Source organism: Armatimonadota bacterium (genome assembly GCA_013314775.1).
Classification (GTDB): Bacteria; Armatimonadota; Zipacnadia; order Zipacnadales; family JABUFB01; genus JABUFB01.
Genome location: JABUFB010000003.1, coordinates 173,015 through 288,357, shown reverse-complemented (window position 1 = coordinate 288,357; position 115,343 = coordinate 173,015). Strand labels below are relative to the sequence as shown.

The 115,343-nt window shown below is 64.0% G+C and carries 88 protein-coding genes and 1 tRNA gene (2 of these 89 running past the window's edge); 46 read left to right on the top strand and 43 right to left on the bottom strand.

The features are described from left to right. Positions 1–615, top strand: partial view of a Gfo/Idh/MocA family oxidoreductase gene (locus HPY44_03960; protein ID NSW55146.1) — the 3' portion only. It extends 426 nt beyond the left edge of the window; only the last 615 of its 1,041 coding nucleotides appear in the window; its start codon lies beyond the left edge, outside the window; the stop codon is at positions 613–615. A 253-nt stretch (positions 616–868) separates the two neighbouring features. Here the strand turns inward: HPY44_03960 and HPY44_03955 are convergent, their stop codons facing one another. From HPY44_03955 to HPY44_03945, 3 genes are all read right to left on the bottom strand, one after another. Then, entirely contained in the window at positions 869–4,855 is a 3,987-nt protein-coding gene (locus tag HPY44_03955) for a hypothetical protein (GenBank protein NSW55145.1), read from the bottom strand. Between the two features lie 45 nt (positions 4,856–4,900). Further along, positions 4,901–5,200 (bottom strand): hypothetical protein, encoded by a 300-nt coding sequence (locus HPY44_03950; GenBank protein NSW55144.1) that lies wholly within the window; start codon positions 5,198–5,200, stop codon positions 4,901–4,903. A 66-nt stretch (positions 5,201–5,266) separates the two neighbouring features. Beyond that, positions 5,267–5,638 (bottom strand): hypothetical protein, encoded by a 372-nt coding sequence (locus tag HPY44_03945; GenBank protein ID NSW55143.1) that lies wholly within the window; start codon positions 5,636–5,638, stop codon positions 5,267–5,269. Between the two features lie 111 nt (positions 5,639–5,749). Between HPY44_03945 and HPY44_03940 the strand changes: the two genes are divergently transcribed. The 4 genes from HPY44_03940 (at position 5,750) to HPY44_03925 (ending at position 10,010) form a co-directional block, all read left to right on the top strand. Then, positions 5,750–7,543, top strand: coding sequence for a DUF4838 domain-containing protein (locus HPY44_03940; GenBank protein NSW55142.1), 1,794 nt, complete (start codon positions 5,750–5,752; stop codon positions 7,541–7,543). Between the two features lie 61 nt (positions 7,544–7,604). Beyond that, positions 7,605–8,699: a hypothetical protein gene (locus HPY44_03935; GenBank protein NSW55141.1), complete on the top strand. Its 1,095-nt coding sequence runs from the start codon at positions 7,605–7,607 to the stop codon at positions 8,697–8,699. Positions 8,700–8,782: 83 nt separating this feature from the next. Further along, entirely contained in the window at positions 8,783–9,661 is an 879-nt protein-coding gene (locus HPY44_03930) for a hypothetical protein (GenBank protein ID NSW55140.1), read from the top strand. A 4-nt stretch (positions 9,662–9,665) separates the two neighbouring features. Then, the gene (locus HPY44_03925) at positions 9,666–10,010 is read left to right on the top strand and encodes a hypothetical protein (protein NSW55139.1); all 345 of its coding nucleotides are present in this window, start codon (positions 9,666–9,668) and stop codon (positions 10,008–10,010) included. On the opposite strand, the gene HPY44_03920 is transcribed toward HPY44_03925, so the two are convergent. From HPY44_03920 to HPY44_03910, 3 genes are read right to left on the bottom strand one after another with little or no spacing between them, the layout of a single operon-like run. After that, the gene (locus tag HPY44_03920) at positions 10,007–11,239 is read right to left on the bottom strand and encodes a hypothetical protein (GenBank protein ID NSW55138.1); all 1,233 of its coding nucleotides are present in this window, start codon (positions 11,237–11,239) and stop codon (positions 10,007–10,009) included. The two genes, HPY44_03925 and HPY44_03920, sit on opposite strands and share 4 nt — an antisense overlap. 17 nt (positions 11,240–11,256) lie before the next feature. Beyond that, on the bottom strand, positions 11,257–11,925 hold the full coding sequence (locus tag HPY44_03915) for a hypothetical protein (protein ID NSW55137.1): 669 nt from the start codon (positions 11,923–11,925) through the stop codon (positions 11,257–11,259). A 38-nt stretch (positions 11,926–11,963) separates the two neighbouring features. Then, positions 11,964–12,587 (bottom strand): prepilin-type N-terminal cleavage/methylation domain-containing protein, encoded by a 624-nt coding sequence (locus HPY44_03910; GenBank protein ID NSW55136.1) that lies wholly within the window; start codon positions 12,585–12,587, stop codon positions 11,964–11,966. Positions 12,588–13,121: 534 nt separating this feature from the next. On the opposite strand from HPY44_03910, the gene HPY44_03905 reads away from it, so the two are divergent. The 5 genes from HPY44_03905 to xth all read left to right on the top strand — a co-directional run bounded on the left by HPY44_03905 (position 13,122) and on the right by xth (position 19,117). Beyond that, complete coding sequence (locus tag HPY44_03905) at positions 13,122–13,970, top strand: sugar phosphate isomerase/epimerase (protein NSW55135.1); 849 nt, start codon at positions 13,122–13,124, stop codon at positions 13,968–13,970. A 32-nt stretch (positions 13,971–14,002) separates the two neighbouring features. Then, on the top strand, positions 14,003–14,818 hold the full coding sequence (locus tag HPY44_03900; protein ID NSW55134.1) for a class I fructose-bisphosphate aldolase family protein: 816 nt from the start codon (positions 14,003–14,005) through the stop codon (positions 14,816–14,818). Next, positions 14,815–15,807, top strand: coding sequence for a 3-dehydroquinate synthase II (locus HPY44_03895; GenBank protein ID NSW55133.1), 993 nt, complete (start codon positions 14,815–14,817; stop codon positions 15,805–15,807). The genes HPY44_03900 and HPY44_03895 overlap by 4 nt, the downstream gene beginning before the upstream one ends. 302 nt (positions 15,808–16,109) lie before the next feature. Continuing rightward, positions 16,110–18,269, top strand: a complete 2,160-nt coding sequence (locus HPY44_03890; GenBank protein NSW55132.1) for a copper-translocating P-type ATPase — start codon at positions 16,110–16,112, stop codon at positions 18,267–18,269. 74 nt (positions 18,270–18,343) lie between these two features. Then, a complete protein-coding gene (xth, locus tag HPY44_03885; protein ID NSW55131.1) occupies positions 18,344–19,117 on the top strand; it encodes an exodeoxyribonuclease III in 774 nt (257 codons plus the stop codon). A 166-nt stretch (positions 19,118–19,283) separates the two neighbouring features. On the opposite strand, the gene HPY44_03880 is transcribed toward xth, so the two are convergent. The 8 genes from HPY44_03880 to HPY44_03845 all read right to left on the bottom strand — a co-directional run bounded on the left by HPY44_03880 (position 19,284) and on the right by HPY44_03845 (position 27,891). Then, positions 19,284–20,192, bottom strand: a complete 909-nt coding sequence (locus tag HPY44_03880; GenBank protein NSW55130.1) for a CHAD domain-containing protein — start codon at positions 20,190–20,192, stop codon at positions 19,284–19,286. Positions 20,193–20,452: 260 nt separating this feature from the next. After that, positions 20,453–21,853 (bottom strand): hypothetical protein, encoded by a 1,401-nt coding sequence (locus HPY44_03875; GenBank protein ID NSW55129.1) that lies wholly within the window; start codon positions 21,851–21,853, stop codon positions 20,453–20,455. Positions 21,854–21,896: 43 nt separating this feature from the next. Further along, positions 21,897–23,006, bottom strand: coding sequence for a glycosyltransferase family 4 protein (locus HPY44_03870; protein NSW55128.1), 1,110 nt, complete (start codon positions 23,004–23,006; stop codon positions 21,897–21,899). Positions 23,007–23,306: 300 nt separating this feature from the next. Continuing rightward, the gene (mtaB, locus tag HPY44_03865; protein NSW55127.1) at positions 23,307–24,638 is read right to left on the bottom strand and encodes a tRNA (N(6)-L-threonylcarbamoyladenosine(37)-C(2))-methylthiotransferase MtaB; all 1,332 of its coding nucleotides are present in this window, start codon (positions 24,636–24,638) and stop codon (positions 23,307–23,309) included. Between the two features lie 12 nt (positions 24,639–24,650). Next, positions 24,651–25,607, bottom strand: a complete 957-nt coding sequence (locus HPY44_03860; GenBank protein ID NSW55126.1) for a formate/nitrite transporter family protein — start codon at positions 25,605–25,607, stop codon at positions 24,651–24,653. Between the two features lie 106 nt (positions 25,608–25,713). After that, positions 25,714–25,905, bottom strand: coding sequence for a 50S ribosomal protein L28 (locus HPY44_03855; GenBank protein ID NSW55125.1), 192 nt, complete (start codon positions 25,903–25,905; stop codon positions 25,714–25,716). A gap of 368 nt (positions 25,906–26,273) precedes the next feature. Beyond that, a complete protein-coding gene (locus HPY44_03850) occupies positions 26,274–26,891 on the bottom strand; it encodes a 3,4-dihydroxy-2-butanone-4-phosphate synthase (protein ID NSW55124.1) in 618 nt (205 codons plus the stop codon). After that, a complete protein-coding gene (locus HPY44_03845) occupies positions 26,869–27,891 on the bottom strand; it encodes a DMT family transporter (protein NSW55123.1) in 1,023 nt (340 codons plus the stop codon). Before HPY44_03845 ends, HPY44_03850 begins: the two co-directional genes overlap by 23 nt. 194 nt (positions 27,892–28,085) lie before the next feature. Between HPY44_03845 and HPY44_03840 the strand changes: the two genes are divergently transcribed. From HPY44_03840 to HPY44_03830, 3 genes are all read left to right on the top strand, one after another. Continuing rightward, positions 28,086–28,634, top strand: coding sequence for a MarR family transcriptional regulator (locus HPY44_03840; protein ID NSW55122.1), 549 nt, complete (start codon positions 28,086–28,088; stop codon positions 28,632–28,634). A gap of 426 nt (positions 28,635–29,060) precedes the next feature. After that, entirely contained in the window at positions 29,061–29,786 is a 726-nt protein-coding gene (locus tag HPY44_03835) for a 3D domain-containing protein (protein ID NSW55121.1), read from the top strand. A 217-nt stretch (positions 29,787–30,003) separates the two neighbouring features. Continuing rightward, positions 30,004–31,137: a copper amine oxidase N-terminal domain-containing protein gene (locus HPY44_03830; protein ID NSW55120.1), complete on the top strand. Its 1,134-nt coding sequence runs from the start codon at positions 30,004–30,006 to the stop codon at positions 31,135–31,137. Positions 31,138–31,454: 317 nt separating this feature from the next. On the opposite strand, the gene HPY44_03825 is transcribed toward HPY44_03830, so the two are convergent. From HPY44_03825 to HPY44_03815, 3 genes are all read right to left on the bottom strand, one after another. Beyond that, positions 31,455–33,416 carry a hypothetical protein gene (locus HPY44_03825; GenBank protein NSW55119.1) on the bottom strand — a complete coding sequence of 654 codons (1,962 nt, stop codon included), beginning with the start codon at positions 33,414–33,416 and terminating at the stop codon, positions 31,455–31,457. Between the two features lie 53 nt (positions 33,417–33,469). Then, on the bottom strand, positions 33,470–34,552 hold the full coding sequence (locus tag HPY44_03820; protein NSW55118.1) for a hypothetical protein: 1,083 nt from the start codon (positions 34,550–34,552) through the stop codon (positions 33,470–33,472). 316 nt (positions 34,553–34,868) lie between these two features. After that, positions 34,869–35,774 (bottom strand): Gfo/Idh/MocA family oxidoreductase, encoded by a 906-nt coding sequence (locus tag HPY44_03815; GenBank protein ID NSW55117.1) that lies wholly within the window; start codon positions 35,772–35,774, stop codon positions 34,869–34,871. A 230-nt stretch (positions 35,775–36,004) separates the two neighbouring features. Between HPY44_03815 and HPY44_03810 the strand changes: the two genes are divergently transcribed. Continuing rightward, entirely contained in the window at positions 36,005–38,917 is a 2,913-nt protein-coding gene (locus HPY44_03810) for a DUF4965 domain-containing protein (GenBank protein ID NSW55116.1), read from the top strand. Between the two features lie 119 nt (positions 38,918–39,036). Here HPY44_03810 and HPY44_03805 read toward each other — a convergent pair whose 3' ends face one another. Next, a complete protein-coding gene (locus tag HPY44_03805; GenBank protein NSW55115.1) occupies positions 39,037–39,882 on the bottom strand; it encodes a carbon-nitrogen hydrolase family protein in 846 nt (281 codons plus the stop codon). 147 nt (positions 39,883–40,029) lie between these two features. Between HPY44_03805 and HPY44_03800 the strand changes: the two genes are divergently transcribed. Next, positions 40,030–40,659 (top strand): CHAP domain-containing protein, encoded by a 630-nt coding sequence (locus HPY44_03800; GenBank protein NSW55114.1) that lies wholly within the window; start codon positions 40,030–40,032, stop codon positions 40,657–40,659. 160 nt (positions 40,660–40,819) lie between these two features. On the opposite strand, the gene HPY44_03795 is transcribed toward HPY44_03800, so the two are convergent. From HPY44_03795 to HPY44_03785, 3 genes are all read right to left on the bottom strand, one after another. Continuing rightward, the gene (locus HPY44_03795) at positions 40,820–42,445 is read right to left on the bottom strand and encodes a D-aminoacylase (GenBank protein ID NSW55113.1); all 1,626 of its coding nucleotides are present in this window, start codon (positions 42,443–42,445) and stop codon (positions 40,820–40,822) included. Beyond that, positions 42,427–43,134, bottom strand: a complete 708-nt coding sequence (locus tag HPY44_03790) for a cytidylate kinase-like family protein (GenBank protein NSW55112.1) — start codon at positions 43,132–43,134, stop codon at positions 42,427–42,429. The genes HPY44_03795 and HPY44_03790 overlap by 19 nt, the downstream gene beginning before the upstream one ends. 154 nt (positions 43,135–43,288) lie before the next feature. Beyond that, entirely contained in the window at positions 43,289–44,101 is an 813-nt protein-coding gene (locus HPY44_03785; protein NSW55111.1) for an SDR family oxidoreductase, read from the bottom strand. Between the two features lie 199 nt (positions 44,102–44,300). On the opposite strand from HPY44_03785, the gene HPY44_03780 reads away from it, so the two are divergent. The 3 genes from HPY44_03780 to HPY44_03770 all read left to right on the top strand — a co-directional run bounded on the left by HPY44_03780 (position 44,301) and on the right by HPY44_03770 (position 48,104). Then, positions 44,301–44,855: a macro domain-containing protein gene (locus HPY44_03780; GenBank protein NSW55110.1), complete on the top strand. Its 555-nt coding sequence runs from the start codon at positions 44,301–44,303 to the stop codon at positions 44,853–44,855. Between the two features lie 154 nt (positions 44,856–45,009). Continuing rightward, positions 45,010–47,313, top strand: a complete 2,304-nt coding sequence (locus HPY44_03775; GenBank protein NSW55109.1) for a hypothetical protein — start codon at positions 45,010–45,012, stop codon at positions 47,311–47,313. A gap of 173 nt (positions 47,314–47,486) precedes the next feature. Then, entirely contained in the window at positions 47,487–48,104 is a 618-nt protein-coding gene (locus tag HPY44_03770; protein NSW55108.1) for a hypothetical protein, read from the top strand. Positions 48,105–48,198: 94 nt separating this feature from the next. On the opposite strand, the gene HPY44_03765 is transcribed toward HPY44_03770, so the two are convergent. Then, the gene (locus HPY44_03765; GenBank protein ID NSW55107.1) at positions 48,199–48,516 is read right to left on the bottom strand and encodes a hypothetical protein; all 318 of its coding nucleotides are present in this window, start codon (positions 48,514–48,516) and stop codon (positions 48,199–48,201) included. 301 nt (positions 48,517–48,817) lie between these two features. Further along, complete coding sequence (locus tag HPY44_03760) at positions 48,818–50,155, bottom strand: ISNCY family transposase (protein ID NSW55106.1); 1,338 nt, start codon at positions 50,153–50,155, stop codon at positions 48,818–48,820. 234 nt (positions 50,156–50,389) lie between these two features. Between HPY44_03760 and rpsF the strand changes: the two genes are divergently transcribed. The 11 genes from rpsF to HPY44_03705 all read left to right on the top strand — a co-directional run bounded on the left by rpsF (position 50,390) and on the right by HPY44_03705 (position 67,103). Further along, the gene (gene rpsF / locus HPY44_03755; GenBank protein ID NSW55105.1) at positions 50,390–50,944 is read left to right on the top strand and encodes a 30S ribosomal protein S6; all 555 of its coding nucleotides are present in this window, start codon (positions 50,390–50,392) and stop codon (positions 50,942–50,944) included. Between the two features lie 54 nt (positions 50,945–50,998). Further along, positions 50,999–51,493 carry a single-stranded DNA-binding protein gene (locus HPY44_03750; protein ID NSW55104.1) on the top strand — a complete coding sequence of 165 codons (495 nt, stop codon included), beginning with the start codon at positions 50,999–51,001 and terminating at the stop codon, positions 51,491–51,493. A 39-nt stretch (positions 51,494–51,532) separates the two neighbouring features. Next, positions 51,533–52,510: an ROK family protein gene (locus HPY44_03745; protein ID NSW55103.1), complete on the top strand. Its 978-nt coding sequence runs from the start codon at positions 51,533–51,535 to the stop codon at positions 52,508–52,510. Positions 52,511–52,622: 112 nt separating this feature from the next. After that, positions 52,623–56,264 carry a transcription-repair coupling factor gene (gene mfd, locus HPY44_03740; protein ID NSW55102.1) on the top strand — a complete coding sequence of 1,214 codons (3,642 nt, stop codon included), beginning with the start codon at positions 52,623–52,625 and terminating at the stop codon, positions 56,262–56,264. A 23-nt stretch (positions 56,265–56,287) separates the two neighbouring features. After that, on the top strand, positions 56,288–57,799 hold the full coding sequence (locus HPY44_03735; GenBank protein NSW55101.1) for a hypothetical protein: 1,512 nt from the start codon (positions 56,288–56,290) through the stop codon (positions 57,797–57,799). Positions 57,800–57,847: 48 nt separating this feature from the next. Continuing rightward, entirely contained in the window at positions 57,848–59,800 is a 1,953-nt protein-coding gene (gene metG, locus HPY44_03730) for a methionine--tRNA ligase (GenBank protein ID NSW55100.1), read from the top strand. A 29-nt stretch (positions 59,801–59,829) separates the two neighbouring features. Continuing rightward, positions 59,830–61,236, top strand: a complete 1,407-nt coding sequence (locus HPY44_03725) for a GAF domain-containing protein (protein NSW55099.1) — start codon at positions 59,830–59,832, stop codon at positions 61,234–61,236. Positions 61,237–61,383: 147 nt separating this feature from the next. Beyond that, the gene (locus HPY44_03720; protein ID NSW55098.1) at positions 61,384–62,937 is read left to right on the top strand and encodes a transglutaminase domain-containing protein; all 1,554 of its coding nucleotides are present in this window, start codon (positions 61,384–61,386) and stop codon (positions 62,935–62,937) included. Beyond that, on the top strand, positions 62,924–63,742 hold the full coding sequence (locus tag HPY44_03715; protein ID NSW55097.1) for a sugar phosphate isomerase/epimerase: 819 nt from the start codon (positions 62,924–62,926) through the stop codon (positions 63,740–63,742). The genes HPY44_03720 and HPY44_03715 overlap by 14 nt, the downstream gene beginning before the upstream one ends. Positions 63,743–63,783: 41 nt before the next feature. Then, a complete protein-coding gene (locus HPY44_03710) occupies positions 63,784–65,112 on the top strand; it encodes a carboxypeptidase regulatory-like domain-containing protein (protein ID NSW55096.1) in 1,329 nt (442 codons plus the stop codon). A 65-nt stretch (positions 65,113–65,177) separates the two neighbouring features. After that, positions 65,178–67,103 carry an acetylxylan esterase gene (locus HPY44_03705; protein ID NSW55095.1) on the top strand — a complete coding sequence of 642 codons (1,926 nt, stop codon included), beginning with the start codon at positions 65,178–65,180 and terminating at the stop codon, positions 67,101–67,103. A 22-nt stretch (positions 67,104–67,125) separates the two neighbouring features. Here HPY44_03705 and HPY44_03700 read toward each other — a convergent pair whose 3' ends face one another. From HPY44_03700 to HPY44_03650, 11 genes are all read right to left on the bottom strand, one after another. Further along, positions 67,126–68,451: an amidohydrolase gene (locus HPY44_03700; protein NSW55094.1), complete on the bottom strand. Its 1,326-nt coding sequence runs from the start codon at positions 68,449–68,451 to the stop codon at positions 67,126–67,128. A 110-nt stretch (positions 68,452–68,561) separates the two neighbouring features. Continuing rightward, positions 68,562–71,093, bottom strand: a complete 2,532-nt coding sequence (locus HPY44_03695; GenBank protein ID NSW55093.1) for a tetratricopeptide repeat protein — start codon at positions 71,091–71,093, stop codon at positions 68,562–68,564. A gap of 207 nt (positions 71,094–71,300) precedes the next feature. Continuing rightward, positions 71,301–72,404, bottom strand: coding sequence for a Gfo/Idh/MocA family oxidoreductase (locus HPY44_03690; protein ID NSW55092.1), 1,104 nt, complete (start codon positions 72,402–72,404; stop codon positions 71,301–71,303). A 143-nt stretch (positions 72,405–72,547) separates the two neighbouring features. Further along, positions 72,548–73,282: a CAAX prenyl protease-related protein gene (locus tag HPY44_03685; protein NSW55091.1), complete on the bottom strand. Its 735-nt coding sequence runs from the start codon at positions 73,280–73,282 to the stop codon at positions 72,548–72,550. A 21-nt stretch (positions 73,283–73,303) separates the two neighbouring features. Beyond that, the gene (locus HPY44_03680) at positions 73,304–73,783 is read right to left on the bottom strand and encodes a DUF402 domain-containing protein (protein NSW55090.1); all 480 of its coding nucleotides are present in this window, start codon (positions 73,781–73,783) and stop codon (positions 73,304–73,306) included. 64 nt (positions 73,784–73,847) lie between these two features. After that, positions 73,848–75,200, bottom strand: coding sequence for a hypothetical protein (locus HPY44_03675; protein NSW55089.1), 1,353 nt, complete (start codon positions 75,198–75,200; stop codon positions 73,848–73,850). Beyond that, the gene (locus HPY44_03670; protein NSW55088.1) at positions 75,197–75,760 is read right to left on the bottom strand and encodes an HAD family hydrolase; all 564 of its coding nucleotides are present in this window, start codon (positions 75,758–75,760) and stop codon (positions 75,197–75,199) included. Before HPY44_03670 ends, HPY44_03675 begins: the two co-directional genes overlap by 4 nt. Positions 75,761–75,967: 207 nt before the next feature. Next, on the bottom strand, positions 75,968–78,880 hold the full coding sequence (locus HPY44_03665) for an alpha-mannosidase (protein ID NSW55087.1): 2,913 nt from the start codon (positions 78,878–78,880) through the stop codon (positions 75,968–75,970). Positions 78,881–78,950: 70 nt separating this feature from the next. After that, positions 78,951–79,760: a metallophosphoesterase gene (locus HPY44_03660; protein ID NSW55086.1), complete on the bottom strand. Its 810-nt coding sequence runs from the start codon at positions 79,758–79,760 to the stop codon at positions 78,951–78,953. Further along, a complete protein-coding gene (locus tag HPY44_03655) occupies positions 79,757–80,722 on the bottom strand; it encodes a hypothetical protein (protein ID NSW55085.1) in 966 nt (321 codons plus the stop codon). Before HPY44_03655 ends, HPY44_03660 begins: the two co-directional genes overlap by 4 nt. A gap of 295 nt (positions 80,723–81,017) precedes the next feature. Then, a complete protein-coding gene (locus HPY44_03650) occupies positions 81,018–81,452 on the bottom strand; it encodes an Hsp20/alpha crystallin family protein (protein NSW55084.1) in 435 nt (144 codons plus the stop codon). Between the two features lie 657 nt (positions 81,453–82,109). Here HPY44_03650 and HPY44_03645 point away from each other — a divergent pair. The 9 genes from HPY44_03645 (at position 82,110) to HPY44_03605 (ending at position 90,049) form a co-directional block, all read left to right on the top strand. After that, on the top strand, positions 82,110–83,291 hold the full coding sequence (locus tag HPY44_03645) for a CapA family protein (protein ID NSW55083.1): 1,182 nt from the start codon (positions 82,110–82,112) through the stop codon (positions 83,289–83,291). Between the two features lie 67 nt (positions 83,292–83,358). Continuing rightward, on the top strand, positions 83,359–84,258 hold the full coding sequence (locus HPY44_03640) for a peptidyl-prolyl cis-trans isomerase (GenBank protein NSW55082.1): 900 nt from the start codon (positions 83,359–83,361) through the stop codon (positions 84,256–84,258). Between the two features lie 105 nt (positions 84,259–84,363). Further along, positions 84,364–84,537 (top strand): hypothetical protein, encoded by a 174-nt coding sequence (locus HPY44_03635; protein NSW55081.1) that lies wholly within the window; start codon positions 84,364–84,366, stop codon positions 84,535–84,537. Between the two features lie 9 nt (positions 84,538–84,546). Further along, positions 84,547–84,622: transfer RNA gene (locus tag HPY44_03630), tRNA-Met, on the top strand. A 115-nt stretch (positions 84,623–84,737) separates the two neighbouring features. Further along, the gene (locus HPY44_03625; GenBank protein ID NSW55080.1) at positions 84,738–85,178 is read left to right on the top strand and encodes a biotin carboxyl carrier domain-containing protein; all 441 of its coding nucleotides are present in this window, start codon (positions 84,738–84,740) and stop codon (positions 85,176–85,178) included. 136 nt (positions 85,179–85,314) lie between these two features. Continuing rightward, the gene (locus tag HPY44_03620; protein NSW55079.1) at positions 85,315–86,607 is read left to right on the top strand and encodes a homoserine dehydrogenase; all 1,293 of its coding nucleotides are present in this window, start codon (positions 85,315–85,317) and stop codon (positions 86,605–86,607) included. Between the two features lie 128 nt (positions 86,608–86,735). Continuing rightward, positions 86,736–88,016, top strand: coding sequence for a glucuronate isomerase (locus HPY44_03615; GenBank protein ID NSW55078.1), 1,281 nt, complete (start codon positions 86,736–86,738; stop codon positions 88,014–88,016). Positions 88,017–88,220: 204 nt separating this feature from the next. Then, positions 88,221–88,994: a sugar phosphate isomerase/epimerase gene (locus HPY44_03610; GenBank protein NSW55077.1), complete on the top strand. Its 774-nt coding sequence runs from the start codon at positions 88,221–88,223 to the stop codon at positions 88,992–88,994. 83 nt (positions 88,995–89,077) lie between these two features. Further along, positions 89,078–90,049: an aldo/keto reductase family protein gene (locus HPY44_03605; GenBank protein NSW55076.1), complete on the top strand. Its 972-nt coding sequence runs from the start codon at positions 89,078–89,080 to the stop codon at positions 90,047–90,049. A gap of 86 nt (positions 90,050–90,135) precedes the next feature. Here HPY44_03605 and HPY44_03600 read toward each other — a convergent pair whose 3' ends face one another. The 5 genes from HPY44_03600 to HPY44_03580 all read right to left on the bottom strand — a co-directional run bounded on the left by HPY44_03600 (position 90,136) and on the right by HPY44_03580 (position 95,725). Then, positions 90,136–90,990, bottom strand: coding sequence for a DUF1559 domain-containing protein (locus HPY44_03600; protein ID NSW55075.1), 855 nt, complete (start codon positions 90,988–90,990; stop codon positions 90,136–90,138). A 16-nt stretch (positions 90,991–91,006) separates the two neighbouring features. Next, positions 91,007–91,693: a DUF1559 domain-containing protein gene (locus HPY44_03595; protein NSW55074.1), complete on the bottom strand. Its 687-nt coding sequence runs from the start codon at positions 91,691–91,693 to the stop codon at positions 91,007–91,009. 127 nt (positions 91,694–91,820) lie between these two features. Further along, positions 91,821–92,390 carry a hypothetical protein gene (locus HPY44_03590; GenBank protein ID NSW55073.1) on the bottom strand — a complete coding sequence of 190 codons (570 nt, stop codon included), beginning with the start codon at positions 92,388–92,390 and terminating at the stop codon, positions 91,821–91,823. A 61-nt stretch (positions 92,391–92,451) separates the two neighbouring features. Then, positions 92,452–94,170, bottom strand: a complete 1,719-nt coding sequence (locus HPY44_03585; protein ID NSW55072.1) for a hypothetical protein — start codon at positions 94,168–94,170, stop codon at positions 92,452–92,454. Positions 94,171–94,186: 16 nt separating this feature from the next. Further along, positions 94,187–95,725, bottom strand: a complete 1,539-nt coding sequence (locus HPY44_03580) for an AAC(3) family N-acetyltransferase (GenBank protein NSW55071.1) — start codon at positions 95,723–95,725, stop codon at positions 94,187–94,189. Between the two features lie 100 nt (positions 95,726–95,825). On the opposite strand from HPY44_03580, the gene HPY44_03575 reads away from it, so the two are divergent. Then, entirely contained in the window at positions 95,826–96,746 is a 921-nt protein-coding gene (locus HPY44_03575; protein NSW55070.1) for a phosphatase PAP2 family protein, read from the top strand. Positions 96,747–96,787: 41 nt separating this feature from the next. Here the strand turns inward: HPY44_03575 and HPY44_03570 are convergent, their stop codons facing one another. Both HPY44_03570 and HPY44_03565 read right to left on the bottom strand, forming a co-directional pair. Next, positions 96,788–101,440, bottom strand: a complete 4,653-nt coding sequence (locus HPY44_03570) for a hypothetical protein (GenBank protein NSW55069.1) — start codon at positions 101,438–101,440, stop codon at positions 96,788–96,790. A gap of 36 nt (positions 101,441–101,476) precedes the next feature. Next, positions 101,477–103,708 carry a hypothetical protein gene (locus tag HPY44_03565; protein ID NSW55068.1) on the bottom strand — a complete coding sequence of 744 codons (2,232 nt, stop codon included), beginning with the start codon at positions 103,706–103,708 and terminating at the stop codon, positions 101,477–101,479. A gap of 130 nt (positions 103,709–103,838) precedes the next feature. On the opposite strand from HPY44_03565, the gene HPY44_03560 reads away from it, so the two are divergent. From HPY44_03560 to HPY44_03550, 3 genes are all read left to right on the top strand, one after another. Then, a complete protein-coding gene (locus HPY44_03560; protein ID NSW55067.1) occupies positions 103,839–105,344 on the top strand; it encodes a hypothetical protein in 1,506 nt (501 codons plus the stop codon). 1,429 nt (positions 105,345–106,773) lie between these two features. Further along, entirely contained in the window at positions 106,774–107,538 is a 765-nt protein-coding gene (locus HPY44_03555) for a 4Fe-4S binding protein (GenBank protein NSW55066.1), read from the top strand. Positions 107,539–107,616: 78 nt separating this feature from the next. Beyond that, a complete protein-coding gene (locus HPY44_03550) occupies positions 107,617–107,970 on the top strand; it encodes a cupin domain-containing protein (GenBank protein ID NSW55065.1) in 354 nt (117 codons plus the stop codon). Between the two features lie 84 nt (positions 107,971–108,054). On the opposite strand, the gene HPY44_03545 is transcribed toward HPY44_03550, so the two are convergent. Continuing rightward, positions 108,055–108,732 (bottom strand): DUF1559 domain-containing protein, encoded by a 678-nt coding sequence (locus HPY44_03545; GenBank protein NSW55064.1) that lies wholly within the window; start codon positions 108,730–108,732, stop codon positions 108,055–108,057. A gap of 225 nt (positions 108,733–108,957) precedes the next feature. On the opposite strand from HPY44_03545, the gene HPY44_03540 reads away from it, so the two are divergent. The 4 genes from HPY44_03540 to HPY44_03525 all read left to right on the top strand — a co-directional run bounded on the left by HPY44_03540 (position 108,958) and on the right by HPY44_03525 (position 113,671). Then, the gene (locus tag HPY44_03540; protein NSW55063.1) at positions 108,958–109,761 is read left to right on the top strand and encodes a sugar phosphate isomerase/epimerase; all 804 of its coding nucleotides are present in this window, start codon (positions 108,958–108,960) and stop codon (positions 109,759–109,761) included. A gap of 100 nt (positions 109,762–109,861) precedes the next feature. Continuing rightward, positions 109,862–110,863 carry a zinc-binding dehydrogenase gene (locus HPY44_03535; protein NSW55062.1) on the top strand — a complete coding sequence of 334 codons (1,002 nt, stop codon included), beginning with the start codon at positions 109,862–109,864 and terminating at the stop codon, positions 110,861–110,863. A gap of 129 nt (positions 110,864–110,992) precedes the next feature. Continuing rightward, entirely contained in the window at positions 110,993–111,970 is a 978-nt protein-coding gene (locus tag HPY44_03530; protein ID NSW55061.1) for an alcohol dehydrogenase catalytic domain-containing protein, read from the top strand. 33 nt (positions 111,971–112,003) lie between these two features. After that, positions 112,004–113,671, top strand: coding sequence for a hypothetical protein (locus HPY44_03525; protein NSW55060.1), 1,668 nt, complete (start codon positions 112,004–112,006; stop codon positions 113,669–113,671). Between the two features lie 16 nt (positions 113,672–113,687). Here HPY44_03525 and HPY44_03520 read toward each other — a convergent pair whose 3' ends face one another. Further along, positions 113,688–115,343 carry the 3' portion of a hypothetical protein gene (locus HPY44_03520; GenBank protein NSW55059.1) on the bottom strand. Its footprint extends 633 nt past the window's final position, so the window shows 1,656 of its 2,289 coding nt (coding positions 634–2,289); its start codon lies off the right edge, out of view — the gene reads right to left on this strand; its stop codon occupies positions 113,688–113,690.

Below are 115,343 nucleotides of genomic sequence, written 5' to 3'. Positions count from 1 at the left end.
CGCTTCGGCAAGCTGCTCGAGGGCGACGCTTATATGAAGTGGTACCGGTCCACCGAGTACTACCTTTCCGCCGACTGGCGCAGCAAGCGGGATCAAGGCGCCGGGGTCACCATCCAGCACGCCTTCCATTATATCGACCTGCTGCACCACCTGCTGGGACCGGTGTCTGAAGTTGAGGCGCGAATGACCAATCTCGCACACCCTGAGGTGCAACTGGAAGACACCCTGAACGCCTTCCTGCGGTTCCGCAATGGCGCGCAAGGGATCGTCCAGGCCAGCACCGCTCTGTGGCCGGGGACGGACATCCGGATCGAGGTCAACGGTGAAGATGGCACGGCGATCATGCAGGGAGAGCGCGTGGTTACCTGGAAGTTCAGGCAAGAGCAACCGGGCGACGAAGACATGGTGCAGATCGGCGATCCGAACCAGTCCACAGCAGCCGGTGGCGCGGCGGACTTCGCCTTCACCGAGCACAAGTACATGGTGGAGGACATGATCAACGCCATCCGCACCGGCGGCAAGCCGCGAGTGACCCTGGAAAGCGCCCGGCATACGCTTGAGATAGCGCTTGCGATGTACGAAAGCGCCGACAAGGGCGTGCCGGTGACGCTGTAGGCGGACAGCAGACGGCGTCGGGCAGGGCGAAAGTGGAAAGCAGCGTCTGCGAGACGGGCGTCACAGCACCTGTCGACGGACAGCAAGAGACCCTTCGAAAAGCGCGGCACGAGCCCAACCCCGCACACGGCAGAGGCGGCTCGGGCCGTCGAACGGAGAAAGCAAACGGCGTCGCGGGTGCAGTGCACCTGCGGCGCCGTTCCGTGTTCTGTGCGCGATGATTGGGTCAGCCGTCGATGGTCAGCGCCCGCCTCTACTCCCCGCGTATCCAGTCGATCCGCGCCGTGCCCTCTGCGTTGCCGCCGGTTGGGTCCAGGCGGATGCTGGTGATGGTCCCCTTCCAAAGCTCATGTGTCCCCACGGGGACCGAATACTCGTGGAACTCGCCGTCCGGAACCGTATCGAACTTCAGGGACTTTGGCTCGTCCAGCGCCGGGGAATCCGCCGTAGTCCAGAATAGCTGCGCTCCCGCACCGGCTTCGGGAGGCAGCGCCATGCGGATGCGTACCTGCTTGACGCTCGACGCCGGGACCTCGCAGTTGCTGCGGATCAGGTAGGGGTCCGGGCCGGTCATGGTGGCCTCCAGAACTCCGGCCACGATCTTGAAAGGCGCCAGGTCGTTGGTCGGGCGCCAGCCGTCGTCGGTCTCGGTGAACTCGAACTTGAGCGACGTCGCCAGGGGTGCGGTGAAGCTGCCCGCGCGGAAGGTGGCGTTGATCAGCTCGACCTTGTGCTCGCCGGTGCCGGGCAGGCGGATCTCCAGCATGGCCGGGGCCTGGGAGTAACGCCAGGAGTTCTCGGGCTGGGTCTCAAACCCCGAAGTGTTTTCGGGTATGGTTACCCCATTCACACGCACCTGTCCGGGCTTGGTCACATTGCAGACCAGGGCATAACCGGTCTGCGGAGCCGGGAAGGCCACCCGGAAGGACACGGACCCCGCGGTGTGCTGGGCGTCGGTGACGCGACCCGTGGCGCTGATGCGGATGTGGTCGAAAGCCACTCGGGCCAGGGCCGTGTGCGGGGTTGGTTCGAGGCCCATGATCCGGTAGACGTTCTTGAGGATGAGGCGGGGCGCGAACACCCAGCCTGACTTGTTCTTCGTAATGGCGTGCATACTGTCGGGCCAGAGGGCCAGGTCCTTACCCTCGGTGGACTGCTGGTACATGGCACTGATGGTGATGCCCTCAGCAATGCGTTTCCAGTCCGCAGACTGGTCATACTCGGCCAGTTCCAGGATGGCGTAGGCGTACCGCAGGCCGTTCCATTGTACCGGGTTGCCAAACCAGCTCCACTGGTTCCACGATGCCCCAAAGACCGGGATCGATGCGTAGCGCAGGAACTCGAAGCCTTCCACGTCCCACAGGTAGACGAAGGGCAGGCCGGTCCACGCCCAGTAGACGGCTTTTTCCAGGTATTCCCGGTCGCCGGTGATACGGTAGCCTTCCAGGTAGGCCTCGCAGGCATCGGAGGAGGCGAGTATGTCGGGCGTGTGCACCGGCACTTCCCACACTTGAGCGGCGCGGGGCACCTCGAACTGGTTCATGAACGCCAGAGCCTTGAGGCCGGCGTCCCTTGCGGCCTTGTCCCCGGTGATTCGTGCGAAGCGCAGGATCGTCCACGCATTATGGGCGCAAGTGCCGATCTCCGCGGCGTTGTCCGGGCCGAGTTCGGCGTAGTCCATCCCCTTGAAAAGCCCGGCCGTCTCGACGCGGGCGCGGAAGCGCCAGGAGCCGTCAGGCAGCTGGGCGCGGATGAGTCCCGAGACTTCGCCGGCGAGGGCCGTCACGGAATTGGTGGCGCCGGCGAACTGCAGGCCGAGGTCATCGGCCTGTGGCGTGTACCCGCTCAGTTCCACGACCCGGTCATAGCGCTCCCGGACCTGCTCGCGTGTGGGGCCGGGCGGGCACAGATCCAGGCACATGCGCATGTCATACAGGTTCGCGCTGGACCAGGCGGCGTTGTGCCACATGGCGGGCCCACCCAGGGAGGGCCACCATTTCTCGGTCTCCTCGTCCCACAGGCTCGTGAGGTACGCGGCCATGGAGAAGCAAATCTCGTCGGTCCACGTCTTGCCGTGAGGGAGCGGGTTGGGTTTGGGCACGCCATGCTTGCCAATCCAGTCGCGGACCGCGATGAGGCTGGTCTCGCCCGGTCGATTGGCCAGCAAGGTGACGGTGGCGCCCAGTTGCATGACCTCGCCCGCAGCCAGTTCCAGCGGGGTGTGGGCAGTGCGCCGGTTGCGGTGGATGTACTCCGGCATGGAGGGCGCAAATACACCCATGAGAGTGCTTGCGCGGCCATTGAACCGATCGGGCGATGCGAAGGCGGCGCTGGGTCGATTGAGATCGCGCACATACGGGGCGAGATGATCCCAGCTCAGGGCGACCGTGGCATCCCCCGTCTGCGGCAAGGACAGTCGCGCGCACATCATGGGGAAGGTGATCATATGCGGGTGGGGCACGTAGCGCACCTGGTCCTCATGCCCGGCGACGATGTCGAGGGTGCTGGAGGAGTGTTCTCCCTCCACCAGCCACTCCAGGCCGGGGAAGATGGCGTCGAGGCGTCGCGTGCCGGCCGGCGCGCCCTCACCCGCATAGATCATGGGGCCATCCAGGGCAAGGACCTTCGCCGGACGGTCGCAGGTGGCGTGAAGCTGGAAGTCGATGTCGTCCGAGTTCGGGGAGAGCGTGACGGTCTGGGTGATGACCCAGTTCGCGCCATTGGCGTCCTGCAGCTTTGCGGCGAGTTCCAGACGGCGGTCCAGCATCTCGGGCGCCACGGCCGCGGGGCTGGGAATGTCCCGGATTTCGCTGGCATAGACAAGGTGCTCGATGGGCTTGCCATCAGGCGTCTCCACCACAAGACGGCTCATGCGCGGGATCATGGCCACGGTCTGCCAGCCGCCCGCCATCATGCGCTGGATGTGGCCGATCCCGTAGCCGAAGTCGGCTCTCGGAAAGCAGATCTTCACGCGGTCGTTGTAGATGGAGGCGGTGCCCTCCATGAGCAGCACGCCCCAGCCAGGTGGTGCTGTCTCCGGTTCAGAGAGTTCGGGACCCACCACCACCGTGCAGGATGTCCGGACGCCCGGAGTATTGTCGGCGTCGGCAACAGCGCGCAGAGGGGCTTCGGGTGTCTGTCGGTCCGAGGTCACGTTCCAGCGGACCTCGACCTCAGAGCCGGGGCGGATGAACTCCAGCCGCCGGCGGCGCTGGGCCGGGTCGGTAGAGAGCGGTACGCCCGGCCGCAGCTCGGCCCTGACATTGCGCACCATGGCGTGACCGGTGTTGCGCAGGGTCAGAATCGCCGTGGCGGGCCTGCCCGGGGTGAAGATGAAGGGGTCGGCGGTGAGATCGGCGATCTCGAGCACAGGCTCATAGCGGATACGCTCGCGCGCCGACAGTTCGCCGGCCTTGAGGAGCAGGCCCACTTCGCCGCGGTTGCCCCTCCTGCCCCGGACTTTCCACGCGATGTCCGCCGTCTGGTCGGGCGCGAGGTTCTGGACGGCGCGGTTCGGGCCGCCTTCGGCGCGCAGGCCCTCGGCCAATTCAATGGATGCCAGACCGATCCCCAGGAGTTCGTCTCCGGCGTTCTCCACGGTGGCTTTGATGGTGCAATGGTCGCCCTCGAGGCCGGGCGTCTCGACGATGCCCACTTTCTTGAAGCGCGGGATAGGCCCGACGCTTTCCACCCAGCGTACGTCGTCCAGAAGCAGCCTGCCCTGCTTGCCGCTGATGCGCGGGGAGATGTGGACCCACTTCACCTTGGGCTGGGAGGTGAAGTCGTACTTGAGCACGCCCTCATGCCACTGACCGTCGCCCACATGATTTTCGGGGACCTGATAGGTGGCCCGCTGAGACCCGGTGTTTTCGAAAGGATCGGCGCTCATGGGGATGACGTAGATGATGAGGGTACCCGGGCCACTACTGGAGTCCGCGCGGTACCAGAAACGGATGCCGCCTTTGAGTTGGGACAACATGGCGCCCTGCTTGCCGTCATTGGGCAACCAGCGCCGGTTCAGCCCGCACTCGCCGGGACTTCCCTCACGGTCCATGACCACAGCGTACCGCCCGGAGTGGGCGTCTTCCGCAACCTGCACATTGCCGAGGAACTCCCAGTCCACAGGTACGCCCTGCTGGTCCAGTTGCTCGAACCCGCCGTTGGTGACAGGGTTGTCCTGGGCAAGGAGGGGCAAGCCGGCGACGAAGAGCAGGCCAGCAAGGAGAATCGGTGTGCGCATGGTAGGCACCTCCAGGGGGAGACAGTTGGTTTCGGGGCGCTGCAGCTACTCGAGCGGGTCTTGGTCGCTCACAGGCTCTTGCCCGAACATGCTGCCCGGGTGTGCGAAGACCAGCCCGGTAGCGAGCATGACAGCGGCGAGGAGCATCCCGACGACGGACAGTATATCGCCGAAGTCGAGGCTGTCGGACCTCTGCGGGATGGCCAGGACGGCCGCCACTAGAAGAGCGCCGATGCCGATGAGTCTGCGGCCTTTGCGCTCGCGTCCACGTTTCGACTTGCTCAGGAACAGGAACGTGTACCCAGCCAGAATGAGCCAGATGAGAATCGTGATAGCATTGGTCATCGTCGCGCCTCGAAGGGTGCTGATTTGGATGTCTGGGCACCCCGACGCGGGTTCTGTGCGGGCCCCTCAGTCCCGCCCAGGACCGGCGTTTTCATCGGGTGTTGGATCGCCGGGAGCGTCCACAACGGCAGACTGCCCGTCGGCTTCATCCGGCGGCGTGCCGAAGGATGATCTCAGACCGCCCGCCGGGTATGACAGAATCAGCCCCGCGAGCAGGAAGACTCCCGCCAGGGCGATGAGAGTCCCGGCCAGCAAGACCGGGGGAGCGAGGGGACCTGTGGTGGGCAGCCCGGTGCTCACGGCCATGAGCAGGGCGCCGACGCCCACGAATACGCGCCCCACCTGCTCTCGCCGGCTGACGGCGCGAACAGCAAGCCAGAATCCGAACAATGCGCACGTGATCCAGGCCACGAGGCCCAGTAATGCTGGAGCGGGCAAAATGAACGCCCCCCTTGAAGGCGTACAGGCTCAGTACAGACAATTTATTCGCGATGAGTGTAACATTTCCTCCCGCGGCGGGAGAACCCGCGTCGCGTTCCGGAGGGCAGGATGATGACAGGACTGTGCTTTCAGATCGGCGGCCGTGGAGGCAGGATTGCTCTGCCGGCGGGGGCTTCGCAGGCCCTGGAGTTCGCGGCAGACCAGCTTTCGTACTACCTGGCGGTGGTCACCGGCACCCGGTATGCGCCCGGCGGAGAGACCGGCGAGTTCGCACTTGACCCTTCCCGCACAGACCTGGGGGAGAGCGGATATGAGATCGCGGTAGAGCCGGGCGGGGTCAGGCTTTCCGGAGCTGGCGACCTTGCGGTGCTCCATGCGGTGTACCACTTCCTGGAAGAGGGTGCCGGGTGCCGGTGGCTGTCGGTCTTCGAGGGCGGGGAGATCGTGCCCCGGCGAGAAGACCTGGCGGTTCCCTGCGGGGTCAGCCGGCACCGACCGGTTTTCCGTAACCGAGCTTTCACCAACTTCCCGGACATTGATGAGCGGACGGCAGAGATGGTGGACTGGATGTGCAAGAACCGGTTCGACCGGTTCATGATCTTCGCAAACGCCGAGAACTCCTTCCAACGGTACGAGAAGATCCTGCGCCCCCACCTGACACTGCGCGGGATGAAAGTGGAGATGGGGCACCACAGCTTCCGGTACTGGCTGCCGCCGGAAACGTACTTCGACGCCCACCCGGAGTGGTTCTCGCTGCTCGACGGCGAGCGCCGGCGGGATGCGCAGGTGTGCACCTCCAACCCGCGGGTGGCGGAGGTGATGGCGGAAAGGATCGGCGCGTTTCTCGACGAGAACCCGGAGATTGACCGAGTCGGCCTGTGGCCAAATGACTGCTACGGCTGGTGCCGGTGCACGGAATGCCAGACGCTGGAACCGCAGCGTCCAAGTCTTCTGTACCCGTCGGAACCGGCGCGGACAGACACGTACATCGCCTTCGTGAACCGGGTGGCAGGTCTGCTTGCCGAAACGCACCCGGACCGTAGGCTCAGCGCGCTGGCATATGTGAACTACGTGGAGCCGCCCAGCACCCAGGTGGCCGGGAATGTGGATGTGTGCTTCGCGGCGATGCACCGTTGCTTCAAGCACCCCTTCCAGGGTCACGCGGACTGCACCCGTAATAATGCCCGCTACGCGGCGCTTTTCGAGCAATGGCGAGGCAAGGTGCCGGGGCTGCTGACCATCTTCTGCTACCTCATGCAGATCGATATGTGCTCGGTTATCTACCCCATTGAACCCATGTTGGGGGGGAACTTCCGGTGGCTTGCCGAGCATGGATGCGACGGATATGTGATGGAGTTCAAACCCGAGGAATGGGGGCCTTACGGGGGCAATGCGCACCTCATCGCGCGGCTGTCGTGGGAGCCAGGGATGGATACGGAGCAATGGCTCGTGCGTTACTTCGCAGACAAGTACGGGCCCGCGGCGGAGGAGATGGGCCAGTTCCGGGCGAGCCTTGTGGAGCGGTTCGTTGAGCAGGGGCCATGCGTCTACCACTACGACCTGGGTTACACTCGGCGCGCTACCCCTGAACTTCTGCGGCCGGCCCTGGAGCATCTCGGGAGAGCCCGGGCGCTGGCGTCCATCGGGGAGATCCGGCACATCGAAGCGGTGGAGCGAGACCACGTAAGCGTCGGACTGCTGCTGCGGATGGGCGAGTGGCAACGGGTGCTGGAAGCTGCCCGGAGAGCGTCGGGCGACAAGCGGACGTCCCTGGTGGAGCGCGCCCAGAAATGCGCCGACGACTTGCTGGCCTGGGCTTGGAGGCATGAAAAAAGCGGCGCCGTATACCCGCCGTACCTGGAGAGGCGGGTGCGCACAATCATGGACGGCCTGTCGGCGTGAAGGACTGCGCCGCCGGGATCGCGAACCGTGGATGAACCACGCACGCAACGGAGGCATACCCATGCGCCTGACTGTAGTCGTGCTTACGCTGATTACGATCATGCCCGCCCTGCATGCCCAGGGGCCGCTGCTGGACCGGCTGCGGGTACATTCCACGGGACCGGTGACTGTCACCGTCCCTCTGGCCGACGCGCCGGAGGGATCGGTGTTCCTGGCGAATGACGGATCGTGGAAGAGCCTGCCGGTGGCCTACGAGGGTGGACGCGCCACGTTCTCGCTGCCCGATGAAGCCGCCGGGAACACCACGGTGATCCTGCGGGTGCCGCAGTGGCTGAACCTGAAGGACGCAGATGATCCGGTGATCGCTCGCCTGGAAGTGGACGGCGCGGATCTTGCGGTTGCGCCCGAGGTGGACCTGGGGAACCTGAGAGCAGCGCCCGGCGTGGTGAAAGTGGTGGTGGATGATGCCGGCAACCCGGTGGATGCGGGATCAGCGGCAGTTTCGCTCAACGGCGTCCCGCTGAGCCGGGAGCAGGTGCGGGTCTTGCCGCTGCCCGACACCCCCCACGCTCGGTTACTGGAGATCAGCCTGGGTGACCTGGAGCCGGAACGGTACACGCTGCGGTTGCGGGTGCCGGATGCTGCCGCGACGCCCCACTTCGCCGACCTCACCTTGCGCTTCAGTACCGCTCCGCTGGTGGTGGACGGGGGTTTCGAGAAGCTTACCGCCGAGGGCAATCCGGCGCACTGGATCACCGCGATGTGGTCGACGACCCCGGAGACGAAAGCGGAACTCAAGGTGGTTGAGGGCGGACATTCGGGGAAATACTGCGCGGAAATCAAGGGGATTGCCGGCGGGCTCAATCTCCTCTTCGGGCAAGAGGTCTTCCTGACCGGCGGCAGGACGTACAAGGTCAGCGGGTACTATAAGGCGGACACCCAGGGCGCATACACATCGCTGATTGCCGATGGAAAAGAGCAGAAAGAGCAGTATCTCAGTTCGCCGCGACTGGCACCGGTGGAGGACTGGACCCCCTTCGAGTGGCAGTTCAGCGTGAAGCCGGCGGAGAAGTTCACTCTCTACCTGCGCAACGGAGCGACGGGTTCTGTGTGGTGGGATGATGTGGTGCTGGAGGAGGTTGGTAAGGTACAATAGGCTCCGCTACCACAAACGGGGGGCAATACATGGCCCAGTATACGGCGGACGTCCTCAGCTTCTTCGAACTGATGGCGCGCAAGATGGCAGCAGAGGCCGATATGGCTGAGAAGTGGGTCCAAGATCGACATTGGCCCTCTGTTGGCATTTCCAGGGAAGCCACACTGCGGAGGTTCATCGCGAGCTATCTGCCGCAGCAGTGGAGGTGTGACACAGGCTTCGTGGTCGGTGTGAATGGGCGTGAACTCAGCAGGCAGTGCGATGTCATCATCCATGACCGGGCTTCCTATGCACCGCTGTATGTTGAAGACGACTTCGTTGTGGTGCGCCACGATGCTGTTGTCGCGGTTGTTGAGGTCAAGTCCAGGGTAAATGAGATGGTCTTCGGTGAGGCTCTGGACAACATCCGGGCCGCCAAGAGCCTCAACGATAGTATACGAGGCTTGGTCTTCGCGCTCAGCGGGCCCGAGAGGTTTGAAACCGTTGAGGATTGGCTGAGGCATGCGTCTGAGCAAGGCGTGCCGCCTCCCACGACAAGGAAGGTCAAGGACGATGCCACCGGAGAGGAGACGGAAGTGACCACCAAAGGCACGCCGCTCCCCGCGGAGCACCTGCCGGACTTCGTCCACTTTGCCAATGGTATGCAGGTCTGGCGGCCCGTGGTCGCCGGTCTCCCGCCGGACCTGGACCACACAAACCCAGCCTCACTCGGGGAGGCGCATCCCGCCCATCACGACACGCGTTCGGAGAGAACAGGGAACCAGAGCGAACAGGCCGCGGTTGAACTGTATGTTCGCAAGTTCACTGAGAGCAACTCTGGGGAGGCCCTGGCCTTCTTCTGGGACCAGCTTCTATCGTACTGTACATCGGGGGCGCAGCTTGGAATCCTCGAGTACCTCGGCCGGAAGCTACCGTCGGCAGAGGAAACGATTGCCTACAAGGCTACGGCAAAAGGAGGCTAACGCCATGGTGCAATCTGTTCCACCGAAGCTGCACTTTCAGAAGGCGGACCAGTTCGAGGACTTCCTCCGTGCTGCGGCCGGCAACGATGATGGTATCGGCAACGGACGACGAGTCGAGTTGCACGTCGAGGGCGGCACATACGCAAAGAAGCAGAACGGCATGACATGGGCGCAGCCCTTCACGCGCTTCGTGTGCGTTGCCTGGCGTCCCAGGGAGGGCGGCAGCGGCCCTTTTGACTTAGAAGAGGTCACGTGGACGATCTCCGTGGACGACAAAGAGGAAGAGTGGCTAGCCAAAATCAAGCAGGCTCTGGGAGCGCGTAATTTCGTTGTGGATGTGGTGCGTTAGGCGGTGTCGGCGCCCTGACCCTCTTCATACACCGCATCCAGCATGGCGGCGAGGTTCTGGGGTGGGGTGCGTGCCTGGATATTGTGGATAGCGTTGAACACGTAGCCGCCTGCTTCCCCGAAGATGCGACAGCGCTCGACCGCCTGCCGGGCCACTTCCTCCGGCGTGCCGTTGGGCAGCGTGCTCTGGGTGTTGACCCCGCCGCCCCAGAAGACCAGGCGGCCGCGGAACTGGTCGGCAAGCTCCTGCGCATCCATGTTCGCAGCGGTCACCTGCACGGGGTTGAAAATGTCGCAGCCCATCTCCACGAAAGTTTCCAGGATCGCTCGGTTCGACCCGCAGGAGTGATAGAAGGTCTTGGCGCTGGTGTGCTCGTGCACCCAGTCGTTGATCCGCTTGAACGCGGGGGCGAAGAGGTCGGCGAATAGTTCGGGGTGGAACAGCTCGCCCCTCTGAGTGCCGTAATCATGGCCGGAAATGAGCCAGGCCACACAGCGGTCGCCCACCGCCTGATGGTAACGCCGCGCGCTCTCGATGGCATTGTCGGCCTGTGCCTGGAGGACGTCGCGGCACCATTCGCGCTCGGTCGCAAGGGCGATCATCTGGTCGCCGAAGCTCAGGGGCAGACCGAGGCCACCGGCCCAGAACTCCCCAAGCAGCGCATAGTCGGTGGTGTCATACAGTTCGCGGCTGATGCGGGCGGCGAAGTCCAGTTCCTCATCGTCAAGGGGGCGCAGAGTGCGGGCGTACTCGGCCGGATCAGGCAGTGTGAGGCTGGCGCTCATGCCCGTGCCGCCGATCATGTCAAAGTAGTAGCCCTCGCGGGGCATGCGACCGGCGAAGGGACCTTGGGGATCGCCGAAGTTGCGAATGAGGATGTCTCCGCTGGGGTCGATGACGGGCTCGAAGCCCTGCGGGACCATCACCGGGGTGCCGTCCCACAGACGCCAGGGCTTCCAGGCATCCACCGCCAGTCCGAAGGCCGGGCGATACTGGGGCACGGGGGCCACGTCGATATGGAAGCGTTGGCGGAAGTCCTCTTCGACTTCCGCCAGCATCTGGAACATGTCATACACGCGCGGGGGCCGGTCTTCGAGGCCCGCGAAACGCCGGAGTTCCGCGTACGCGAAGACCGAGATACCGGTGACGCGTGAGCCGCCCACATCGATGGGGGTGCGATCCGGCCTGCGGTGGTTTATGGCGGCGAGAACTCGTTCCCGCGATGTCATCCGGCACTCCCTGACGGTCAGTGGTTGTGTCCGTCGCCCGCCCCTTCTCCGGACTGGAGATTGCTGAAAGCCCCGTCGCCGTGCTCTTCCTTGCCGTCCTCGAATCCCTCGTCCTCGAGACCTGGCAGCACTTCCTTGAACAGCTTCTCCGGGATCTGCGGCGCCTGGGTCACGGGCTCGGTATGACCGTCCGCGTACATAATGATGGCGGTCTTTCCGATATGGCGGAAGTCCAGGGCGTCGAGATTGGCCACAGAATTGCGGCCATATGCTTTGCTGTCAAAGAACAAGGGTGTCTTCGAGGCGTTGGCAATGGCTTCAGTAGACTGTTCGGGAAGCGCGGCGAAAAGAGAATAGCCCAAGGGTATGACGGGCAGCGGGTCCTTCGTCACGCTCGCGAGTTCCTCGCGCGAAGGCTTGGCCTCGGGGCAGACAAACTTGGCCGGGTTGTCGATGTAGTTCAGGGCATGCATGAGGTCGCACCAGTTTTCCGCCGGCGGGAAGGTGCCTGCCCAGTCGCCGCAATAAAGGCTGATGCTGGTGGTCATCTGCTTGAGATTTGCGGCGCATTCCTGCCTGGGTCCCTCGCGCAGGTCAGGGTATACGCCGAAAACCAGGAGGACGACGATGAAAGCGATGATGATCACGGAGGCGACGATTTCGGAAGTCTTCATCCTGCGTCTCACGAGAACCACTCCAATGTCAGGGCTGGAACCGGAGCGCGTCAGGGCGCGAAGGGGTTCCAGGTGCGCACGTTGTCCACCGACTGGACCGGCAGGCTCTTGACGTGTCCGTCCAGAAAGGCGAAATTGGCGCGTTCATTGTGCCGGGCCGCAATGCGACTCACCCGGTGGGACTGGTAGCTGGCGCCCATCGCGTCCTGGCGGGTGTCCATGTCGAAAAACTGGACGATGTCGCTGACCCGGGTGATGCTGGACATGGTCAGCACGAAGGGATAGGCGCCCCACGCGCTGTTGTAGGACAGCAGGTAGTTGATGCCGTAACTGTGCGGCTTACAGATGCTGTTGGCAGTGGCCCGTGGCTGATCATCGTCAGGACAGATCAGAATCTGGTCACTGTTCATGTACGGCTCCAGCAGGACGCACCAGGTAATTCCCTGGGTACCCGTCGACCTGGCCTGAGTGCGTGCCGGGACAAGAGTGCGGTCGTGGTCGTCGCTGTACATCTTCGCGGCCTTGTAAAGCTGGCTCAACCGGTTTACGCACGAGGCGTTCCGCGCGCCGGCCCGCGCCCGTGAGAAAACCGGGAACAGGATTGCGAAAAGCACAGCGAGGATGCCGATAACAACCAGCAACTCAATCAAGGTAAAACCATTTATCCCCCGCATTTGGTTCCCCCCGGAGCCCAAGGAGTGTGCGCGTCGATTCACGACGGCGCGGCTTACAGACAGTGTAATTCTCCGCCGTGGCGGGGTGTCCCTCTGCAGAGGAGAGAGTGAAGGCAGCGACTGGCTGCATCCCGGCGCGTCGTGCTGACGCGCTCTGCCCTTCGCTCCGTCGCGGCGACCGCAGTCGGTCGCTTCCCTTTGGATGATGGGGAGATGGCGAAGGCGGACGGCGGTCGCGGCACGTCACTGCAGTTGATCCTCGGAGGGCAGTAGCATCTGGTCATCAGCGTCGGGGGGGGGAGACGCTGGACACAAGGCCCCCGGCCTTCACCGGCTCACGCGGCCGGGAAGGAGCTGTCGCCCCCGCCGCGGGCCGGCGAGCAGCGGGTCTCCGCCTGCAGATGGCAATGCATAGGCCGGGGGGGATGGCTGCTGTGTCTCGGGCGCAGAATCCATCCTGCAATCGTGTAGCGGTGTGTTACAATGAATATCCCCGCGCGTTGAGGCGGAAAACTGCACCCATCGGAGGCAGGCATGAAGTTCGCGATCTGCAACGAAATCTTCTGGACGGAGGACAAAAGCAAGTGGACCCTGCGGCGCCAGTTCGAGGCCGCACGGTCCATGGGCTTTAGCGGGATAGAGATCTCCCCCTTCACTCTGAACTTCGACGCTCGACAGATCACCGACGAGCAGAAGCGGGAGATCGTCGATTGCGCGGGGGAGTTTGGTGTGGCAGTGGCGGGGATCCACTGGCTGCTGTCCCATACCGAAGGCTACCACGTTACCTCGCCGGACCCGGAGGTGCGCGAGCGCACCGCGCTATACATGGAGGACCTGGTGCGCCTGGGCATCGAGATCGGCGGGAGCATGATGGTGGTGGGGTCGCCGCTCCAGCGGGCGGTGAAGGATGGAGTGAGTTACGCGCAGGCCTGGGAGTGGTTTCGGGACTGCATGAAACGCTGCGGCGAAGTGGCGCTCGATGCCGACTTCAAAGTCTGTATTGAGCCCCTCGCGGTGGCGACCCAGAACAACTTCATCTACAAGGCCGACGAGGCGCGTAAGATGGCGCGAGAGATCAACCTGCCCACGGTGGGCGTGATCCTCGACACCTACAGCGGGTCGCAGGAAGAAGCGGACCTGCCACAGGAGATCCGCAATACCGCGGACCTCCTGTACCACTACCACTGCAATGACCTGAACAAACGGGCCCCGGGATGGGGCGATACGGATTTCGTGCCCATTATGAAGGCCCTGCTCGACATCGACTACCAGCGCTACTGCTCCATTGAGGTGTTCGATTTCTCGCTGGATGCTTACGAGCATTGCGAGAAGGGCCTGCGCACACTCGAGAGGGCGCTGGAACAGGCGAAAGCCGAGGCTTAGCAAGCAAACACAAACACTGGAGGACGGACGAAATGTCCCTTGGCAAGGCAATTCGGATCGAGCGCATCAGCAATCGGGCCAATGGTCGGGCGGTGCTGGTGCCCATGGACCACGGGGTGACGATGGGGCCGATTGAAGGTCTGATCGACATGCCCACCGCGGTGAACAATGCCGCTGTTGGCGGCGCGGACGCGGTGATCGGTCACGTAGGGCTGCCCGCGATGGGCCACCGGAGATACGGGCCGGACATCGGCCTGATCCTGCACCTTTCTGCCAGCACCGCTCTCGCCCCGGACCCGAACCGGAAGGTACTGGTGAGCAGCGTTGAGCGCGCCATCCGCTACGGTGCCGACGGGGTCTCCGTGCATGTGAATCTCGGCGCGGCGGATGAGAGTGAGATGCTGCGCGACCTGGGTCACGTTGCCACCACGTGCGAAGAATGGGGGATGCCGCTTCTGGCCATGGTTTACACGAGGGGGGCCAAGATCCAGAGCGAGTATGACGTCAAGGTGGTTGCCCACGCCGCGCGGGTTGCGGCGGAACTTGGCGCGGATATGGTGAAGGTCGCCTATACCGGCGATGTGGAGTCCTTCCGCACGGTGGTCGAGGGCTGCGGCGGGCACCGACCAGGCGGAATCAAGGTCCTCATCGCGGGTGGCGAGAAGATGGAGACCGACCGCGAGATCCTGGAGATGGTGGCCGGCTGCATTGAGGCGGGTGGCGCGGGCGTGTCCATCGGCCGCAACGCATTCCAGCATGCGCAGCCGGAGAAGATCGTAGCGGCAATCTGCGGCATCGTCCACAAAGACATGAGCGTGGACGAGGCCCTGGAGTTGCTGGGCGCATGAAGCAGGTCTGGGTGAAAGTCGACCCGTGGGACAAGGACCTGGTCTGCGCGGCTCTCGAGGCGGGCGCGGATGCGGTTGTGGTGCCCGAAGGGCGGTCGGAGGAGGTCCGACAACTGGGGCTTATCAAGACCGTGGCGGTCGACGGTGATCTGGTGCTGGGCCGGGACGTGATGGAGGTGGAGATCACTGGCAAGGCAGCCGAAGAGCTTGCCGCGGCGATGGGACAGGGAAGGCTGGTGATCGCGAAGACCACGGACTGGTCGGTGATCCCCTGGGAGAACCTGATCGCATCCGGGGCGCGGATCATCGCGCAGGTGGACTGCGCGGAGGACGCCTGCACCGCCGCGACCACCCTTGAGACCGGCACCGACGGCGTGCTGCTGGTGACTACCGACGCCTCGGAGATCAAGCGCGCGGTGTCGCTGCTCAAGAGCGAGGCCGAGCGCGTGCAACTGACGGAAGCCGAAGTGACCAGCGTGGTTCCGGTGGGCATGGGCGACCGAGTGTGCGTGGACACGTGCAGCAATATGGGCATCGGCGAGGGCATGCTGGTTGGCACCAGCAGCGCCGCCATGTTCCTGGTACACGCCGAAAGCGTGGAGAACCCGTATGTGGCCCCGAGGCCCTTCCGTGTCAACGCCGGACCGGTGCACGCATATGTTCAGGTGCCCGGCGAGAAGACCCGGTACCTGTCGGAGATCGCCAGCGGTGACCCGGCGCTCATTGTCCGGCATGATGGCACCACGCGGACGACAGTGGTCGGCAGGGCGAAGGTGGAGCGCAGACCGCTGCTGCTTGTAAAGGCGAAGGCCGGCGGGAGCGAAGTGTCTACGATCCTGCAGAATGCCGAGACGATCCGTCTGGTGACGCCCCAGGGCCAGCCCGTGAGTGTGGTGGAATTGCGGCCCGGCACCAAGGTGCTGGTGATGCTGGGCGAGGCGGGGCGGCATTTCGGGATGCAGATCCAGGAGACGATCCAGGAGAAGTAAGGGACGGTTCGTGAGATGCCGCACGGGGGACTTTCGGGTATGATCGCGGAAGTCCCCCGTGTGATTCCAGGGGTCGCTCGTGCAGTTCCACCAGGTCAAAGGCAAGACGGGTGAGCATTTCAGTCAACGGGGTGGCCATTCCGAGTCAACCGCGGGCCAGCCTGCCTGGCGTGCATTTGACGCCCGCGACGTTGCGGACTGGCCTGATCTGCCGGGTAGCGGGTGAGACAGTGTCGGTGGACAGCCGCGCCGCAGGGTATATTGGACAAATAAGTGGCGCAACGGCGTAAGGGGTGAGATGCATGGAAACTGCAAAGCTGCATATATCAGGAATGCACTGCGCGGCATGTGCGCGGAATGTTGAGAACGCTCTACGAAATGCAACCGGGGTCCATAAGGCATCGGTGAACTTCGCCGACGAATCGGCATCGGTGACCTTCAACCCGGAGGAGACAGGTCCCGACGACCTGGTCCAGGTTGTTGTGGACGCGGGTTACGGCGCGGCTCCCGAGGAGAGTCTGGACCGCCAGGCCGAGGCGCTGAAGCGGACGCGAGAGCAGGCCGTCCAGTTGATGCTGTTCATCTTCGGCGCGGTGATGTCCCTGGCGATCATGGGCCTGAGCATGTTCGCCGACTTCCCGGGACGCAACTGGGTGGTGCTGGCGCTGGCCACCGTGGTGCAGGGCGCGCTCGGGTGGCAGTTCTACGTGAACTCCCTGGCGGCGCTGCGGCGGCTCACCACGAACATGGATGTCCTCATTGCCCTGGGATCCTCAAGCGCCTACCTGTACAGCCTGTTCATGGTCCTGCACGGGGGCGGTGAGCATCTGTACTTCGACACTGCAGCGATGATCCTCACCTTCATCACCCTTGGGCGGTTCCTGGAGATCCGGTCCCGGGGGAAGACCTCGGAGGCCCTGGTGGCGCTGCTGGACCTTGCCCCGAAGACCGCGACGGTAATCCGCGAGGGCGAGGAGCTGACAGTGCCGGTGGCCGACTTGGAAGAGGGTGACGAGTTTCGGGTGCGCCCGGGGGAACAGATTGCCACAGACGGGGTAGTTGTCAGTGGCTCGTCGGCGGTGGATGAAGCGATCATCACGGGCGAGAGCGTGCCGGTTGCCAAGAGCGAGGGTGACGAGGTGATCGGGGCCAGCGTCAACCGCGAGGGGACCCTGGTGGTGCGCGCCACGAGGGTTGGACGGGACACGGCACTGCAGCAGATCGTGCGGCTGGTCAGGGATGCCCAGGGTTCGAAGCCGCCGATCCAGCGCCTGGCGGATAAGGTGTCATCCATCTTCGTGCCTTCCATCGTGGGGCTTGCGCTGGTGACCTTCCTGCTGTGGGGAGTGCTGGGACAGAGCGATGCGCCCTGGTCCCGGGCGCTGATCAATGCCACGGCGGTGCTGCTCATCGCCTGCCCGTGCGCCCTGGGTCTGGCGACGCCGACGGCGATCATGGTGGGTACGGGTCTGGGCGCGCGCCATGGGGTCCTCATCCGTGACGCGGCAGCAATCGAAGCCCTCGCGGCTGCGAAGACGATCCTGTTCGACAAGACCGGGACCCTCACCCGGGGCAAGCCGGAAGTGGTGCGAATTGCGCCGGCGGAGGGTATGGATGAGGATGAGGTGCTGCGAATTGCAGCGCGTGCGGAGCAGTCTTCGGAGCACCCGCTGGGCAGAGCGATTGTGGAAGCGTGGGAGGGGCAGCTTGCGCCGGTGGAAGAATTCGCGGCCATTCCCGGGCGCGGGGTGAAGTGCAAGGTCGACGGGAAGCCGGTACTCGTGGGTGCTCCGGCGCTGCTGGAGGCGGAAGGTCTCGACCTGGGGCCTTTCGCGGCGCTTCGACAGGAGTTGGCCGAGCAGGGCCAGACCATCTCGGCAGTTGCCGAGGGCGGCCGAGTCATCGGCCTTATCGGCCTGGCCGACAGCCTGCGTCCCGAGGCGGAAGAGGTGATCGCGCAGATCAAGAGCATGGGGATCGAGGTGGCCATGGTTACCGGCGATAGTGAGCAGACGGCGCAGGCGGTGGCAAGGCGCGTGGGGATCGAGCGTGTCTATGCAGGGGTTACCCCGGATCGCAAGGAAGAGACGGTTGCCCGAGAGATGGAGCGCACCGGCGGCGTTGTGGTAATGGTGGGTGACGGGATCAATGATGCCCCGGCGCTGGCTCGGGCCACGGTGGGGATTGCCATCGGGACCGGGGCGGATGTGGCCATGCAGGCGGGGCAGGTGACGCTGACCGGCGCGGACCTGAGAGGAGTGGTGCGAGCGCTTCGGCTGGGGAAGCTCACCTTGCGGCATGTGAAGCAGAATCTGGGCTTCGCCTTCGGCTACAATGTCGCCGCTGTGCCATTGGCGGCGCTGGGACATCTGAGTCCGGCAATTGCGGCTGGCGCGATGGCTGCTTCGTCGGTGTCGGTGGTGACCAATTCCCTCCGCCTGCGGGGCGCGTCATTGGATTGAGGCGCCTTTTCAGCGCACGGCACCGTGGAGTCCTGCGTGGCCCGCAAACGACAGTCGGTCAGGGGAGGACTATCGTGATCGTAGCAAGCTTCAACGTCAATGGGATCCGGGCGCGGTTGGATATCCTGCTTGACTGGCTGGCGACAGCGAAGCCCGACGTGGTCTGCCTGCAGGAAACGAAGGTGCAGGACGCCGACTTCCCCGCGGCGCCGCTGAATGAAGCGGGGTACCGGGTGGCCTGTCACGGGCAGAAGTCTTACAACGGGGTGGCGATTCTCTCCCGAGAGGCGCTGGAAGATGTACGGTTCGGGTTCAGCGACGGCAGCCATCGGGATGATGCTCGGCTCATTACGGCTCGGGTCGGGGAGGTCGCGATCATCAATACATACGTCCCCCAGGGGCAGGCAGTGGGTTCGGAGAAGTTTGCGTACAAGCTGGACTGGCTGCGCACGCTGCGGCGCGAACTGGATGGGCGCTGGAAGCCCGATGAGCCGGTGGTGTGGGTTGGCGACCTGAACGTGGCCAGGGATGACCGGGATGTGTACGACCCGGAAGCGCTGCGGGGAGAGGTCTGTTTTCATCCCGATGAGCAGGAAGCGCTGAACTTCGTGATGCAGTGGGGTATGGAGGACGTCTTCCGGCGGCATGTGGAGGAGGGCGGACATTTCAGCTTCTTCGACTATCGCATCCCGAACGGGTTCAAGCGCCGGATGGGCTGGCGGGTGGATCACGTGATGGCGAGCCCGGTGATGGCTGAGAGATCAACGCGAGCGTGGATCGATCTTGAGCCGAGGGCGCGGGAAAAGCCGTCCGATCACACGCCGATCTGTGCGGAGTTTGAGGAGTGAAACGGGGGCCTCACCCCCGGCGCGTCGTGAGCGACGCGCTTCCCCCTCTCCTTCGCAGACGGCGCTCAGGATGAGGGGGGACGACAGAGGCGAGGGCCGGGCCGGATGGGGCCCCTCCGGAAGGCGAAGGCGGACGACCGGGCACCGGCCATGGGGGATGGGCCGCTCAGCAGCAGGATTCGAGGGCTTTCTTCAGCTTGCCGATCCGTTTCTTGTCGCGGATCTCGTCCAGCAGGTCGATCATCTTCCCGTGGAGTTCGGCGCGGTCCTGCGCACACAGAGCGACGCCGGCATGGGCGGCCTCGTCGGATAGTGGGTTACCTCGCGCCTTTTCAAGATGATCGCGCATGACGTCGCGGTCGTGCACCTCGCCCATGATCTCCTGAAGTCTCGCGATGGGCTTGTACGCTCCCTGCGCCCGTGAATCGAGCAGCGGCAGACACAGTTCGAGAGCATAGCGTGCCTTCTTGAGGGCAATCCTCATGCGGTGCAATTCCGCCTGGTTCTCGATGGCCCGCGCCTCAGCTTCCAGGGCGAAAGCCTCGTCGATACGCCGCAAGATGGTCGCGCGGCACATGTCCACGAAGGGCATCTTCCACACGTCTGCCCGCTTCCTGCTGCGGTCCCGGGTGAGTTCGGCAAAGTCTTCCTCCAGATATGGCAGGGTCTCGTCGAGGACCGGAAGCAGCTTCTCGTTGGCTTCGGCGCGTCGCTGTGCCAACTGGTCGATGAGGGGCTGCAAGCCATCGAGGAGCCCCTCCTGGCGCTCACCCAACGCTTCGAGTTGCAGGCCCATCACATCGAACTCGCGCACTTTGCCCAGGGCGTCATTGAGGGCTGCCATGTGGGAGAGGTGACGGTCCATGCGGGTGCGGCCAAATGCGGGACGGAAAACGCGGGCTGCTTCACGCAGGCGTTTTGTGGCCACGCGCATGTCGTGGACGCCCTCGATGTCGGACTTGCGCACGGCCTTTTCGTGCTTGAGGATTTCCTTCACGCGTGGCGGGAAGAGGATCCGCATGGCTTCAGCGACGGTGGTCGTCGGTTTGAGGGTCTCGGGCTTTGCCTTTGGCATGGCGCATACCCCCGGGGCCTTCGGGAATCGAGAACACGCATGCCCGGCCGTTTCAGCCGGGCACACAGTCAGCACGGGTGCGGATCGTACAGCGGAAGATGACCTGCGCCTTGAGGACTATTATGGGGATAACACTTTCTTAATACAACAGGAACTTTTTGTGAACAAAAAGACACATATTGCCGGTTGAATGGGGAGAGTAACGAAATCGGGGAGCCTCCAGGCATGGAAGCTCCCCATCAGGCGCGTCCGTCGGGGCGTTACAGCTCCACGTAGTTGATGCCCAGGAGTTCGGCCAGCTTCGCGACGTGGGCCAGGTGCTCGCCGGGTGACATGGCCAGGTGGTGCGAGCCGCCTTCGTGCGCGTAAGCATCCAGGAACTCGGGCATGGATTCGTCGGGGCGGAAGCGGCCATGGGGGGTGTCGAACTCCGGCTTGTAGAAATCCAAGATCTCGCCCTCGAAGGCAATGAGCTTGGGCATGCCACCTTCACCAATGGTGAGATTGGCCATGGTAACCGGGCCGGGTTGGAAACCGAAGGCAAGGGATGTGGAGACCCCGCCGGAGCCCACCCACCCCTCGCGTCGGCAGAGCCTTGGGCGCATATCCTTGCGCGCCATGCGCGGGTTTGCTTCGGCGTAGTGGGCGAGGTAGATGGAGTCGCCTTCAAAGTCCATGGTGAACATTTCCGAGAAGGAGGCCTGCCCGCACAGGTGCTGCATAGCGACCACGGCGGAGGCAGACGTCACATCGCCCTCGCCGCCGAACCCGTAGCCTTCGGCCAGGAGCTTGCTCGCGGCGGCAAAGGGTAGAGCGCCGAACCTGGGATCGGCCGCGAGGGCCTCATAGTGGATGGCGACACCGTCGAGGCCGAGTTCGTCGAAGACTTTGCGCATGGCCCACTCGATGCGGGCAGATGCGAGATGCTCTTCGTCGGTGATTCCGGGGGCGATGTCGAAACGCTCCCTGTCCTCGCGGACGATTTCCTCCAGGGCGCTGAGCGGGGCCTGATCCTGGGCTTCGGCGAGGGCGTCCAGGCGCACACGGACCACGTGCGGGCCGACGAGAGCCATGAACTGGGTCTCGTCCACGCCGAAGTCGCCCATATCCTGGAAGGCGAACCCGACCTGGCCGATACGGGCCTTGCGCAGGGCGCGCCGGGCTTTTGCGGCGCGGGCCCAGCCGGCGACTTCGGCCAGGGTGACGGGGTCTTCGAAGTGCCCGGTGACCACGGCGTACTGCCTGCCCACGCGGTTGAGGGTATTCGCCAGGTCCTGGACGCCGTGCATGCCGTGATTCTCGATGACCTGGGTGTAGCTGAAATCGGGGCCAATGCCCTTGAGTTTCTGGGTGTTCCACATGACCACAGGGCCGGACCAGCGGAGCAAATCGGGCAGAGCGATGAGGCTGGGGGCGTAGGACAGGTGCAGGGTGATGACCAGGTCTACGTCCTCGGCGATGAACTCATCCACCGCCGCCGCAACGCCTTCGCGGGTATTCTGGATCCCCGCGTAGGTAACCTCGCCCATGCCCTCGAGCCGGGGGATCAGCTCCTCGCGGGCGAATTGCTCCTGCTTCGGGCGCAGGTCAGGCGCCGCCTTGTCGTACAGCTCCAACATAAGTCCGAGGACGCCAATGCGTGGGGCGGCGTGGTCAATCACGGGAGACCCTCCGGGGGTATGGATTGTGGAGTGTTCGGCCGGATCAGCGGCGCTTTCGCGGGGCTCTGTCGTCGATTATCCGGTAGTATAGCTGCTCCGTCTCGTCGACCATGCGCTCCAGGTCGAACATGGCGGCCACTCGTTCGCGCCCGGCTTGCCCCATGCGCCGACACAGGTCCCGGTCGGCGAGAAGGTAGTCTATTGCGTCAGCCAGGGCGCGGGCGTCTCCCGGAGGCACGAGCAGACCGGTGCGCCCCGGCTCGATGACCTCGTTGATGCCCGGGGCGTCGCTGCCGATCACAGGCTTACCCAGGGCGGATGCTTCCACAAGACACAGCCCCAGTCCTTCCTTGGCGATTGAAGGCAGCAGGACGATATCCATGGCCTGCATGAGGTCCACGGCATCCGGGCGGTATCCCATAAGACGCACGCGGTCGCCAATGCCAAGAGCGCGGGCGAGGTCGGCGAGTGCGTGCTGCATTTCGCCCTCGCCGAGGAGGTAGCACAAGAGATTCGGCCGTTTCTCGCGCAGAAGGGCCGCGGCCTCGACGACATAGCGCTGCCCTTTCTTCGGCGTGAGGTGCGCCGCCACACCCACCACGGGCTGACCGTCGCTGATGGACATGTCCCGGCGCACATCAGCTAGAGGTCGGAGGCGCTCCAGGCGGGACAGGTCGATCCCATTGTAGATGACCTGTATGCGCTCGGGAGCCAGCCCCTGGGAGACCAGGTGATCCTTGACGCCCTGGGAGCAGGCGGCAAGCATATCAGCCCGGCCATACCAGGTGCGGGTGTTGAGGGCGTGTACGTGGGCCAGGACAGGGACCCCAAGGGATTTGCCGGCCAGGCCGCCAAGCCAGGCAGCGCTTGACAAATGAGTGTGGATCACGTCCGCGCGGAACCTGCGGGCCAGGCGGACAAGGCGCGCCAGCGGCAGTGGGTTCAGCTTGCCATAAACCCCGGAGCTCTCACAGGCAAGGCCACGGTCGCGCAGGGCGTCGAGGAACTGAGGCTGGCCGTTGCAGGCGAAAACCACCTCATGCCCGCGTCGCTGGAGTCCATCGGCGAGAGTCACCGCGATACGCTCAGCGCCTGAGTAGCGATGAGGCGCGATGACCTGGAGGACTCTGAGAGGGCGTCGAGACTGATGCATCGGGCCGTCCGAAATGGAGTGCACTTGCGGAACTTTGTACTGTTTAACCACGTTTTGCCGGGTCTTGCAAGACGCGTTGCAGGGCGAACCCGACTGGGCGGCCCGCTCGTTACGGCGGATGGTGAACGGCAGCATCGGGGGAATGGTATCCCGGAGCGACCACCTGCGACCGCGGAAGGGCCCCTGCAATCGGTTCAGGGAAGGATATGGTTGCGACCCTTTGGGCACAGGCACTAGACGCGGTACGACTTGAGGTCCCATGCCCGTCCCCCCATACAGGAACGGCCGGCGGGGAGCAGTTCATCCCTCCGCGCAAATAGTGCCTTCGAGAACTTCGCCCCGGGAGGCGCCGATCCGGACAGGTACCGTCCGGCCCAGGAGGTCGCACGCACCCGGCGCGAACACCCGCAGGTAGTTGTCCGACAAGCCGTCCAGCCAGCCCTCGCGACCCTCGGCGGGGCGTTCGAAGATCACGTGGAGAACCTGACCGATCATGCCCGCGGCGAAGGCCGAGCGCTTGCGTTCGGAGAGTTCCCGCAGCAGGTGATTGCGGGCGAGTTTCACCTGCGGGTTCACCTGATCGGGCATGGTTGCCGCGGGCGTGTTCTTACGGGGCGAGTAAGTGAACACGTGCAGGTAGCCAAAGGGCAGGTCTTCGATGAAGCGACGGCAGGTCTCGAACTGTGCGTCGGTCTCGCCGGGGAAGCCGACGATCACGTCACTGCCAATGTTGACGCCCGGATCGGCCCCGTGAATCCGGGTGATCAGGTCCAGGAGCGTGTCGGGGCCGTAAGGGCGGTTCATGCGGCGCAATACCGTCTCGTCGCTATGCTGGATGGGTATGTGCAAGTGGCGACAGACTTTGGGGTGATGGGCGACCAGACGGATGAGCCGGTCCGGAACTTCCAGCGGCTCGATGGAACTCAGGCGCAGGCGGCGCATGTCGGGCAGATCGGCGAGTTGCTCGACGAGGCCGCAGAGATCGATACCGTCGGGCAGGTCCTGTCCGTACTGGCCGAGATGGGTGCCGATGAGCACGATCTCGGGGAAGCCTGCATCCACGAGACGGCGGGCCTGTTCCAGCACCTGCGCCAGGGGAACGCTGCGGCTGCGGCCCCGTGCGCGAGGGATGATACAGTAGGCGCAGGCGGCATTGCAGCCCTCCTGGACTTTGACGAAGGCCCGGGTGTGATCCGCGAACTCGTCCACCATCGTGCCGCGGTCGAAGCAGGGAACCGCGAGGGAAACATCGGTCGCCGGCCACGTGAGACTGCCGGCAGTGCGCGCGCGGATAGTGGCGGGAAGGTCGCCTTTGGCCTCGTTGCCCACGATCAGGTCGGCTTCGGGGATCGCCGCGAGGTCATCAGGGCTTACCTGGGCGTAACACCCGGTGACTGCGATGAATGCAGAGGGGTTGGTCTTGCGCGCGCGTCGGATGAGGCGGCGGCAGTCCCGGTCGGTCTTCGCAGTGACGGTGCAACTGTTGATGATGTAGATGTCGGCCCGGGCGTCGAAGGGGACGCAGATGGCGCCAAGGCGCACCAGCTCTTCGCGAATCTGCTCGCTCTCGAACTGGTTCAGCTTGCAGCCCAGGGTCTTCAACGCCACGGTAGGCGGGGTGTGCTGAGTCATGGGGGTTCCGGCTCAGGTCTCCGGGTCTCCGGGGGTCTCGTCGTTCAGCCGGGGCCGGCCCCGGCGTGTGCCGCGCAGACTGAGAGCCCGGGTTGCATCGCTGCGTGGCGCGCGCCTGCGAGGGCGAGACGTATCCCCGGAGGGCACAGCGGCGCGGGTGTATTTCGCCCAGTGCAAAGCACCCACCGCGAACCCGGCGCCCAGGAGCCCTCCTGTCGCGCCCGGAATGAAAACGCGGAAAATGAATGCGCCGAGGGTAATGGCTGTCCCCTCCGAGGGGACCGCTTTCCAGGACTGGATCGCGAGGCCCATGGGGACCAGGTAGAGATCGGAAACGCAGTGGGTAAAGCCGCAGGCTACAAGAATGATCGCAGGTATGGCGACGGCGATAGCCCGGTCAATCAAGGTCTGGGCGCCTGCCGCGAGCCAGAGCGCAACAGCGACGAGCACGCCCCCGAAAAGCCCGCGGATGAGCATAGAGATGAAGGGGAGCGCGCACTTCTGGCGGGCGATTGTGAGTGCGGTCTGGCCGACCTGTGCGTCTGCAAGAGCGTACTGGCCGGCGACGAACACCAGCCAGACCACGATGAGTGCACCGGCGATATTGCCGAGGATGGTGCTCAGGAGGCACAGAGCCAGGCGCTCGCTGGTCATCTCGGCCCGGAACCAGGCGAGAAAGGGCGCGGGCGTGCCGGCGAAGACGGCGCAGCGACCGATGCTCGCCAGGAAAAGCCCGGAGGCGAGCCCCAGGCCTGCGAGGACTGCGGCGATTCCATAGCCTCCGGGTGCGCCGGTCTGGATTGCCACCAGCAGGCTGGCGCCCAGCGCGACGCAGGCTCCGCCCAGAATGCCCATCACGAAAGGATGACTGCAAGAGAGCGGACCGGAGCTGGACAGTTCGCCGAAGGAGATGTTTCGGGCAGGCGTGAGAATCGGTTCACTCCGGGACTCAGGGCCTGACTCCGACATCTGCGCCACTCCCTCCGTACCCATGCACGAGACCGGTTACCGCCAGCACGACCAACAGCGGCCGGGGGGATACCCCGGCCGCGCGGACCTGCATTCTGTCGGCGCGTCAGACCGCCTTGCGCACCTTCCCTGCCTTGATACAGGAAGTGCAGACCTTCATGTGGGTGTTTCCCTGAGCGGTCTGAACGCGCACACGCTGGAGGTTGGGCATCCAGCGGCGCTTGGTGTGCCTGTAGGAGTTACTTACATTGCAGCCCACCGAGGGCTTCTTACCGCAGACTTCGCAGACCTTCGCCACGGCCATCTATCCCTTCCGCTGGTACGTTTCGGCAAGCCAACTGGTCAGTCGCGAGGGATTACCATATCACAAGAGACGCGCAGATGCAAGAAAAAGTGCGCTCCGACCAGCTTTGGCGGACAGGTCGGATCACCGGTGTGCGCGCCTTCCACACCACCCGGGCGGAGAGCGCAGCAGGCGCTATTCCAGGGGATGTCCGCGCCAACCGATCCTGTGTTGTGTGCCGCCCGCGCCGCGGGCTGTGAGGCAGAAGGCCCGCCGGTTCCGTGGGGCCCCGTCGGCTGAGAGGCGACCGCGTGCGGTCGCCGCGCACACCCCACGACTATCGGAAGTAACCGGCACCCACGTCAAAGCTCGCCCGTCCGGGGCTACTCGCTCTCGGCGGCGTCGAGGGCGTCGAGCAACTGGTCTGTGCTGGCGAGAGCAATGCCCAGGCGGGTGGCGAACTCGGCGATCTTCTCGCCCCGAGCCATGTGGCCTTCCGGGGTCATGACCTCGCACATACAGACCGCGGGGTACAGGCCGCACATTCTCGCGAGAGCGATGGCGCCCTCGGTGTGGCCGCCGCGTTTGCGCAAGCCTCCGGCGTTGGCGGCGAGGGGGAAGACGTGCCCGGGACGCATGAAATCCTCGGCGCGGGTGGAAGGGTCGATGATTGCCCGGATGGTTGCGGCGCGCTCGAAAGCGGAGACGCCAGTGGTGACCGCCGGCGTGTAATCCACGGGTTCGGTGAAGGCGGGCACGTTGTCGCCGCAGTAGCGAGGCTCCAGCATGCGAATGTCCAGTTCGCGCAGGCGCTCGGCGTTGATCGCAAGGGTCAGGAGGCCGCGCGCGTGGGTGAGCATGAAGTTGATCTTCTCGCCGGTTGCGAATTGAGCAGCGAGCAAGAGATCCGCCTCGCCCTCACGGTCGGGCCGGTCGAGGAGAGCGACGAAACCGCCTGTGCGGAAGCGCTCAAGCACCTCAGGAAGCGGCGTCAGCTGCATCGAGAACCTCTCTCCCATCAGTCGTTTCTGTCTCGGACGCCGGAGGAGTGCTTGCCGGACGTCGCGCGGCGAAGACCACGCCGACCAGGGTCGCCGCCGCGCCGATCCACTGCAGGAATGTGGGGTATTCGCCGCGGATGGCAATCGCAGCCACCAGACCCACCACGGGAACGCAGAACTGGAAAAGCATGGTGCGCGCTGAGCCCAGAGCACGAACTCCGCGGTACCAGACGGTGAAAGCATACGCGCCGGAAAACCAGGCGTAGTAGACCAGGCCGAACAGCACCCAGAAAGAATGGCTGAAGAGGCCGGATGCGCCGAGGTCCGCCACCAACTGAGGCGTGACCGTGAGGGCCTCGCGAAGGCCGATGGGGATGATGGCCAGGCCGCCCAGGGTCTGGCAGTAAGCAGTCACCTTCAGGGGCGAATACTTCGCGAGCAGGGGCCGGGCGAGTACAGCATACCAGGCCCACATGACCGCTGCCACCAGCATGACCAGGCAGCCCTTCACGTGGGTGGCATGCTCCGGCACGGCGGTGGCCGCCTGCCCGCCGTAGATGACGGCGAAGATGCCCAGGAAGCCAAGGGCGATCCCCGCCGCAAGCCTGCGGCTGATGCGTTCCCAGCCTAGCGCGGCGGCGGTGATTGCGGAGAAGATGGGGGCGGTGCTGATGAGCAGTGCGCTCTCGGCGGCAGTCGCCCAGCGGATCGCCAGAGCGAACAGAATCTGGTAGATGGTCACCATGAACAGCGAGAAGACAGCGAGATACGGGAGATCCCGCAGGGCGAAACGCATGTCGCGCTCGAAAAACCACAATGCCCCCAGCAGCACGACGATCATGAGCATGTAGCGCATGCTCAGCATGCCGAAGATGCTGTAGTCCTCGTACACCACTTTCAAAGCGACGAAATGCGTGCCCCAGATGAGGGGAACGGTGGCGAGGGTCAGGTAAGTTGAAAGCGACGGGTGACTCCCCGTCGCCGCGGATGGTGCGGACATGATCGGCTCCCGGATACCCCTGACTGCGCGGAGGATTATAGGTCCGCGCCCTCGGGAGTGTCAAATGCGCAGGCCCCGGTGGCAGGAGCGCCGGCGATTACTCGCCTCTGTCGGCGCGAATTGGCTTGATTCAGAGTGTGAAGGTATGTTACGCTTCCGCCATGACAGCAGCTAATCCTTCACTGGGGGCTCATATGTCCGACGATGCGAACAAGGCAGACAGGCTCTGCCGACTCTTCTGTAATGTAATCGATGAGATCATAACCGCCCGGGCGCTGGAAATCGCTGTGGGCAAGGAAATCTCTCGGGCCCAGTTCCAAGGGCTCCAGTTCATCTACCTTCACCCAAGGTGCTGCATCAAGGACCTGGCGGAGGGACTGGACGTCAGTCATCCCGCGGCCGTGAAGCTGGTGGAGCGGATGGAGGCGAAGGGCTATATTACCCGGTCCTCGTACCAACAGGACCGGCGCATCGTCCAGTTGCAGGCGAGCCCGGAGGGTGAAGCTATTTCCCGGCAGGTCATTGAGGCACGCAACCAGGCGATTGACAAGGTGCTGACGCGGATCGGCGCTCCGGCGTCGTGTGACCTGCTGCGTTGCCTTGAGAGATTCGTGATGGCGGCGCTGGAGGACCAGAAGGATATGGACGGCGTCTGCCTGCATTGTGGGGGTCTGCATGTTGACACATGCCCCGTCTGTCAGGCAGAATACGCTGTCACCGGCGAGATGCGCCGCGACAGTTGAGGGCTAACCAGTCCGGCCCGAATGGTCCGGGGGTGCCAGTCGGAGCCCCGCCTGGGGATCTCCGAAGTCCACTTTTTCGGTCAGATGAGACTTGGATTACGAAAGGATGTCTGCCTGAAACGATCGGCTGACAGTATTGGGGGACACTCGGCCGGCCCTTGCGCGCGACGATAGCGACAGGACCGGTGCGCGTCCAGCCGCGAGGTGACCGATCGAGCCGCCGTGAATCGCAGCGGTTGAAGTCACCACCTCTCCCTTGCTGCAAATCCACACTCTTCCCCTTTCATTCGTAGCCGTCCCTTAGCTTACCCTGGGACGCGGCAGACCGCCGCGAAATGCGGCTGTTTGCCGGGAATGGGAATTGCCGTGTGGGTGAGGGTAGAGGGCCTGCACACACCACAGACTGCGAGATAGGAGCCGTCCGTCATGTTGCGAACCACCAGGTACCTGTACCCTTGCGCCGCGCTTATCGCGGCGTGGACCTTGCTGACCGTACCCGCCTTCGCAGAAGATCTGCCCGTGGCCCGAGCGACGGGGATCGCGCCGCCATCGGGAATCGCCGCATCAGATAGCCCCCTCACATTCACTCCAAGCCTCGACTTCCCTGGGGGTCTCGACACGACCCACCCCCTGTATCCTGTGATTATAAAGACCTGGCGCGGGGATTTCGGCGAGCAGCCCGAATGGCGGCTGTCTCTGCTTTGCCAGGGCCTGAAGCATCAGCCCCGTAAGGCGCGCTGCACTGCATATTCCTCCAACTGCCCGGATGGTGGCGGACCCACGACGCGGTGGGGGACCCGGGTTCGCCGGGGCATCTGCGCTGCTGACCCGCGTTACTGGGGGCCGGGGAGCGTGATCTGGATGGGAGCACCGATCGAGGCCATTCTGATCGTGGAGGACACTGGCAGCGCGGTGAAGGGTCAGCACCGATTCGACATCAGCTTCGGTACGGATGCCGCCGCTGCCAGCCGTTTCGGGGTGCGGACCCTGGAGTACATCCCGCTGTATGTGGCGCCGGTGCAGCGCACGTGGTCCTCGAAACCACGTAACTGGACCCCGCCCGCGCCGCCGATCAGCCAGGTGCTTCGACCTGTCGCCCCTGCGCCGAAACCGGTGAAGGCGGAGCAGGGCCCGGTGGAGAAATGTGGCTGACTGACAGCTTTGCCGGTCCAGTGCGGACCGGTGTCGGGGAATGCGACGGAGTGGAAAGGTCGGCAGGCAGAGGGCGTAGGTTCGCCGATCGTCCCTCTTCGGCCGCGGCTGGAGGGTCCCGATAGCTTTGACATCCGTTTTCGGGCTGTGCTATACTCCATGCTTGTAGCCTTGGCCAATCCATCTCCCGTCCGGACCTCTCAGGAGGGCAGCGACCGTGCCAACGCGACTGCTACTTTGTCTGTGTGCCATCGGTCTTGTATTGCCGTGCTTGGGCGACACGAAAGTCCTCACCACGGGCAATGCGCTGGACGTGAGACTGGAGTGCGCCGAGCCGATCCTGCCCTCGTCGGCGGGGCCGGTTGTGCGCGGCTCCCTGCAGGTCAGCCCCCATCCGCTGAGGCCGGTCTGCGACAAGGTGCGGTTTTTCGTTGACGGCGAGTTGAGACTCGCCACGGACGCCGCGAGCCCGGCTCTGCTTCTGGACACGGCGAAGCTGAGCGACGGCGAGCATGTGCTGCGCATTGACGCTGAGAAGGCCGGCAAGCTGGTGATCAGCACCGGCCCGATCGCCGTCACCGTGGCCAATGACAAGGGCTCCGCGGTGCTCGCGGATGTGCTGGAGATGCCCGAACAGGGCTCACCGGCTTTCGCGAAGCTGCACCGGGTGCCCGTGACGCAGGAGGCTATCTGGTTCTCCGGCGAGGAAGCGGACCTCGAGCGCCACGGGTTCATCAGCGGTAAGCGGATGTACATCACCCTCAATGACCTGATCCGCCACATCGGCGGCCGGCAGGTCTGGGGGCCGAAGGCGAGTTACATCGAGGTCGAGCGCAATGATACGGTCATTCGCTTCGTCCCCGGCAGCAGCCAGGTGAAGGTGAACAACAATCCGGTTGACTTGGGCTCTCGGGTGATATTCCGCGATAGCCGGACCTGGGTTCCGCTGCGCAAGGTCTGCGAACTGTTCGGTGTGTACGTGGAATGGAGCGATGTGGAGAACCGGGCGTATGTTTACGCGCCGCAACCCACCTTCGGCGTCCAGCTTCGAGACTACCCGTGGACCAACCCCGTTACCGGCGCGCCGGAGGGCGTAACGGCCGGGGTGCTCACCTTCCGGAACGAGACCGACCTGCCGATTCACGTGCGGCTGCAGGGCAACGGTTTCCAGGCAGACTGGCACATTCGGGCGCACACTACGATCGGCCCGAATTTCGCTGCGCCGGGCACGTATAAGGTGACCCTGTGGGGCACCGTCGGCGAGGATTTCGAGGACTACATCACGGTGGCGGCGGGGACGCACGACACATATTACGTGACTTTGAACAGCATCACGCTGCAGTCGCGGTAGAGCGGGTCCGGCCAGAGAAACGATAGACGGTCCATTGACGCCGGCGTTTCGGCCAGAGTACACCTCGGATGAGGAGTACGGCCGGAGCGCCGGTTTTCGTTTCCTGAGCAGGTACTCTTTGTCCAGGCGTCGACACGGCGGCGTTGGAAGGGGCCTCGTGACGTGATCGGCAGGCTCACGGCTGTCAGCTAAGGGCTGCCGTCCCTGCGACCGGGAGATAGAGGCGCGACGGCTGAGAGAGGACGACAAGCGGGCCTGGCGTGGCGCGAGCCCTCGCCTGCACAAGATGGCGAAGGCGATCGGCGGTCTGGCCGCGTCTACGGCCAGGGGAAGAAGGGGGCCGGCAGGCGCCAGACGCTGGCGATGGTTGCCCAGATGACGGCCTGGGAGAACTCGCCGAGGATCAGCCCCAGGAACAGGGGCTTCAGGCGCATGTATACCTTCATCCCACCGTACTTCAGGATGTTGGTTTTCAGCATCCAGGCAATGAGGATCGGGCACCAGAAGACGATCATGCTCCACGAGCCGGAGAGGGCAAAGCCCAGGGGGGCGAAGGGCCACCAGGTGTACCGGGCGCGCATGATGCTGAGAAACACGGCCATGAGCACGCCTGAGCCGAAGAAGATGGGCAGGCGGGCGTCGTAGTTGCCTGCAGTCTCCATTGCCGGCTGGAAATGCTGGAAACCCCACAGCGCGTTGGCCCGGTAGCCGTAGCCGTAGAGTGTGACCGCGCCGCGCTGGTAGGGGATGAGAATGTGCAGGAAGCTTCCCCAGGTCAGGGCTACGGCGAGCGCGATGGCGATGGCGATGAACAGGTGCCGGCGGTCGAGTTTGATGAGGTCCGACATCTTCAGGCCATCGAGGAAGGTGCTGAGCAAATTGCCGCGCAGGTCGCGGGTGAAGGCGGCGTCGGCGAAGGACAGTGCAGTGAGGTTCTTCGGGCCAAGGGCGCTCAGGCGGGTAAAAAGCCGAACGAGGTCCACTGGGCGGAAGCTGGTCTCGGTCATGAGCATCCCGGCCTCATTGACGCTTCTGGCCATGACGATGACCACGACGAACACGAAGATGACAACCTCTACCACGGCCATCCACAGGCTCATCCCCAGTTTCGTGAACCAGTAGACCGCTACGGCCGAGCAGGTAAACAGACCAATGACCGAGACGCGGTGGGGCAGGAACTCGCGGCCCTCAAGCTCAGGGTTGGGCTTGCCGACGGTTGCGCGCCAGACGCCGGCCAGGTGGGGCTTCGCGGACTTGATGAAGTAGACCACGAGCACGAGATACGCGCCAAGGACCTGGTAGCCGTTCCACAGGGTGGTGGGGTACAGCGGCATGGCTTCGGGTGATGCGCCGAAAGCCGAGAACATGATGTTCTCCACCCGAAGGAACACGAAGAAGGACCACAGAGACAGAAGAATCTCGGCAGGCAGGAAGTAGCTGAACCCAACGGCGGCCATGGAGAAGTACGCGGTGGTGTAGCCCAGGTCGATCCAGGGCTTGCCCATGCTGTTGAAGGTCTGGTTCAGCCTGACCTCCAGCGGAATCGCGGGAATTGACGGGTAGATATTGTGGATGCCGTTGAGAGTGAAGATGAGGGTCGGGATGGCAAAGCCGATCCAGACCATGGGGTTGGCGAAGAAGGACTTGCCGTCGGATTCCCCGCGGGCAAGCTCAATGGGCAGGTTGACCAGAGGAAAGCTGAGCTTCTCGTTGTCGATCCATTGCCTGCGCAGGATCGAGGCGAGGAAAGCGTAAGACAAGAGCAGCGCGACGATGACCACCAGCCAGGCGAGGTAGGACTGGGTCCAGGCGCTCCAGGGGATAGGAACGCCGGGGCGCAGGCCTTCGTAGAACGCTCGAACCACGAAGTCCTGAGCCTCTCCCTCCACGTCCCAGGGCACGGCCCACTGGGGGACGTGGGGGAAGAAGGTCTCCTCCCAGTGATTGGCAGGGGTGGCGTAGTAATTGACCGCCACCATGGTGGAGAACCAGCGCTCCAGAACCCCGCGGGAAGTGGTGAGCGCGGCCACGAGGATCATCATGTAGATGATGATGATCTCCTGGGGACGCAATGCCAGCCTGCGGAAAACCAGTCTCACGCCACCGTTGACGATGACCACGAGAAGCAGCAGGCCAATGGCTGCCGGGGCGAACTGGCAGATGGCGATCTGGATGGTGGTCACCACCAGTTCGGCCCAGCAGACGATGAAACAGACGGCCACGGCCCCGATGAGGCCGATGATGATTGATCTCGTGGTGGCTGGGTGTCGCGTGTCCATGGACTGATTCCGGGTCAGTTATGACGGCGAAAGTGAATGTGGACCGAAGAGTATCAGGTGTTGTCGGCCAGCCACTTGAGGGTGGCCTCTCCCTCTTCGGGCGATGCAGCGCCCAGGACGTAGAAGACCTTGTTGGGCTCGAGTTCCTTGTGGAAGACCTTGATCTGCTCGGTGTTGCACGGAACCCACAGGCTCTTGCCCTTGGCCTGGATGTCCTTGAGCAGGTCCATCCACTCGATGAATTCCTTGTTGCGGGCGCCGGTGGTCCACTGAATGCAGTCCAGGCCGTCGATGGAGCACAGGTCGTCCAGGTGTACCAGACATTCGGGGCCGTCCAGGTGATAGACGGTATGCTCCAGGTATGCGGCCTCTTCCTCGAGAGCCGGCAGCGCCCAGCGTCTGAACTGCGACGGGCCGATCAATGCGGCGAAGTCGCACTGGATGGTGTTGGTTTTCACCGGGTGGTACGCCGGCACCCAGCCGCAGGTTCCGGTGGCGGCCATGTTACCCGCCTCGTACAGACCATCGTAGACGGGCTTATACAGGGCACGGACACTCTCCATTGCGCGGTCGATGGTCTCGGGGCAGTCGATGAGGTCCATGCAGAGCTTCTGGCCGCCGCGCATGGCCAGGAGGAGGTCCAGGTTACTGTGCAGGTCGAGGTGAGCGACCACCATCCTCCCGGCAAAAGCCTCACCAAGGGCCTTGCAGAAGTCGAGCATGCGCCGCCACCAGTAGTTGTCGGGGTCGAGGGTGATGGGCAGCGCAGTCTCCCAGTCGTCGATGCAGGGGACCGCCCAGCTTGTGCCCTCGGCGTCGCCGAACTCCAGGGGAGCACCCATCCAGGCGGCCATCATGTCCGGGCCGAAGCTGGGGGTATACGAGGGGATGGCCTCTCCGCCGTACCAGGTTGCCTCGCCGTTGGCCAGGATGGCCTCGATGATCGGGCCAAAGTCATCCCGCGCCCCGGACATGTAACGCGGCCAGGGCGGGGGCTGCATGCCGGGTTTGCGGGCGGTGATGCAGCAGCAGGGACGGTCGATGAGGTCCTGGTTCCAGAAGGCCAGCCAACGGCGGTTTGCGTCCTCGAAGTCGGGCTTGAACTCTAGGGGTGGCACTGAGGGCATGGGTTCCATTTGGCGGCTCCTGGATGGTATGGGTGGGAAAATCGGACGGACGGCCGGGCACAGGTCCTCGCCCAGACACGACAAACGGCAGACACACAGGATTGCCTGTCCCACTGGCGGCGAAGGTGGTTGGCATACGGCGGTGCGGGCAAGCCCGCTCCAGCAAGGGACTGGTACGCCTGCGACAGGCCGGCCGTGCTTCCCTCAGGATGATTGACCGACGGCCCCCGCTCCAATCCGGGGCACGTGACGGCGACGGCAAAGGGCGGGCAGGCGAGAAGCCTGCCCCACGCCGCGCAGAGCAGACAGTCCTTCAGGTCGTCGTCTATCGGTTCAGCTTGACCTTCGCGCCGTCCTTCGCCTGGGACTCCATGGCGGCTTCGATGAAGGCAACCAGTTCAAGGGTCTCCTGCAAGTCCACCGGCGGCACGCCGGTCTTGAACATCTCGACCATCTTCTTCAACAGCTCGCGGTAGATCATGCCGGCGTTGATGGACGTGGTCACGACCTGCTTCTCGCACCAGGCGGTGAAGCCGTAAGCGTGGGCTCCCGCGCGGGTGCCGCGTATGGTGCCGATGCGCCCGTCATCCCACACGCCGACGGTGACCTCGGCCCCCTCTTGCCAGATGGTGTGTACGTAGTCGCAGCCCGCGCCCATGAGGGTGAAGAGGGGCTCCACGGCGTGGATGCCGTAATGGAACAGGCCGGGGTTGCGGTCGTGCAGGCTCGCCGGGCTCCAGCAGTGGGCGCCAATGACCTTGCCATACTTGCCCTCGGCGTCTTCGAGGACCTCGACAACCTCCAGACCATAGCGCAGGCTGGAAGTGGAAAAGACAGGCACGTTGTTCTCCCGGGCCAGGCGCAGAATCTCCTTGGCGTCGGCGCTGGAGGTGGTGAAAGGCTTGTCGATGTAAAGGGGCATTCCGGCTTCGAGGAAAGGTCTCGCGCGCTCCAGGTGGACCGAGCCGTCTACGGATTCGATACAGACGCCGTCCAGACCCATATCAAGCAGGTCCTCGGGCCTTTCGACGATCTCCACTCCCCAGCTGCGGAGCTTGTCGACGTACTCGTCGATCTTCGCCTGCTCCAGGATGGCCGAGGGCAGGGGAACGGCGGCGACGATGTTTGCGCCATCGACCCATTGCTCCTGGTCGATCTCCACATGATTGAGGCGCATGGTGAACTGCACAACATGGGAAGTGTCGCAATCCACGATACCAATTCTGAGCATGGGGAAGGGCCTCCGTGGGGTACGGGTTGGGTTCGGGCCGATACAGGACGACCGGCCGGGCACGAACTCTAATAGTGAACCCGAACGGCGGATGAGTCAATAGCGGGAGATTGTGTTGCGCGGTTGTGGAGGTGTCAGGGGCCGAAATCGGGAAACATGTCGCCTGGCAGGGCGTTCTCACCAAGTACAAGAGAAGTACCCGGCCCACCCCTGCTTCTCAGGAGCCCCCTATGACGAGACTTACCCTGATCACTGCCGCCTGCCTGGCCTGCCTCGCGCCGAAACTTGCCTTCGCCGAGGACTACGGCCCAGTGGAGGTGCAGTTGCGCGGCCACACCCAGACATGGACCGAGACCCGGTCTGTGCTGGAGACCACTGAGGACGCGAAGTTCCAGAAGGAGCGCTATGGGCAGGAGTTCAGCTATGTGCTGACCGGTCTGCCACCCGGCATGGCCCGGCTCAAGATGGGGTTCTGCGAGCTCAAGTACCGGGAGACCGGTGAGCGCGTGTTCGATATCCTGCTGAATAATCAGACGCTGTTTGAGAACTTCGACATCCTGGAATGGGGGGGGCCGGATGAGGCCGTGGTGGTCTCGACAACCGTACGGGTGCCGGAGGACGGTTCGTTGACCCTGGGCTTCCGCGGCAAAGTGGAGAACGCCAAGATCAGCTTCTTCAAGCTCTACACCACCGATTGGTCGCTGGAGATCGGCGCCGAAGACGGCCCGGAACTGCTGCTGGGGAATGTGACCCGGGACTCGGCGCATATGCACAATGTTTACGAGACGGCCATCAGCCGGTTCGGGTCGCGCATCTGCATCAACCCACGACCGCAGAAGGGGCTGTGCAGGCAGACGGCGCTGGGACACGCAGACTACAACGTGGCGTACTTCGAGAATAACCCGGCACTTTACGACATCCCGAAGACCGCGGTGTATTACGGGGTGGGCTGCGGGACCGGTGAGGATAAGGTATGGTACTCCCTGCCCTTCAACGGGCGGTTGGAAGCGTTCCCCGAGATACGCCAGGAACAGACGCTCACCTCGCTCACCTACACCTGCAGGGCGCCAGACCTGCCGCTCGAAGTGACCTACCGCTTCCAGGCGCCCTTCTATCCGCAGAATCTCAAGCTCTCCTGCGCGCCGTATATCCTGCTGGAGGTGTCGGTAAGGAACCTCTCCGACAAGGCGCAGGTCGGGAGCATTTTGGTGGGGCACTCGCCCAGACCGACCGAGACCGTGACCCGGGTGGAAAATGCGGACTGCCGGGGTGTGGCCTTCGATCTGCCGGTGTTCGGCAAGCAGACCACCCACGCCTGGTTCGCCGATCCGAACCAGGCGCGAGGGGTGTCTGCGCACGCGGGGACGATGTCAGTGCCGGCCGCCCGGGGCGTCAATGGGGAAACCAGGAAGGACGCGGACGGGCGAAGAGTCCTCACCACAGCTTGGGCTGACAATGCGGCCGGGCTGCAGTGGGATTTCACACTGGCGCCGGGGAGTGCTGAGTCGCGCACTTTCGCCTATGTGGGGTGGGTGCAGGAGCCAATTCTGGAAGTGATGAACGAGCCGTACCACTTCAAGTACGTGGACCTGTTCTCGGACATTTATGATGTCGCCCGCTACGCTTTCGACAACCGCGCCGAGATCGACCGTAAGGTGGCGCTGTTCGAGAGCACCGTGGCGGATGCCAGCCTGTCGCCGGAGACCCGGGAGTTCCTTGCCTTCGCCTTTCAGAGCTGGGTGATGAACACGTTCTACTGCGCAAGCGAGGAGGGCCAAGACTGGTTCAGCGTCTGGGAGGGCTGCTGCAAATTCCATTCGACGGTGGACGTGGAGTACAACGTCGCCCCGCTTTACTTCGAATACTGGCCGGAGCTGATGAAGATCACCCTGAAGCAGTGGGTGAAGTACATCCGCGAGGGTGTGCTGTCCCATGATATGGGCATGGGTTTGTCGGCCAATGGCATGAAGTACGGGCATGACATGGAGGTGGAAGAGAACACCAACTTCGTCCTGCTCCTGCACCACTACTGGCGGCAGACCGCGGATGGCGGGCTTGTGCGCGAACTGTTCCCGCATGTGGAAGAACTGCTTGCGCATGTGATCCGCTGCGACACGGACGGGGATGGGTTCCACGAGGAGGGGACATACAACACCATCGATCAGGGCTCGGCGGCAATCCAGTACGCCAAGGACCAGACGTATCTCGCGGTGCGAGCGCTTGCGGCATTCCGGTGCGGCGAGCAGATGGCGGAGCTGCTCAACCGGGATGATCTGGCGACGGAATGGCGGCGGCAGGCCAGGCTGATCGCCCGGACGCTGGATGAACAGGCGTGGCTCGACGACCATTATGCAGTGACACTCAACCAGCCTCCGAAGCAGTACGAGCCACCGGCGACTGACCCGTGGCGACGCACTCCTCCCGTGCAGCAGGAGGACATGTGGAACAGCAACGACTGGCAGACCGGCGGACAATTCCAGGGCGACGGTCAGACGCAGGGCGGCACATACGGGGGCTATGGCTACCAGCAGCCCACGTACAAGCCGGTGCAGGGCTGGGATGGTTATTCGATCTACGCCAGCAACGGCCTGCTGTATCCGATGCGGTCGGGGCTCAAGCTGCCGGAGATCAACCTGGAGCGCATGAGACGAGACATCCAGACGGCGACGCTGGCCACGCTCAAGCAGTATGGCAGCCCCCATTCGGACCGCGAGAACAACATGTGGGTGTCGCAGAATATCTGGCGGGACATGGCGGCGGCGTACCTGGGGATGGACATGGGCGGAAACATGGAGCGCTACCAGAATCTGCAGCGGTACATCAACCGGGACAAGCGTGGATGCTTCACCGATGTCTATGTGTACGGTAGTGATCACATCTCACTGGACTACTACCCGCGGGGGACAGCGGCCTTCGGAATCGGCCCGGCACTGGCCGGCCTGCAGGTAGACAAGGCGGCGGGGAAGGTGTCCGTGGCCCCGGTGCGGGACGGGTTGCGGATTCCGCTGTTAGCCTATGCTGACTGGAACGCGGGGAAGGTCCCGTGGCTGAGCCTGACGGGACTGGGCGAACAGGTGAAGGTGACGGTGGACGGTGAGGTGCCGGTGGAGGTAACCACCCGGGCGCAGGGCCACCCATGGTAGGGGGACGGCGGCCGAAGCAGACCGTCGGCGCCTTGTGAACGGACCGCCGCGCTTTCCCTGCACGGCCTTTCCCGACGTCGAAAGACAGCTGCGGACGGCCGGTGCGGCGTGCGGGCTGATCACCGGCAAAGGCGGCCGTAGGTCTCCGGACGACGGTCCTCCAGGCGCATGGCGCGCAGAGGGCCAATCTCGCCCCCGTGAGAGCGTGCGCCCACATCCACCAGGTCCAGGTCGATCTGTCGCAATGCCACCCCGGTGCGGCGGCCCAGATCGGCGAGGATGGTGGAGTCAGGGGCAACGATGCAGCTCTTCCCCGCGATCATCCCAGGTCTCCAGGGTTCCCCCGGTGGTGTGCCATAGCTACTGCGCACGAGATAGACGAAGTTGTCGAATGCCCGGGAACGAACCTGCAGGTCGAGTTCGGCTTCCGTGTAGCTGCGCTGGAGTGAGGGGCACAGGATGATCTCGGCACCTTCCAATGCCAGACAGCGCGCAGGTTCGGGGAAGCACAGATCGTAGCAGAGCATCACACCGATGACGCCGAAGTCCAGTTCGAACACGGGAAAGCCGTCCCCCGGCACAAGGCCCAGAGCCTCCGCCTCGGGCTTCGTGAGATGCACCTTGTCGTAGCGCCCCAACACCGACCCGTCACGCCCGACGACGAAGGCCGAATTGCGCGGGCCATCACTCTCGTGGACCAGCGGCGCGATCGCGAACATCTCCCAGCGCGCGCAGATCTCCGCAATTCGCGACAGCAATGGCTCTGCGGTGGCGAAGGCTGCTCCCGGAGCGCCCCCGTCGAGAAGCCCGCCCCCATTGAGATACTCGGGCAGGCAGGTGAGGTCGGCCCCGAGGCGGCCGGCTTCGTCAAGCAGGTCCAGGGCGGCCTGCTCAACTTCAGGAGGGGGATGGCCCGGACCGGGCATAGGCGGCTGGCAGGTTGCGAGGGTGACGGGGCGACCCATGGTGAGCTCTCGTTATCCGCGGGATGGTGACCGGCGACAAGGATAATACAACCAGAACGGTTCACAAATCCAATCGGCGCCAAGGACTAGACAAAGGCACGCGCGAGATGATGGCGGCAACTTCGATGCACAGGGAGGTTGTCGCCAATGTCGGATCGGATCTACACAGACGGGGAAATCGCGAAGGTGGTCGCCAATGCGCTGGCGGCCGCCAGGGCCAGCCAGCAGGGGGAGACGCGCATCACGCTTGGAGAGGGTGCGGCGAAGCAACAGCTGAATCTGCTGGCGGGAGGTTACTGCGCGCGGTTCGTGAGGCAGGTGTACGAGACGGCGTGCGGGTTGAGGCCGGGGACGTGGGAGTTCCAGGCGTCGGATGCCAAGGCGATGACGGCGAAGCTCGCGGCCCGGGGGCACCGGGTGACCGATGGGAGCCTGCAGCCGGGAGACATCGTGGGCATCCACCACGGGTCGGGGCAGTACGGGCATGTGGCGATCTATGTGGGGAAAATCGGCGGGAAGGAGACCATCGCCGAGAACACCAGCAGCAAGGCCCGGGGCAATCCGCAGCGAGCGGGCACCAAGCTGACGCCGTACTGGGACATAAAGCACCGGGTGACCGGGGTGTACCGGCTGGTGAAGGACACTCCGCCCGCGAAATGGCCGGCCTTCCGGTCTTTCATGCTTGTGGGCAGGGAATGGAAGGAGATCGAACTTGTGCCGGGCGGTGATCACCGGCTGGACAGCGGAAAGGTTTTCTGGAAGCTGAAGGATGAGTGATGGGAGGGGCCTGAGATCCACCAGCTCACGCTGGTGGCAAAGGGCTGCTGCCCCTGCGGGGCTGAAGGCCAGCGGCCGGCGGGCGAGACGCCCACCCCCACGCGGCTGCAAGGATGGCGGACAGGCAGCATTGGCTGTCCCACTGCCGGCGGGACTTCCGTTATGACCGCTTCACCACTTCCCCCGAGCCGGGGGCAAGGTTGCGGTCGGTGTCGATCACCGTCTGGCCGTTCACGATGACCTGCGCGATGCCTGACGGATACTGGTGCGGGTCCTCGAAGGTGGCGCGGTCGAGGAGAGTGTCCTGGTCGAAGAGGACCAGGTCGGCTTTCATGCCCTCGCGGATCGTCCCACGGTCGCGTAAGCCGAGGCGCGAGGCGGGCCAGGAGGTACATTTGCGGATCGCCTCTTCCACCGGCATAAGGCCGGCGTCACGGGCATAGCGGCCAATGGCCCGCGGGAACGTGCCGTATGAGCGCGGGTGGGGCTTGCCGCGGGAGAGTGGCCCGTATGGCGCGAAGACCAGGCCGTCGGTGCCGATGCAACCCAGCGGGTGTTTCAGGGCCCGGGTCATGTCCTCCTCGGTCATGCTGAAGAGGACCACGCTGACCTGGGCCCGCTCTTCCATGAGGAGGTCGAGGGTCGCATCGATTGCATCCTGCCCCCGCTCCGATGCGACTTCGGCCAGGTTCTTCCCGACAGTCCAGGCATTGCCGTCTGTCAGGACCTCGGTGACCACGATGCGGTCGAAGTCCAGTTCGAAAGGACTGTGCCCGATCTCGCCGCGCAGCCAGGCGTCGTGCTGGGCGCGCAGTCGCTTTCGGCAGTCAGGGTCGGCGAGGCGTTTCACGAGGGCCTCGTTGCCCCCGTCGTGCATCCAGGCGGGCAGTGAGCCGGACAGGTGCCTGCTTCCCGCGATGTACGGGTACACGTCGAAAGCGATGTCAAGGCCCTCCGACCGGGCGCTTTCGAGAAGCTCCAGGGCATCGGCGACTCTCCCCCACCAGCGTTTCCCCGAGGCTTTGAGATGATCGAACTGGAGGCGCAAGGGAGCAGTCTCGCTGACCCGCCGGGCGATGTCCAGCATTTCGCCGATGCTTTCCAGGAGCAACTCGCCTTCATTGCGGATATGGACGCTGACCATCGCACCGGCCTGCGCAGCCACGAGGCAGACGGCCTCGATCTCGTCATTCGCGGCGAAGGACCCCAGCGCATAGGCCAGGCCGAAGGAGATGCCGATAGCGCCTTCGTCCAGCGCAGCGCGGGCTTCGTCGCAGATAGCGGCGACCTGTGACGGGCTCGCGGCACTATTGGCAAAACCCATGACCCGTGCGCGCAGGGCGCTGTGTCCGGCGAGCTGGCCGAGATTGATGCTGGGCGCGGTGGCTCGCAATGCGGAGAGGAAATCGGCGGTGGTGGTCCAGGTCCAGTCCGGCTGGGCGGTGACGAAGGGGTTCAGGGCGTCCAGTTCGGCGCGGTCGCCGGGATTCACGGGGAAGGGCGAGTAGCCGCACTGGCCATTGACCTCGAGGGTCACGCCCTGCCGGACCTTGCTTTCCGCGGCGGGGTTCACCTGCACGGTAAGGTCGGAGTGGGCGTGGATGTCGATGAAACCAGGAGTGACGCTGAGGCCGGCGGCGTTGACGGTTCGCGCCGATTCAGCGCCGGCCAGGTCGCCGACGGCGGCGATTGTGTCCCCCCGAATGCCGATGTCCGCCGGCCTTGCGGGAGCGCCGGTTCCGTCGAACAACAGCCCGTTACGGATGATCAACTCGAAGGCGCGCACGTGCCTATCTGTCCCTGTCTGCGGTCCGTGAAGCCCTTGATGATAAGATCCGCGGCGTGCTCGATGCTGAAGTGTTCGGTGTTCAGAACAATGTCAAAGGCGAGAGGGTCGTTCCAGTCAGCCCCGAACTGTGAGCGGACGAAGCGGCTGCGTTGGCGGTCGGAGTGAGTGACCATGCGGCGCGCCGTACGCTCGTCGGTATTATGCAATTCGCTGATTCGCTGGACCCGCACGTTCTCGGGCGCGATAATCCGCACGTTGAAGGCCAGCGGGAGAATGAGATTGGACGCCCGGCCGATGATCACCGCATTCCCTGCCCGCGCAACCTGCTTGACGGCCTTGACCAGAGCGCGCAGGTAGCCCGCAGAAGTGGGGCGCTTGCCCTCGAGCAGCTGCAGGACGAGGTCGCTGAAGACGCCCGGGTCGCTCTCATCGTGATGCTCGATCTGCGACGGACTCGCCCCCGACAGTTCGGCGATGTGCTCGATGATCTCCTTGTCATACAATTTGAAGTCCAGTTTCTTGGCGACCAGTTTGGCGATGTTGGTGCCGCCACTTCCCCATTGTCGGGAGATGGTGATCACCGGAGTGGTCATGGCGCACTCGATTTCGTCCGCCTCGAAACGACGTTTGAGGCGGTTGTCCATCTCCCAGCGTTTCATCTGCTTTCCGACAAGCTCATGCGCCATGGTGCATCACCTCGCAACAGGCTACTTCAGCGTGCGAACGGCTGTGACAACGTGGTGTGCGCGCCCCTGTCCGCTTGTCAGCGCGGGCATCCCGCACCGGCAGTCGCTGGGCAGGCCCGCACCTGACGACGTGCACGCATCGTGATCTCACAGGTCACTGGCAAGTCCAGCCGCCATCCAAGGGGATATTGACCCCAGTGACGTATGCGGATGCGTCGGATGCCAGGAACAGGGCCACGCCCTTGATGTCTTCCGGGCCGGCCATGCGCCCCAAGGGCGTGCGAGCGCAGTAATTGTCCACGAACTCTTCGGGCTGACCGTCGTAGTATCCGCCGGGGCTGATGCAGTTCACCCTGATCCCGTCCTTCGCGTAGAACGTGGCAAGGTAGCGGGTGAGTTGGATCATACCGCCCTTGGCGAAGGCGTACTCGCCGGGGTTCTTCATGCCCGTGCTGCCATAGATTTCGAACTGCGGGCCCACCATGCCGTAGATGGACGCGATGTTGATGATGCTGCCCTTGCCCTGCTTCTTCATGATCTCAGCGCAGGTGCGGGTGCATACGAGCAGGCTGGTGGAGTTGACAATCATGGTTTCTGTCCACTGCTCTGCGGTGACGGTGCTGAAATCGCCGCCCGTGGAGCGGGAGACCGCGTTGTTGAACAGGATGTCGAGGCGGCCCAGATCCTTCTCGATCCAGGCGCAGCAGTCGGCGATGCTCTCTTCGCTAGTGAGATCAAGCTGCCGGGCAACGGCATCGCAGCCGGCGGCGCGGAGCTCGTCGACCATTGCCTGGCATCTGTCGAGATTGCGGGAGGCGACGATGGTCTTCGCCCCGGCTTCGGCAACGGCCCAGGTCTGCCCGGCACCGTAGCGTCCTGCTCCCCCGGTGACCAGAGCCACACGGCCCTGGAGTGAAAACAGGTCCCGCACGTGCCGGGGCGGAGGGAAGTTGTGTCGCGGGTCCATACGTACTCCTTTCGGGACGAACTCTGAGCCGGGAGTGGCCTGGGAGCATCCTTCAGTGATGTGAACGCTCCTCGTGAGTATACACCTTCAAACACCCCTGGGACAGCAGTTAGTGCGGAACGAAACAATGGCCTGCCTGAGATTGTCAAAAACCGGGTCAAGATAAGTCGATTTGTGCAAAACGGAGGAACGGCGACTCATGGGTGAGGTTATCTTGAGCCGCGGTGTGGGCGGGGGCGAGATCAGGCTCGTGCAGGGGGACATCACTCTGGCTACGACCGATGCGATCGTCAACGCCGCGAATTCGGCTCTCCAGCATGGGGGCGGGGTTGCAGGCGCCATCGTGCGACGAGGGGGACGGGTCATCCAGGAGGAAAGCAATCGGATCGGCCGCTGCCCCGAGGGTTCGGCGGTGGTCACGGGGGCCGGCTCGCTGGCGACCCGCTATGTGATCCACGCGGTCGGACCATTGGGGTCGGACCCGGAAGCGGACAGCAAGCTAACGTCGGCCGTTCGGGCGGCCTTCGCACGCGCTGAGGAGCTGGGGCTTACCAGTATCTCGCTGCCTGCCATCAGCTCGGGCATCTTCGGGTTCCCGAAAGACCGCTGCGCCAGAATCCTGCTGCGTGAGGCCGAGCAGTGGCTAACTGCGCAAGCCACGAGGTCCCTGAGGCGGATCGATTTCTGTATCATCGACGATGTAACTGTGCAGGCTTTCGCTGACGAATGGCGAACTGCATGGCCTGAGACCTGATCTCCGCATCTCCGCGCAAGGATTGGTGCTCATGAGCTTTGCTCGCTGGTTGCTCGTGCCCGGGCTGTGCATGATGACCATAAGCGGTCTCGATGCTGAGGACCTCGAACCGTGGGCATCACGCGGGCATGCCGAGGATCGCCTCTGCCGGCACGTGCAGGAGATCACGGACGGGCAGTTCGTCTACACAGTTTTCCAGGGCGGAACCATGGACGGCATCAACTGCCGGCCGCCCATTGGCTACGCAGCCTGGAGCCAGCCGTGGGAATCCAACCGTGCGGTGCGGATGGAGAATGTGGGCGAGACGGATGTGGTGAACCCGTGGCTGTTCAATGGCCGCAACGGATTTCGCACTCTCGAGGAAATCCTTAGCCGCGCGATTGAGCCGGGCATGACCGACCGCGAGAAGGCTTTCGCGCTGTACTGGCAGCAGACCCAGCAGCGTTTCCACGCATACACCGCCGACGATGAGGTCAACGACCCGGTAAAGGTCTATAACGTGTACGGTTACACGTTGTGCGGGAATGATGCCACGTGTCTCGCGGGCCTGTGGAAATCGGCGGGGCTGAATGTAGCCCCGTGCCGTCCCATCGGGCACAGCATCACCCAGGTATTCTACGACGACGCCTGGCACGTTCTGGACGGTGATGAGCACTGCTTCTTCCTGCTGCGGGATAACTACACCGTTGCCAGCGAAGCGCAGGTCACACGAGACCACGACCTGATCAAACGCACCCACACATACGGGATTCTGGCGAGAGACGACCGCAACCTGGATGAGTTCTCGGCCTCGTTGTATATCACGGACACCGCGCCCACGGGGGACAGGGACTGTGCGCGGGGGCATACCATGAACATGACGCTGCGGCCCGGCGAGGCAATCACATGGCGCTGGGGCCATCTGACACCAGTGAAGTTCCACGGCTACGAGGACATCAAGGACTGGGGGCAGAATGCGGTCGACAAGGTCTGCAACGGCCTGTGGGAGTACCGGCCTGACCTGACAGGCGAAGTCTGGAAGCGAGGAGCCGAGGCGGTCGAGAACCTTGGTTGGGTGGATGGTGCGCTGCGGCCCACAGCACAGGGCGGTGGCAGCGTGACCTGGCGCATCCGCAGCCCGTATGTGTTCGTGGGAGGGAGGCTGGAAGCGGAAGGAGACGGCGCGCAGTTCGAACTGTCCTGGGACGGGAAGAACTGGCAGGCCTGCGAAGCTGATCTCGACGGGTTTTTCCCGCCGGCCTCTCCGGCGCGGTACGAGTTCCTCCTGCGCTGCACGCTGCCTGACGGCGCAGCGCTGCGAAGCATCGGCATCATCGGCGATCTGCAGATGGCTGTGCTCACGCTGCCGGGAATGGTGGTTGGAGATAACCGGTTTGTGTACACGGATGACACCCAGGGCCCGCGGAATGTGCGAGTGACCCACACCTGGGTGGAGCGCTCTCTGTCGTCGCCGCCGCCTGCGCCACCAGGGCCTGTATTCCCGGAAGACGGGGCCACGGTCGAGGGGACGAAGATCGTCTTTCGATGGACCCCACCCGACGCACCGGAGGGGCACGAGATCGCGGATTACGAGTTCCGGTTGTCGGATCGCCCGGACATGCGCTGGGCGCTGTCGCCCAACTTTACGAAGCTCATCTCGAACACCGCTGACAGGGGCAAAGCGCAGTACAGCCTGCCCAGAGAGGGTTTGATTTCGCCAAGGAGGGTATACTATTGGTCGGTCCGGGCACGGAACCGCCACAATCTTTGGGGTCCGTGGAGCAAAGTCTGGACCTTCCGCGCTAACGGACCGGCTGTTCCGGAAGCGGTTGGTCTGCAACTAGACGAGGCGACTGGAGTCTACATTCTCAAATGGCAGGCCCATCCCGAAGGTCGCACTCCGGTGAGGTACCGGGTATACGGCAGTGACGAGAAGGGGTTCAGCGTCAGCGACGAGCCATACGCGGTGAACGTGGGAAACCAGAAAGAGAAGCTTCCGACGCCTTTCCCGGCCAATTTCGTGGCTGAGACCGCAGACTGCCATTTGCCGGTCATCGGCGACGGGATCGATCTGCCAAATGCCAACCGGGCCTACTACCGGGTGGTGGCGATCGATGAAAAGGGGAACCGGAGTTGGTCTTCTGATTACGCGGAAGCGCCTCGGCCGCTGATCGTGGTTGAGGGCGACCTGAATGCGAAGATTGGGGAAACATTCCGGTGTCCTTTGAGGTGCGTCCGCTCGCTGGGGGACCTGCGTTGTCGGATGATCAACGGCAACAGCTACAATGCGCATTACTGGGATCAGGAACAGCCGCAGTGGGAGCTTGAGTCCGGCCCGGAGTGGCTTAGTCTGTCCGGCGACGAGCCGGTTCTTGCGGGAGTTCCGGACCGTGTCGGGACGCATGATGTTGTTGTGAAGGCGACGATCGATGGCCGGGGGGCTACTTCGCGCTTACTGCGGATCGAGGTGAGTCGGTAGCCTGGTTGGGCAGTATCGCAATGCCGGGGGGCGTTGCGCGTATCACGGCAGGGGTGCCGCGGGGCCATCCCGCCGACCGATGGGGGGACAGGGGCAGATCGTCCGGGTCCGCTTTCGCGGGTCGAGAGATCTGTTGTCGGTCAAAGGGAATGCTGAGCCGGGAGGGCAGGGCCGTGGATATGAGCATCCACTATCTGGTGTTTGGCGCGGTGGTCTGGGCGTTCACGTTTTTCGGGCTGGTGCTGCATGTGGCGGATGTGCAGCGCCGCGGTCGCAAAGGCGAGATGCCTCTGGAGGAATACTGGCGCCCCAGGCCCATTGAGTGGCTTCTGAGCGGAATGCTCCTGCTCGCGTGTGCGGCGGCGGTGCTGGGGGCGATTCAGGTGTACGGGCTCGGGCGGGAGGGCACAGCCCTGTTGGTCCGTGGGCAGTTGATGGTGATTGCGGCTCTCACGGCGGTGGCACTGGCCTACGTGGGTCTGCGCGGAAAAAGCTGGCTGATCTGGGCCAAGGACCAGTTCATCCACAGTTCAGGCGCAACTCGCCCGAAGGACGGCAAGGTTGTGGTGAACCTCGAGCTTGAATCGAAGTTCGACATGACCATCATCCGAAAGGTGGCCTGGCAGGTGTACGCGCTGGGCTGCATACCGTTGGTGCTGGCCGCGCTCAGGGGTCTGGGAGTGGTGGTGCTGCCGTCCATCGCGGCGCTCCTCGCTGCGGTGGCGGGTGCGATGCTGGTGCATATCATCTTGGGCGTCGCGCCGACTTCGGAAGAGGATGAGAACTGGTAGCGCCGGCGCGGGAAAGTGTGGTCCAACGACAGTCACGCCCATCCGGGCCCGGAAGATTGCGGCGTAGACCCGGTTCTCAGGGCACATGGATGTCTCATGGGACGCGTGATGCTGCATTGAGGCTTTGCTGCTGAGGCGTGACGCGTGGGAACTGTTGGTCGGCCAGGTTCCAGGTCCATGCCGCCCCGTGTCCCAACAGCAACTTCTCGTGTGGCTTTTCCACCCCACCCAGCAGTGCGGCCGCATACTGCATTCGCCCCCCGAACTGCTCTGCGGTCCCCAGGGCCGCCGCGCAGTAGCCTTCAGTGGCCCGATCAGAGATGTCCGCGTCCGGTTTCCCACTACAGATCACCTCCGCCTTCAACTCATACCAACCCTTGCCCACGGGGACGTGAGTGCCGTTCACTGTCATGTACACGGGTTTCCCAGCTCGCGGAAGCAGAGGCGCTTTCCCTCCGCCAGACACGGGTGCTCGGGTGTTCGCTTCTTGCCCGATAGGCGGCGAGCTTGCGATACACCTGGCGCTCAGAGTAGGGCAGCCACTGTGCGGCTTGCCCGAGAGTGGCCGACGACGCGTCCATCACTTGCGGTACAACTGCCTGATGTCTGGCCCGCATGCTCAATGTCACCTGGGTTTCCATGACTGACATTTTCGCAGAACCATTAGCACTGACAGAATCGCAGACCTACAGCACGAGCATCGGGGAGCAATGTCAACGCAAAGTAGAAATGTCCGGTTTTGTGCAAAGTAGAAATGTCCTACTGCCGTTGGGGTCGGGAGTCTCCTTTGTAGGGTTTCTTCCACGGGTGGTCTGCCTTCGGGGTGACGGCTGTGCCTTGGCCGCTGCCCTGTAGGGAGGGCGTAGCCCGACCGGAAGGGCAGCGGCGGCGCCCGTCGGGGTGGGGGTTATCGTCACGAACTGCAAGTACTGATCCCGCCATCGCAGCCAGATGCTACCGTCCAGGCGCTGTTCCACGATCAGCTTGCTTTGCACTAGGCCCGGCGCGGCGCTTTCTTTTTTGATCTGGTAGCGCTGGTTCTTGAACCGGATCGTGTAGTCCCGCGTGACCACGCGCTCTTCCTGGTGGCTGAAGATGGCGTCCAGGTCCAGGCCCTCGCAAGTACGGTGGGCGTCCGTATCGCAGGCGGGCGGAACCGTGAAGCGTTCATTGAATTGGGGCATGTAGCGCTCCTGCAGGAAGCGATTGGCTTCTTCTATGGTGCGGATGTTGTCCAAGCGCATCAGTTTGACCAGCCGGTCCTGAGCGGTGTCGAAGCTGCGTTCCACCCGTCCCTTGGCCTGGGGAGAATGGGCCGTGAACCACGTGATGTCCAATTCGCGCAGGGCGCGCCCGATCTGGGTCTCGGGCTCCAGGCCTTCCAGTTGCTCTTCCACGCTGGCCGGGCGGTTGACCCGGAAATGGCTTGCCTTGTCGCCGTAGAAAGCCATAGGGCGGCCATGCAGGGCGATGTAGTCGCGCAGGATCGTCATGTTGGCCTGCGTGTCGTCCGCTTCAAAGAAGCGCATAGTGACGCGACTGGTGGCGTCGTCGATGAGGGTGATGAGCACCGCGCTCTCGCCCCGTCCTTCAAACCAGTCATGCTCGGAGGTGTCGATCTGCACCAGTTCGCCAAAGCACTCCCTGCGCGGGCGCCGCTGTCGATAAACGGCCTTGCGGCGCTTGGGCTTCCACAGCTCTTCGGCGATCATCCACTGGCGCAGGGTCTCGCGACTGACCGATAGGCCGTGGCGTTCGGCAAGCATCTCCGCAGCAAGGGTCGGGCCGAAATCGCGGTAATGCTTGCGCACCTGGACCATGACCTGTTCCCGGAACTCCTGGGGCAGACAGCGATTCGACGGCCTGCCGCGAGACTTGTGAACAAGGCCGGCGTCGCCTTCGTGCTCATAGCGCCGCACCAGACGCCGCACATGGCGCTCAGTGCACCCCAGCAAGTCCGCGGCCTGGGCCTGGGTCAACTTGCCGGCACCACCGCCGGGTCCTGCCAACTGCGAAACGATCTTCAGACAGTCACGCTCTTTTACGCTCATGAGTAGTTCCATCCCGGATAGTTCGCCGCGCGACGACGACGACACTACCACCGGACATTTCTACTTTGCACCAACCGGACATTATCACGTTGCGCTTACACGAGCATCGGGGAGCAATTGCGCCGGATTTGGCCTTGTGTTATACTCTGCCCTCAGCCGTCGGACCGAGCGCCGTTTGGGACGGCGCCAGACGGACTTCCTGCTCCGGCGAAGACGCGCCGGAGCCAACAGTCCATGGGAAGGATGGTCAACAAGCCGATGCCGAAAGCCGATGCGTTGTATGAGGGGATGTATATCCTGCAGGCCGGTCTCGATGACGCCCAGATTCAGGAGATCGAGGACCGCTTGAAGGCGGGTATTGAGGCTCTCGGAGCCGTCGTCGAGTCTACCCACGAATACGGTCGCAGGCGCCTGGCCTATAAGATCAAGGGCCACACCGAAGGCATCTACCGAGTGATGTATTTCAGGGGTACCGGCGAGGCCGTGGAGGAACTCAACCGCGAGTACGGGATGATCGAGCAGGTCGTGCGCGGGCACGTTGTTCTCGCGAACCCCGAGTTTATGGTCGGCAGGCCCAGGCCCAGCGCGAAGCCCGCCGAAGAGGCTGCTGAAGGCGAAGCTGTCGAGGACGAAACTGCCGAGGGCGAAGCCGAAGCTCCGGCCGCTGAGGAGGCACCGGCTGCCGAGGAGGCGCCCGCCGCTGAAGAGGAGCCGGCTGTTGAGGAGACGCCGATCGCTGAGGAAATGCCGGCCGCCGAGGAGGCCCCCGAGGCCGAGCAAGAGCAGTAAACCGCCGCAGCCGGGAACTGGCGCATACTAAGACCAGTCGGGGAGTGGCACTTCGTGATCAACGTCTGTGTGCTCGTGGGTAGGATTGTCAACGATCCCGAAATGCGCTACACCGCAAGCGGAATGGCAGTGGTCAACTTCCGTCTCGCGGTGGAACGTCAGCGCAAGCAGGAAGGCCAGCAGGATACGGACTTCCTGGACATCGTTGCATTCGGAAAGACTGGCGAGTTCGTGGCCCAGTACCTCGACAAAGGGGCGCGAGTGGGAGTCGAGGGGCGGATTCAGTCGCGCAACTGGCAGACCAACGACGGCCAGAAGCGTACCAGCGTTGAGATTGTCGCAAACACGGTCCAACAACTGGAGACCCGGCAGGAGTCGGAATTGCGGCGGTCACAGCGTGGCGGCGGCCCACAGAGTGGTGGGCAGTCCGCGCCGCGGCCCATGCCGTCAAGGCCTGCACCTGATTCCGCGCCCGCCGGCTACCAGGACCAGGGCGCCGAGGACTACGGGCCCATTGGAGACGATGAAGACCCCTTTGGCGACCAGTAGTTGCGCCAGGCGGTTTTTTCCGACTAGAGGCGAGTTCAGTTGAGCAGTCAAGGAGATCAGTACAGCCTGGGCATCGACCTGGGCGGCACCACTTTTGCGGTGGGCGTTTTCGACGACCAGGGCCGTCTCGTTGACCGGGGTTCTTATGACACCCCGGTCGGCGCGTCCCCGGACGCTCTTGTTTCCGCTCTGGAACGCGGCGTGCGGCAGCACGGCGAGAAAGCGCCCGGCGGCCTCGCAAGCCTGGTCGGGGTCGCCATCGGCTTCCCCGGTCCCGTTGACCCCGATGCGGGCGTGGTGAAGCAGGCTCCCAATATCAGGGGCCTCAGCGGGTTCCCCCTTACCCGTACGCTTGGCGACCGTTTGGGCGGCATTCCGGTCCATCTTCAGAATGACGCCTACTGCGCTACCCTTGCCGAACTGCGCTGGGGCGCGGGCAGGGAAGTCGACAACCTGCTGATGTTCACCCTGGGTACGGGTGTCGGCGGCGGCGTGGCCATGAACAACCGGGTCATCCGAGGGCCGCGTCAGATTCTGGGTGAGGTCGGTCATATCGTCATCGAGCCCAACGGGCGCAAGTGCGGCTGCGGCAACTTCGGCTGCCTGGAGGCCATGGCTGCAAAGCAGGCCATCATCGACATGGCCGCCCGGGCGATCCAGTCCGGCCGCCCCACACTCCTGAATGACCTTACCAGCGGCAATCAGTGCCGTCTCACCCCGCAGGTCGTCACGGAGGCCTGTGAGGCAGGAGATGCGGCCGCAATCGATGTTTACCAGCGGGCGGGCTACTACATCGGCCTGGCGCTGTGTAACTGCATTGTCCTGTGCGACCCGGACTTGATCGTGATCGGTGGGGGCATCGCCGCAGCGGGGAAGTTCATCTTTGACCCGATCAAGCGCACGGTGGCAGCGCGCAGCCTGATCAGCGGTTTCGACGTGCAGAACATCGTCCCGGCGCGGTTCGGCAACGACGCCGGTGTCTTCGGGGCCGGAGCCCTGGCGTGGGAACAGGCCTGACGCGAGATGACGGGCACCCTCAGCCAGACCCGGGGCGGCCCGTTACGGAATCTGTCACAGGTGATCAGCCAGCCCGAGCGCTCCTCGGGCTGGTCGTGTTGCGTGATTGACTATGGCAAGGGGCATTCTGGACAGTCTTCACGAGGTTCTGGCCCGGTCCGACGAGTTCCGCGATCTGCGGTCACGGTTGGACTCGCACGGCGCGGCTGTGTGCGTCGAGGGCGTGAGTGGGGCGGGGAAAGCGCTCCTCTGCGCCGGCCTCCTGCGTGATCCCCAAACCACTGCACTTATCGCCACCTACAACGAGGAACGCGCCAGGGCGATCTATGATGACCTGCGGGCACTCCTTGCCGATGGCGACTCCCCGAAAGGCTCGGAACGGGTGCTCCTTTACCCTGCAATCGCCTCCGCCCTGTATGACGGCGTGGAGCCCGAGCGCCAGCAGGTTGCCGATCGTCTCACGGTGCTGGAGCGCCTGTGTTCAGGCCGGCCGGTGATCGTCATTGCCGCCGTCAGCAGCCTCTTGCACCTGACCATGCCCCGCCAGGAGATCCTCAAGGCCCGACGGGAACTGCGCACCGGGGAGAGCTACCCGCGGGATGACATGGCCTTCGCCTTGCTGAACCTGGGCTATGAGCGGGTCAACCTTGTGGATGACATCGCCCAGTTTTCGATCCGCGGCGACATCTTGGACGTCTCCCCGCCCACGTCGCCCTACCCGGTGCGAGTGGAGTTCTTCGGCGATGAGGTAGAGCAGATCCGCACTTTCGACCCGATCACTCAGCGGTCCATCCAGCCCGTGGACAGCGTGGGCATCGGACCGGCAGGGGAATTGCTCTTGTTCCGGGAGGCCGTGCAGAAGTCCTTTCCGGCCATCAAGAGCGCATTCCGGCGTGAACTGGATCAGCTCAATTCCCAGGGGAAGTACCGCGAAGCCGATCGCCTCAAGGCCCGCATGGAACAGGACCTGGAGGCCCTGCAGAATCTCACAGCCACTCCGAGCATGATGCACTACCTGCCTTTCATCTACCCGGAGCTTGACAGCCTTTGCGACTACCTGCCCTCCGACGCGGTCCTGATCGTGGACGAGCCTGTGCGGCTCAAGTCCCACGCCATGCAGTTCGAGGAGGACGTCCACAAGGCGTACGACAAAGGCGTGAAGCTCGGATCTCTGCTGCGTCTGCCGGAGACCGCGTGCATGCCCTTCGCGAAGCTGACCGCCAAGCACTTTTCGGCACCACGGGAGCGCCCTGTGGTTTACCTGACCATGCTTCAGCGCGAGGTGCCCTGGGCCCCGAACGCCGAAGTGGTACGGTTCCGCACGCCCCCGGTGGACAGTTTCGGGGGGAAGTTCGAGCTTCTCGTGGAGGGTCTGGCCGAGTGGCAGCGCGAGGGCCGCAAGTTACTGGTCTGCGCCAATGAAGTGGCGCAGACTGCCGATGTCCTGCGGAAGCGCGGTCTGAAGCGGGTTCTCGAGCAGAGCGAAACGCAGGAGCTGCAACCGGGTGCGGTAACTGTAGCGCATATCGACATTTCTGCCGGGTTCGCCCTGCCCAGCGCCCAGCTGGTGGTGCTCACCGGACGCGAGATCTATGGCTGGCGCAAGCTCAAGCGCCCCGAGGAACCAGTATACAAGCGGGGCTTCTCGCTCCTGTCTTTGCGCGAACTCAATGAGGGTGACTTCGTGGTGCACATCAACCACGGGGTCGGCATCTACCGGGGTCTGGCGAAACAGACTTTCGATGGCATGGAGCGCGACTACATCGTCATCGAGTATGCGGAGAATGACAAGCTGTATGTGCCTGTCACCCAGCTTGACCGCATCCAGAAGTACATCGGCGGAGAGGGCAGTAAGCCCACGGTCACGGCGCTCAAGAGCGGACGCTGGGACCAGACGAAGAAGAAGGTGCGCAAGTCTACTCAGCTTCTTGCGCGGGAACTGATGCGCCTGTACGCGGCCCGCGAGCAGGCGGAGGGGTATGCCTTCAGCAACGACTCACCCTGGCTGAAGGAACTGGAACAGGCCTTCCGCTTCGAGGAGACGCCCGACCAGCTTCGCGCGATCCAGGATGTCTATGATGATATGGCAAAGCCCGTGCCCATGGACAGACTGATCTGCGGCGACGTGGGCTTCGGGAAGACCGAGGTGGCAATTCGCGCGGCTTTCCGAGCCGTTCTGAACGGCAAGCAGGTGGCAGTGCTGGTACCCACCACCGTGCTCGCGCAGCAGCATTACAACACCCTGCGGGAGCGCCTGTCGCGGTACCCGGTGGAAGTGGCCATGCTCAGCCGGTTTCGAACGCGAGAGCAGCAAAACCGCACCATCGCCGGTCTCAAGGACGGCAGCGTGGACATCGTCGTGGGAACTCACCGGCTGCTCATGCCCGATGTGGATTTCAAGCAGCTCGGTCTGGTCATCATTGACGAAGAGCAGCGGTTCGGGGTCAAGCAGAAGGAACAGCTCAAGAAGTTCCGGGAGCATCTGGACGTCTTGACCCTCACCGCGACGCCGATCCCGCGCACCCTGAACATGGGACTGTCGGGCATCCGCGAGATTTCGGTCATCAATGACCCACCGCAAGGACGCGTACCGATCCGCACCTACGTTCGCGAGCGTGACGAGGCGCTCATCGCCGAAGCCATCCGGCGCGAGATCGGGCGCGGCGGGCAGGTCTACTTCCTCCACAATCGGGTGAAGTCCATCGCCCACGTGGCATCCATGGTGCAGCGCCTGGTGCCTGAGGCCCGGGTGGCAGTGGCCCACGGGCAGATGGAGGAAGAGGACCTGGAGCAGGTCATGCTCGCGTTCTATGCCGAGGAGTTCGACGTCCTGGTCTGCACCACGATCATTGAGAACGGCCTGGATGTGCCCAATGTCAATACCATCATCGTGGATGACGCCGACAACCTGGGACTGGCACAGCTCTACCAGCTGCGAGGTCGGGTGGGACGCTCCACCCGGCAGGCATACGCGTACCTTCTGTACCGCTACCCGGATCGCATGACCGAGGAGGCCGAAGAGCGCCTGCAGGCCATTGAGGAATTCAGCGAACTGGGCAGCGGGTTCAAGCTGGCCCTGCGTGACCTGGAGATTCGCGGCGCGGGGGACCTCCTGGGAGGAGAACAGAGCGGTCACATGAGTGCGGTCGGTCTCGACCTGTACTGCCAGATGCTGGCCGAAGCGGTGAAGACCCTGAAGGGCGAAAAAGTCCGGCCGGTTGAAGGCTATCCCTCGGTGGACCTCCCTGTGGAGGCGGTGATCCCGGCCAGCTACGTGCCCGGTGAAAACCAGAGAATCGCCGTTTACCGAGACCTCGCATCCGTCCAGTCCCAGGATGAACTCAAGGGCCTGCGCGAGCAGATGATCGATCGGTACGGCGAGCCGCCGCAAGCTGTGGAAAACCTGCTGCGCGTGGCCGAGTTGAAGATGAAAGCGGCGGATGCGGGGGTTGAGGACATCGGGGTGCAGAGCGGACGCATCGTGGTGCGTCTCCTGGAAGAGGCGCGTCTCGGGGCGCGCGCGCAGAATGTGCTGGAAGGCATGTTCAAGCCCACCATGCGGCAGGCCAGGAAAGGCGCGCGGTCTGCCCTGCCCAGGGCGACTTTCTCCTCATTGCAGATCAGTTTCGCCTACGACCGCTCCCAGCCGCAACTGGTCTTCGAACACCTGGACGTTCTGTTGCGGACATTGACGGATCGTCTCCAAGCCGAGAAGAAGGTCAAAGGACGCAATGCCGCGAAAGTGCCGGCGTGAAGTGACTTGCGGGAAGGAGCAGCATGCGTAAACGCAATCCGAGTCCACGACTTTCCGCGGCGGTGGGAGTCAGTTTCCAGAACGGCGGGAAAGTCTACTTTTTCGAGCCCAATAATATCGCCGTCGAGCCCGGAGAGTACGTTCTCGCCAAGACCGAACGCGGGGTGGACATTGGCGAAGTCGTGCTCCTGAAGTACAAGCTGGACCCGAAGGACGAAGAGAAGGCGCTCAAGCCATTGCTGCGGCGGGCCACGAGGGATGATCTCCTGCGGGAGGATATCCTGCGCCGCCGGGCCCGGGCAGCCCTGCGCGTGTGTGAGAAGAAGGTGGAAGAGCATGGGCTGCCGATGAAGCTCATCAGCGCCGACTACACCTTCGACGGCCAGCGTCTCATCTTCTATTTCAGCTCGGAAACTCGCGTCGATTTCCGGGCTCTGGTGCGCGATCTCGCGGAGACTTTCGCCTGTCGCATTGAACTGCGACAGATCGGGGTGCGTGACGAGGCCAAGATGATCGGCGGGCTTGGCCCGTGCGGACGCCCATTGTGTTGCGCCCAGTGGTTGCGCAATTTCTCACCGGTCGGCATCCGCGTGGCCAAGGACCAGGGAATGTCTCTGAACCCGACCAAGATCAGCGGCGTGTGCGACCGGCTCATGTGCTGCCTGCTGTATGAGCATGAGGTGTATATCGATCTCGCCGAGCGCCTGCCACGCGTGGGAGATGAGGTTCGCGGCCAGGGAATTGTGGGCAAGGTGCGCCAGGTCTCATTGCTGCGCGAACGCGTGACAATCTCGGTGGATTCCGAGGATAGCCGCGAGACAATTGAGGTGCCGGCATCTGACCTGCGACGCTCGAAGGGCTATTGGCGCCTGCTTGGGACCCAGTCGGTGAAGGGTGCCCCGACGGGTACACCGTCTCCGGCAGCCCCGCCCACTGAGGAGCGTCTGCCGAAAAACCAGCCGCGCACCCCCCGGAGAGCCGAGAGCACACTTCAGCGCGGCGACATGCCGGTGGAAGAGCCGGCGACGGTGACAATGCGCGAGCCCAGACGCGGTCCGGGAAGCCAGGCGCCGGCTCCGAAGAGAATCGAGGAAACTGCAGCCGTGGGGGCCGAGGAGCCACTGGCGACGGAGGAGCGCACCCGGAGCCGCAGGCGGCCATCGCGGGGACGCAGACGCAGATCCGAGGTCGCCCAGTCTCCAGAGCAGAGCCAGAGCGGCCAGCCTCCGGCAAAGGCCGAGCCTGGAGCGGAGGCTGCCTCAGCCGGCGACCAGCCGCAGCAGTCGCGGCGCAGCCGCTCCCGGAGACGGCCCGGTGGGGCGCGACGCGCGGCCGAAGAGCAGCGCGAACAGACCAGCGCCCCGTCCCAGAAACCGGCTCCCGACAAGACCGAGCAGGCCCGGCCCGAGGGTGGGCAGCAGGCTGAAGGGGAAGGGCAGCGCCAGCCAAAACCGCGACGTCGGCCCTGGCGCAGGCGGCCCGGCAAGTCGGGTTCCGGTGACTCCGGATCGGGTGGGCAGGCCCCGAGCGAGTAGACGCCGCCGAAGATACAAACTAACGGTCATTGGAGAGAGTCCACCAGCATGGAGCAGGCGGGTCAGAAACGTTTCTATATCACAACGCCGATCTACTATGTCACGGCGCGCCCGCACATCGGCACGTCATACACCACCATCGCCGCCGACGTCCTGGCCCGCTTTCACAGGCTCAAAGGCGACGCCGTCTTGTTCGCCACCGGTGTGGATGAGCACGCCCAGAAGAACTTGCGCGCCGCGCAGGCACAAGGCGTCCCCGTCATGGAGTTCCTCGACGGGTACGCTCAGGTCTACCGCGAAGTCTGGGACCGCCTCCACATCCAGCCCGACCGGTTCATCAGGACCACAGAACCGGAGCACCGGACCTCGGTGCAGGAGGTCTTCCGCCGACTCCTCGAGACGGGCGACATCTACAAGTCGGAATACGAGGGCTGGTACTGCGTTCCCTGCGAGACCTACTTCCCCGAAGCTGAACTGGTTGAGGGCAATTGCCCGGACTGCGGCCGCGCCGTGGAACGCTTGGCCCAGGATGCTTACTTCTTCCGCACCTCAAAGTACGCCGATGCCCTGATCGATCATATCAGCACCCATGACCAGTTCATCCTGCCCGAAAGTCGGCGGAACGAGGTGCTCGGGTTTATCCGCGGCGGGCTGATGGACACCTGCGTGAGCCGCCGGGGCACCGATTTCGGCATTCCTGTCCCGGGCGATGAGGAGCACGTCGTCTACGTCTGGTTCGACGCCCTCATCAACTACCTGACGGTAGCCGGCTACCCGGACCTGGACGAAACCCTCTGGCCGCCCGACGTGCAGCTCATGGGCAAGGACATCCTGCCTCGCTTCCATGCCTCCATCTGGCCAGCAATGCTCATGGCCCTGGGCCTGCCGCTGCCGAAAATGCTCTTCGCTCACGGCTGGTGGGTCTCCGACGACGGGGACAAGATCAGCAAGTCCAAGGGGAATGTGGTGGATCTGGAGGAGGTCGCCGCGCAACTTGTGGAGATCTCGGGCTGCGCACCTTCGGTCGCCGTGGATGCGGCCCGATACTTCGTCCTGCGTGAGGTCCAGTTCGGCCTGGACGGCAGCTTCTCCATGCGCTCGCTGCTCAACCGGTTCAACGGCGATCTGGCCAATGATCTGGGCAACATCCTGAACCGGTCGCTTCCCCTGCTTGAACGGTATTGCGAAGGCGTCGTGCCCAATCCTGGCGAAAACGCAGGGGCGTTCGCCGAGTTGCTGGGGCAGGTCGTTCCCGCGGTGGATGCAGCCATGGCGATGGTGGACTTCCGCGGCGCCCTGGAATCGATCTGGAGCCTTCTTGCGGCGGGGAATAAGTTCATCGACGAGCGCCAGCCCTGGACCCTCTACAAGGAGGGCAGGACCGACGAACTGCACGCGGTCCTGTATGACGTGCTGGACCTGATCCGGATCATCTCCACACTAGTGCGGCCATTCATGCCCGAGGCAGCGCAAGAGATCTGGCGCCAGCTGGGTCTGGAAGACCGGCCTGACTTGCTGAGCGTCGATGCATGCGCCGCCGGGCTTCTTCCAGCGGGGACGCGCATTCGGAAAGCCGAGCCCATCTTCCCGCGGGTGGATATCCAGAAGGTGGAGGCGGCGGCTCAGGAAAAGACGGCCCCACCAGCGAAGAGCCCGAAGGAGTCGAAGTCCGTGAACACCATTAGCTATGAGCAGTTTTCCCAGCTTGAGCTCAAAGTCGGCAAGGTGCTGGATGTTGAGCCTGTGCCCAATGCCGACAAGCTGTTCAAACTCACCGTGGATGTTGGTGAAGCGGAGCCGCGTACGCTGGTAGCGGGTCTGGCAAAGGCTTTCAGCGCTCGCGAACTGCTGGACGCCACCGTTGTGGTCGTGGCAAACCTGGAACCGGCGACGATCCGCGGGGTTGAGTCAAACGGCATGGTCCTTGCCGCCGGAGACAAGGAGCCGCTGGCGCTGGTTACTCTGGACCGCGACTGCGCGCCTGGGACGAAAGTGCGTTGAGCAGCTCTCGGACGAGGGGAGGTGGATGGATGAAGAAGCCAAACAAGGCGGCGCAGATCGCCTCGGTCATCTTTCTGGCAATCACGGTTGCGGCGGTGACAATTCTCGTCTGGATCACCGGCACCCGCGGCATTGCCGTGCACTTCTACTATATTCCCATCATCTACGCCGGGTTCGCTTTTGGCGACTATGGCGCGATCATCGTCTCCCTGCTGGCGGCCGCCTTGTGTGGTCCCTGGATGCCCGCGGAAATCACCGCCGATGGGCCCGTTCCCCAGGGACTGTCGGATATCATCGTCCGGATGCTCATCTTCTATGTGATCGGCATCGCCGCTTCCCGTGCCAGTCAGGAACTCAAGCGCCGCATTCTCGAAGCGCGTAATCTCTACGAGGTAGCGCGGAAGGTCACCTCTTCCCTCCGGCTGCCTGAGGTGCTGGAACTCATCACCCACCACGCCGTGGCAGTCATGGACGCGCGAGCATCGGTCATCCGGCTGCTCAACGCGGAGACCTGCGAACTGGAGCTTGCCGCCCAGCATGGTCTGAGCGAGGAATATGCAAGCAAAGGCCCGGTCTCCGTGGCAGGCAGTGAAATGGACCGGATTGTGCTCGAGGGCGAAATTCTGCAGATCAGCAATGTGAGTAAGGACCCCCGCTTCCAGTATCCCGAGGAAGCCGCGCGCGAGGGCATCCAAGCGGTGCTCAGCGTACCCCTGACCAGCCACGGCACCCCTCTTGGCGTGATCAGAATCTACTCGGAGAGAGAACGCGTTTTCCTGCCGCGAGAGATCGACCTTCTGCAGGCCTTTGCCGACCAGGCAGCGGTCGCCATCGAGAATGCAGAGCTCTATGAGGGCCTCCGAGAGAGCTATTACGAGACGGTGCGCGCCTTGACCATCGCCATTGAGGCCAAGGACTCCGCCACCTACAGCCATTCCGAGCGAGTGACCGATCTGGCGCTGAAACTCGCCGCCCGGCTCGGCGTCAATGGCGACGAGCTGGAGATGCTGCGGTTCGGCGCCACCTTGCATGACATCGGGAAGATCGGGGTTGCCGAGGGCTTCCTGGATTCCCGGGAAGGGCCCGAGGAGACCCAGGTGTTCTACCGCATGCATCCGCTCATCGGGCGCAGTATCCTGCAGCCCATCTCCTTCCTTGCCCCGGCGGTTCCCATCGTCGTCTCGCACCACGAGAGATGGGACGGCACCGGGTTCCCCGAGGGACGGAAGGGGGAGGAGATCCCACTGCTCGCCCGGATTATTGCGGTGGTAGATCGATACGAGCGGCTGATCAACCCCGAGGGCGGTGACGGCGGAATGAGCCCCGGTGAGGCGCTGCACACCGTGGTATCTGAAGCGGGCACCCGTTTCGATCCCCGCATCGTCCTGGCCTTCCGTGAACTCGCCCGCAGTGGGCTGGCGGATCTGCCGGCGTAGGGCCGCCATTCCACGAGGAATCCGCGAAGTAATGCCGGACGACCGCCTGTGCAGATCAGGTACGGGGAAACGCGCCGGTCTCCGCAGGTGTTCTTCCTCATGTGTTCACCCGCGTTCTCACCTCCTGCCAGGGAGATGCTCGATCCCATGAATGAAGCGATGCCAAGCTCCCCTGTCTGGATCACCCTGAACGGCGCGCGCGTGCTTGCCTTGGCCGGTCTGGTGTTCCTCCTGCCCGGCGCCACCCAGCTTGCCGACGCTGCCGCCGTCGATGAGCTCGCCGGCCTCGTGGGCACCCAGTGGTATGCGGTGCATCTTATGGGGCAGCGAACGGGGTATGCTTACCGCAATGTGCAGATCGTGAAGGACGCGGAGGGCAACCCGCGACTCGTGGTGGAGCAGAAGGTGCAGTCACGGGTGAAGCTGGCGGGCCTTGCCCAGGACCTGTCCATTGAGAGCCTGATCACCGCGGTCTACGATACGGACCTGAACCCGCTGTCCCTGGGCGTCCGCAGCGATGAGTTCGGGCGCATGCGAGAAGTCACGGCGCATGTGGTCGGCGGGGCAATCGAGGTCCACACCCGCGCCGGCACCACCGAGAACACTACCAGCTTCCCCCTCCCTGAGGACTTCGGCAGCGACCTCGACCTCATGCTCGCCATCCTGCGCGGCGAGGCGAAGGTCGGCTACCGCACGGAGTTTGTGACCTTCGAGCCTGATCTCTCCCGGTGCGACCGACATGTGATGTGGATCACTGAGGAACGCACACTTGAGGACGGACGCCAGGCCTTCGTGGTGCACTCCCGCGGTGAGGCGTTGCCTCTGGAGGTGATCAGCGTCATCGCCGGCGACGGCGACCTGATCTCTTTCTCCACACCGTCGCTGCTGCAGCTTGAGGTGGTTCAGACCACCGAGCAAGAGGCCCTGAAGGCTGCCGCTCCGCTGGTGCTTTCCAGCGAGATTCAGGCCAACCTGCGCGTGGACAACCCCCGCGCACTCTCCATGCTCAAAGTCCGTCTGGACAGGCCGGGCGGGATCCCGCTCATGGAGTTGCCCACCACGGTGCGGCAAGAGGCGACGCCCAATGGCGAAGGCCTGCTGCTCACTGTGCGCCGCCACAAAGCCGAACCCACCGGTGCCACATTCCCTATGCGCGATGAGCAGTTCGCCCGGTACTTCCAGCCCTCGGACCTGTTCCAGCCGCAAGATCCCTTGATTCTCGAGACTGCGCGGGAGATCGTGGGACAGGAGACCGACGCCCAGAAGGCTGCCGAGAAGATTGTCCAGTGGGTGTACCGCAAGCTCCACAAGGTGAACAGCGAGCCGCGGCTCATTTCAGCCACGGAGATCATGGAGCAGATGAGCGGTGACTGCACCGAGCACGCGATTCTCTGCGCATCGCTATGTGGCGCGGTGGGAATCCCGGCTCGCATGGTCACCGGAATCGCCTACGCCCGGGGCAGCTTCTTCTACCACGCCTGGAACGAGATTTATGTGGGCCAGTGGGTGGAGATGGACCCGGCCTGGGGCGAGAACGCGGTGGATGCCGGCCACATCCGTATGGCCTCCGGCCCTGTGGACATGTCAGCGCTTGCGAACATGGCCCTGGCCGCCGGGCGCAATCTGGGCGCGCTGACAGTTCACGTCATCGAATACGCGCTGGACGATGGTCCCGTGATCCAGATTGATGAGAGCAGGTGAACCGGTGAAACCGTGTTTCTCGACGTTGGGCTGCCCGGGCTGGTCGGTAGAGAGAGTCCTGCAGGCGATTGACCAGTGGGGCTACGAAGGGATCGAACTGCGCGGTCTTGAAGACAACATGCACCTGCCCGACAGCCCTCACCTGGAGCCGGGTTCGCTATTCCTCACCCGGCTTGCGGAGAGCGGCTGCGACCTGGTTGTCCTGGGAAGCTCCGCCTCCTTCGCCCGGACCAACGCGGCGGAAGAAGAGTGCGAGGCTTACGTGCGCCTGGCCGCCAGGATCGGGGCACCGATCGTGCGAGTGTTCGGCGGCGGCCTTCCTGAAGGCGCCTCCCGGGAGCATGCCGTCGAACTGCTGGCCCCGAGCCTGCGGAGGATGTGCGATCTCGCCGGGGACAAAGGGGTCACCATCGGCCTCGAAACCCATGACGCCTGGTGCCGCGGTGACGAATGCGCGCTGATCCTGGACGCCGTGGACCACCCCGCGCTGGGGATCGTCTGGGACGCCCACCACTCTATCCGCCACGGGGAAACACCCGAACAGACCCTGGAGGCCATCGGAGGCAAGGTTATCCACGTTCACCTGAAGGATGGCTTCTGGCAGGACGGCAAGCCGCGCTATACCCTTTTCGGCGAAGGCGACCTGCCCTTGCGCGAGGTATTGCAGTGTCTGAGGAACATCGGCTACGAGGGCTACCTGTCCCTGGAGTGGGAGAAGAAATGGCACCCGGAACTCCAGGGACCTGAAGTCGCATTCCCCCAGTATGCGTCTAAACTCAGGGAGATGCTTGCTGATCTGAACTGACGGGCGATGCTGTCCCAGTCCTGCGAGGTAGTGACGTCGACATGAGCCGAAGACCGTTTTCTCTCAGCCTGATCCTGATCGCGGGCGCGCTGATGGTGTCGTCTCGACCGTCCGCGGCAGACGAGAACCCGGCCACCGAACTTCCCCCCGGCACGGTCCGGGGAATCCCTGTGCTGGGCCGCATCTGGTGGCGCGACGTGGACCTGAGCAATGCGCAGATCCGCGTCTATGCCGATCCGCAGCGCCAGAAGCTGGTCGAGACCTACCCGTCCGGCGGACCGAAGGGGCATTTTGTGCTGTCCCTGGACCCGGGCACCTACTACGTGATGGCTTTCGTGGACGCCAACGGTGACAAGATGGCCGGGCCCGGCGATGGCATCGGCTTCTACGGCGTGAATGACGCCCGCTCAAAGCCCCAGCCCTTCCGGGTGGATGCGGGTTCCGCCGCCATGAGCATGACCATCCCCATCGTCTTCGAAATCGCCGAAGACGGGCGCGGGTTGATCCCCGTAACCGCAAAACTTCCCGCACCCTATGCCGCGGAACAAGAGAGCCGCATCGCCGGGAAGGCCATCGGGCGCTTCTCTGAGGACTCCCAGGCATTCGCCGTCCTGGTGCCTATTCACCCCCGGGTCCCGGCCCGGGCGGCGCCAATCCAGAAGGACGGGTCCTTCGAACTGCGCGCGCTGTCAGGAGCCTACCACCTGGTGGGGATCGAGAATTTCAACGAATCAGGCGCCATGGATGCAGGAGACTTCATGGCTGTATACGGATACGAGCAGCCTATGGGGCCTTCCGCGCCGCTGCTTGAGGTACCGGACGGTGAAGACGTGACCGGTATCGAACTGCGCTTCGACTGGGTCCTGCCCCGGGACGGTCGTCTGCGCTCCGGCGACGGGACGGTCCTTGGTCCACGCATGAACCTGGGCGACCTCCCCGCGGTGGTCTGTGGCACGGTCACCCGCGATGGCGAACCCGTTCCCGGCGCTGTGGTAGACCTCTTTGCGGACGAGGCCCTCACCGAGCGCCACTACACCACCCGCACCGATGCAGATGGCGCTTTCTGCTTCGGCGTGCGCCCCGGGGCATACTTCGTGATGGCCACCGCGGATCACGACGGCGACGGCATCGCCGGACCAGGGGACCAGGTGGGCTACCTGGGCTCCACCGCCGAGAAACCCGCGATGGAATGGCTCAACCCGGGCCCGGCGGAGATATTGACCGGAATCAAACTCGCCATCCTGTACCAGGTGAACGGGGACCGATCCACGAGTCTCATCACAAAGCCCGAACCTGCCGCGCCGGAGGAAGCCCAGCCGGCAACCGGAGACGTTCAAACAGCACCCGCCGAACCCGCACCGGCGCAGTAGCGGCAGTGGGATAGTTCCCGCCGTCGCGCTGCTGCACGCGCCCACCGATTCGGAGGCCCGTCACCATGCTTTACAATGCTGCCCGGCAGGAAGCCCGCGCCATTTCCAGCGCCTCACTCGCGATCCCTATGCCCCCGGCCGTCTGGAGCAGCACCCTCGAGGTGCGCCGGGCGCAGTGGCTGGAGATGCTGGGCCTGTCCCCTCTCCCCGAACGCACACCCATCGAAGCGACCATCACCGGGTCCCTCGACCGGGGCGACTACGTGGTGGAGAAAATCCACTTCCAACCCGTGCCCGGCGCGTTCGTGACCGGCAACATCTACCGACCGGCCGAGCCCCAGGGCAAACTCCCGGCGGTGCTGTACCTGTGCGGACACACCAAGGGGAAGGTCAATGCCCCGTACCAGGCCAACCCGCGCTGGTTTGGGCAGCACGGCTATGTCGCGCTGGTGCTGGACCCGATCCAGCTTGGCGAGTGCCAGGGCTTCCACGCGGGCACGTACAGTGGCAAGAACTGGGACTGGATCAGCCGTGGATACACGCCCGCGGGCACCGAGGTATGGATCGCCATGCGGGCCCTGGACTATCTCCAGGAACGCGCCGATGTGGATCCCGCTCTGCTCGGCGTCACCGGTCTCAGCGGCGGCGGGGTCATTTCCTGGTGTCTGGGCGCCGCGGATGAGCGCGTGAAGTGTGTGGTGCCTGTCTGCCAGACCGGAACCATCGAGCATGTGGTCACAGATCGAGCCACCGACGGGCACTGCGACTGCGCTTTCTTCATCAACTACTACCGCTGGTGTCAGCCCGACATCGGCGCTCTCATCGCCCCGCGTCCCCTGCTTGTGGCGGCGGGGACGGAGGATGTGCTATGGCGGCCGTATGCCTTCCGCGACGCCTGCCACCGCATCAAGCACCAATACGCTGCTCTGGGCGCGGCTGAGAAGATGGACCTCGTTGAGGATCTCACGCCCCACGGGTACACGCCGAAGTTGCGCAAGGCCATCTTCGAGTGGTTCAACAGACACCTGAAGGGCGATGATTCCCCGGTCACCGACGACGTCACGGACTTTGTGGAGCCCGAGGAGAACCTGCTGGTGTTCGGGGGCAAGCTGCCCGAGAACGACCGGATGAAGGAGATCGACCGGATCCTGGTGTTCAGGGAGACGGTTGCGCTGCCCGAGAGTGAGGCCGGCTGGCTGGCCCACCGTGATACTGTGCTGGCCAAACTGCGGGCTGTAACCTTCCGGCATGTTCCACAGGTCCTCACACCCCGGGTGCTGGAGTATCGGTCTGACGGCGCAGAGTCTTCCCGCACTGAACCGGGCGTGGGCACGGCTTACGGTTCCTGGAGCTTCGAGACCCCCGACGGTCTGGAGCTCAGCCTGCGTACTGCTCTCCCGCAAGGGGCGGACTGGCCGATCCCACTGGTCGCATACGCGCTGCAGGAGGACGCGAGGTCCGGCTTCTGCGGTGGCGGGCCATCGCGCCCCAGGGTGCCACGCGGAGTGGGGACTGTGGGCGTCGAGGTCCGCAATACGGCGGCCACATCAACGGGGCCCGGGTACCTGTGGACCCTGCGACGCGTCTATCCGCTGCTGGGTCAGACCCTGCCGGAGCGCCAGGTATGCGACCTGCTCATGGGCATCGCGCTCATGCGGGAGCAGGCGCCGGCCGGGGAGATCTGCCTCTTCGGACAGGAGCACACCGCAGCCCTCGCCATTTACGCGGCGCTGCTTGACGAGAAAGTTCGCGAGGTGATCCTGGCCGGCCCACCGGAAACCCACGAGGACCCGCAGGCACCTGAGTTCCTGGGCATCCTGCGCTTCGGCGACCTACCGCAGAATCTGGCGCTCCTGTACCCTCGTCCGATCACCTTCATCGGAGAGATCCCGCCTGCGTATCAGTGGACCGTGGACTGCTACGGGCGACTGGGCGCGGCGAACAGCATAAGGGTCGTGGAGAACGTGCAAGACTGGAGGCCGCTGGTGTAGGGGCGCAGAAAGGGGTCGCCGCTCAGGGGATCTGGTCCTGCAGCGGCGGCCTCTGCTTCGCCGGTATGATGGGGTCGTAGGTGCGCCCCGCAAGACGCTCGTCCAGTTCCCTCCGCGCCTCTGCCAGCAGTGCCTCGTCAGTCAGCAGGTCCCACGCTGTGAGCCCAAGCGTCTTGATGGCCACTGCAAGACCCTTCATCGCAGCAGGAAGCATCGCCTGCTGGTGGATCAGATGATGATGGCCGGGCGTGCGCTGGGCCCAGCAGGCCACAGAAAGCACGGTCATGGGCGCGATCCAGCTCACATTCGCCTCGTCACTGGATGCAAAGCCTTTGTTGGTGCTGATCTCCCCCACGGAATCCGCGAAGTCCCCGGGCACCCCGAGGTCTCGTACAAGCTGAAGGTCATCCGGCCCGAAAACAGGCGGCCCGACCTCGCGCAGATTGGCGTCGAGGGCCTTCGCCAGGGCGTCGTTGGGCAAGCGGTCATACACTGCCGTGAGGATTCGGCGCTTCATGGTGGTTCCGCTGGCCAGTGCGGCGCCCCGAGCGCAATGGTGGACACGGGTGCTGATGTCCGCCACCTGATCCCGGTTTTCGCCGCGTATGTAATACCAGCTCCGGGCGTATGCAGGAACCACATTAGGGGCCTTGCCACCGTCCATGATCGCGTAGTGAATGCGCACGTTGGACGGGACGTGCTCGCGCAGGAAGTTTACCGCCACGTTCATGATCTCCACAGCGTCCAGCGCGCTGCGGCCATTGTGGGGATCGCCGGCTGCGTGCGCGGTGCGGCCGAAGAACTCGTAAGTGAGGGAGTCCATGGCCGCTCCGCTGCCGTTGTTCACGTTCGTGTTCCCGCCGGGGTGCCACGCGAGGCATGCATCGAGGCCGTCGAAGGCGCCGTCGCGGGCCATGTAGACCTTGCCGACCAGTGTCTCTTCAGCAGGACAGCCGAAGAGCTTGATAGTGCCTGCGCGGCCCGAGGCAAGGAGCTGCCTCGCCGCCGCAACTGCCGCGTACGTGGCTGCCGCGCCCAGCAGATTGTGCCCGCAGCCGTGTCCGGGACCTTTGCCCCCAACGCCGCAATCCGGAAGTGCATCATACTCCGCCAGCAGCCCGATTACAGGCCTGCCCGACCCCGAACCGGCCACGAAGGCATTGGGGATCTGGGGGAACTCGCGTTCAATCGCGAAACCCTCGCGGACCAGGATTTCCTTGAGAAGCGCCGCAGATGCCACTTCCTGCAGGGGCAGTTCGGCGAGTCGCCCGATCTCCAGCGCCGCTCGTTCGGCGGGTTCCTGAAGGTCAGCGCAGATCGCCAGCAGAGCCTGTTTGTCGTCAGTCACGGGTCCGCCTCCTGTGGTCATGTGGGCCCCGGCACTCATCCTGCCCCCGGGGTCCGCGCACGAAAAAGCCGGCCCGGAGGCCGGCTTTTCGATCCTCATGGTTATTCGGGCTACATGCCCGGCGTGACCGCGACCGTGTACTTGCGGCTCTCCGCCGGCTTGACGGTCACTGTAGTATCCCGGGCGCCCTCGCTGCGCAGCGTGAGAGTGTAATCAGCGATCCCCGCCGGGAAGGCACCCTCTTGGCAGACGCCGGAGGGAACTTCCCAGACCGCCTCGTTCCCCGGCCCCGCATTGAACAGGACCGAGAGAGGCTTACCCGAGTGATTGCAGACCACGAGTACCGGGTCTGTTCCGGGGATCTCCATCACCTGCAGGTCCGTCTTTAGCGCCGGACCCGCCGCCGCAGCGGCCTTCGCGGCGTCCTTCCCGTGGCGTGCCAGGTAGTCTGCCACCAGCGCTCTGCGCGCCGGGTCATAGCGGTCGGGCTGGGGCTTCTTGAAGGCTGCGGCGGCCTCGCCGGTCAGGCCAAGTGCAGCGTAAGCGCGGGCTGTGAAGTACCAGGCCCAGCGGTCCTTGCTCGTGCCGATCAGCGTGGCCACATCCTCCACGTTCTGCGCCGTCGCCTGCCCGGTCAGCGCGCGCGCGGCGACGTCCACCGCGCGGAACAGGAGGGCATCGCGACCGACTTCCGGGGCAGACTGCAGGGCCTTCATCGCGGCCTCGGGGTCGAGGCGCTCCACATGCACGGCGGCCAGGATGGCGGCTCCGGCAGCAGTGTCCTTGATAGCCTCCGACGCGGTCTTTGCCTCGGCCAGTGCCTCGCCCAGGCGCCCTTTCTCAAGAAGCGCCATGGCGATCACGCCCTGGGCATCCGCGACGGCGCGAGCAGTTTCGGGCTTGGCTCGGTCGCGCCGAGCCAAGGCTAGACGCGCCTCGGATAGCGCACCGTCCACATCGCCCGATTCGAACAGAGCGACCGCAAGCCCAGCGTGGTACTCGGCGCTCTCCGGGCTCAGCGCCACAGCATTCTTCCACGCGGCAACGGCATCGTCGGGCTTCTTCGCATCCTGCAGGGCGCGGGCATAGTTGGCTTGAAAGTCGGCGCGGGTACCGTCGAGCGACACCGCTTTGGCCAGCATCTTCAGCGCGTCTTCGGTCTTGCGTGCATCGCGGTAGGCGACGCCGAGGTTGTTGTAGGCCAGGGCGAACTTGGGATCGAGCTCGATGGCCTTCTGGTAGGCCGCGATTGCTTCCTTCTCCTGTCCTTCTTTCCGCAACGCGTAGCCCAGGAGGTTGTAGGCGGCGGCGCTGTTCTTGTCGAGCTCGATGGCCCGGCGCGCCTCCTCAATGGTCTCGGCGTACTTGCCCTGATCGGCCAGAGTGTATGCCAGTTCCAGACGAACCGCGGCATACTGCGGGTCGATCTGCAGCGCCTTGCGGAAAGCCTTCGCGGCCTCGGCCGGATCGTCGTTCATGCCGTTGGCCTTGGCGAGGCTGCGGAACTCGGTGACCGTCGCCGGGGCAAGCTCAGCGGCCGCGCGATACTGGGCCACCGCCGCGCGGTAGGCGTTGTTGGCACGGGTCTCACACTCGCGCTGGCTGGCTGCCGCCTGCTGGATGGCCTGTCCGAGGTCATCTGAAAGGATCAGCGTGGTGCTGGCGCTCTTCGGGGTCTTCGCAGACAGCGGGTCGGTCATGAGGACCCGCGAGTAGATGTCCAGGGCCTGGTCGGGCTGCCGGACGTCAGTCAGCGGGTAGTAGGTGGCCGCGATCTTCTCATACTGGGCAACGAGAGCCACCGCGCGCTGGACAGCTTCCTGGTATTGGGTCATGCCGGTGCGCGGGTGCATCTCCACGTACGACTTGTACTCCTTCACCCGCTCCAGCGCTTCCTTGATCGCGCCGTGACTGGCTGCGAGGGCATCATTGTACTGGGCCTTGGCGAGTTGGCAGTCGCCCATGCGCCCGAGGATGGTCCAGTCGCCGGGGTCCAGCGCCGCCGCCTTCTGGTATTCCGCGAGGGCCTCGTCATAAAGGTGCCGGGCCTGGGCCCAACTGCCGGCGTTGGCGAAAGACACCACATCCGGGCCGCGGGTATTGATGCTCAGCGTACCCTTCGCCTGGTTGAAGGAGGTCTCCCAGTCCAGGTACTTCCCGATGCTTTCCAGGGGCATGTAGACTTTGCCGTTGTACCACATCGGCGCCACCGGCAGGGCCCGCTTCGCGTATCCGATCTCCGCGCCCTTGGTGCCGATACGCAGGCGGACCAGGTATCGCCCGCCCGCAAGTGTGATCAGGCGGTGGTTCAAACCGCTGCGGGTCGCGGTGAGGCCGAACTCGGGGGCGCTGGTCACGGGAGCCATGAGCTCGCCCTTGACCAGGATCACCACCCGGCCCAGGTCGGTGGGCCGATCATTGACGCGGATCTTCAGCCATGAGCGATCGGGCTGGCGCTCCATCCAGGTTGCGCCGTCGATCCAGATGCTGCGGGACAACGCAGGCGTTACCCCGGGCACACACTTGTCGCACGGCCCGTAGGCGCCGTGGCCACCGTCCTTAGACAGGGACCAGGCGAAGGCGGCTGTCGCGGAGACGAGGATCGCGGCCAGCGTCATGGCCGCCGGCATCGCGCGCTTCATGACAGGTGTCCCTCCCGGCTCCCGGCGCTGTGCGGCTTGTGGCCGCCGGGGAACGAACGAATGCTTACGGGTACGCTCTTGCCAAAGCGGGCGGCGTGCTGCGTGGTCAGTCGCCCGTACTACGAGCAGGCCAAAAGCGAGCCGGAAGACAGGTTGGACCTCGCCTGACACCCGGACTCGCCGTCGTCACCGGTTCGCGGAGCGGGCTCAGAGCCGCACCGTGCAGCCCGTCTCCACGCTCTCATGCACTCCCGCAGCGATCTTCGTGGCCTCAAGGCCGTCCTCGCCGCCCGGGAAATCGCCCAGATCGCTGATCTTGCCGCCATCAAGCAGTACTGCCAGATTGTAGGCGAAATCCGCGATGGAGTCCATACCGTAGCCCTCGTAGATCTCCCGACCCTTCTTGTCGAACTTCAGGCGCAGGAAGCTCTTGTTGTGAGTCTCCATACCGACCCGCGTCGTCTTTCCACTCACCACGCCAGGGGCGTCGTCGGCGATGCAGGTGATGGTCCCGCGATCCTGGGAATCGCACTCCAGCAGGCCGTGGGTGCCAACGAGGCGGATGCCCTGGTTGACGACGGCTTCGAACTCATACGGCAGGATCCATGAGGTGTCGAAACTCACGGTGGCGCCGTTGTCAAACCGCACCATTGCGGAGATGCTGTCCCAGGTGTCTACGCCGAAGCTGGTGAGCCGGCCCTTGCGGCCGCTGGCCCAGACCTCGACCCCATCGGCGCCCATGAGGAACCGGGCGAGGTCGTAGAAGTGGATGCCCAGGAACCACGCGGGCGACGAGTTCTTCGCCCAGCCCGGGAACCAGTCTTTCGGCACTTCAATGCGATCTTCCATGTGGGCGTAGCCATACTGAATGTCGCCCAGATCGCCCGCATCGATCTTCTGCTTCATGGCGATGTGGTACTCGTCGTAACGCTTGTGGAAGTCCACCATCAGCAGGATTCCCGCCTTCTCGCAGGCGTCGATCATCTGCTGGCAGCCGTCCACGGTGACGTCCAGCGGCTTCTCGCAAAGAACATTGACCTTCGCCTCGGCAGCGGCGAGCACGATGTCCTTGTGGTACGGGTCGGGTGTGACCACGGTGATCCCGTCGAGCTGCTCCTTTTCGAGCATCTCCCGGTAGTCCTTGTAGGGGGCGAACTCGAACTCCTTGCGGCGCTCCTCCAGCAGGCTCTCATTGAGATCCGCCGCGGCAACAAGCTGCGCCGCGCCAATGTACTGCATCTGCCGGAAACACCGAAGGTGGTTGATTCCGAAGGTTCCGATCCCGACAACGCCGATACGCGGTATGGCCATCCGATTGTCCTCCTGTTTGCGCCGGAACACGCCCGTTGCGGGCGTGCGAGTTTCGCGGCTTGTGACCGTCCGGCGACTGTTTCCCTGCGGCTTGCGCATTGTCCTTCATTGATGAAACTTGCAGGCCGCCGGCCGCTGTCATCCTACCAGAACGCCCAGGCGCCGTTCACCAGTACCCAGACCGCCAGCGCGAGGTTCGCCGCCGCGTGAGCGACAACACAGACGAACAGGTCCTTGCGCCAGTACAAGAGCCCATTGAACGCCGCGCTGCAGATCACCGCCGCCAGCCACTCATGGTGCGTCAGGCCCATGAACGCCAGGGTGCCCGCGAAAGACAGCCACGTGAACGTCCCCATGGGCACTGCCAGGAACCGGTCGCGCACCAGGAACCGGATGAGCCACCCGCGGATGAGCAGCTCCTCGAAGATCGGCACCAGCAGCACCGCGCCGATGATGCGGAAGATGATGGCTACCAGCGGCGGGATCCTCTGCCCTGGCTCGTACGGGTCAAAAGCGCCCTCGGCCTTGTCCGCATGCTCGAAGATTCGCGTTCCCTGCCCGAACTGCTGCCACTCCTCGCCGCTCTGGGGGTAGTACGGGTCCAGTCCGACCCACACCACGATCACCAGCACGCCCACGATGACCGCGACGAGACTGTCCGCGCCGAATCTTGGCCGCAGTTCCGTGTATGCTTTGCGGTAGTGCCACAGCGTGGCCGCGAGTGCGAAAACTTTGACGATGTAAAGCACCGACTGCCAGTCGGGCAGGTAGTCAGCGGCCATGGTGAGCAGGCCGAAGACCGCATAGGGCACCACATACGGGAGCGCCTGGGTCAATGGGTCAGGCTCGCGCGGCGCAACGGTCTCGTTGTCAGCCATCCGGGCCTCCAGTGCTCAGGCTCAGATCCGCTCAGGCCGCCACAGCCCGGCAATGATCTGCGCGTGGTCTTTTTCGATCGCCTTGCGCTGGCAGTCCACCAGTTCCGCCTGCTCCTTATTGATATCGCCCCGTATTGCGGCCTGCAGAAGCTCGTCCTCATCCAGCACCGTGAGTTTGCCGTCCGGATCGAACCACAGGTCGAGGAGCAGGTCGAGGTACTCCACGTGGTCCTTGCCGATCTCCGGGGGCAGGCAGATATGGTAGCAGTAGCCCAGGAGCTCCCGCTCCGGCCCCCACATCTCCCAGAGGACATAGCTGGTGTTTTCGCGATAGTGGGCGATGGTGACCGAACCTGCGGGGATTTCGAAGGGCCCGATATGCCCGGCGCGGGTTACGTCATACCGCAGCACGAGATACCCCGGCTCGCGGTAAATCTCATCACAAAAGAAGTATTCATCGGGCTTGTTGATGTGGCGTTTCTGTTCCTGAATCTTCGGCATATTCCGCTCCTGGCCGATAGAATACGCCATATCCGCAGACTCGGTCAAAGGGCGTCGGGCGGGGTCACATACTGCCTGCCAATGCATAGGCCGCGAGGCAGGCCGAGGCTGTCAACACCAGAAAGCCCCCGTGCACCGGCCAGGCAGCACCGAGGGAACCCAGCCGCCGGCGCAAACTCCCTGTCTCAGGCTCTCCGAGGGCTTTCACGAAGCTGATGACCGTCTGGGACAGGCCCACCCAGAGCAGCAGGTTCCAGGGCTCCGAGATCAGCCCCACGAACGCCAGCGAGACCCCCGTCATGGCCACCAGCACCAGATGCCACAGGAGCGTCGCCCCGCGGTTCAGCGACTTCCGCCACCGGTGCAGGCAGCTCAGGCCGGACACGTAGAAGACGAAGCCACCCGTCAATAGCCACGCGCTGGGTCCCGGCAGGGCACAGGCGGCGAAGATCACCATTCCGCTCAGCATTGGCAGGTCATACAGCTTCCCGGCAGCCCGGTTTCCGTTCACCGCGGCCAGCAGTGGCACGAGCCACAGCGCGGCAATTGCCCACTGGACGGCGTCAGGCACCGGCGACGCAGGCCGGACAAGGACATGCCACCAGGTGGAATGCGCCATCAGCGCCGCCGCACCAACTGACGCCCCGCCGATGAGGCCGAAGGTCATCTCCATGACCTTCCACCAGTCCATCCACGGGCACTTGCGCCGCTGTTCCCCGGGCCCCCACATGCCTTTGGCCTGGATCATCTCCCCCACCGAGAAACCCACCGCACCGCCGCAGAAGCCCACCAGCCCCATGAGCGCCACCGAGCCGTCGCCCAGGCCGACCCACGCGCCTGCGCAAAGCGTCAGCAGCCCGAAGAGCAGGCCGCCCCAGGACTCCCGGCGCGGCGGGTCCTTCCCCAGGTCCTCGCCTTCCAGCGCCCGGCGGGAGAAGTAGATGCGCGGGTAGCGGTGGGGAGGGTCCAGCGGCTCGTTGATCAGGCGCCTGCCGAGAATGCCCGCGATGCCCGCGGCGAGAGCCAATGCACTGACGCCCACCGGCCGCGCGAAATGACCGTTGAGGTAAAGCCCGAAGCAGACCGTACCGATACCGAACCACAGGCCGCCTTTGATGAAGCAGCCCAGCACGCCCCACCAGTATGTGGCCGGGCGCGGGGAGTTGTGGACCAGCCCCAGGGTCTGCCCGTAAGTGGTCACGCCGCCGATGCTGAAGGCCGCTGCTCCCACCGCCGCAAGGCGCAGGGCATCCACGCTTAGCCCGAGCCGGGCCACCGCCGCCGCGATGCCCAGGCCCATGAGCGCGCCGGGAACCATGGCCCCGGACTGCCCGCCGAACACCCCGCGCAGGCCCCAGCCCAGCGATCCGCACAGGGCGCATACCAGGATAGCCAGCCCGGGGTTGCTCTCGTTCATCCGGCAAGACCCAGTTCGCCCGCGATGGGCTTCAGGGAATCGATCACATTCTGGATGTGCTCGTTCAGTTCGATGCCCAGCAGTTCGGCGCCCTCCACGAGGTCATCCCGGCTCACCGCCGCCGCGAAAGACTTCTCCTTCATCTTCTTGCGCACCGACCGGGCTTCCAGGTCGGACAGGCTTCGCGAGGGCCGCACCAGCGCCGTGGCGATGATGAACCCGGTCAGCTCATCCACCGCGAAGAGAGCCTTGCGCAGCGGGGTGTCCCGGGGCGCATCCGGGTTCGGCGCGTGGGACAGGATGTCCAGCACCAGCGTCTCGTCCACACCCTTGCCGCGCAGGATCTCCGCGCCTTTGAGGGGGTGGTCGGGCAGCGTCGGGTGCGCTTCCCAGTCGAAATCATGCAGGAGCCCGACCACGCCCCAGTATTCGGGGTCTTCGCCGAACTGCAGTGCATAGCCGCGCATCGCGGCCTCGACCGCATAGGCGTGCTTGCGCAGGTGCTCGGCCTGGGTGAACTCATGCAGGATTTCCAGCGCTTGCGCGCGGTCCGGGATCATTCGCCATCACCTTGCTTTGCGGGAGATGGGGGCGCCCGCGGGTGCCACTGCTTCCCCCGGAAGCAGTGCTCGGTGCAGGGAGCACACCACGAACTGCCCTGGCGTGGCACCCATGCCGATTGCCCGTCACTGTCCTGAACCGGGTACAGGCACGCCTTTCGCAGACGGCAGCGAAAAGCGATGCCAGTCCCCCGGTTGTCACTGTTGTCAGCCGATCTTCACCGTCGCGATGCCGAATGCGGGCACCTTGACCGACAGTGTGTCCCCGCTCATGCTCGCGGTGGAGTTGGCCAGCGGCTGCTCCATCATATCCGTCTCCACCGCAGCCGAATCCGGAGCGGCAATGCGCGAATGGAGCCTCACGCGGGCCTCAGTCTCAATGCCGCCGAACTCGTACAGGCGGATGACGAGCCCGTCGCCGTCCTCTGCCTGCTTGATGCCGGAGATCATCACGTTATCGGTGAGCACTTCCAGGGCTGAACCTTCCGCCGGCAGGTCGCCTGTGTGGGCCGTGGTCGCCACCGGGATGATCCTGTGGTTGAAGGCATACCCGGCCTTTATTGCTGCCGCCGGATCGAAGGCACCCACGTGCGGAACCAGGGCGAAGCGGATCTCGTGCCGGCCAATCTCGGGCAGCGGGTCCGGGTCGTAGCTGGAGCGCAGGAGCGTGAGCCGCAGGCCGTTCTCGAAGGCCTGGTGGCCGTACTTGCAGTCATTGACCAGCGTGGCGCCGGCCACTGTGCCGTCTTCCATCTTCCCGGTGAGATCCGCCCAGTTCAGCGCCGGGACTTCCTCGCCGTCGGCCTCGCGCTCGATATGCCCGGAGGCAATTTCGAAATTCGCTGCACCGTCGGATACGTTCAGTGGGAAGGACACGCGCAGGGCAGGCACGCCGGTGCGCGGGTCGCCACGCTCCAGCCAGTTGACGTTCAGCTCGAAATCGATGCGCGGCACTCCGGCAAGCACGCGGATATTCAATGCATACTCGGATTCATTGTGCTTGCCGCTCAGACGCACCGCGGCCACGTTCGGGCCCTCGGAGACCATGTCCAAGGTGGCTCCGGCCAGTGGCTCGACCCGATCGGAGATAGGCGCAAGCTGCCAGGCGGTCATCCCGTGGGGAACTTCCTGCTCCCGCTGGATGACGCCCAGGACCTCACCCTCGGGCACCAGGTCCTTCCCGGTTGCTTTGTCGATCAGGCTCGTGATCCCGCCGCTCTCGGGGCAGATGGTGATCTCCAGCAAGTCGTTGCCGATGGCCACCGGGCTGGAGGTCTGTGCGCACACATAACCCAGCCGGTAGATGGGCCGGCCAAGCTCCTTCAGGTACGCGCGGGGGCCATCTTCGGGCTGCGCCGCGACCGGCTCCACCACGTAGCTGCGGTACCCCACAGGCGGCAGGGCTGCAGCCGGGAAGGCCACATCCACGAACTGGTGGCCCCAGTAATGTCCGGAGCCCATGATCTGCGCGGGGAGCACCTTGCCCTGACTGTCGCGTACCGAAATGCGGCCGCCTTCGAAGGGCCGGTTCCAGATCTTCACCCACACCATCTCGTCGCGCTGGAACGGGGCGGGGTTGAATATCACGAAAACTTCACCGCCCGGTTCCGCCTCGCCAAGGCTGGAGACGCCGCCCCACCATGCCCCGTTGCCCACGCCGGCGCCGAGGCCCATGTCGGATGCGGTCGGCAGTGCCGCAGGCTCCAGCGCCGAAGTGTCCACCATCCCCGCGAGCGCGCGCAGGCTGCGGGTGCGGATCATGCCGGTGTTCGCGAGATTCTCCTGGAACAGCGCGAGGGCGTATTCCACGGTTTCTTTCACACCGGAGCCCGGCAGGATGTCGTGGAACTGGTTGAACATGGCGCGCTGCCAGCATTCCTCGAGCACCGTCGAGGGGTACTCCATACCGCAGAGCCGGTTGGCGCACAAGGCGATGATTTCGGTGTCTACAAGGTCGTTCTCCGCCGAACGGTTGGCGAACTTGATGCGGCTCTCGGACGTATAGCAGCCTTCGAAGACGAAGTTCAGCTCGCCCTTGTGTACCGGAAGCTCCAGGCCCCTTTCGGCGATTTCCCGCTCAACGTCGCTGAAAAACGCGTCGGTAGTGGTGAGAAGCACCCGCGGCCAGACCGGCCAGCTCTCCATGTCCTGCGCGGCCCGAAGGTGTCTGCGGGTAGGTCCGCCGCCGTGGTCGCCGACCCCGTACACCCACAGTATCTTCTTCAGACCGGTGTGCTTTTGGATCGCGAACAGCAGGTGGGTCATGTGCGGATTGATCTCGCAGTTGTAGCCATTGGGTGAGTCGTCGTACGCCAGCACGCGGCTGCCGTCCTTGCCCTCCCACCAGTACAACTGGGAGGCGCTGCCCGAGGACATGGCCTGTAGCTGGGGCCCCGAACTGCGGTGATGGTAGTAGCGGCTGATACCGCCTCTTGCGAGAATGCCCGGAAGCGTCCAGCAGTGGCCGAAAGTGTCGGGCTCCCAGTCGATTTTCACCGCGTCGAAGGGCAGACCCAGGTGATCCCGGAACCAGCGGCGGGTATAGAGAAGGTGGCGGCAGAGGATCTCGCCCGACGCCAGATTCTTGCTTCCCTCGACCCATTGGCAGGCCGTGCACTCCCAGCGGCCCTCCTGGATGCGCCGGCGGATCCGCTCGAACATCTCCGGGGCGTATTTCTCCATGGCGTGGTAGACGGAAGCCTGGCTTTGGGAGAAGTGGAAGCTCGGGAACTCGTCCATCAGGCGGTCCATGGTACTGAAGGTATCGTGGGTGACCGCAACGGTTTCGGGCCAACTCCACATCCAGTTCATGTCAATGTGCGCATGGCCGGCGCAGTAGATCGCGTACTCCTTCGCAGCAGGCGACAGCGGCGCCAGTATCTTTTCCGCCTCCGCAACCAGCGCCGGCAAGTCTCCGCCGCCACCCTTCAGACCATCGGCCACCAGCGCGGCCGCCTGCTCGATGATCGGGCGCCATTCCGCAGCCCGATCCGGGTTCGCGTCCGCCATCCTCGCGGCGAAGTCCAGTTCGGCCCGGATGCGCTCGTACCACTTACCGTGTGCGCCCTCGGCAACGGCCATCTGCGACATGATCTTTTCAAAGCTGTTCGTGGGATTCAAGGCGGGTTCGCTCCTTGGCTCGCGCCGGTGATTGGTTGGCGACGGTCACGGGTTGATGCCCGGGCGACCGTCACTCGAACTTGATCTTCCGAATCTGCAGGGCGTGATTGCCGTCCCGCACGTGCACCAGGACCCAGTGGTGGAAGCCTCCCCGGTCCGGCCGCGCATACAAAGACCCGCCCGCACCACCGTTGATGATGTACTCCACACCATCCCTGAACTGGCGGTTGAACAGGTGCTCGTGGCCCTGGAAAACGCAGCGGACGCCTTCGGACACGAACAGCTGGTGGAGGGCGTCGCGGGCCTCCGGGTACTGATCCAGACTCTCGCCGACGTGGATACTCACGGGCCACAGCGGGCGGTGCATGGCGATGAAAGTCGGGGTGATGTTGGGGGTGACCGCGAGATCGCGCTTCAGCCAGGCCAGTTGCTCGCCGGCAATCATCCCGGCCCGGCCCGGCTCCTCGGTGTTCAGGGTGATAAAATGGCAGCCGCCCATGTCGAAGCTTCTGTAGGCCGGACCGAAGTGCTGCTCGAAAATCTCCAGGTAGGCGCGGCTTCCCCGGATGTCGTGATTCCCCGGGGCCAGCACCACGGGCACCTTCCCCAATTGCTGGAGCGGTGCGATACCCCTGAAGAAATGGAGCCACTGCCCTTTGTGGCTGCCCAGACTGCGCGCTCCGTCAATGTAGTCCCCAGTGCCGAGCACGAGGCTCAGTCGCCTTCCGGCCATGTCCGCCGCGATGGCCGACAGCACCGGATAGTTCCAGTCGCCTCCGGGCTGGCTGTCGCCGAAGACGCCGAAATAGATGTCGGCGTGCGCGGTAAGTGTGCCGACGAAGAGCACTCCACTCAATAGCAGCGCGCGGCAGCGTCTCACGGCCGGAAACCCTCCTCGGCGCCGTATGCGGCAGTTTCGGCGATCACCGTCAGGTAATCGTCGACGATTCGGTCATACCCGAAAAGTGGTGGGAAGTTGAGATACCCCTGGCGGCCTTCGAAGACGAAAGCCAGGGACCCGAAGCGATGATAAACCATCCGCACGTTGCTGACAAACCCGGACTCCGCAGGGGCCTGGTCTCCGTCGATGGGCCCGATCCGGCTTCCGCGTGCCAGGAGGATGTCGCTCACACGCCGGTTGATCGCCCGTAACTTCTCCCGGTAAGGCTCGGGCAGCATGCGGTTCATGATGAAGAAGTTGCTGCCGCAGGCATGCAGGTCCACCAGACAGTCGGGTGGGTACCTGTCCAGCCACTGGAGCATCTGGCGCACCTCAATGCTGCGCGTCTGGGTGAGCGACACGGGGCGATTCATCAGGAACCCGGCATCATTATAGCGCCCCCCGAGCAGTACCATGCCCGAGGGGTCGATCCCGTCCAGAAGCTCGCCGTTTTCGCCCTGGTTCAGCTTGTGGCCTGAGTTGACGCCGCGCTCGTAGGGGATCGTGTTGTCCGACCATGTGGCGTGGAAACCGGCGGGCAGTCGCGCCCGGCCGTCGACGTTCAACACGGGGATAAAGAGGATGTTGATGCGCTCTGCTGCCTCGGATAGTGCGGGAAGACGGTCGCCTTTGAGATCCCGCTCGTGCTCCAGCACGTGCATGGCATTGACGCACGAGACGCATGTTCCCGGCTCATGACCGTGGGTGCCGCCGACAATGCACAGCGTCTGCGTTGCGCCGGACGCCTCGTAGACGACGCCCCACAAAGGTCGGTTGCCGGCGCTGAGGCCGAAGGTCTCCACTCGCCCGCGCTTCAGGCGGCGCAGGGCGTCTTCAATCTGCCCCAGTCGGGCAGGCCAATAGTCGGGTGTAAGCATCTGCATGCAGGCATTGGGGTTCATGGATCACCTCGCCGGGCGGGTGTAGAATCCGCCGCGGTCGGTGATTTCGACGGAGCCTGGCCCGCGCCCTTTGTGCCCGAACTCAAAGGCTCTCCGGTGAGAGTGAGCCGCGATCGACCCTGCTTCCGGCCTGGCCACAGCCCCGGTGTTGCCAAGGGGCACAGCCCTCCCTCCCGGTACGGTACCCACCATTGCATTTGGCTCCGCCCGGTCGCGGAGATCATCCCCATGCATGAAAAGCGGCCACCCCGTCCTCCGGGGTGGCCGCTTGTGTTGGCATGACTAGACGAAGCTGCTACGGACCCGCCTGGATCTCGATCCGCTTCGGCTTGGCTTCCTCGCGCTTGCCTACCGTGATGGTGAGCACTCCCGTTTCGTACTTCGCGGACACCTGATCCGGATCCACGTTCCGCGGCAGAGCCAAGGAGCGCTGGAAGTTCCCGTACGGCCGCTCGATGCGGTGGTACTTCACAGTCTCCGTGTCCTCAGGCGCCGGTTTGGTGCCGGTGATCGTGATCACGTTATCCTCGACGTTCACCGAGACAGCATCCATCGTGACGCCAGGAAGCTCAGCGCTGAGAATATACGCGTCAGCGGTCTCGGCCACGTCCAGCGGCAGATAGCCCAGGGCGTCGGCAAGTTCCTGGCCCCTGCGGCCCAGGCCCGTTCTTGCCCAACGGTCCATCTCGTCCATCATAGCACGCATGGTGCTCCACGGGTCGTTGCGCATGCTAATCCCTCCGCTTGATAGTATTCATGGGCAGCGCCCTGTTTGTGCCGTTATTATAATGATTGAGCGTAGTACTGTCAAGTCATTTCAGCGAGTTTTTTGAAACTTCCCGCGCGAGCCGCGTGCACTCCAACCTTCCGGCTACCAACCCACCCTACCATCGCCGGCGGAGCGGACCCGGACCAGCCGAAAGTGCGCGTTCTCTCTGCCTCCTATGGGCGTAGCTTCCCGAGCGTGTCTCGACCTACCGACGCCACCGGCTCTACCTGCTTGGAGTGAGTTCCGCTGTCCGAGAGCGTTGGCATCTCGCTGGTGGGCCCTTTGCCTCACTGCCCGCGAACTGGGCGCCAGCTTACAGCCAAGGGTGGAGTGGAGCGAAGCCGAACGGAACCCGTGGAATCGGCCCATCCCTGGGTCACTGGAGCCTCCAACAGGGGCGACAGAAGTGAACAATGAGAACCCTGGGCGGTTGTGTCACCCGCTTCTCGGTCTGCGGGGCAAAGGCTCAGGGCAAAGGGCCGGCTGAGGGCGAATTCGGCCTCGGCCGACACGCATCCCCGAATACCAACGCGCCTGCCGGCGCATTGCGAGGCGTTTGACGTGCTCTCACAAGTCGCGTATCATTGCCACGTCTCTTGCTCTCCATGGAGGTGGCGGATGGGTACGTGGCCCTCACTGTGCCGGACCTTCCCGCTCTGCACGGCCGCCCTGAGCCTGCTCCTGTGCTGCTGCCTTAGCGGGTGCGGGGAGAGACCCCAGGCCCAGGCCGGCGCATTGCCCGGGCCCGCCGCAGTTGATCTCACCCCTGCGGCTGCTCTCAGCGTCGAACCGGCGCCCGAGGCCCGCAGGATGCTTTGGATGGCGGCTGTCGGCGATATCATGCTGGACCGCAGCGTGGGCAAACGCATCCGCGCCAATGGCCCCGAGTCTATTCTCGCGAAGGTCCGCGACCAGTTGCGTGCACCGGACCTCACCTTCGCAAACCTGGAATGCCCGCTATCGAAAACCGGGCCACACGACCCAGTGAACTGTTCCTTCCGGGCCGATCCGGCCACGGTCAAAGTCCTCGTAGACGGCGGCATCGATGTGGTCTCACTCGCGAACAATCACACCCTCAACGCAGGGCGTGAGGGCGTGCTCAACACTCTCGACTGTCTGGATGAGAGCAATATCGCGTATGTAGGTGCAAACCGCGAGCGCGAGCGAAGCTGGGAGCCCGTGATATTTCGTGTGGGCGGCCTGAAGGTGGCCTTCCTGGCATACACTGATTTGAGTTTCGAGCATGGGTCCTACTGCAAGATTGACGAAAACCCGGAAGCAGTCATGGAGCAGGTGCGGCGCACCGACAAGCGCTGTGATGTTCTCTTCGTCTCCGTGCACTGGGGTGAGGAGTACCAGAGCAAGCGCAGTGATCGGCAGCGCAAGACCGCGCTGGCGCTCATCGATGCCGGGGCTGATTGCATCCTGGGGCACCACCCGCACACGCTTCAGGGCATCGGCATCTACAAGAATCGCCCGATACTGTACAGCATGGGCAATTTCGTGTTCGACCAGCGCGAGGGTGAGCGCATGGAAAGCGCGCTGTTCGAACTGTGGTGGAAAGAGGGTGGGCAGTGGCAGGTCAAGGCCACACCCATCTGGATTGAACGCTCCCGCCTGGGGCCGATTTACCCGGAGAAGGAGCGGGCGCTGAAGATCGCGCGTCGCCTGCGGGACCTCAGCAGGGATCTGGGCACCCCAGCTGAGATCGCCGGTTCCCGCGTGGTGGTGCGCATAGACCCAGCTATCAAGGCCCGGGCTTCCGGCACCCAGACGGTCGCTGCGAACCCTGACGCCTGAAAGGCCGTCTGATAACCGTGGGCCCGGATTAGCCCGCACAGCTATCATCTAACTGTAGGAGAAGCCGATGATTCGCACGCTAACGATGCTCGCTCTCGCACTGACCCTCCTGGTTCCGGCCTTTGCGGTGGACCCGGTTGCCCAGGTGAACACGGAACCGATTACCGAAAAGCAGTTCCAGGACACGCTCGTGGAGTGGTACGGCAAGCAGGTGCTGGATGAGATGATCCAAGCGCTTGTTATCGAGCAGGCGGCAAGGAACGCAAAAGTCACTGCGACGGACGAGGAAATCGACAAAGAATTGCTGGCCATGCAGACGAGTATGGACACGGGCGCGCAGGCCGGCCAGTGCGAGCCGTTTCAGGTCTGGCTGGCCACGCGTCGCATGACCATCCCCAACCTCCGGGCCCGAATGCGCACCCAGGTTCTCCTGCGCAAGATGGTGGAGGGGCAGGCCACGGTCTCCGCAGCTGACGTCAGCGCGTTCTACGAGAAGAACCGGGACCAGTTTCGGGAGCCGACCCGGGTGAAGATCAGCGTCATTTCCCTGAAGACCAAAGAGCAGGCCGAGAAGGTCCGGCAGATGATCGCTTCCGGCGAGAAGACCTGGGGTGACGCGGCGCGGGAGTTCAACATCAACCCGTATACCATGAAAACTGGCGGAGAAATCGGCTACCGTACCGACGATGGCAGCCCCCTCATGCAGGCAGCCATGGCGCTCGAGCAGGATGGCGACATCAGCCCGGTTGTGCTGTTCCAGGGCCTGTACAATATCGTCAAGCGCGAAGATCGCCAGAACGAACGCACCGCGCCCTTCGAGGAAGTGAAGGACGGCATCGCACAGATGATGAAGGAACAGAAAACCCTCGCCCTCATGCGTGAGATGCGCGCAGGCCTGATGAAGAACGCCCATGTCCAGCGTTTCCTGCAGTTGTCCGGGCCGGCAGTTGAGGAACCGGCCGGATAGCGCAAGAGCTTTGAGCGCCGCACTCGGTTTCGCTCACACCCGGCCCTAGAAAGCGGTTGACTCCGGGGCGCAAGATCGCTATTCTATCCGTCCTGGAGGCTGGTTATGAGCAAGTACAACGTTGACTACAAGGCATTGGCTGCATTCGATCGAGCCCCTCTTCGCGAGTTCGATGAGCAGGTCTCGCGCAATATTCAGCGGGAGATCGAAGCGAAGCGGCTGGAAGAGGAAGAGGCTCGTCGTAAGAAGGCGAAGAAGAAGAAGCGAAAGCGCAAGTAGCGATTGAGTGGCGGGGTAGCTCAGTGGTTAGAGCACGCGGTTCATACCCGCGTTGTCGGGGGTTCAAATCCCTCCCCCGCTACCAGATATCCTCTTACTTCCTTCCTGACTGATAGCGGCGGGCATCCCCGTCGCTAAGGTTTTATGGGCATCAGATCAGGCCTGCGCACCCACGCCGGCCGTGCCCGCGGGAGACACCCATGGCTATCGACGATTCCGACATCCAATGGCTGCTGTCCCTCGCCGAGAACGAGAACCTCGCCGAAATCGAGGTCCAGATGGGCGAGCAACAGGCGGTCATCAAGCGTCTCGACGCTCCCGCGGTTGTAGTTGCAGGGGGCGTCGCCGGTCCGGTAGACATCGGCGCACATGCGCCCATTGAGCCGGCGATCCCGGAGAACCTCACCCCGATCCTCGCGCCCATGTCCGGCATCTTTTATCGTGCACCTTCGCCCGAGTCTCCCGTGTACGTTGAGCCGGATCAGGAAGTTCACGAAAACGATACTGTCGGCTTGATCGAGGCCATGAAGCTCTTCAACGACGTGCACAGCCCCGTCTCGGGCATCGTCAGGCGTATCCTGGTCGCCAATGAGGACCACGTAGAGGCCGGGCAGGTCCTGATGTACGTCGAGACTACTTAGCCGCGGGGTCGCGCCCTGTGTCTGTTCATGCGCGCAGGCGTCGCGACCCCACCTCCCCCCCACGCTATCATGCAAGCTCTCGCCCGGCCCAGGTCGCATTCTCGAACCGGCTACATCGGTTCAGGAGGTTCGTGTTATGGAACAACGCACGGTTCGTGTCGGCATTCTTGGTTGCGGCGTCGTGGGTGGCGGGCTTTACCAGTTGCTGACCCGCAACGCCGATGAGATCGCGCGTCGCACCCAGGCCCCCGTGGAACTTGCCGCCGTGGCGGACATCGACTGGGACCGTCCTCGTGAGTTCGAGGTGCCCGCGGAACTGCGCTCCACCGACGGCATGGCCCTGTGCACGGACCCGTCCATCGACATCATCGTCGAGACCATAGGCGGGATTGGCATCGCACGCAAGCTGGTGATGACGGCTATCGAGAACGGCAAGGCCGTGGTCACCTCCAATAAGGAGCTCATGGCAAAGTTCGGCAGCGAGATCCTCGACGCCGCCCGCGATAAAGGCGTCGATGTTCAATTCGAGGGCGCTGTGGGCGGCACCATCCCGATTATCCGTGCACTGCACCAGAGCCTTGAAGCCAACCGCATCCAGCGCATTCTCGGCATTGTGAACGGCACCACAAACTACATCCTCACAAAGATGAGCCAGGAGGGCCGGGAGTTCGCCGAGGTTCTCGCAGAAGCCCAGGCCCTTGGTTACGCCGAGCAGGACCCCACCGCGGATGTCGAGGGCATTGATTCGCAGAACAAGATCGCGATCCTCGCTGCGATTGCCTTCGCGCGCCGGGTCAATGTGGAGGACGTGTACCGCGAGGGCATCTCAAAGATCACACCGACCGACATCGAGTACGCGCGACGCATGGGGTACGTGATCAAGCTCCTGGCCATCGCCAGCCGGCACAATGACCAGATCGAGGTGCGTGTCCACCCGGCGCTCGTGCCCCGGTCCCATCCTCTGGCCTCGGTGGACGGGGTCTTCAACGCCATTTTCGTCCAGGGCGATGCCTGCGATGACGTCATGCTCTATGGTCGCGGTGCGGGGGCGCTTCCCACAGCCAGCGCCGTCGCAGGGGATGTGATCGACTGTGCCCGTAATATCCTGCGCAATGCCAGAGGCCGCGTTCCCTGCACTTGCGAGAGCCAGGCGAACATCCTGCCCATGGACGACGTGGTAGCCAAGGCTTACGTGCGTATGAGAGTGAAGGACCGGCCGGGTGTCCTCGGCAGCATCGCCACGATCCTCGGCCAGGAGGGCGTCAGCATCGCATCGGTGATCCAGGAGGCCAACGTTGGCGATGATCTTGCGGAGATCGTCTGGGTAATGCACCCCGGTCCGCAACGAAACCTGCGCACCGCGCTCGCGGCGATTTCCAACCTGGGCATCGTCGATTCCATCCCCAACGTGATCCGAGTGGTGGAATAGCCCCTCCTTTCTTTAGATCGCCCGCAGGGCCGTCACCCAACCGGGTGGCGGCTCTTTCGCTGAAGGAGACCCACCACGCGCCGACGAAATGCCCTGCACACATCACATTGACCCCGGGGGTCCGCACCATGCCAACCTGCCAGAACTGCGACGCGCTTTCGGGGCGGGAGCAGATCGCTGCCGCTGTCTCGACCGCCCTCGAGACTGCGCCTGTCATCGACCTGCACACCCACATCTACAGCGCCGATTTCGGCGAGCTTCTCCTGTGGGGCGTGGATGAGCTTGTCACCTACCACTACCTGATCGCCGAGGTCTGTCGCGCTCCCGGCGGGCCGTCTCCCGCCGAATTCTACGCGATGACAAAGACCGGGCAGGCCGACCGCATCTGGCAGCACCTGTTCGTGGAAAGCTCCCCGGTGAGTGAGGCGTGCCGCGGTGTGCTCACCACCCTCAATGCACTGGGGATCGACGTCAATCAGCCGGACCTCAAGGCCGCGCGGGAGTACTTCGCAAGCACCACTGTGACCGAGCACATCGACCGGGTGCTGAAACTGTCCAACGTGCGCGCGGCCGTGATGACAAATGACCCATTCGACCCCATTGAGCGCCCGGTCTGGCTCGGCGAGGGATGCACCGACCCGCGATTCCTGCCTGCCCTGCGCATCGACGGCGTGCTGATCGAGAGCATGTGGGCGCGAAATGTAGCGTCATTGCAGGAGTGGGGTTACCCGGTGACGCCCGGTCTCACCCAGCAGGCGTTCCGAAATGTCCGCAAGTTCCTGGCCGACGAAATCAAACGCATGAAGCCCATGTACATGGCGGTCTCGCTGCCTGACACCTTCCAGTTCCCGGGCGACGATTTCACCGCTCAGATGATCGCCAACTGCGTCCTGCCGGTTGCACGGGATACGGGCACCCCATTCGCCATGATGATCGGCGTCAAGCGACAGCTCAATCCGGCGTTGAAGCTGGCAGGAGACGGTGTGGGCAAGTGCGACATCCGAGCGGTGGAGCGGATGGCCGCCGACAATCCGGACATCCGCTTCCTTTGCACCCTCCTGTCCCGCGAGAATCAGCATGAACTGTGCGTGGCCGCCCGCAAACTGCCGAACCTCATGCCCTTCGGCTGCTGGTGGTTCCTGAACGACCCGCTAACCATCAACGAGATGACCCGCATGCGCCTGGAGCTGCTGGGACTGTCCATGATCCCTCAGCATTCCGACGCCCGCATTCTCGACCAGCTCATCTACAAGTGGAAGCATTCGCGGGAAATTATCGCGACTGTGCTGACCGACAAGTACGCGGATCTCGCGGCAACCGGCTGGCGGGTGACCGCGGCGGCTATCGCGGATGACGTGGAGCGGCTGGTATCTCGGAACTTCACGGAGTTCGTGGGGCGCAAGGTCTAGGGACGCGGGGAACAGGTCACCCAGTGGCAGGCCGGCATCCGAGTTCGAGCCGTACCCGAACCCGATGCAAGTGCCGTCTGAGCCGTCGCCATCGCGGGGCTTCCGCCGTTGACGCCGGGGGCCCTTTTGAGCATACTTCAGAAAAACCACAGGCAGGACGATCCCCCGACGGGGATTGCCTGACCAGCCGAGAGGACGATTTGCATGCCACGGACACAGATCGCCGCCCAGCTGTATACGCTGCGGAATTTCACCCAGACCACCGAAGACTTTGCCCAGGCCATGAAGCGGGTGCGCGAGATCGGCTATGAGGCCGTGCAAGTCTCCGGCATCGGCAAGGACATTGACTGGGCCGATGTTCGCCGCATTTGCGACGACAACGGGATCGTGGTCGCCGCGACCCACGTGTCCTTCGAGAGCCTGCGCGACGACACCGACCGGATGATCGAGCAACACGAGATCATCGGGTGCAAGTACCCCGCCATTGGTGGCCTGCCCAATGAGTTCCGGGGAAGCGCCGAGGGGTACGCCGCCTTCGCCAAGCAGGCCAATGAGGTGGGGCGTAAGCTGGCGGCGGCCGGCATGGCTTTCGGGTATCACAACCACAGCTTCGAATTGGAGAAGTACGGCGATCGCACCGGCCTGCAGATCATCTACGAAGAGAGCGACCCGAAATATGTGACCGGCGAGATCGACACCTACTGGGTGCAGCATGGCGGCGGCGACCCGGCGGCCTGGATCCGCATGCTCAAAGGCCGCATGTTCCTCGTCCACTTCAAGGATTTCCGGATTGTCAGCGGCGAGCAGCGCTTCGCTGAGGTCGGTGAGGGCAATCTGAACTGGCCCAACATCCTGGAAGCCTGCAAGACCACGGGCGTCGAATGGTACATCGTCGAGCAGGACAACTGCTACGACCGCGATCCCTTCGACAGCCTGAAGATCAGCTTCGACAACATGCGGGCGTGGGGCCTGAAGTAACGGAGACCTGCCCCGGCTGGGAGGGTCCGGGCCAACCGGCTGCAACGGCTAAATCCACAACCACGCACGCCAGGGGATACACCATGGAATACCGCAACCTCGGCAAGTGGGGCGTCAAGATCAGCAAGATCGGGCTGGGGAGCTATCTCACCATCGGCATGCATGTGAGTGATGACGTCGCCGCCGAATGCGTGGCCCTGGCCTTCGACTCCGGCATCAACTGGTTCGACACGGCCAATGCCTACAATCGCGGCGAGGCTGAAAAGTCCCTGGGCCGTATCCTCCCCGGCTATCCGCGGGAATCGTATGTCCTCGCCACCAAGGTCTGGGCGCCCATGGGTGACGGGCCTAATGATCGCGGGCTGTCGGCCAAGCATATCTTCGAGCAGTGCCATGCCAGCCTGAAGCGGTTGAACGCTGACTACATCGACCTGTACCAATGTCACCGACCCGACCCGGATACTCCGCTGGAGGAGACGATCCGGATCATGGATGACCTCGCGCGGCAGGGGAAAATCCTCTACTGGGGTTGCAGCGAATGGCCGTCAGCGCTATTGCAGGAGGCGTGTGACCTTGCGAGAGCTATGGGCTGCCGGCCGCCGGTATCCAATCAGCCCCGCTACAGCCTCCTGTGGCGCTACCCGGAGGCCGAGGTCTTCCCCACCACGCTGAAGACCGGGATGGGCAACGTCGTCTTCTCACCTCTGGCGCACGGAGTACTCACCGGCAAGTACGAACCCGGCAAGCCGCCTGCGGAAGGGACCCGGGCCTCGGACCCATCGCAGAACAAGATCATGATGGACCTGTATTTCAAGGACGAGGTACTCCGCAAGGCCCAGACCCTCAAGAGCATGGCGGCTGAGCTCGGAATCAGCGCCGCCCAGCTTGCTCTCGCCTGGTGCATGAAGCACCCGGCCGTAACGTCGGTGATCATCGGGGCCACGAAGATCGAGCAGATGCGGGACAATGTGGCCGCAGCGAACGTGGAACTGAGCGACGAGACCTACGCCCAACTGTGCGACCTGTTCCCCAGACCCGAACTCGGGGCGCCATAGAACCGGACCGAGAAGAACCTGCTGGATAAGAGCAACGGGCCTCCATCGCTGGAGGCCCGTGTCGTGGGTGCAGTCCGAAATGCGGCTCAGTAGTTCCTTGGGTCGCCGAACATCTTGAGACACTGGGTCTGATCCATCGGGCCGGACGGGGTTTTCTGGTACTTCACGTGTCCGTCGCAGTAGGCCATGTTGGTCCCGTCGTTGTGGCGCTTCCAGGCCTCGATCGTAGCTGCGGCGTCGTCGCCACGTCCCCAGCGTCCTGCGCAGGAGGTGCTGCGGTTCGTTCCGCACAGCCCGCGGGTGTTCATGCCGTCCCCGCAGAGGACCTTCTCGGCCGGGAACTTGATCTCGGCCTGGAGGCGGCCGTAGCAGCCATTGTTGCTCTGCAGGACCTGCCGCGCTGCGGCGTAGCCATTCACATCATAGTTCGCCGATGGGCAGACGAAGATCTGGCGGTTCTTGATGTACGGACCCGTGAGACCCGCATAGCGAATGTCGGTTGTTCCGACCGAGGCCGGGCGCCACCACGGGTCCACATTCAGGCCGTCGTTTCTGCCGGTTCGGGGTGGTGCGCTGCAGCACCACGGGAACTTCTCGTCATAGTCCTGGCTGTACATGAGGAACGACAGAGCGATCTGCTTCAGGTTCGACTGACAGCTTGACTGGCGCGCTTTCTCGCGTGCTCTGGCAAAAACGGGGAACAGAATGGCCGCCAGGATCGCGATAATCGCGATGACCACCAACAGCTCAATCAGCGTGAAACCATGGGTCTTCTGCAAGCCGGTCACCTCTTTCCTGAAGGATGTAATGCTTACCTTCGACGTGGGCCTTGCGAGTTCCTTCCCCTTGTTACGACAATTTCGACGATATTCTGCCGGTTCTAACGGGCGCTGAAAGTGAGAGCCCCGGCCTTGGGTGCCGGGGCTCTGCAAGTAGCGCAAGTGGAGCCTGTCTGGATTAGAGATCCGTGCCCATTTCGGCGGCGGTGAACTGTCGCTTGTGGAACTTGACGTGGCCGTCATAGTAGCCGCAGTTCATGCCGTCATTGTGGTCAAAGCGTCGGGCATCCCAGCCGGTGGTGGACCCGGTGTCAGTGCCCATGTGCCCCACGCCGCAGACCATGTGGCAGTGCACTGCAGTCTCCACGATGGCGATGAGTTCGGCCGGAGTTTGGAACTTGGACTCCTTCGGGGCTGGTCGGTGATAGCTATTGCCGAAGGGGCCATTGCCGATCTGACCGATGACGCCCGGGCGGCCGGCGTTCGCGCCGTACCCGCCGAGGTTTTGCCCTGCGAAACTGCGCGGGATGCTGAGCATACAGGGCCGGGAAATCTCTTCGGTCGAGGGACAGATATAGAGCTGCCAGTTCTTGGCGTAGGGCTGGGTGACTTCTCGCCAGTCCCAACCCGGCGCAACACAACCCGTGGTGGACGAGGAGGTGCAGTTCTGCGGGAAGCGGCCGTCGTAGTCGGTCTTGTACATGATGCAGGCGAGCATGATCTGTTTGATATTCGACTGACAACTTGCCTGGCGCGCCTTCTCGCGTGCTCTTGCGAACACCGGGAACAGAATGGCGGCCAGGATCGCGATGATCGCGATCACAACCAAGAGCTCGATCAACGTAAAACCGCCTGTCTTGCGCAAATCCCGTCACCTCTCTTGTGGATAGGATGTTCCTCTATATTCCGCGTGTTCTTACGAGTTCCTTCCTGTTTCCAGGTTTTTTTCGAGGCAGCCGACGGTGGCGCGGCGCTGCACGCAGGCGATCATTTCAGCGGGCTTCTGCAGTATCGAGGAGGATTGCTAACCCAACGGCGATTCGGCGGTCAAGACGCCTGCCCGGATCCGCGCTCAGATCCAGGGAGTACTTGTCGCCGATCGTGAACTGCCGGTGGAAGTATCCCACCTTCGTCCCGTCGGCCAGGACGACCTCGAAGTCGGTGCGGATCCAGTCGGTGAGGAAGCGGCGGATGATCGCCTTCGCCCAGGAGTCCTCCTGCGCGATGGCGATCAGTCGGCCGTCGGGCCCGGTGATCTTCCAGGTGCGCCGAAGCATGGAGAAGAGCCCCTGGCGCTCGAAGACAGCAATGGTTGCGCCATCGGGAGACAGGAGGGTGAACATCTGGTTGATGGCGATGATCTTGTCCTGGCGCAGTTCCAGGAGCTTGTTCGCCTTGGTGTCGTCGTCGTAGATGGAGACGTGGGCCTTGAGCTTTAGCGCCGGCCGCACCACGAAGAACAGGGGGCGCTGCATCTCGTCATAGACGTAGTATGTGCCCAGGGAGAGGATCTTCTGGTGTATCAGGTACTTGTTCAGCGTGAACTTGGGATTCGTTTCCATGTCGCGGCCTCCGAATCGGCGAGATGGTCCGTGTGGGACAGTATTGGGCGGCCGCAGCAGTCTAGCCCGCGAACATCGCCTGGGCCTCGACCAGCACGTCCTTGGGTTCGCCGATGGCCAGGACCTCCTGCAGGTGTTCCCGGGCCATGAGTGGCTCGCGCCGCGCCGAGTAGAGCTTCGCCAGGGCCAGGTGGCAGCGCGCGATCTCCTGCACCGCGCCATTGGGCGTCGCGGATTGACCGGCCAGCGCGTGGTATCGGTCGATGGTGGTAAGCAGCTCAGGGATATCCAGGGAATCGACGCCCCTCGAGAAGTCGCGCCACTTCCCGGCCATGATGATCTGGCGGTTCACGTCGTCGAAGGACCATTCCACGCGGCTGTTGGAGGTGGGGCGCATGACCGATGTGGGGTCATCCACGTGCAGCGCGCCGAACATATGGGCCATTTCATGTACCAGGGTCTCTTCCACCGCGCCCGGCTTGAAGGTCCACTCCAGCGCTTCATTAGCGGTGATGTACTCGAAGGAGAAGTCCCGGGTGAGCAGGTATGCGCCCACATGCGGGCAGCCGTAGCCGATCCACAGGTGCTTGTGCATGGGCTGGAACTGCGACGGGTGCATCTGAAAGACTTCCAGGATGAACCCGAGGGTGAGCTCGGGTCTGCGGGTTCCGAGGGCCTGCTTGAGGGCGACGTACTGGGGCTCGAAGCCGTTGTTCGAGGGCGGGTTCCACGCGATCATGTCGGTAACCCGGAAGCGGATGCCGAACTCGCGCTCGAACACTTCGGAAAGCTTCCCAACCCGCACCCGCACTTTGTTCTCCGTGCGCGGGTCGGTGAGGGCGTCGGCATCCACGGCGCAGGTGACGTCGATGGTGCGCACCTGGCCGAGAGTTGCCGCAATGATCTGCTCTAATCGAGCGGCCTCCGCGGCGCGTCCGGTTCCCGTCGCATAGCGCAGATTCAGGCGCGCGAAATGCAGGCCGTCCTGGTAGCGCTTCTCGGACCAGTACTGGCCCAACACATCCGCCACCCGGTCGGGACTGAAGGACTGCTGCCAGAAGGCAACGGCGTACGGGGACGAACTGTAGTGCAGCGCGAAGAACAGTTCAGCCCACGCCGTGGCCGTTGCGGGGGATCGATCGCCGCGCAGGTAGAGATTCCAGGCTTCGAGAGCCGCGTCAACCCGACCGTCGCGCACCAGCCCGCGCACACCCAGGCATACCAGGGCCGGCCGCAGCTTGGGGTCCTGCAACGGGATCGACGCCATCATAAGGGCGAGATCGGGGTCCATGTCGCCCAGCGCCAGCCACTCCCGGGTGCGTTCGGAGACGATCTGCTGGAGCTTCCCAGCCAGTTGCTTGCGCAGGTCGTCCGACCCATACAGAGGCACCTGCCCACTTGCGGCAGGCATGAGAGTGGCGAGAGCGTCGATCTGGCCTTCGGCCAGACGCCGGTCAACCGCCTGCACCGCATGGGTCATGGAGCGCGCTACCAGCGCATTTCCCTCCCACCCGGCGATAAGCGAGAAAGTGTCTGCGAGAAGGTCCATGCAATCCCGGAAAGGCGTGTTGGACAGGGAGAGAGTGACCAGCGTGGCGTCAGTGCCCTGGCCGATGATCCCTGCGCCGATCTGGCGGCCGAGATCCGCCAGGACATCGGTGAGCGGGCGGTTGACCGCCTCCACCGACACCTGCCGCTTGTCTACATCCGGCCCGCCGGGTTGCGCAAAGGCCGCCACCGAGAGAGACAGGCAGGCGGCTACCGCGAGGAATACACGCATCAGTGCAACGTCCCTATCACAGGTTCTCCAGCAGCCTCCAGAATGCATCCGCCTGTGCGTTGAAGGCCTCCCGTCCGGTGCGGTCGCCCATTTTGAGGCACAGGAATCCGTCGAAGCCGCGGCAGCGCAGGATCGAGATCAATTCCTTGACCTCTCCGTTGCCTTGGCCGGGCAGCGTAAACTGTTCGCCGCCCGGATGACAGCCGTCGGTCACATAGAGCTGCCGTATCACGTGCTTCAGACGGCCCTTGTAAAAGGTGTTCAGGAACGGGTGCTCGCCGGCGTGGGCGAAATGGGCCGGGTTGAAGGCCAGCAGCACGCCGTTGTTGGCTGCGAAGAACTCCTCGCAGCCCGTCTTCGTTTCGCACAGGCCGCCAAGCTGGTTCTCGACCACCAGGCTGATCCCGTTCTCACCGGCCTCGAAAACCAGCGCGGGAAGCTCTTCCACCGAAAGGTGGCTGTCGGCGAAGAGCGGCGGCAGCTTGACGAAACCGCAGTTCAGAGCCTTCGCAAGCACCATGGCCTGGCGCACGTTCTCGTTGAGGGACAGCGGCCCCGAGCACGAGACCATGCTGACGCTCATCGACCGTGCGGCGATCTCACCGGAAATGCGCTCGATCTGCTCGGGCGCCATGGAGCCGATCATACCGGATGTCGCCGGGCCAAGCTCGATGTAGCCTATGCCGTGGGCTGTGAGTGTCTGCAGCGCATCGCCGAGTCGGTCCAGGTTCACCGTGAGCTCGTCCAGCACAGCCGATAGAGTGAAGCTCTCCTGGGCCAGACGGTGTCGCTTGATCGCGGCCCTTTGGCGCACACAGTCAGCGCAGTTCGGGTTGTCGCACAGTACCGCGGCCGGGTCGTCGCGCAGGGCCTCGATGGCGACCTGCAGCAGCTTGCCCGCGGGCATGAGCGTTGCAAGCGCCCGGCCCACCTTCCCGATCTTGAGCACTCCCGCGCGGCGCAGGATGGGATTCAGACCGATAAAGTCCCGGTGCGGCCCGGGGAACTTGTGCAGGATCTTGGTCTGAACCTCACCTGATTCATCGACATAGTCCCGGCTGATGGTGTTCAGGTACGGCGCATCTACGGCTTCCTCGGCGCAGTGCAGGAGTGTGCAGCGGTCCTGGTCACAGCCAAGGAGGAGGATGTAACCGTTTTCCATTCTCGCGATGCGCGCCCAGGGGCACTCCGGACCCAGTGCGGTAGGCTGGTCGATGTGCCCCGCCATGATCTCGTCGGCCTTCGGGCCTAGGCAGCAGACGGAATGGGTCGGATGAATGCTGCGCTTGACGCCGGGCCAGGAGCGGAACCGCTCGGTGACCTTCCCCACGTTGGAGGGTGAAGACTCCACCCGGAAGGGCTGCTCGCCGGACATCGCAGGCATACAGAGGGTCCCGGTTGGGCCGACGGCTTCCGCGAGTGCCTCGATGACGGTCTCGGCGCCACCCTCGACCCGTCCAAGTGCGGACAGGGATGAGTGGGCCATGAGCACCATGCCTTCGCTAACACCGAGCGCCCTCAGATCGGCCAATATCTGGTCTTTCGTGAGCCCCATCAGCATGCTCCCCCGGTTGGTTTGCTGGCGGCAGGTACTGCTTGGGCTGCGGCGAACCCTTCTTCAACAGGTATCTGAGTTTCAGACAGAAGGGCAAGCCATGTCAAGCCTGGACTTCCTGATGTGGTTGCAGAGCCTGCGAGTCCCCTTCCTGGACAACCTGTTCATCGGCCTGTCAGGATTGGGGTCGGAAGAGGCCTACATGGTGTTGCTGGCTTTTGTCTACCTGTGCGCGGGCCATCGGATTGGCTTTCATCTGATCATCCTGTTTCTCGCCACCTCTTTCTCCAATGGTCTGCTCAAGCAGTCCATCGGAACGGTGCGCCCCTATGAGGCCTATCCGGACCAGATTACTGCCCTGTACCCCGAGAGCGCAGGCGGCCCGGCTTTTCCCAGCGGCCACGCCCAGAACGCCGCGGTGGTCTGGGGGGTCATCGCCCTGCGCACCGGCTCGCCCGTCAGACGCATCGCCGCACTGCTGCTCATTGCTGGGATCGCCTTCTCGCGCCTGTGGCTCGGGGTTCACTGGCCGGTTGATGTTGTCGGCGGACTGATCATCGGCGGGCTGATTCTGCTCGCCTACCTGTTCGTTTTGGGCGCGTGGAAGGCGTCGGGACGGAAGCTGGAGGCCGCGAACTCCATGGTTCTGGTGGTCGCGGCATCCGCGATGACATACATTGCCGGGCAGGGCGTCGAGGCCTGCGTGCGCTCCGCCGGAGTGCTGCTGGGCGCCGGGATCGGGTTCATTCTCCTGGAAAGACGTGGATACAGCGCCCACGCACCGCGGCTCACCCAGGCCTTCAAGCTGCTGGTGGCGGTGACGGTCCTGCTCGGCCTGCGCATCGGCCTGAAAGCGATCCTCGGTGACAGTGAACCAGCCGACTATGCACGCTATGCCATGCTTGGGTTCGGGCTCACATACCTGCTGCCCGTGACCTTCACGGAGTACTACAAGTGGCGCATGCGGGTCCGGCGCGGGATGGCCCTGGTCGACGACGACACGCCAGGGCCGGCGCAGTAGCCGGGTGCGCGGTCTGTGGCAATTGCCGCCCCTGTCACCCCTCACTCCACCTGGAAGCTCGTGCTGCTGGTCGCGCCCCATTGGGGAAACCGGATCGTCAACCCGTAGTTGCCCTGCGCAGCGTTGACCGGCACAGGCACGCGAACCGTCTGGGTCCCGCTCAGTGGCGCAAAGCTGCCGCCGAACCGGCTGACAGGCTTTCCATCCGGTCCGGTGACTTCTGCCTCCATGAGTACTCCGCCCATCACCGGTTCCTGGCCCTCACCGGCGACAGTCACCGAGTAGGAGAGAGTTCCTTCGCGCTGCACTCGCCCTCCGGGCATTGACAGTTGCACACCGGCAGGCCGCGTCCTGTAACCCGCCACAGCCCGCGCCCAGCGAGCGGGAACGGTCAGGCGCAAGAGGGTCTTGCCGTCCTGCACCTGGGCAGTCACGGGCGACATGCTGTCCATGTCCACCAACCACCGCAGATCGGCACGGTCCAGAGTCACAGTCACTTCCTGTTCGGAGGGCTGGTGATTGACGACGAGAAGAAGCGCAGCATGCTCTCCCCCACGCAGTCCGGCCTCCACGAGGTCCACCGAATCCTGGGTCTCCGAGTACTCTACCCGCACATTCGGGACAAGCCCGATCCCGTCCAGCAATTGCGCGAGTCCGGCGCGGAAGGCTTTGCAGGCCGCCGGTTCCGGAGTCCGCACTTCCACCAGCTTGCGGAATTCCTCGTTGATATCGGTCTGCAGGAAGACGATCTTGCCCTCTCCTAATGACGCCATGGACCACTGGATTGGCCCGCAGGCCGGCTGCGGGTCGCCTTGTGCGGGGAGACTCCACGCCGGCGGTGCGCCCCGATGGCTCTGCGTCGGCAACCGGTCGCAGATGAGCACTCCGCCGGCCCTGACCCATTGCTCCAGCAATTCCGCCAGCTTCTCGTGGATGAACTCGGCCTTGAGCAGCACCAGCGCGGGATACGGGATCTCGCCGGTCTCCACGATCACCTGTTCATTGTGGATGTCGCACTCGCCGAAGCCGCCCTGGATCGCGGCCAGGGCGTAGTCCGGCGTGGCGTAGCCGTTACCGATGGCTTGCTGGGAGTTCGGGAAGAGCAGGGCGAGGCGCGCACGCACTGCGGGCATGTGCTTGAGCATCGGGCCCATACGGCGGATCATGCGGAAAGCCTTGCCGGCGTCCTCCCAGCGTTCCGGCCGGGACTGGGTGCCCGTGGTCGCGACGGTGTTGATGAAGCTGTTCAGATAGTCGGCGCCGCGGGCAATCGCAGTGAAAGCGCATTCGGCCGATGCCTGTCGCGGGTTCTTCTGGAAAGGCCAGTTGCGGTCATCCAGCTCCACGTAGAAGCCCCACGGCACCTTGCGTGCCCGGGAGATGTCGCGCATGAAGCTCATGGAGAATCCCGCCTGAACCATGCGGATGCGCTGGGACTTCGGGTAGAAGTAGGGGTACACGTCGAAGTCCGCCCAGCTCACATGACGGGTCCAGTCGAGGCCGTCCTGCTGGGAATTCAGCGGCCTCTGGTAGCCTGTCGCGGCGGCCATGTATGTGAGCAGCAGGTCGAACCCCGCGTCCATCTCGTCGAGAATTCCCCGGCTGTGGCGGTAGCCCTCGCCGAGATACTCGCCCATGAAATCCGCAAATGCCCAGCGTTCGTAAGGCTCCTGGCTCTTTGCATAGTCCGCGGAATACTCGATCCCATACCTGCGCTGGAACTCCGCCTTGCCTTGCTCGCTGATGTTCGCGAGTACGCCCGGGTTCACGGTGGGCTCGTCCAGGATTTTGGCCGAGATCAGGCGCGGGGTGCGCTTGCCCACATCCACCTGCCACTCGAGCCGTCCGCGAAGGTGATCGCGGTAGCCGGGATCGAAGGGACACACCGCCGGCGGGCCACTGGCGTTGAGGTCGGTGAAACTGGAGTACTCGTAAGTCGTCGCCATGCCCCGGCGTTGGGCATAGCTTTCGGCCACGCCTTTCAGCCGCTGGTTATTGCGCGGCGTGTCCGACTGGAAGCTGCTTGTCCCGGTGATCGCCGCGGTGTTGAAGCCGTGGTCGATCAGGTCCTCCACCCGGGCCTGGATTCCGGCGTCATCCAGCCAGAATCCGTCGCCGTCGACGCCCACGATGGACATGAGTGGGAAGAAGTCGCCGAGGTCCAGGGGGTCAACGACGTAACAGGTTGCGCGTTGCGTGCACACCGTCTCCCCGGCCACGGAAGCCGTAACCTCCAGCGCGTATTCGCCCGAGGCCAGGTTCGGCAGGCTGCCCGCGAACCGCGCACCGGTCTCAGATTCCACCCGCGGCACATCCCACCGGTATCCTGTGGTCGGATCGACTAACTCCGCCTGTATGTGAGGCATCTCCTGCAGTGCCGCCAGAAGATCGGTCGCGCCGGTCACCGGCCCGCTCATCTCGAGGGTAAGCGTGTAAGTGTCGCCGGCCCTGGCTTCCTTGCCCTCCAGGGGCGACTCAATCTCCAGCCGGTAGGTGGTCATGTCGAACTGCCGCAGGTCACGCAGCCAGACGCGAACGCCGGGCTCCACCACACGAAGGGCCACGGGACCGTCCGGGGTCTGGATGGTCATGTCCAGTCCGTGACCGCTGAACAGATTGCCCGGGGTGGTATCCACAGGGAAGACCCCTTCGCGCACACCCTCCTCCTGGGTCGCGGTGTATTTCAGTCCGGCGTAGTTGCTCACCGGGAAACTCACGTTCAGGGGCAGGCGGCTGACCCGCATGTCCTGCAGCACCTCGTACCGGGTCTGGACCCGCACCTTGCCGCCGGGATTCGCCTGGATGTCCCGCTCCACGCGGAGAATGCGCCCGTCTTCGCCGATCCGCAGGTTCTCCGCCGGCCGCGCGCACACCGCGAAACCCGTCACGTTCCAGCGAGGCAGCAGGTTCTCGGTGCGTTCCTGCACTCGCACGTCTTCAGCGCCAGCGAGATTGTGCATGACGGTCTCGGTCCCCGGCTGGTAGACCCAGGGGTCCACGAAGTTGTCCACACTCACGGGGAATTGGCCCCCGGAGTAGTCCACCCGGGGGCCCGAGCCCGGGCTCACCCGGGCCAGGTCGCGCCGCCGGGTGTCCACGGTGAACTCCACCGGGCTTCCGGGCGCAAAGGTGTACTTGCCCCGTGTCCACAGCACTCGCAAGTCCAGCGGGTGAAGCACGGTGATCTCGAAGTCTCGCACCTCTCGCCCGCCATCCGGTGCGGAAGCGGCAATGACGAAGGGATACTTCTCCTCCGCCTGCTTGGGCGCGGGTATCGAGATCGGAAACTCCCGCCGCTCTCCCGAAACCGTCGCGACAGCCGTCAGTTCCGCTGCCCCCATCACGCTCAGCGGCGGCAGTTTCAGGTCGGTGATCGCGGGCGTCGTGCTCTCGGGCCCGAACCGTACCAGCGTCCGCAGGAAGTCATCCGAGAGGGTTGAGGTGAAGAAGTCTCCGGTGGCTGAGTTCGCGGCGTGGACCCAGGTGTTCACCACCGTGCTGACGCCTTTGCCCATGGGTGCGGTGATCACGAGAGGCCTGTCGCCGGCGGTCCAGGGAACCGCTGCGCCCTCGATGGGCCGCAGGTCCTGCATCTCCGTGACGGTGCCGAGACCTGCCGGATCCAGCCCCGCATTGAGGTAGTGCGGTTCTCCGGGAACCGGTGGCTTGTTGATAGGCAACGCCTTCGCTCCGGGCTCGAAGGTTACCGGGAGCACCGCCCTCAGCGGCGCCTTGAAGTCCCTGGACGCGTTCAGCGTCACCGGCCCGCCGAAGACCACCAGCCTGCTGCCCGAGACCACCGCGTCGGCAATCCACGTTGCCTGCTCCCAGGTCATCACGAAGGGGTCGATGCTCAGCAGCACGATCAGATCATACGCGAGCACGTCCTCACGGGTCTGCGGGAAGTCGAAGAATTCGAAGTGCAGGCCGCGGTAGTGGCAGGTGTCGATCTGCGCCTCCGGATACGCCTGCCGGATTGCTTCCTCCAGCCCGTAGTACCCCGCGGCCCGGTGCTTGAGAAGCAGAACCCGCACGCCCTCATGAGCCGGACGCTCCGACTGCTTCGGCTCATAGGACTGCTCCTGCGCCGGCTGTCTCATGACGAGCTGGACATCATCCAGCAGCAGCGCGAACTGGGCATTGCGGTCGTCAATGTCATCCAGCCGGAACGTGATCTCCCGGATAGTGCCGAAGACGTCGTTCCAGATGTTCCGCACGTTCGGGCCGATACCGGTCTCCAGGTTCACCGCGACCCACTCGCCCACCGGGAAGGGCCGGCCGAGTTGTTCCTGCACGTCGTAGTCGGTGAAGGCGGTGTCCGAAGTGCGCAGGCGCACCCGGAACCCGCCTTCAGGTGCGATCGCGGCCTCCGTGAACTTTGCATAAAACCGCACCCCGACCACGTCAAGCTTGCCCGGCTGAGGGGTGAGTTTCCGGGTGATGAAACACGGTTCGCTGGCCTTGTCGTCCACGTAGCGCACGTCGCAACGCAAGACCTGACCGCGCTCCGGGTCGTCGATGATTTCCAGGCCCTTTTGACCTTCGCCGCCCCGGTAGTACTCGGGTGACATGCTGCTCTGCCAGGCGCTCAGGTCAACGGACGAGAAGTCGTCTACGGTCCAGACGAAATTGCCCTGCGCGAAAGTTGGGGTCATGAGGAGCACCCCCGCGAGGATCAGCATTGCGCGGATCATGATCTGCCTCCAGCGAGCCGTGATTGCCGGCCCGGCCTACCGGGCCTGGATTTCGCGGTCGATCCCGACGAACCCGCCATTGCCCCCCACACCCGCGAAAATGCGCGACGGGTCGTGGGGGTCGACGGATATACACGAGACATTGGGCCAGGTCATGCCCTCAATTTCCTGCTGCCAGGTTGCGCCGCCGTCCGAGGACTTCAGCACGCCCTGCGCAATGTTGGCATCATGGTACGGATGGTCGGTAGTCCCGACATACAGCACCTGACTATCTGCTGGGCTCACCGCGACGCAGTTGGTGAAGTGATAGTCATAGACGCGCGCCCAGGTCTTCCCACCGTCGGTGCTCTTGAACAGCCCGCCGGGGAGCAACTGCGGCGGGGACAGTGTGCGGTCGTACTTCTCGCGCTGGCAGATATACAGGGTGGCGAAATCCCGGGGATCAGCCACGAAGTCCTTCAGGTCCCCGAAAGGCGCATAGGTGCTGATCCTGGTCCAGTTCGCGCCGCCATCGGTGGTCTCGTAGATTCCCGCACCGTTGAGAGGATTGCCGCCCAGTGCCACTCGCAGGTGCTCCGGATTAGCCGGGTTCATCACCAGGCGGCACGGCTGCGTGACGGCCTTCTCAGGCAGGCCGGCGTTGATCGCTGACCACGAAAGGCCATCGTCGGTGCTCTTGAAGACCCCGTGGCCGTTGCAGGTGACGTACAGCGTGCGCGAGCCTTCCGGGGAAGCCGGATCCAGCACCAGGGAGCGCGTCTGGCCCACAGGCAGGCCGGTCCGGGGTTCGCCAACTACCGTCCAGGTCGCGCCGCGGTCAGTGCTGCGGCAAACATCGCCCACGTTGGACCCCCACTGCCCGCTGCAGGCCCAGAGCTTCGCGTTGTCGGCAGGGTCAACCACCACGGTGAAGCAGTTGCCGGCGTTCTTCATTCCCTCGGCGCTGCGGCGGAAAGTCCTGCCGCCGTCATCGCTGATGAGCAGGCCGATGTCATAGAAGCAGAAGTACCCGCGCGCGGGGTCAACCGGGTCGAGCACCACGTCAAACATGCACGTGACTTCCAGCCCGGTGCCCGTGAAACGCCCGTCTTCGAACTGGCGGCAGTAGCGCTGCTGCCAGGTCTGCCCCGCGTCATCGGTCAGGTATACATGGCCGGAGGTGCCGAACACCAGCAGATCGGGGTTGGCCGGGGAAATCGCCAGGCACTCCACGCTCGGGCCCCATTGAGTGATCCAGCCACGATCCATGTTGGCCTGATCGCCGAAATGCCAACTGCTCCGCGCCCAGTTCATCCCCCCGTCGGTGCTCTTGAACACCCCTGCACTCACCCACGACGCGCCGCCGACGTACACCACGTTGGCATCGCGCGGGTCCACCACGATTTCCTTGTAGATGGAGTTCATAGGGGCGGGCTTGTTGCGGGAATCCACACGCTGGTCCAATCCCTTACTGCGCCGTGTCCAGGTCTTGCCGCCATCCTCCGAGCGGAACACCCCGCCGTTCCAGGGCTCCTCGTCTCGCGCGGTGGTCTGCAGCGTGCAGTAGACGATGCGTGGGTCCGAAGGCGCGATAGCCATTTCCAACACGTGCGGGTGATCCAGGCCGACGCCGGAACTCACCCACGTGGCGCCCTTGTCCTCGCTCCGGAACACTCCGCGGTTTGTGGCCGCCAGCACATATGCGCCGTCAGGCGCCACCTCGATGTCGCAGACGATCGCATCCGCGGGAAGCATTCCCTCCGGCGTCACCAGCGCCCAGGACTCGCCACAATCGACGCTCTTGTAGATATGACCCTTGCCGTCCTTCTGCCAGCGGGGCCGGCCGATGCCTGCGTATACGGTATTCGGGTCGGTCGGATCGAAACACAGGCCGCCAATGGGTGCGGAGAAGGCGTAACGCTGAGGCTCGGGGAAGCCCTGCCTCTTCCACTGCCACGTGCTCCCGCCGTCGGTGGACTTGAATACGCCTCCCTCCATGCCGAGGAGGATGACCTTGTTATCTTGAGGGCTCACCGCCAGGCATTCCACGAAGGCGTCATTGAGCCCCTGGTTCTGGATGCGCCACGATTGCCCGCCATCTGTGGAGAGGTAGAACCCGCCCACATCGCAGCCCACATAGAGCACGTTGGGGTCTCGCGGGTCGCAGGCAATGGACTGGATCCACCCTCCGCCGCCGGGGCCGAAATTGGTCCAGGTGATGTCGGCGCACCACGCTGCGACGCACAGCGCGAGAAGAGTCACGCACAGGGGAATTGCTCTTGTCAGCACGTGGGTCATCCTCCGCCGGGCGCATTGACGGCGGCCCGGTATCGTGTACACTCCTATTCGCGCCGGAAGGCTCGCAGGCCTTCACGGACGCTGTGCCACAGGACACATGCGGAAGGAGGAGTTGGCGACAGTGGCAGACGATCTCGATCTGAAAGTGGGAATCTCTGGAGTGCGAGGGGTGGTCGGCCAGGGGCTGACCGTACAAGTCGCCCTGGAATTCGCCCGGGCTTTCGCGGGATGGTCGCCCGGCCGGCGCATCGCCCTGGGCCGCGACACCCGGGTCACCGGGGAGATGCTGCGCGCCGCAGTGGTTGCCGGGCTGTGCCAGAGCGGCCGGGATGTCGTGGACTTCGGGGTCCTTCCGGTGCCCGCTTTCCAAACCGCGATTCGCTTCGATGACACACTCTCGGGCGGCGTTTACATCAGTGCCAGTCATAATCCGGAGGACGAGAACGGTCTGAAGTTCTACCGCCCTGACGGCATCATCCTGTTCCCCGATCAGGCAGAAGAGGTCATCGCGGCCTGGCGCAAGGGGCTTTTCTCGACCGTCGCGTATGACAAGATCGGCGCGATCGAGTGCGCCGGCGGGGCGATGGAGCGCCACGTCGAGCGGATTGCCTCCCTCGTGGACTGCGACCTGATTCGCCGCGCGCAACTGACAGTGGTCATCGACTGCAACAACGGCGCAGGGTGTCTGTGTGCCGGGGATCTGCTTTCCCGTCTCGGCGTGGCGAAGCTGGATGTTATGAACGCTGAGCCGACAGGCCGGTTCACCCATAAGCCCGAACCGGTGCCCGCGCACATGAAACAACTTGCGGCGCGGGTGGCCGAGCTTGGCTATCACATCGGGTTCTCCCAGGACCCCGACGCTGACCGGGTGTCCATCGCAGCCTGCGTGCCGGGAAAGAGCGGTGTGCGGGGCATGGCAATTGGGGAGGAGTACACCCTGGCGCTGGGAGCGGCATCGGTGGCAGCCCAGGCCCGCGAAAACGGGCAGCATGTAGTCATGGCCTGCAACACCTCCACCAGCCGCATGATCGAGCAGGTGGCGGAAGATTACGGGTTCGATTTCGATAGGTCCCCGGTGGGCGAGGTCAACGTGGTGCTCAAGCTGCAGGAACTCCTGGAGAACGCACGGCGCGGACATCCTGGCGCGGATGTCTTCGCCTTCGGTGGCGAGGGCGGCGGCGGCATCATCGACGGTCGCAACCAATACTGTCGCGACAGCCTGAACTCCATCGCACTCATCCTGCAGGGCCTTGCGCGCTGGAAACTGAGCCGGGACAGGGGCGACCTGCAGCGCCCCGGCGATGAACGCCTGCTCCTGGACCACTGGCGCAGGAGCGTGCTGCCGCCTTGCGTCATCGTGAAAGACAGCATGCGGTTCGGGTCGCTCCGCCAGCAGAACAAAGTGCTCAAGGCGGTGTTCAGGCACCTGCTTGCGGCAGATGTGCCCCAACGAGACAAGCGCGACGACGACGGTGTGCGGGTGCGTTACCCGGACGGCTCCTGGGTGCATGTCCGGCCCAGTAACACCGAACCGATCGTGCGGTTCATCGCCGAGCACGACACCACCCGCAAAGCCCGGGCGCTGGTGGACGAAGCAATGCAGGTCGCACGGGACGTCCTGGGGTGAGAACGGAGGCCTTGGGGGGGTGTCACGCTGCCGACCTTCAGGTCGTTGATGCCCCGGGTTGACGCCCCGGGTTGAAACCCGGGGCTAGGGGCCTGCGGCCGGGCGTCCTGCCGGACGCGTAGTAGGTTGACGCTCCGGGTTGACGCCCCGGGTTGGTGCCCCGGGTTGAAACCCGGGTCTGGGGGCCTTCGGCCGGGCGTCCTGACGGGACGCGAAGGCTGAGCGTCCCGCTCGACAGGCCGTTGCCGTTTGTCGTCCAGCCCCGCAGGGGCGTCAGCCTCTTGCCACCAGCGTAAGCTGGTGGAATCAGGGCCCCCCTCCAGATTATAAGAGCCCCCGAAGGGGGCGGCAGAAATCCGACCTCCGCCTGCGGGCGCGTCGATGCCCCGGGTTGGTGCCCCGGGTTGAAACCCGGGGCTAGGGGCCTTCGGCCGGGCGTCCTGCCGGACGCAAAGGCCGAGGAGATTGCCTCGTCTCCAATAACGACTGCCGACCGGGGCGGGCGGCCTACGCGATTGATGGGGACGGTCGACGCCGTTTGCCGTTTGCCGCCCAAGGCCGTTTGCCGTTGCCGTCCAGCCCCGCAGGGGCGGAAGCCCTTTGCCACCAGCGTAAGCTGGTGGAATCAGGCCCCCTCCTTCGAGATTATAAGAGCCCCCGAAGGGGGCGGCAGACGCCCCGGATCGGTGCCCCGGGTTGAAACCCGGGTCTGGGGGCCTTCGGCCGGACGTCCTGCCGGATGCAAAGGCCGAGGAGATTGCCTCGTCTCCAATAACGACAGCCGACCGGGGCGGGCGGCCTACGCGATTGATGGGGACGGCCGACGCCGTTTGCCGTTGCCGTCCAGCCCCGCAGGGGCGTCAGCCTCTTGCCACCAGCGTGAGCTGGTGGAATCAGGGCCCCCCTCCAAATTATAAGAGCCCCCGAAGGGGGCGGCAGACCCCCCGTGTTTCAACCCGGGTCTGGGGGCCTTCGGCCGGGCGTCCTGCCGGACGCAAAGGCCGAGGAGATTGCCTCGTCTCCAATAACGACTGCCGACCGGGGCGGGCGGCCTACGCGATTGATGGGGACGGCCGACGCCGTTTGCCGTTGCCGTCCAGCCCCGCAGGGGCGTCAGTCTCTTGCCACCAGCGTCAGCTGGTGGAATCAGGGCCCCCCTCCAAATTATAAGAGCCCCCGAAGGGGGCGGCAGACCCCCCGTGTTTCAACCCGGGTCTGGGGGCCTTCGGCCGGGCGTCCTGCCGGGACGCGAAGGCTGAAGAGATTGCCGACCGGGGACGGCAGCGGATCGCGATGCCAATCTTCCAGTGCGGCTCTCCACACACATTTTCACTGCTCTTGACTCAGGTCAAAGTAGCCGTTCCCCCCGACGGGTAAGATGCAGACAGTCAAGAACAACCCGGCGAGGTGAGAGATAATGAGCACACTGGTGACCCGCAAGATCATCAAGATTGATGAAGACAAGTGCGACGGCTGTGGCCTGTGCGTGGATGCCTGCCATGAGGGCGCGATCCAACTTGTGAACGGCAAGGCGAAGCTGGTGCGGGACGATTACTGCGATGGTCTGGGCGACTGCCTGGGCGAATGCCCCCGGGGCGCCATCAGCTTCGAGGTGCGCGAAGCAGCGCCCTATGATGAAGCGGCGGTTCAGGAGCATCTCGTGCAGCACGGGAAACCGGCTCCTGCTGCGTGCCCGTCGGTTCAGGGGATGCTCGATGCCATCAGCGGTAAGGATAAGCTCCCGTGCGGGTGCCCTTCCGCTCAGGCCCGGAAGCTGGAGCGAGCGCCTGCCGTGCGGCTCTCGCAAAGCGCTCCTTCGGCCCTCACGAACTGGCCGACCCAGCTAGCCCTGGTTCCCCCCAATGCGCCGTACCTGCGGGAAGCCGACCTGCTCATCAGCGCCGACTGCGTCCCCTTCGCCTACGGCGGCTTCCACAGCGATCTGGTACCCGGACGCGTAGTCCTGCAAGGGTGCCCGAAACTCGATGACACGGGCCCGCATGTGCAGAAGCTCGCGGCGATCTTCCAGCAAAATGACATTCGGTCAATCACACTTGCCCGGATGGAAGTGCCCTGCTGCGGCGGGCTGGTGAACGTGGTCCGGGCGGCGCTGGCGCTTGCAGGCAAGCAGCTTCCCGTCGAAGTGGTGACGCTCGGCGTGGACGGCGAGGTTCGCGGACGGCAGACGGTCTGACCTGATCATATTCCGCCCCGCGGGGCTACAGGAGGGGTCCTAATGAGTAGCGATTGCCCACACAAGGATTGCGAGGAAATGCAGGACGGCGGCTGCGGCTGCTGCGCGGGAGACAAGACCCACGAGGCGTGTCTGTTCAACGTGGCTGACCGGGTTCAGTATGCGAAGGACTCCATCGTCAGCAGCACGGTAGCCGATACGGACGTCGGCACACTGACGGTCTTTGCCTTTGACGCCGGACAGCGCCTGAGCACCCATTCCGCACCTTATGACGCGCATGTCTACGTGCTGGATGGAGAGGCGAGGATCGTGGTCGGCGCAGACCCCTTCACGGTAGGCACCGGGGAAATGATCGTGATGCCTGCCGACGTGCCCCACAGCGTTGAGGCCGTGAAGCCCTTCAAGATGCTGCTGGTAATGTTCCGCGCCTGACGCCTCAGACGCCTTGCATGTACGACAACGGGGAGCCTGCACCGTGCGGGCTCCCCGTCTCTTGCTGCATCGGTCTGCGCGCGATTACTGCCGGTGCCAGAGATTGGCCTGGGTCGGATCAGCCAGTGCGCTGATCTTCATGAACTTGACGTGCCCGTCGTTGAAAGCCACGTTCAGGCCGTCATTGTGCCACGGCCACGTGCGCTCGTTGAGTCCGCCATTGATGTAGTCGGTTCCGTTGGAATTGTAGACACCCATGGGCGCAGTCACGTGGATGTTGCAGTAGTGCTGCCACCACGCATTGCTGGACTCGAGGATCATCACCGTCTCGGCCGGAGCTTTGAAAGACCCCATGGACGCGGGACTGGTCCAGCCTTCAGGGAACACGTGGGTCATCGGCATCTGGTAGCGGGTCGCCTGGAGGCTTCCCGGCCACAGGCCCGCCGGCTGGGCCTCGATGTTGATGTCCATGGACGGGCAAGCGAAAATCTGGCGGTTCTTGACATACGGCAGAATCTTGTCGGCCCAGATGATGCGGCCGGCCGGGTAGCCATTGCCATCGTCGTACACGCTGCAGTACTTCTCGTCATAGTCCTGGCAGTACATCATCATGGCCAGGCCGATTTGCTTCAGATTCGACGAACAACTTGCCTGGCGGGCCTTCTCCCGCGCCCGGGCGAAAACCGGGAACAGGATCGCTGCGAGGATCGCGATAATTGCGATGACCACCAGCAGTTCAATGAGGGTGAAACCGCGACGCATTGCCTATACCTCCTGCGAGATTGTACGCCGGAACGTGTCCCCGCCATCGCGAGGCCGGATTTTGAATTATACTGCGATACGCTCTTTCAACGCTACATGTATTCTATTGCTAACGCTCATCATTTCTATAGGTTCCACATCTCCCCTGAACAGGGAGGTCCCTCCGGCCTCGGCGGCGCAATATCCCCTGGCGTAATGCGAACGATGCAAGGAGAGACAACTATCATGGGTATGCTGGGAGTCATTCACTACAACGCTCCGGGAGCCAATCTCGAGGAGTTCCTCGCGTGGGCATCCGGCGCCGGGTTCGAGAGCACCGAGCTGCAGATCCGCGACCTGTGGCCGGACGAATCGCTGCCATGGCAAGAGTCGGCAACCGAGGGGAAGCGCCTCGTCGAAAAGTACGGCATGGTCGTCAGCGCCATTGCTTCGGGCAATGACTTCGTGTATCTCGACTCCGAAAACATCGACAAGCAAGCCGCCCGTATGAAGACCATCTGTGACATCGCCCAGTTCATGGGCTGCAAGGTGATCCGGACCGAGGGCGGGCAGCCCAAAGAAGCAGTTCCCGAGGACAAGTGGGTCGAGGCAATGGCCACCTGTATCCGCGCTTGCCTGCCCTTCGTCAAGGAAATGGGCATGAAGTTCGCCATTGACAACCACGGCTATGTGACCAATCACATCCCCACGATGCTCGGCCTGTTGCGGGAAGTGGATGAGCCCGAGTTCGTCGGCAGCAACCTGGACACCATGAACGTCCGCTGGTTCGGCAATTCCCTGGAAGAGTGCGATCAGTTCTACCGGGAAGTCGCCCCGTGGGTCATGCATACCCACATGAAGGATGGATTCGGATCCCGCGCCGAATACAAGGGCAAAGACCTTGGCAATGGCGAAATCAACTTGAAGCTCGCTGTGGAAGTTCTCAAGGAAGCCGGGTACGACTACGCCTGGACCGCCGAGTATGAGGGCAAGGAAGCTGACGGCGTGGGCTACGAGAAGTGCCTGGTCTGGCTGAAGCACAACGTCTGACGCCTGCCTTGCAGGTAGACCCGCAGCGCATCACGAACCGACCTGCCAGAACAGGGCAGGTCGGTTCGTTTCCTTTGCCCGTCGCGCAGGAGGCCAGTGAATGTCAACCACCAGCAAAGCCGCTGTCTTCACAGCACCCGGCGAAGTCGAGGTGCGGGAAATCCCCGTCCCTAATCCCGGCCGCAACGAGGTGCTCATCCGGTCCGAATACTCCATCATCAGCAACGGCACGGAAAGCTGGGTGTGGGCGGGGCGGTTCCACAGTCCCGGACAGCCCACCCGGATGCATTTCCCCTGGGTGCCGGGGTACCAGCGCATGGGGGTCATTGAGCAAATTGGGGCCGATGTCACCAACCTCCGACCCGGGCAGCGCGTTGCCGCCACGGTCTCGCGTTTTGAAGAGCCATACGAGACATCCTGGGGGAGCCATGCGGAGCTCGCTGTCACCCACGCCGAGCAGTGCTACCCGGTGCCCGATGATGTGGACTCTGTGGACGTGGCCGGTCTCGTTCTCACCCAGGTAGGCTACAACGGCGGCACTCGTCCTCCGGCAGGTGAGGGGTCCACCGTGGTGGTCATCGGCGACGGCCTGGTCGGGCAATGGGCCGCACAGACTTTCCGCGCCAGGGGCGCATACGTGATCCTCTGTGGTCATCGCGCGAAGCGCCTTGCCGTGGCTGCTGAGCATTCTGCGGATGAGACAGTGAACACCCGCGAGGTGGACATCGAGGCCCTGGTACGCGACCGCTTCCCCGGTGGCGTGGACATTGTGGACGAGGCCGTGGGCCTGCTGCGCAATATCGAGTTGGCTTTCAAGCTCCTGCGCCATGATGGGCATCTGGTCTTCAACGGCTATCACCCCGAGGGTGAGCACCTGATGAACATCCAGTGGCTGCATGACAAGGAGATCACCTGCTGGGGCATGGCGGGATGGACCCGGCCCCGCATGGAGGCCACCCTGGACTGGGTGCGCCAAGGGAAGCTCAAGGTCAAGGAGCTGATCACCCACGAGTTCCCGGGTAGCCGCGCGGACCAGGCCTACCGGATGATCTGGGACAAGAGCGACGACTTCGTGGGAGTGCTGCTGAACTGGCAGGAGTGAGTCGGCCGTCGCCCTCTGTAAGCGCGGCCTTGCCCCGAATGATCGCTCGCGGGCCCCTTACCGGCCGTTCGGCTCTGCGCCTCGCCGTCCAGCCAGACACGCCTTACACAAGAGGAGATCGGAGACAACATGCCCGACACAATGAAGGCTATCCAGGTTACCGCGCCGGGTAAGTTCGAGATTGTGGAACTGCCTATGCTCGAGCCTGCCGAAGATGAAGTGCTCATCGAGGTGAAGGCCTGCGCCACGTGCACCAACTGGGAGCTCAATACCTGGCGCGGGCGCGACATCTTCGACCGCCCGGGGCACCCTATCTACCCCCAGAACCCAGGCAGCCCGGGCCATGAAGCGGCCGGTGTGGTTGTGGCCCTCGGCGCGCAAGTGACTGATCTGCAGGTAGGCGATCACGTCGCGGTGCATCCCAGCCTGCGGGGACCGGAGAACGACGCCCATGCGACCCACATCACCCGCCCTGCGGCGCAGGTGGCAAAACTCGACCCAGCACTTGACCTGGTGCTCTGCGCACCGCTCGAGATGGCCCAGTGCGCGGTGCGATCGCTGGACATGGCCGGAGACATCGCGGGCAAGTCGGTGGCCATCGTGGGCCTCGGACCAGCCGGAATCCTCCACGTTCAGGTCGCCAAGGCTCGTGGGGCGTCAAAGGTCATCGGCCTGGACACCATCCCCATGCGCCTGGAGGCAACGCGGCCTTTCGCTGATGAAGTGATTGACCCCACGGACACCGACGCCTTGAACCGCGTCATCGCTGAGGGATGCCAGCTGGGATATGACTGCTCGGGCCACCCGGCGGGCATGCGCAATGCCATGGAGATCGCCCGCGAGGCGTTCCACGTTTTCTCGGTGCCCCACGGCTCGGTGGAATGGGGCAAGCGCGAGTGGCTGCGGTCCATTCCCATCCTTCCGTACCACTGGCGGGGCGACGTGCAGGTCAACTGCCTGCGGCGTGCGGCGGCGATGCTGGCCAAGGGCGAACTGGACACCCGGGCGATCCTGACCCACGTGCTTCCGTACACCCGCTATGACGAGGGCATGGCGCTGCTTGAGAACCGCGAGGCCATCAAGGTCGCCTTCAGCGGGTGGGAGTAGCCGACCGCAAAGACTGAGACCGAGGTGACACCGATGCGACTGACACTTGCCGTCCTCCTCCTCGCCTCCGCAGCCTTCGCACAGGTGCCGGAAGGCCAGTTCACTGTGAATACCGAAAACCTCGCCGTCACCATGACCGCCAAGGCCGGCTGGACAATCACCTCTCTGGACTTCGACGGCAAGAGGCTTCTTGTTCCTGCCGGCAGCCAGGGCGCGGTGTACCAGCTGTCCGGCGGGGAGTGGTTCGGCTCGTCCATGAAAGGCGGCGAGACCCCGCTGCTGCTCGCGGTCTCTGTGGACGGCAAGGCGTTGGAGGGTGCGCTGCCGGAGACCATCGCCGGCGAGTGCGTCACTGTCCGCAAGGCCTCGATCATCGACCGGGTGGCCCATGTGGCCACCACCACTTTCGAGAAGGACACCATGATCCAGCGCCACTATTTCCGGGTGCTGCAGGAGGTCTCGGCGAACCCCTTCTATGCCTTCGCGTATTCGCTGACCCCCGACATGGATCAGTGGATCGCCCAGCCGCTCCAGGGACAACTGATGGAGGGCGCCTTCAGCAGTTCCGCCGCGAATCTCGTCAATCGCTCGATCCGCTGGGGCGCGGAGTTTGACCTGGAGAAGGGCGTCGGGGTGGTAGTCTACTTCCCCGAAGTGACTCCCGGCGCGGGTGCGGATACCCGTTTCTGGGATCAGCCCGCATACCGCAAGCTCCTGATGCAGCCTGCCTCCGGCAAACTGGAGGCGGGCAAGGAGATCTCTGCGCTCCTGGTCCTGCGCCCCTTCAACGCGGGCGCGGACAACTGGAAGGACGTGGCCGTGCAGGTTGCCGGCGAACTCCAGGCCCGCTTCCCCCCGCAAGAGGTCAACGAGAACGTGGGACGGCTCTATGGCGAGGGCGTGCCGGAAGAGGGCTTCATTACCGCGAAAACCCGGGATTATACGATCCGCTTCTCCGCGAAACAGGCCTGGACCATCTACGATTTCACGTACCGCGATCACCTCATCGGCCATTCGAACGGCTTCTACGGGACCGTATTGATCCCGGTTGGCGGGAATTTCATCGGCACCGGGCACACCGAAGGGGGCCGCGAGATCGTCCATGCGGTGAAGCTGCTGGTGGACGGTGTGGAGACACCCATTGAGATCGACAAGGAGTACACGGGCAGCCGCATCGAGTTGATCAAGGACTCAACCATCCACAAGTTCAGGGCGCGGGCCACCGTCACTGTCACCGATGACGAGGTGATCGAGCGCCAGGAACTCGAGGCCCTGGAGACCTTCGACCTCAAAATCATGTACCTGTTCATGCACTGCTGGCAGGGAACCACGTCGAAATGGCTGGCCGAACTGCCGGACGGGGAGACCATCGGCGGGGACTTCAATAACGAGGGCAATGAGGTGATGAAGGACACCCGGTGGGTCGCCCAGTATGAGCCGAACATGGGCATCGGGATTCTGGCATACACACCGAAGGTCGCCACTGGCAAAGGCAGCCACACCATGATCTGGGACCTGGAGCGCTACCACAAGTTCTACACGCGCCGGGTGGGGCAACCGGAGACATTCGAAGCCGGGCAGAAACTGGACTACACTATGATCGTGCGGGGCGTTGCCGACGAAACAGGCGACTTTGAGGCCACGAAAGCCGCCGCTGAGGACCTCAAACGCCGATACCCGCCGGTTGGCGACGAAGACTGAACGCCACGCGCCGCCCTCATCGTTCGGCGTATTCCAGCTTCAGCGTCATGCTCTGGGTACGCAGGCGCTGGCGTTCGGGATCGTGGCCGTGCAGGAGAGCCATGCCCCGGTCAACCTTCTCTTCCTCGCCGGAGCGCATGCCCTTCTCCACGAGCCGCGAGGCCGCCACACCGATGCTGATCACCGCCTTCACGTCATCCAGCACACTCGTCAGGGCGTCGTCAGGCGGAACCATCGCCTCGACCTGCGCGGCCAGCATATCATAGCCGCCCACAATGTCCTCGGCCACTGTCTGCGCGGCCGCGGCGTTCTCGAGACGCTTCTGCTTCCAGGTGGCCGCGGTCAGATCGAGCCTGCGCACGAGGTCGCCGTCGGTCTCAAGTATCGCCCGTGCCTGGTCCAGGAATTCCACGGCTCTGCCCCGCGCGATGGGCCCGACAGCGGTCGGTCTCTGCTCACTCGCTCCCCCGATAACCTGAAGCGCGCCCAGCACCGCCTCGGCAACCGCCTCTGTGTCTGCCTGCACCTGTCGCGCGTCGTAGACGGGCTGTTCGCCGATGAGCGCATCCCAGAAGGTCTGGTACAGGAAGGCGGTGTTGCGCTTGTAATACTGCTGCCTTCCCCGGCAGAGTACATAGTAGTAGCGATCGTCCTGTCCCTTGCCCTGCCTGCCCACCCAGCAGTCTCGCCCCACCACCCTCGCACGACCAGGTGCCAGCGCGAAACCCTCCCCGACCAACTGCGAGACGTTCTCCAGCGCCTGCGCGAGGATCTGCTCCCGGGCACTCGCCCCGGGACCGGGCTTCGGGTCGCAATAGGCCACTTCGGGCGGCATCGCTCCAGCGGGACCCACATGGATTTCATACATCACCTGGTGCTCCATCCCGTGCTGCCCATCAGACAGAGGGATGAACCTGCGTACCCCGTACAAGACTCCATCCCCGGTGGGCGATGGCTCGGAGAAGGGCTCATATCCGGGGATGTTGACCGGGACCTGCAAGGCCAGTCGCTCCAGACCGCTTGATTCGGGCGCCTGTTCCGGCCGCGAGGCTGCACTCGCGTCCTGCACCTGTATGGGATGCGAGATCACCGGCAATGGAATGCCCGCTATCTCCGGCCGAAGGCTGAGGGCGTATGAGCCCGGCTTCGTGAATACCGCGGAGAACCGAAGCCCCGAGGGCCAAGGCTTCCCGGAAATCGGCTCTGGGTATTCCACAACCGCCGGCTCCTCCTGCCAGCTCATGCCCGGCGGCAGGTCGCTGTCCGGCACGCTCAAGCGGGCGAAGCTGGCTGCTTCCCCCGGCGCGACAGTGTAGGTCAGTGGCACGGTATTCCCGGTGCGCAGGAGCACCGGCGAGGTGTCACCATCCACCACGAGCACCGTTCCCCTTGTCAGTTCGCGGCACAGAGCGGCGGCGTAGCCGACCCACTCGCAATCGGGGTGGCGCTTCATGAAGCCCGCCGCGTCAAGTTGGTCCCACAGCCGTGCCGCATCCTTGCGCTCCCGCGCACCCAGGAGGAAATACCGCAAGTGCATGGCGGAAACGGTCTCACGGTATTCGGCTTCCAGCGCGGAATCCTCAAGCATCAGCGCTTCCTGCCGGCTCTCGGCAGAGCTCCGGTAGAGCAGGTACAGGCGCAGGTCCCACAGGATCGTGCGGGATAGCAAATC

What these genes read in the sequence shown, in the direction of transcription:
- HPY44_03805 (NSW55115.1), bottom strand. Translation starts at nt 39,882, where the DNA reads ATGGGTCGCCCCGTCACCCTCGCAACCTGCCAGCCGCCTATGCCCGGT.
- HPY44_03680 (NSW55090.1), bottom strand. Translation starts at nt 73,783, where the DNA reads ATGCCGAAGATTCAGGAACAGAAACGCCACATCAACAAGCCCGATGAA.
- HPY44_03545 (NSW55064.1), bottom strand. Translation starts at nt 108,732, where the DNA reads ATGCGTCGCGGTTTCACCCTCATTGAACTGCTGGTGGTCATCGCAATT.
- metG (NSW55100.1), top strand. Translation starts at nt 57,848, where the DNA reads ATGGAGCAGGCGGGTCAGAAACGTTTCTATATCACAACGCCGATCTAC.
- HPY44_03530 (NSW55061.1), top strand. Translation starts at nt 110,993, where the DNA reads ATGCCCGACACAATGAAGGCTATCCAGGTTACCGCGCCGGGTAAGTTC.
- HPY44_03670 (NSW55088.1), bottom strand. Translation starts at nt 75,760, where the DNA reads ATGATCCCGGACCGCGCGCAAGCGCTGGAAATCCTGCATGAGTTCACC.
- HPY44_03905 (NSW55135.1), top strand. Translation starts at nt 13,122, where the DNA reads ATGAAGTTCGCGATCTGCAACGAAATCTTCTGGACGGAGGACAAAAGC.
- HPY44_03935 (NSW55141.1), top strand. Translation starts at nt 7,605, where the DNA reads ATGCGCCTGACTGTAGTCGTGCTTACGCTGATTACGATCATGCCCGCC.
- HPY44_03535 (NSW55062.1), top strand. Translation starts at nt 109,862, where the DNA reads ATGTCAACCACCAGCAAAGCCGCTGTCTTCACAGCACCCGGCGAAGTC.
- HPY44_03895 (NSW55133.1), top strand. Translation starts at nt 14,815, where the DNA reads ATGAAGCAGGTCTGGGTGAAAGTCGACCCGTGGGACAAGGACCTGGTC.
- HPY44_03635 (NSW55081.1), top strand. Translation starts at nt 84,364, where the DNA reads ATGAGCAAGTACAACGTTGACTACAAGGCATTGGCTGCATTCGATCGA.
- HPY44_03870 (NSW55128.1), bottom strand. Translation starts at nt 23,006, where the DNA reads ATGCATCAGTCTCGACGCCCTCTCAGAGTCCTCCAGGTCATCGCGCCT.
- HPY44_03890 (NSW55132.1), top strand. Translation starts at nt 16,110, where the DNA reads ATGGAAACTGCAAAGCTGCATATATCAGGAATGCACTGCGCGGCATGT.
- HPY44_03550 (NSW55065.1), top strand. Translation starts at nt 107,617, where the DNA reads ATGCAGGACGGCGGCTGCGGCTGCTGCGCGGGAGACAAGACCCACGAG.
- HPY44_03645 (NSW55083.1), top strand. Translation starts at nt 82,110, where the DNA reads ATGGGTACGTGGCCCTCACTGTGCCGGACCTTCCCGCTCTGCACGGCC.
- HPY44_03800 (NSW55114.1), top strand. Translation starts at nt 40,030, where the DNA reads ATGTCGGATCGGATCTACACAGACGGGGAAATCGCGAAGGTGGTCGCC.
- rpsF (NSW55105.1), top strand. Translation starts at nt 50,390, where the DNA reads ATGGGAAGGATGGTCAACAAGCCGATGCCGAAAGCCGATGCGTTGTAT.
- HPY44_03705 (NSW55095.1), top strand. Translation starts at nt 65,178, where the DNA reads ATGCTTTACAATGCTGCCCGGCAGGAAGCCCGCGCCATTTCCAGCGCC.
- HPY44_03575 (NSW55070.1), top strand. Translation starts at nt 95,826, where the DNA reads ATGTCAAGCCTGGACTTCCTGATGTGGTTGCAGAGCCTGCGAGTCCCC.
- HPY44_03820 (NSW55118.1), bottom strand. Translation starts at nt 34,552, where the DNA reads ATGGAACCCATGCCCTCAGTGCCACCCCTAGAGTTCAAGCCCGACTTC.
- HPY44_03725 (NSW55099.1), top strand. Translation starts at nt 59,830, where the DNA reads ATGAAGAAGCCAAACAAGGCGGCGCAGATCGCCTCGGTCATCTTTCTG.
- HPY44_03625 (NSW55080.1), top strand. Translation starts at nt 84,738, where the DNA reads ATGGCTATCGACGATTCCGACATCCAATGGCTGCTGTCCCTCGCCGAG.
- HPY44_03735 (NSW55101.1), top strand. Translation starts at nt 56,288, where the DNA reads ATGCGTAAACGCAATCCGAGTCCACGACTTTCCGCGGCGGTGGGAGTC.
- HPY44_03690 (NSW55092.1), bottom strand. Translation starts at nt 72,404, where the DNA reads ATGGCCATACCGCGTATCGGCGTTGTCGGGATCGGAACCTTCGGAATC.
- HPY44_03825 (NSW55119.1), bottom strand. Translation starts at nt 33,416, where the DNA reads ATGGACACGCGACACCCAGCCACCACGAGATCAATCATCATCGGCCTC.
- HPY44_03780 (NSW55110.1), top strand. Translation starts at nt 44,301, where the DNA reads ATGGGTGAGGTTATCTTGAGCCGCGGTGTGGGCGGGGGCGAGATCAGG.
- HPY44_03605 (NSW55076.1), top strand. Translation starts at nt 89,078, where the DNA reads ATGGAATACCGCAACCTCGGCAAGTGGGGCGTCAAGATCAGCAAGATC.
- HPY44_03685 (NSW55091.1), bottom strand. Translation starts at nt 73,282, where the DNA reads ATGGCTGACAACGAGACCGTTGCGCCGCGCGAGCCTGACCCATTGACC.
- HPY44_03910 (NSW55136.1), bottom strand. Translation starts at nt 12,587, where the DNA reads ATGCGGGGGATAAATGGTTTTACCTTGATTGAGTTGCTGGTTGTTATC.
- mtaB (NSW55127.1), bottom strand. Translation starts at nt 24,638, where the DNA reads ATGACTCAGCACACCCCGCCTACCGTGGCGTTGAAGACCCTGGGCTGC.
- HPY44_03950 (NSW55144.1), bottom strand. Translation starts at nt 5,200, where the DNA reads ATGACCAATGCTATCACGATTCTCATCTGGCTCATTCTGGCTGGGTAC.
- HPY44_03810 (NSW55116.1), top strand. Translation starts at nt 36,005, where the DNA reads ATGACGAGACTTACCCTGATCACTGCCGCCTGCCTGGCCTGCCTCGCG.
- HPY44_03845 (NSW55123.1), bottom strand. Translation starts at nt 27,891, where the DNA reads ATGTCCGCACCATCCGCGGCGACGGGGAGTCACCCGTCGCTTTCAACT.
- HPY44_03610 (NSW55077.1), top strand. Translation starts at nt 88,221, where the DNA reads ATGCCACGGACACAGATCGCCGCCCAGCTGTATACGCTGCGGAATTTC.
- HPY44_03710 (NSW55096.1), top strand. Translation starts at nt 63,784, where the DNA reads ATGAGCCGAAGACCGTTTTCTCTCAGCCTGATCCTGATCGCGGGCGCG.
- HPY44_03590 (NSW55073.1), bottom strand. Translation starts at nt 92,390, where the DNA reads ATGGAAACGAATCCCAAGTTCACGCTGAACAAGTACCTGATACACCAG.
- HPY44_03715 (NSW55097.1), top strand. Translation starts at nt 62,924, where the DNA reads ATGAGAGCAGGTGAACCGGTGAAACCGTGTTTCTCGACGTTGGGCTGC.
- HPY44_03655 (NSW55085.1), bottom strand. Translation starts at nt 80,722, where the DNA reads ATGAACCCCAATGCCTGCATGCAGATGCTTACACCCGACTATTGGCCT.
- HPY44_03760 (NSW55106.1), bottom strand. Translation starts at nt 50,155, where the DNA reads ATGAGCGTAAAAGAGCGTGACTGTCTGAAGATCGTTTCGCAGTTGGCA.
- HPY44_03790 (NSW55112.1), bottom strand. Translation starts at nt 43,134, where the DNA reads ATGGCGCATGAGCTTGTCGGAAAGCAGATGAAACGCTGGGAGATGGAC.
- mfd (NSW55102.1), top strand. Translation starts at nt 52,623, where the DNA reads ATGGCAAGGGGCATTCTGGACAGTCTTCACGAGGTTCTGGCCCGGTCC.
- HPY44_03815 (NSW55117.1), bottom strand. Translation starts at nt 35,774, where the DNA reads ATGCTCAGAATTGGTATCGTGGATTGCGACACTTCCCATGTTGTGCAG.
- HPY44_03920 (NSW55138.1), bottom strand. Translation starts at nt 11,239, where the DNA reads ATGACATCGCGGGAACGAGTTCTCGCCGCCATAAACCACCGCAGGCCG.
- HPY44_03850 (NSW55124.1), bottom strand. Translation starts at nt 26,891, where the DNA reads ATGCAGCTGACGCCGCTTCCTGAGGTGCTTGAGCGCTTCCGCACAGGC.
- HPY44_03765 (NSW55107.1), bottom strand. Translation starts at nt 48,516, where the DNA reads ATGACAGTGAACGGCACTCACGTCCCCGTGGGCAAGGGTTGGTATGAG.
- HPY44_03675 (NSW55089.1), bottom strand. Translation starts at nt 75,200, where the DNA reads ATGAACGAGAGCAACCCCGGGCTGGCTATCCTGGTATGCGCCCTGTGC.
- HPY44_03540 (NSW55063.1), top strand. Translation starts at nt 108,958, where the DNA reads ATGGGTATGCTGGGAGTCATTCACTACAACGCTCCGGGAGCCAATCTC.
- HPY44_03940 (NSW55142.1), top strand. Translation starts at nt 5,750, where the DNA reads ATGATGACAGGACTGTGCTTTCAGATCGGCGGCCGTGGAGGCAGGATT.
- HPY44_03900 (NSW55134.1), top strand. Translation starts at nt 14,003, where the DNA reads ATGTCCCTTGGCAAGGCAATTCGGATCGAGCGCATCAGCAATCGGGCC.
- HPY44_03930 (NSW55140.1), top strand. Translation starts at nt 8,783, where the DNA reads ATGGCAGCAGAGGCCGATATGGCTGAGAAGTGGGTCCAAGATCGACAT.
- HPY44_03925 (NSW55139.1), top strand. Translation starts at nt 9,666, where the DNA reads ATGGTGCAATCTGTTCCACCGAAGCTGCACTTTCAGAAGGCGGACCAG.
- HPY44_03880 (NSW55130.1), bottom strand. Translation starts at nt 20,192, where the DNA reads ATGCCAAAGGCAAAGCCCGAGACCCTCAAACCGACGACCACCGTCGCT.
- HPY44_03840 (NSW55122.1), top strand. Translation starts at nt 28,086, where the DNA reads ATGTCCGACGATGCGAACAAGGCAGACAGGCTCTGCCGACTCTTCTGT.
- HPY44_03695 (NSW55093.1), bottom strand. Translation starts at nt 71,093, where the DNA reads ATGAAGCGCGCGATGCCGGCGGCCATGACGCTGGCCGCGATCCTCGTC.
- HPY44_03615 (NSW55078.1), top strand. Translation starts at nt 86,736, where the DNA reads ATGCCAACCTGCCAGAACTGCGACGCGCTTTCGGGGCGGGAGCAGATC.
- HPY44_03955 (NSW55145.1), bottom strand. Translation starts at nt 4,855, where the DNA reads ATGCGCACACCGATTCTCCTTGCTGGCCTGCTCTTCGTCGCCGGCTTG.
- HPY44_03650 (NSW55084.1), bottom strand. Translation starts at nt 81,452, where the DNA reads ATGCGCAACGACCCGTGGAGCACCATGCGTGCTATGATGGACGAGATG.
- HPY44_03640 (NSW55082.1), top strand. Translation starts at nt 83,359, where the DNA reads ATGATTCGCACGCTAACGATGCTCGCTCTCGCACTGACCCTCCTGGTT.
- HPY44_03570 (NSW55069.1), bottom strand. Translation starts at nt 101,440, where the DNA reads ATGATCCGCGCAATGCTGATCCTCGCGGGGGTGCTCCTCATGACCCCA.
- HPY44_03620 (NSW55079.1), top strand. Translation starts at nt 85,315, where the DNA reads ATGGAACAACGCACGGTTCGTGTCGGCATTCTTGGTTGCGGCGTCGTG.
- HPY44_03580 (NSW55071.1), bottom strand. Translation starts at nt 95,725, where the DNA reads ATGGGGCTCACGAAAGACCAGATATTGGCCGATCTGAGGGCGCTCGGT.
- HPY44_03525 (NSW55060.1), top strand. Translation starts at nt 112,004, where the DNA reads ATGCGACTGACACTTGCCGTCCTCCTCCTCGCCTCCGCAGCCTTCGCA.
- HPY44_03785 (NSW55111.1), bottom strand. Translation starts at nt 44,101, where the DNA reads ATGGACCCGCGACACAACTTCCCTCCGCCCCGGCACGTGCGGGACCTG.
- HPY44_03720 (NSW55098.1), top strand. Translation starts at nt 61,384, where the DNA reads ATGAATGAAGCGATGCCAAGCTCCCCTGTCTGGATCACCCTGAACGGC.
- HPY44_03860 (NSW55126.1), bottom strand. Translation starts at nt 25,607, where the DNA reads ATGTCGGAGTCAGGCCCTGAGTCCCGGAGTGAACCGATTCTCACGCCT.
- HPY44_03585 (NSW55072.1), bottom strand. Translation starts at nt 94,170, where the DNA reads ATGCGTGTATTCCTCGCGGTAGCCGCCTGCCTGTCTCTCTCGGTGGCG.
- HPY44_03835 (NSW55121.1), top strand. Translation starts at nt 29,061, where the DNA reads ATGTTGCGAACCACCAGGTACCTGTACCCTTGCGCCGCGCTTATCGCG.